Origin of the sequence: Bacillus sp. FSL K6-3458, from assembly GCF_038005045.1 — a bacterium.
Taxonomy (GTDB): Bacteria; Bacillota; Bacilli; order Bacillales; family Bacillaceae; genus Bacillus; species Bacillus altitudinis.
In genome coordinates, this window is record NZ_JBBOSI010000001.1 from 3,290,344 (window position 1) to 3,405,686 (window position 115,343).

At 42.6% G+C, this 115,343-nt stretch carries 111 protein-coding genes and 1 riboswitch (1 of these 112 running past the window's edge); of the genes, 34 read left to right on the forward strand and 77 right to left on the reverse strand.

The genetic code is table 11. From position 1 onward, the window contains the following. On the forward strand, nt 1-115 hold the 3' end of the coding sequence (locus MHH23_RS17360) for a DUF817 domain-containing protein (protein ID WP_138278235.1). The gene continues 644 nt to the left of window position 1, outside the view; 115 of the gene's 759 nt are visible here — the last part of the coding sequence; the start codon falls outside the window, past its left edge; its stop codon occupies nt 113-115. Between the two features lie 18 nt (nt 116-133). Here the strand turns inward: MHH23_RS17360 and nagE are convergent, their stop codons facing one another. Next, complete coding sequence (gene nagE / locus MHH23_RS17365) at nt 134-1,498, reverse strand: N-acetylglucosamine-specific PTS transporter subunit IIBC (RefSeq protein WP_340959929.1); 1,365 nt, start codon at nt 1,496-1,498, stop codon at nt 134-136. A gap of 190 nt (nt 1,499-1,688) precedes the next feature. Between nagE and map the strand changes: the two genes are divergently transcribed. From map to MHH23_RS17380, 3 genes are all read left to right on the forward strand, one after another. After that, complete coding sequence (gene map / locus MHH23_RS17370) at nt 1,689-2,438, forward strand: type I methionyl aminopeptidase (protein WP_008341769.1); 750 nt, start codon at nt 1,689-1,691, stop codon at nt 2,436-2,438. A gap of 123 nt (nt 2,439-2,561) precedes the next feature. Then, complete coding sequence (locus MHH23_RS17375; protein ID WP_008341770.1) at nt 2,562-2,723, forward strand: hypothetical protein; 162 nt, start codon at nt 2,562-2,564, stop codon at nt 2,721-2,723. A 134-nt stretch (nt 2,724-2,857) separates the two neighbouring features. Next, nucleotides 2,858-2,995 (forward strand): YflJ family protein, encoded by a 138-nt coding sequence (locus MHH23_RS17380; RefSeq protein ID WP_008341771.1) that lies wholly within the window; start codon nt 2,858-2,860, stop codon nt 2,993-2,995. A 41-nt stretch (nt 2,996-3,036) separates the two neighbouring features. On the opposite strand, the gene MHH23_RS17385 is transcribed toward MHH23_RS17380, so the two are convergent. Continuing rightward, a complete protein-coding gene (locus MHH23_RS17385; RefSeq protein WP_340959931.1) occupies nt 3,037-3,687 on the reverse strand; it encodes an MOSC domain-containing protein in 651 nt (216 codons plus the stop codon). A gap of 123 nt (nt 3,688-3,810) precedes the next feature. Here MHH23_RS17385 and MHH23_RS17390 point away from each other — a divergent pair, with 123 nt between their 5' ends. Then, nucleotides 3,811-4,083, forward strand: coding sequence for an acylphosphatase (locus MHH23_RS17390; protein ID WP_039962563.1), 273 nt, complete (start codon nt 3,811-3,813; stop codon nt 4,081-4,083). Nucleotides 4,084-4,097: 14 nt separating this feature from the next. Here the strand turns inward: MHH23_RS17390 and MHH23_RS17395 are convergent, their stop codons facing one another. From MHH23_RS17395 to MHH23_RS17405, 3 genes are all read right to left on the reverse strand, one after another. Then, nucleotides 4,098-4,523 (reverse strand): hypothetical protein, encoded by a 426-nt coding sequence (locus tag MHH23_RS17395; RefSeq protein WP_041506615.1) that lies wholly within the window; start codon nt 4,521-4,523, stop codon nt 4,098-4,100. A 100-nt stretch (nt 4,524-4,623) separates the two neighbouring features. Then, entirely contained in the window at nt 4,624-5,730 is a 1,107-nt protein-coding gene (locus tag MHH23_RS17400) for a nitric oxide synthase oxygenase (protein WP_047946767.1), read from the reverse strand. A 104-nt stretch (nt 5,731-5,834) separates the two neighbouring features. Further along, nucleotides 5,835-6,392 carry a PadR family transcriptional regulator gene (locus MHH23_RS17405; protein WP_340959934.1) on the reverse strand — a complete coding sequence of 186 codons (558 nt, stop codon included), beginning with the start codon at nt 6,390-6,392 and terminating at the stop codon, nt 5,835-5,837. Nucleotides 6,393-6,505: 113 nt separating this feature from the next. On the opposite strand from MHH23_RS17405, the gene MHH23_RS17410 reads away from it, so the two are divergent. Next, a complete protein-coding gene (locus MHH23_RS17410; protein ID WP_008341777.1) occupies nt 6,506-6,991 on the forward strand; it encodes a phenolic acid decarboxylase in 486 nt (161 codons plus the stop codon). Between the two features lie 63 nt (nt 6,992-7,054). Here MHH23_RS17410 and MHH23_RS17415 read toward each other — a convergent pair whose 3' ends face one another. The 13 genes from MHH23_RS17415 to MHH23_RS17475 form a co-directional block, all read right to left on the reverse strand. Beyond that, nucleotides 7,055-8,695, reverse strand: a complete 1,641-nt coding sequence (locus tag MHH23_RS17415; RefSeq protein WP_268431500.1) for a M14 family metallopeptidase — start codon at nt 8,693-8,695, stop codon at nt 7,055-7,057. A gap of 181 nt (nt 8,696-8,876) precedes the next feature. Further along, nucleotides 8,877-10,175, reverse strand: coding sequence for a citrate:proton symporter (locus tag MHH23_RS17420; protein WP_024719341.1), 1,299 nt, complete (start codon nt 10,173-10,175; stop codon nt 8,877-8,879). Nucleotides 10,176-10,365: 190 nt separating this feature from the next. Then, entirely contained in the window at nt 10,366-11,343 is a 978-nt protein-coding gene (locus MHH23_RS17425; RefSeq protein ID WP_024719340.1) for a tripartite tricarboxylate transporter substrate-binding protein, read from the reverse strand. A 2-nt stretch (nt 11,344-11,345) separates the two neighbouring features. Then, nucleotides 11,346-12,044 carry a response regulator gene (locus tag MHH23_RS17430; protein ID WP_017366803.1) on the reverse strand — a complete coding sequence of 233 codons (699 nt, stop codon included), beginning with the start codon at nt 12,042-12,044 and terminating at the stop codon, nt 11,346-11,348. A 3-nt stretch (nt 12,045-12,047) separates the two neighbouring features. Next, nucleotides 12,048-13,643 (reverse strand): sensor histidine kinase, encoded by a 1,596-nt coding sequence (locus tag MHH23_RS17435; protein WP_024719339.1) that lies wholly within the window; start codon nt 13,641-13,643, stop codon nt 12,048-12,050. A gap of 142 nt (nt 13,644-13,785) precedes the next feature. After that, nucleotides 13,786-16,677 (reverse strand): exosporium glycoprotein BclB-related protein, encoded by a 2,892-nt coding sequence (locus MHH23_RS17440; RefSeq protein WP_340959935.1) that lies wholly within the window; start codon nt 16,675-16,677, stop codon nt 13,786-13,788. 116 nt (nt 16,678-16,793) lie between these two features. Next, nucleotides 16,794-17,876, reverse strand: a complete 1,083-nt coding sequence (gene ribD / locus MHH23_RS17445) for a bifunctional diaminohydroxyphosphoribosylaminopyrimidine deaminase/5-amino-6-(5-phosphoribosylamino)uracil reductase RibD (protein WP_340959936.1) — start codon at nt 17,874-17,876, stop codon at nt 16,794-16,796. Nucleotides 17,877-18,157: 281 nt separating this feature from the next. Next, the gene (locus tag MHH23_RS17450; protein WP_056705582.1) at nt 18,158-19,915 is read right to left on the reverse strand and encodes a WD40 repeat domain-containing protein; all 1,758 of its coding nucleotides are present in this window, start codon (nt 19,913-19,915) and stop codon (nt 18,158-18,160) included. A gap of 4 nt (nt 19,916-19,919) precedes the next feature. Beyond that, a complete protein-coding gene (locus MHH23_RS17455; RefSeq protein WP_340959937.1) occupies nt 19,920-20,723 on the reverse strand; it encodes a formylglycine-generating enzyme family protein in 804 nt (267 codons plus the stop codon). A 32-nt stretch (nt 20,724-20,755) separates the two neighbouring features. Then, entirely contained in the window at nt 20,756-21,481 is a 726-nt protein-coding gene (locus MHH23_RS17460; protein ID WP_017360404.1) for a GTP cyclohydrolase II, read from the reverse strand. 356 nt (nt 21,482-21,837) lie between these two features. Further along, on the reverse strand, nt 21,838-21,978 hold the full coding sequence (locus MHH23_RS17465; RefSeq protein ID WP_274660836.1) for a hypothetical protein: 141 nt from the start codon (nt 21,976-21,978) through the stop codon (nt 21,838-21,840). A gap of 20 nt (nt 21,979-21,998) precedes the next feature. After that, entirely contained in the window at nt 21,999-22,655 is a 657-nt protein-coding gene (locus MHH23_RS17470; protein WP_041506626.1) for a class I SAM-dependent methyltransferase, read from the reverse strand. Nucleotides 22,656-23,586: 931 nt separating this feature from the next. Continuing rightward, nucleotides 23,587-23,934, reverse strand: a complete 348-nt coding sequence (locus MHH23_RS17475) for a general stress protein (RefSeq protein WP_017360406.1) — start codon at nt 23,932-23,934, stop codon at nt 23,587-23,589. A 222-nt stretch (nt 23,935-24,156) separates the two neighbouring features. On the opposite strand from MHH23_RS17475, the gene MHH23_RS17480 reads away from it, so the two are divergent. Together MHH23_RS17480 and MHH23_RS17485 are read left to right on the forward strand one after the other, a co-directional pair. Continuing rightward, on the forward strand, nt 24,157-24,534 hold the full coding sequence (locus tag MHH23_RS17480; RefSeq protein WP_017366799.1) for a YfmB family protein: 378 nt from the start codon (nt 24,157-24,159) through the stop codon (nt 24,532-24,534). Nucleotides 24,535-24,655: 121 nt separating this feature from the next. Continuing rightward, the gene (locus tag MHH23_RS17485) at nt 24,656-25,660 is read left to right on the forward strand and encodes an NADP-dependent oxidoreductase (RefSeq protein WP_024718590.1); all 1,005 of its coding nucleotides are present in this window, start codon (nt 24,656-24,658) and stop codon (nt 25,658-25,660) included. 35 nt (nt 25,661-25,695) lie between these two features. On the opposite strand, the gene MHH23_RS17490 is transcribed toward MHH23_RS17485, so the two are convergent. Beyond that, nucleotides 25,696-26,838, reverse strand: coding sequence for a DEAD/DEAH box helicase (locus MHH23_RS17490; protein WP_338706004.1), 1,143 nt, complete (start codon nt 26,836-26,838; stop codon nt 25,696-25,698). Between the two features lie 152 nt (nt 26,839-26,990). Here MHH23_RS17490 and MHH23_RS17495 point away from each other — a divergent pair, with 152 nt between their 5' ends. Then, nucleotides 26,991-28,544, forward strand: a complete 1,554-nt coding sequence (locus MHH23_RS17495; RefSeq protein ID WP_024718592.1) for an ABC-F family ATP-binding cassette domain-containing protein — start codon at nt 26,991-26,993, stop codon at nt 28,542-28,544. A 46-nt stretch (nt 28,545-28,590) separates the two neighbouring features. On the opposite strand, the gene MHH23_RS17500 is transcribed toward MHH23_RS17495, so the two are convergent. Both MHH23_RS17500 and MHH23_RS17505 read right to left on the reverse strand, forming a co-directional pair. After that, nucleotides 28,591-29,781, reverse strand: coding sequence for an MFS transporter (locus MHH23_RS17500; RefSeq protein WP_340959939.1), 1,191 nt, complete (start codon nt 29,779-29,781; stop codon nt 28,591-28,593). Nucleotides 29,782-29,838: 57 nt separating this feature from the next. Further along, nucleotides 29,839-30,264: a MerR family transcriptional regulator gene (locus MHH23_RS17505; protein ID WP_017366797.1), complete on the reverse strand. Its 426-nt coding sequence runs from the start codon at nt 30,262-30,264 to the stop codon at nt 29,839-29,841. 143 nt (nt 30,265-30,407) lie between these two features. Here MHH23_RS17505 and folE2 point away from each other — a divergent pair, with 143 nt between their 5' ends. Beyond that, complete coding sequence (gene folE2, locus MHH23_RS17510; RefSeq protein WP_340959940.1) at nt 30,408-31,304, forward strand: GTP cyclohydrolase FolE2; 897 nt, start codon at nt 30,408-30,410, stop codon at nt 31,302-31,304. A 28-nt stretch (nt 31,305-31,332) separates the two neighbouring features. Here the strand turns inward: folE2 and MHH23_RS17515 are convergent, their stop codons facing one another. After that, complete coding sequence (locus MHH23_RS17515; RefSeq protein WP_098680470.1) at nt 31,333-33,225, reverse strand: ABC-F family ATP-binding cassette domain-containing protein; 1,893 nt, start codon at nt 33,223-33,225, stop codon at nt 31,333-31,335. A 133-nt stretch (nt 33,226-33,358) separates the two neighbouring features. Between MHH23_RS17515 and MHH23_RS17520 the strand changes: the two genes are divergently transcribed. Together MHH23_RS17520 and MHH23_RS17525 are read left to right on the forward strand one after the other, a co-directional pair. Next, on the forward strand, nt 33,359-34,432 hold the full coding sequence (locus tag MHH23_RS17520) for a tetratricopeptide repeat-containing glycosyltransferase family 2 protein (protein ID WP_041090656.1): 1,074 nt from the start codon (nt 33,359-33,361) through the stop codon (nt 34,430-34,432). 179 nt (nt 34,433-34,611) lie between these two features. Then, the gene (locus tag MHH23_RS17525) at nt 34,612-36,003 is read left to right on the forward strand and encodes an amino acid permease (RefSeq protein ID WP_340959941.1); all 1,392 of its coding nucleotides are present in this window, start codon (nt 34,612-34,614) and stop codon (nt 36,001-36,003) included. 35 nt (nt 36,004-36,038) lie between these two features. On the opposite strand, the gene MHH23_RS17530 is transcribed toward MHH23_RS17525, so the two are convergent. Both MHH23_RS17530 and MHH23_RS17535 read right to left on the reverse strand, forming a co-directional pair. Beyond that, the gene (locus MHH23_RS17530) at nt 36,039-36,272 is read right to left on the reverse strand and encodes a hypothetical protein (RefSeq protein ID WP_008344178.1); all 234 of its coding nucleotides are present in this window, start codon (nt 36,270-36,272) and stop codon (nt 36,039-36,041) included. 6 nt (nt 36,273-36,278) lie between these two features. Then, the gene (locus MHH23_RS17535; RefSeq protein ID WP_008344180.1) at nt 36,279-36,536 is read right to left on the reverse strand and encodes a hypothetical protein; all 258 of its coding nucleotides are present in this window, start codon (nt 36,534-36,536) and stop codon (nt 36,279-36,281) included. Between the two features lie 65 nt (nt 36,537-36,601). Between MHH23_RS17535 and MHH23_RS17540 the strand changes: the two genes are divergently transcribed. Further along, complete coding sequence (locus MHH23_RS17540; protein ID WP_008344182.1) at nt 36,602-37,081, forward strand: Hsp20/alpha crystallin family protein; 480 nt, start codon at nt 36,602-36,604, stop codon at nt 37,079-37,081. On the opposite strand, the gene MHH23_RS17545 is transcribed toward MHH23_RS17540, so the two are convergent. After that, nucleotides 37,062-37,289: a hypothetical protein gene (locus MHH23_RS17545; RefSeq protein ID WP_046342912.1), complete on the reverse strand. Its 228-nt coding sequence runs from the start codon at nt 37,287-37,289 to the stop codon at nt 37,062-37,064. The two genes, MHH23_RS17540 and MHH23_RS17545, sit on opposite strands and share 20 nt — an antisense overlap. Nucleotides 37,290-37,371: 82 nt before the next feature. Between MHH23_RS17545 and MHH23_RS17550 the strand changes: the two genes are divergently transcribed. Then, the gene (locus MHH23_RS17550) at nt 37,372-37,785 is read left to right on the forward strand and encodes a hypothetical protein (protein WP_235673374.1); all 414 of its coding nucleotides are present in this window, start codon (nt 37,372-37,374) and stop codon (nt 37,783-37,785) included. Here MHH23_RS17550 and MHH23_RS17555 read toward each other — a convergent pair. After that, nucleotides 37,717-39,147, reverse strand: a complete 1,431-nt coding sequence (locus MHH23_RS17555) for an SLC13 family permease (RefSeq protein ID WP_024718600.1) — start codon at nt 39,145-39,147, stop codon at nt 37,717-37,719. The genes MHH23_RS17550 and MHH23_RS17555 overlap by 69 nt on opposite strands. A 231-nt stretch (nt 39,148-39,378) precedes the next feature. Here MHH23_RS17555 and pbp4 point away from each other — a divergent pair, with 231 nt between their 5' ends. Together pbp4 and MHH23_RS17565 are read left to right on the forward strand one after the other, a co-directional pair. Continuing rightward, nucleotides 39,379-41,418, forward strand: a complete 2,040-nt coding sequence (gene pbp4 / locus MHH23_RS17560) for a penicillin-binding protein PBP4(5) (protein WP_340959943.1) — start codon at nt 39,379-39,381, stop codon at nt 41,416-41,418. 145 nt (nt 41,419-41,563) lie between these two features. Continuing rightward, complete coding sequence (locus tag MHH23_RS17565) at nt 41,564-42,802, forward strand: MFS transporter (protein WP_072367729.1); 1,239 nt, start codon at nt 41,564-41,566, stop codon at nt 42,800-42,802. A 34-nt stretch (nt 42,803-42,836) separates the two neighbouring features. Here the strand turns inward: MHH23_RS17565 and MHH23_RS17570 are convergent, their stop codons facing one another. From MHH23_RS17570 to rfbF, 5 genes are read right to left on the reverse strand one after another with little or no spacing between them, the layout of a single operon-like run. Next, on the reverse strand, nt 42,837-43,766 hold the full coding sequence (locus MHH23_RS17570) for a putative nucleotide-diphospho-sugar transferase (RefSeq protein ID WP_024718603.1): 930 nt from the start codon (nt 43,764-43,766) through the stop codon (nt 42,837-42,839). Continuing rightward, nucleotides 43,767-44,957, reverse strand: a complete 1,191-nt coding sequence (locus MHH23_RS17575) for a glycosyltransferase family 2 protein (protein ID WP_340959946.1) — start codon at nt 44,955-44,957, stop codon at nt 43,767-43,769. Further along, nucleotides 44,954-45,865 (reverse strand): putative nucleotide-diphospho-sugar transferase, encoded by a 912-nt coding sequence (locus MHH23_RS17580; protein ID WP_268382435.1) that lies wholly within the window; start codon nt 45,863-45,865, stop codon nt 44,954-44,956. Before MHH23_RS17580 ends, MHH23_RS17575 begins: the two co-directional genes overlap by 4 nt. A gap of 12 nt (nt 45,866-45,877) precedes the next feature. Further along, a complete protein-coding gene (locus tag MHH23_RS17585; protein WP_025092661.1) occupies nt 45,878-46,849 on the reverse strand; it encodes a GDP-mannose 4,6-dehydratase in 972 nt (323 codons plus the stop codon). Between the two features lie 4 nt (nt 46,850-46,853). After that, entirely contained in the window at nt 46,854-47,618 is a 765-nt protein-coding gene (gene rfbF, locus MHH23_RS17590) for a glucose-1-phosphate cytidylyltransferase (RefSeq protein WP_096881107.1), read from the reverse strand. 354 nt (nt 47,619-47,972) lie between these two features. Between rfbF and MHH23_RS17595 the strand changes: the two genes are divergently transcribed. Together MHH23_RS17595 and MHH23_RS17600 are read left to right on the forward strand one after the other, a co-directional pair. Then, a complete protein-coding gene (locus tag MHH23_RS17595) occupies nt 47,973-48,122 on the forward strand; it encodes a DUF1540 domain-containing protein (protein WP_008344201.1) in 150 nt (49 codons plus the stop codon). Between the two features lie 200 nt (nt 48,123-48,322). Then, on the forward strand, nt 48,323-49,402 hold the full coding sequence (locus MHH23_RS17600) for a DUF3900 domain-containing protein (RefSeq protein ID WP_017360425.1): 1,080 nt from the start codon (nt 48,323-48,325) through the stop codon (nt 49,400-49,402). 63 nt (nt 49,403-49,465) lie between these two features. On the opposite strand, the gene MHH23_RS17605 is transcribed toward MHH23_RS17600, so the two are convergent. Further along, nucleotides 49,466-50,665, reverse strand: coding sequence for an MFS transporter (locus tag MHH23_RS17605; RefSeq protein WP_160758102.1), 1,200 nt, complete (start codon nt 50,663-50,665; stop codon nt 49,466-49,468). Between the two features lie 103 nt (nt 50,666-50,768). On the opposite strand from MHH23_RS17605, the gene MHH23_RS17610 reads away from it, so the two are divergent. Continuing rightward, the gene (locus MHH23_RS17610) at nt 50,769-51,677 is read left to right on the forward strand and encodes a LysR family transcriptional regulator (RefSeq protein WP_058336478.1); all 909 of its coding nucleotides are present in this window, start codon (nt 50,769-50,771) and stop codon (nt 51,675-51,677) included. Nucleotides 51,678-51,709: 32 nt separating this feature from the next. On the opposite strand, the gene MHH23_RS17615 is transcribed toward MHH23_RS17610, so the two are convergent. Then, nucleotides 51,710-52,189, reverse strand: a complete 480-nt coding sequence (locus MHH23_RS17615; RefSeq protein ID WP_024718610.1) for an aminoacyl-tRNA deacylase — start codon at nt 52,187-52,189, stop codon at nt 51,710-51,712. A 146-nt stretch (nt 52,190-52,335) separates the two neighbouring features. Here MHH23_RS17615 and MHH23_RS17620 point away from each other — a divergent pair, with 146 nt between their 5' ends. Beyond that, on the forward strand, nt 52,336-53,538 hold the full coding sequence (locus tag MHH23_RS17620) for an MFS transporter (protein ID WP_144667925.1): 1,203 nt from the start codon (nt 52,336-52,338) through the stop codon (nt 53,536-53,538). 13 nt (nt 53,539-53,551) lie between these two features. Here MHH23_RS17620 and MHH23_RS17625 read toward each other — a convergent pair whose 3' ends face one another. Beyond that, nucleotides 53,552-54,283: a MurR/RpiR family transcriptional regulator gene (locus MHH23_RS17625; protein WP_047946793.1), complete on the reverse strand. Its 732-nt coding sequence runs from the start codon at nt 54,281-54,283 to the stop codon at nt 53,552-53,554. A 204-nt stretch (nt 54,284-54,487) separates the two neighbouring features. On the opposite strand from MHH23_RS17625, the gene MHH23_RS17630 reads away from it, so the two are divergent. Continuing rightward, entirely contained in the window at nt 54,488-55,816 is a 1,329-nt protein-coding gene (locus MHH23_RS17630; protein ID WP_039168556.1) for a 6-phospho-beta-glucosidase, read from the forward strand. Nucleotides 55,817-55,849: 33 nt separating this feature from the next. Here the strand turns inward: MHH23_RS17630 and MHH23_RS17635 are convergent, their stop codons facing one another. Further along, nucleotides 55,850-56,497 (reverse strand): DUF3885 domain-containing protein, encoded by a 648-nt coding sequence (locus tag MHH23_RS17635; RefSeq protein ID WP_301232197.1) that lies wholly within the window; start codon nt 56,495-56,497, stop codon nt 55,850-55,852. Between the two features lie 113 nt (nt 56,498-56,610). On the opposite strand from MHH23_RS17635, the gene MHH23_RS17640 reads away from it, so the two are divergent. After that, nucleotides 56,611-56,811 carry a hypothetical protein gene (locus MHH23_RS17640; protein WP_045034441.1) on the forward strand — a complete coding sequence of 67 codons (201 nt, stop codon included), beginning with the start codon at nt 56,611-56,613 and terminating at the stop codon, nt 56,809-56,811. A gap of 10 nt (nt 56,812-56,821) precedes the next feature. Here the strand turns inward: MHH23_RS17640 and MHH23_RS17645 are convergent, their stop codons facing one another. After that, complete coding sequence (locus MHH23_RS17645; RefSeq protein WP_301232200.1) at nt 56,822-57,736, reverse strand: NAD(P)/FAD-dependent oxidoreductase; 915 nt, start codon at nt 57,734-57,736, stop codon at nt 56,822-56,824. Nucleotides 57,737-57,800: 64 nt separating this feature from the next. After that, nucleotides 57,801-58,238 (reverse strand): Rrf2 family transcriptional regulator, encoded by a 438-nt coding sequence (locus tag MHH23_RS17650; protein ID WP_160758097.1) that lies wholly within the window; start codon nt 58,236-58,238, stop codon nt 57,801-57,803. Between the two features lie 186 nt (nt 58,239-58,424). Here MHH23_RS17650 and MHH23_RS17655 point away from each other — a divergent pair, with 186 nt between their 5' ends. From MHH23_RS17655 to MHH23_RS17665, 3 genes are all read left to right on the forward strand, one after another. Next, on the forward strand, nt 58,425-58,796 hold the full coding sequence (locus tag MHH23_RS17655; RefSeq protein WP_024718616.1) for a hypothetical protein: 372 nt from the start codon (nt 58,425-58,427) through the stop codon (nt 58,794-58,796). 373 nt (nt 58,797-59,169) lie between these two features. Then, nucleotides 59,170-59,340 carry a hypothetical protein gene (locus MHH23_RS17660; protein WP_161796762.1) on the forward strand — a complete coding sequence of 57 codons (171 nt, stop codon included), beginning with the start codon at nt 59,170-59,172 and terminating at the stop codon, nt 59,338-59,340. A gap of 90 nt (nt 59,341-59,430) precedes the next feature. Continuing rightward, nucleotides 59,431-60,081, forward strand: a complete 651-nt coding sequence (locus MHH23_RS17665) for a hypothetical protein (RefSeq protein WP_340959953.1) — start codon at nt 59,431-59,433, stop codon at nt 60,079-60,081. A gap of 159 nt (nt 60,082-60,240) precedes the next feature. Here MHH23_RS17665 and MHH23_RS17670 read toward each other — a convergent pair whose 3' ends face one another. The 4 genes from MHH23_RS17670 to MHH23_RS17685 form a co-directional block, all read right to left on the reverse strand. After that, nucleotides 60,241-60,945, reverse strand: coding sequence for an SMI1/KNR4 family protein (locus tag MHH23_RS17670; RefSeq protein ID WP_340959955.1), 705 nt, complete (start codon nt 60,943-60,945; stop codon nt 60,241-60,243). A gap of 95 nt (nt 60,946-61,040) precedes the next feature. Then, the gene (locus MHH23_RS17675) at nt 61,041-62,015 is read right to left on the reverse strand and encodes a tRNA dihydrouridine synthase (protein WP_108611397.1); all 975 of its coding nucleotides are present in this window, start codon (nt 62,013-62,015) and stop codon (nt 61,041-61,043) included. A gap of 252 nt (nt 62,016-62,267) precedes the next feature. Further along, nucleotides 62,268-63,650: a 23S rRNA (uracil(1939)-C(5))-methyltransferase RlmD gene (rlmD, locus tag MHH23_RS17680; RefSeq protein WP_268431709.1), complete on the reverse strand. Its 1,383-nt coding sequence runs from the start codon at nt 63,648-63,650 to the stop codon at nt 62,268-62,270. A 61-nt stretch (nt 63,651-63,711) separates the two neighbouring features. Next, nucleotides 63,712-64,620, reverse strand: a complete 909-nt coding sequence (locus MHH23_RS17685) for a diacylglycerol kinase (protein WP_007496845.1) — start codon at nt 64,618-64,620, stop codon at nt 63,712-63,714. Nucleotides 64,621-64,801: 181 nt separating this feature from the next. On the opposite strand from MHH23_RS17685, the gene MHH23_RS17690 reads away from it, so the two are divergent. Then, nucleotides 64,802-65,755 carry a nucleoside hydrolase gene (locus MHH23_RS17690; RefSeq protein ID WP_268431708.1) on the forward strand — a complete coding sequence of 318 codons (954 nt, stop codon included), beginning with the start codon at nt 64,802-64,804 and terminating at the stop codon, nt 65,753-65,755. Between the two features lie 229 nt (nt 65,756-65,984). Here the strand turns inward: MHH23_RS17690 and MHH23_RS17695 are convergent, their stop codons facing one another. Continuing rightward, nucleotides 65,985-69,209 carry an efflux RND transporter permease subunit gene (locus MHH23_RS17695; RefSeq protein WP_326116660.1) on the reverse strand — a complete coding sequence of 1,075 codons (3,225 nt, stop codon included), beginning with the start codon at nt 69,207-69,209 and terminating at the stop codon, nt 65,985-65,987. Between the two features lie 131 nt (nt 69,210-69,340). On the opposite strand from MHH23_RS17695, the gene MHH23_RS17700 reads away from it, so the two are divergent. Then, a complete protein-coding gene (locus MHH23_RS17700) occupies nt 69,341-70,186 on the forward strand; it encodes a TetR/AcrR family transcriptional regulator (protein WP_017359798.1) in 846 nt (281 codons plus the stop codon). A gap of 183 nt (nt 70,187-70,369) precedes the next feature. Here the strand turns inward: MHH23_RS17700 and gatB are convergent, their stop codons facing one another. The 3 genes from gatB to gatC are packed head-to-tail and all read right to left on the reverse strand — an operon-like array spanning nt 70,370 to nt 73,576. After that, the gene (gene gatB / locus MHH23_RS17705) at nt 70,370-71,800 is read right to left on the reverse strand and encodes an Asp-tRNA(Asn)/Glu-tRNA(Gln) amidotransferase subunit GatB (RefSeq protein ID WP_007496855.1); all 1,431 of its coding nucleotides are present in this window, start codon (nt 71,798-71,800) and stop codon (nt 70,370-70,372) included. Nucleotides 71,801-71,813: 13 nt separating this feature from the next. Then, nucleotides 71,814-73,271: an Asp-tRNA(Asn)/Glu-tRNA(Gln) amidotransferase subunit GatA gene (gatA, locus tag MHH23_RS17710; protein ID WP_327872508.1), complete on the reverse strand. Its 1,458-nt coding sequence runs from the start codon at nt 73,269-73,271 to the stop codon at nt 71,814-71,816. Nucleotides 73,272-73,285: 14 nt separating this feature from the next. Next, complete coding sequence (gene gatC / locus MHH23_RS17715; RefSeq protein WP_003213898.1) at nt 73,286-73,576, reverse strand: Asp-tRNA(Asn)/Glu-tRNA(Gln) amidotransferase subunit GatC; 291 nt, start codon at nt 73,574-73,576, stop codon at nt 73,286-73,288. 389 nt (nt 73,577-73,965) lie between these two features. Here gatC and putP point away from each other — a divergent pair, with 389 nt between their 5' ends. Then, the gene (gene putP / locus MHH23_RS17720; RefSeq protein ID WP_061418249.1) at nt 73,966-75,447 is read left to right on the forward strand and encodes a sodium/proline symporter PutP; all 1,482 of its coding nucleotides are present in this window, start codon (nt 73,966-73,968) and stop codon (nt 75,445-75,447) included. Nucleotides 75,448-75,615: 168 nt separating this feature from the next. Then, nucleotides 75,616-76,308 carry an MgtC/SapB family protein gene (locus MHH23_RS17725; protein WP_008344247.1) on the forward strand — a complete coding sequence of 231 codons (693 nt, stop codon included), beginning with the start codon at nt 75,616-75,618 and terminating at the stop codon, nt 76,306-76,308. Between the two features lie 44 nt (nt 76,309-76,352). On the opposite strand, the gene MHH23_RS17730 is transcribed toward MHH23_RS17725, so the two are convergent. The 5 genes from MHH23_RS17730 to MHH23_RS17750 all read right to left on the reverse strand — a co-directional run bounded on the left by MHH23_RS17730 (nt 76,353) and on the right by MHH23_RS17750 (nt 83,948). Continuing rightward, nucleotides 76,353-77,360: a phosphotransferase enzyme family protein gene (locus MHH23_RS17730; RefSeq protein ID WP_046527516.1), complete on the reverse strand. Its 1,008-nt coding sequence runs from the start codon at nt 77,358-77,360 to the stop codon at nt 76,353-76,355. A gap of 361 nt (nt 77,361-77,721) precedes the next feature. Continuing rightward, nucleotides 77,722-78,909: a CamS family sex pheromone protein gene (locus MHH23_RS17735; protein WP_008344253.1), complete on the reverse strand. Its 1,188-nt coding sequence runs from the start codon at nt 78,907-78,909 to the stop codon at nt 77,722-77,724. 15 nt (nt 78,910-78,924) lie between these two features. Further along, a complete protein-coding gene (ligA, locus tag MHH23_RS17740; protein WP_340959958.1) occupies nt 78,925-80,931 on the reverse strand; it encodes an NAD-dependent DNA ligase LigA in 2,007 nt (668 codons plus the stop codon). A gap of 44 nt (nt 80,932-80,975) precedes the next feature. Then, entirely contained in the window at nt 80,976-83,198 is a 2,223-nt protein-coding gene (gene pcrA, locus MHH23_RS17745) for a DNA helicase PcrA (protein WP_047946451.1), read from the reverse strand. Between the two features lie 57 nt (nt 83,199-83,255). Then, a complete protein-coding gene (locus MHH23_RS17750; RefSeq protein ID WP_041506655.1) occupies nt 83,256-83,948 on the reverse strand; it encodes a heptaprenylglyceryl phosphate synthase in 693 nt (230 codons plus the stop codon). A 272-nt stretch (nt 83,949-84,220) separates the two neighbouring features. On the opposite strand from MHH23_RS17750, the gene MHH23_RS17755 reads away from it, so the two are divergent. Beyond that, a complete protein-coding gene (locus MHH23_RS17755) occupies nt 84,221-84,622 on the forward strand; it encodes a DUF2283 domain-containing protein (RefSeq protein ID WP_337903072.1) in 402 nt (133 codons plus the stop codon). Between the two features lies 1 nt (nt 84,623). On the opposite strand, the gene MHH23_RS17760 is transcribed toward MHH23_RS17755, so the two are convergent. Continuing rightward, entirely contained in the window at nt 84,624-84,854 is a 231-nt protein-coding gene (locus tag MHH23_RS17760; RefSeq protein ID WP_017366762.1) for a hypothetical protein, read from the reverse strand. A gap of 139 nt (nt 84,855-84,993) precedes the next feature. Between MHH23_RS17760 and MHH23_RS17765 the strand changes: the two genes are divergently transcribed. Together MHH23_RS17765 and MHH23_RS17770 are read left to right on the forward strand one after the other, a co-directional pair. Next, entirely contained in the window at nt 84,994-86,574 is a 1,581-nt protein-coding gene (locus tag MHH23_RS17765) for an FMN-binding glutamate synthase family protein (protein ID WP_144716641.1), read from the forward strand. Nucleotides 86,575-86,667: 93 nt separating this feature from the next. Continuing rightward, on the forward strand, nt 86,668-87,183 hold the full coding sequence (locus MHH23_RS17770) for a DUF3916 domain-containing protein (protein ID WP_025206871.1): 516 nt from the start codon (nt 86,668-86,670) through the stop codon (nt 87,181-87,183). A gap of 79 nt (nt 87,184-87,262) precedes the next feature. Here MHH23_RS17770 and MHH23_RS17775 read toward each other — a convergent pair whose 3' ends face one another. Next, nucleotides 87,263-87,577 carry a YerC/YecD family TrpR-related protein gene (locus MHH23_RS17775; protein WP_007496879.1) on the reverse strand — a complete coding sequence of 105 codons (315 nt, stop codon included), beginning with the start codon at nt 87,575-87,577 and terminating at the stop codon, nt 87,263-87,265. 531 nt (nt 87,578-88,108) lie between these two features. Beyond that, on the reverse strand, nt 88,109-89,851 hold the full coding sequence (locus tag MHH23_RS17780) for an adenine deaminase C-terminal domain-containing protein (RefSeq protein ID WP_058336462.1): 1,743 nt from the start codon (nt 89,849-89,851) through the stop codon (nt 88,109-88,111). Between the two features lie 125 nt (nt 89,852-89,976). Here MHH23_RS17780 and MHH23_RS17785 point away from each other — a divergent pair, with 125 nt between their 5' ends. Further along, entirely contained in the window at nt 89,977-90,198 is a 222-nt protein-coding gene (locus MHH23_RS17785) for a YgaP family membrane protein (protein WP_008344274.1), read from the forward strand. Between the two features lie 25 nt (nt 90,199-90,223). On the opposite strand, the gene MHH23_RS17790 is transcribed toward MHH23_RS17785, so the two are convergent. Genes MHH23_RS17790 through MHH23_RS17805 form a run of 4 tightly spaced genes read right to left on the reverse strand, consistent with a single transcriptional unit; the run spans nt 90,224 to nt 94,208 of the window. After that, the gene (locus tag MHH23_RS17790; RefSeq protein ID WP_178896572.1) at nt 90,224-91,489 is read right to left on the reverse strand and encodes a peptidase; all 1,266 of its coding nucleotides are present in this window, start codon (nt 91,487-91,489) and stop codon (nt 90,224-90,226) included. Nucleotides 91,490-91,503: 14 nt separating this feature from the next. Continuing rightward, nucleotides 91,504-92,169: a 3-oxoacid CoA-transferase subunit B gene (locus MHH23_RS17795; protein WP_168948575.1), complete on the reverse strand. Its 666-nt coding sequence runs from the start codon at nt 92,167-92,169 to the stop codon at nt 91,504-91,506. Continuing rightward, nucleotides 92,145-92,831, reverse strand: coding sequence for a CoA transferase subunit A (locus MHH23_RS17800; protein WP_056408197.1), 687 nt, complete (start codon nt 92,829-92,831; stop codon nt 92,145-92,147). The genes MHH23_RS17795 and MHH23_RS17800 overlap by 25 nt, the downstream gene beginning before the upstream one ends. Nucleotides 92,832-92,843: 12 nt before the next feature. Next, nucleotides 92,844-94,208, reverse strand: a complete 1,365-nt coding sequence (locus tag MHH23_RS17805; protein ID WP_178896571.1) for an aspartate aminotransferase family protein — start codon at nt 94,206-94,208, stop codon at nt 92,844-92,846. A 191-nt stretch (nt 94,209-94,399) separates the two neighbouring features. On the opposite strand from MHH23_RS17805, the gene MHH23_RS17810 reads away from it, so the two are divergent. Continuing rightward, complete coding sequence (locus MHH23_RS17810) at nt 94,400-96,058, forward strand: PucR family transcriptional regulator (protein ID WP_056408203.1); 1,659 nt, start codon at nt 94,400-94,402, stop codon at nt 96,056-96,058. Here MHH23_RS17810 and ablB read toward each other — a convergent pair. The 20 genes from ablB to MHH23_RS17910 form a co-directional block, all read right to left on the reverse strand. Further along, nucleotides 96,053-96,898: a putative beta-lysine N-acetyltransferase gene (gene ablB / locus MHH23_RS17815; RefSeq protein ID WP_268413574.1), complete on the reverse strand. Its 846-nt coding sequence runs from the start codon at nt 96,896-96,898 to the stop codon at nt 96,053-96,055. The two genes, MHH23_RS17810 and ablB, sit on opposite strands and share 6 nt — an antisense overlap. Nucleotides 96,899-97,270: 372 nt before the next feature. Further along, nucleotides 97,271-97,912 carry a hypothetical protein gene (locus tag MHH23_RS17820; RefSeq protein WP_256689063.1) on the reverse strand — a complete coding sequence of 214 codons (642 nt, stop codon included), beginning with the start codon at nt 97,910-97,912 and terminating at the stop codon, nt 97,271-97,273. 151 nt (nt 97,913-98,063) lie between these two features. Next, entirely contained in the window at nt 98,064-99,338 is a 1,275-nt protein-coding gene (gene purD / locus MHH23_RS17825; protein ID WP_340959968.1) for a phosphoribosylamine--glycine ligase, read from the reverse strand. Nucleotides 99,339-99,350: 12 nt separating this feature from the next. Then, entirely contained in the window at nt 99,351-100,889 is a 1,539-nt protein-coding gene (gene purH / locus MHH23_RS17830; protein WP_212361074.1) for a bifunctional phosphoribosylaminoimidazolecarboxamide formyltransferase/IMP cyclohydrolase, read from the reverse strand. Between the two features lie 15 nt (nt 100,890-100,904). Further along, the gene (purN, locus tag MHH23_RS17835; protein WP_008344288.1) at nt 100,905-101,474 is read right to left on the reverse strand and encodes a phosphoribosylglycinamide formyltransferase; all 570 of its coding nucleotides are present in this window, start codon (nt 101,472-101,474) and stop codon (nt 100,905-100,907) included. Further along, entirely contained in the window at nt 101,471-102,511 is a 1,041-nt protein-coding gene (purM, locus tag MHH23_RS17840; protein ID WP_017366751.1) for a phosphoribosylformylglycinamidine cyclo-ligase, read from the reverse strand. The genes purN and purM overlap by 4 nt, the downstream gene beginning before the upstream one ends. Before the next feature lie 96 nt (nt 102,512-102,607). Beyond that, nucleotides 102,608-104,038 carry an amidophosphoribosyltransferase gene (gene purF / locus MHH23_RS17845; RefSeq protein WP_017359819.1) on the reverse strand — a complete coding sequence of 477 codons (1,431 nt, stop codon included), beginning with the start codon at nt 104,036-104,038 and terminating at the stop codon, nt 102,608-102,610. After that, complete coding sequence (gene purL, locus MHH23_RS17850; protein WP_024719398.1) at nt 104,014-106,245, reverse strand: phosphoribosylformylglycinamidine synthase subunit PurL; 2,232 nt, start codon at nt 106,243-106,245, stop codon at nt 104,014-104,016. The genes purF and purL overlap by 25 nt, the downstream gene beginning before the upstream one ends. After that, nucleotides 106,229-106,912 (reverse strand): phosphoribosylformylglycinamidine synthase subunit PurQ, encoded by a 684-nt coding sequence (purQ, locus tag MHH23_RS17855; protein ID WP_008344292.1) that lies wholly within the window; start codon nt 106,910-106,912, stop codon nt 106,229-106,231. The genes purL and purQ overlap by 17 nt, the downstream gene beginning before the upstream one ends. Beyond that, nucleotides 106,909-107,163 carry a phosphoribosylformylglycinamidine synthase subunit PurS gene (purS, locus tag MHH23_RS17860; protein WP_008344293.1) on the reverse strand — a complete coding sequence of 85 codons (255 nt, stop codon included), beginning with the start codon at nt 107,161-107,163 and terminating at the stop codon, nt 106,909-106,911. Before purS ends, purQ begins: the two co-directional genes overlap by 4 nt. Next, nucleotides 107,156-107,878 (reverse strand): phosphoribosylaminoimidazolesuccinocarboxamide synthase, encoded by a 723-nt coding sequence (gene purC / locus MHH23_RS17865; RefSeq protein WP_007496901.1) that lies wholly within the window; start codon nt 107,876-107,878, stop codon nt 107,156-107,158. The genes purS and purC overlap by 8 nt, the downstream gene beginning before the upstream one ends. 72 nt (nt 107,879-107,950) lie before the next feature. Then, nucleotides 107,951-109,246, reverse strand: coding sequence for an adenylosuccinate lyase (gene purB, locus MHH23_RS17870; protein ID WP_052320336.1), 1,296 nt, complete (start codon nt 109,244-109,246; stop codon nt 107,951-107,953). Beyond that, nucleotides 109,243-110,385 (reverse strand): 5-(carboxyamino)imidazole ribonucleotide synthase, encoded by a 1,143-nt coding sequence (gene purK, locus MHH23_RS17875; RefSeq protein ID WP_340959971.1) that lies wholly within the window; start codon nt 110,383-110,385, stop codon nt 109,243-109,245. The genes purB and purK overlap by 4 nt, the downstream gene beginning before the upstream one ends. Beyond that, nucleotides 110,378-110,866: a 5-(carboxyamino)imidazole ribonucleotide mutase gene (purE, locus tag MHH23_RS17880; protein ID WP_017359824.1), complete on the reverse strand. Its 489-nt coding sequence runs from the start codon at nt 110,864-110,866 to the stop codon at nt 110,378-110,380. The genes purK and purE overlap by 8 nt, the downstream gene beginning before the upstream one ends. Before the next feature lie 169 nt (nt 110,867-111,035). Continuing rightward, nucleotides 111,036-111,137: riboswitch (purine riboswitch) on the reverse strand. A gap of 79 nt (nt 111,138-111,216) precedes the next feature. Continuing rightward, a complete protein-coding gene (locus MHH23_RS17885) occupies nt 111,217-111,417 on the reverse strand; it encodes an NETI motif-containing protein (RefSeq protein ID WP_017359825.1) in 201 nt (66 codons plus the stop codon). Continuing rightward, the gene (locus tag MHH23_RS17890) at nt 111,414-111,968 is read right to left on the reverse strand and encodes a DUF2179 domain-containing protein (protein ID WP_008344300.1); all 555 of its coding nucleotides are present in this window, start codon (nt 111,966-111,968) and stop codon (nt 111,414-111,416) included. The genes MHH23_RS17885 and MHH23_RS17890 overlap by 4 nt, the downstream gene beginning before the upstream one ends. 377 nt (nt 111,969-112,345) lie before the next feature. After that, nucleotides 112,346-113,143 carry a hypothetical protein gene (locus MHH23_RS17895; RefSeq protein ID WP_340959975.1) on the reverse strand — a complete coding sequence of 266 codons (798 nt, stop codon included), beginning with the start codon at nt 113,141-113,143 and terminating at the stop codon, nt 112,346-112,348. Nucleotides 113,144-113,360: 217 nt separating this feature from the next. Next, entirely contained in the window at nt 113,361-113,543 is a 183-nt protein-coding gene (locus tag MHH23_RS17900; RefSeq protein WP_041093209.1) for a YezD family protein, read from the reverse strand. An 18-nt stretch (nt 113,544-113,561) separates the two neighbouring features. Further along, on the reverse strand, nt 113,562-113,723 hold the full coding sequence (locus MHH23_RS17905; RefSeq protein WP_008344307.1) for a hypothetical protein: 162 nt from the start codon (nt 113,721-113,723) through the stop codon (nt 113,562-113,564). A gap of 206 nt (nt 113,724-113,929) precedes the next feature. Continuing rightward, nucleotides 113,930-115,255 (reverse strand): NCS2 family permease, encoded by a 1,326-nt coding sequence (locus tag MHH23_RS17910; RefSeq protein ID WP_035703624.1) that lies wholly within the window; start codon nt 115,253-115,255, stop codon nt 113,930-113,932. Between the last annotated feature and the right edge of the window lie 88 nt (nt 115,256-115,343).

The following is a 115,343-nucleotide window of genomic DNA, read 5'->3' on the forward strand; positions in this document are numbered from 1 at the left end:
GCATGCTTGGTCTCTCGTCCATCTTGGTAAAATCAGTTCATGGTTTTTACTTGTTGTCATCAGCATTGTACTGGTAATCGAACAGCGAAAACAAAAAAACGTTCAGCCCATTTGATCTGGCTGAACGCTTTTTTTAGTCCCGATCGACTTCCTTACGAAGATCATCGGCGACAAATTCGACATTTGTTCCAATGATGATTTGTACGGAAGTTTTTCCTGACGTCAGTACCCCTTTGGCACCTGCTTTTTTCAATGTACCTTCATTTAATAAATTGGTATCTTCTACTGTTAAACGAAGACGGGTCGCACAATGGTCAATTGTGGTGATATTGTCTTTGCCGCCTAGTCCCTCTACGAGCATACTTGCTCCGGCAGTATGTGTATCATCCCCTGGGATATCTTCGATGTCATCATCTTCCCTGCCTGGTGTTTTTAGCTTTAACAATTTAATCAGGAAATAGAAAACAACAAAGTAAATCACGCCATAGATGACCCCAACCACAAGTAACAGAATGGGCTTTTGCGCAATTCCAAAACTTAAAACGTAATCAATCGCACCGGCTGAAAAAGCGAAACCGCTATGAATGCCTAAGGTGTTGACAATAAAGAGCGAAAGACCAGTTAATATCGCATGAACACCATATAAAAGTGGAGATAAAAACATAAATGAGAATTCAATTGGTTCTGTGATTCCTGTAATAAATGACGTCAGTGCCATTCCAATCATAAGACCGGCTGTTGCTTTTCGTTTTTCAGGCTTTGCGGTCACAACCATCGCGAGACATGCCGCCGGCAGCCCGAACATCATCACTGGGAAGAAACCAGTCATAAAGACACCTGCACTTGGATCACCTTTGAAGAACCGTGCTAAATCACCTGTCGCTCCGCTGAATTCACCGAATTGAAACCAAAATAGATTATTCAACACATGGTGAAGTCCTAATGGAATGAGCAAGCGGTTAAAGAAGCCAAACAGCCCGGCACCCGTTGCTCCAAGACTTAAAATCCACTCTCCCAAATCATTGATCACACTTTGAATTGGAGGCCATACATATCCAAAAACGGCTGCTAATAGAATGGTAAAAAGTGCTGTCATAATTGGCACAAGCCGTCTTCCACTAAAGAAACCTAGGTATTCCGGCAGTTTCGTGTCCTTAAATTTATTGTAAACGTAACCTGCCAAAAGTCCGCACAAAATACCACCCAATACCCCCATATTGTTGGTCGAATTGATCGACGTGGTACCAGCTGACAAAATAAAATAAGAGATCGCTCCAGATAACGCCGCTGCCCCGTTACCGTCCTTTGAAATACCAATCGCTACACCCATAGCAAAAATTAAAGCCAAATTCGCAAAAATTGCATTTCCTGCAGCATAAATAAACGGGATGTTGAATACATCTTCTCGCCCAATAGCCAAAATGATACCCGCTGCAGGAAGCACAGCGATTGGAAGCATAAATGATTTTCCTAACTTTTGAAAAAACTGAAACACCATCTTATTTCTCCCCCCTTCGTCATCATCATGAACAAATCTCTCATGATGTTCATAAAAAATATATCATATGCACATCTAGTTATCTATACCAATTTGTCCACATCTCACCCGAATCTCAGCCTTTACTCTTTTGGCGTAAAATGTGGTAAGCTATTGAATAGAATGAAGTTATAGAAAGCGGGAATGAACAGTGATTGTCAAACATGATCATGAGTTAGAAGCCTTAAAAAAAGTCGGCCGAATTGTCGCTTTGGCAAGAGAAGAAATGAAAAGCCAAGCGAAACCAGGCATGTCTACAAAAGAATTAGATTTGATTGGGAAAAAAATATTAGAAGAGCATGGAGCCAATTCAGCTCCTGAAAAAGAATATGATTTCCCCGGTACGACTTGCATCAGTGTCAATGATGAAGTCGCACATGGCATTCCAAGTGAAAAAACCATTTTACAAGAGGGCGACCTCATTAATATTGATATCTCAGCAGAGCTTGATGGATATTATTCCGATACTGGGATTTCATTCGTTTTAGGTACAGGAGATGCTCGTCTTGAAGCATTATGCCAGTGTGCAGAGGATGCATTCCTTGAAGGATTAAAGCATGCGAAAGCCGGTAAAAGACAAAATCAAATTGGCCGTGCGGTCTACAATACAGCGAAAGAACAAGGATTTACCGTCATTAAGAACTTGACAGGACACGGTATTGGGAAAAGCCTGCATGAAGCACCTAACCATATTTTGAACTATTATGATCCATTCGATAATGCTTTGTTTAAGAATGGGACAGTCATCGCCTTTGAACCTTTTATTTCAACAAATGCTGAATCGATATATCAAGCGGATGACGGCTGGACATTTAAAACACCTGATAAGAGCCTGGTCGCACAGATTGAACATACGATTGTGATCACAAAAGACGAACCGATTATTTTAACAAAGCTGTAAGCAAGCGGGTCCCTTCCTTCACTGGAGGGGATTTTTTCATATCTCTTTCACGAATCTGTCACGACTAAACAAAAATGCCTGTGGTAAAATAGGCAAAGATATGCGAAAGGGGTCTTATTTGATATGTGGTTCATCATCATCGGTGTTATCTTCTTTATTGAAAGTATTATTTTAACGGTTGTAGGTATTAAGAAAAAACAATCCATGATGACCTACCTCGGGATTGTCATCATGATTATGACAGTCGGCATGATCATTGTTACCCTCAACCCGCCAAATTCATAAATGATTATTTCCAGCATATACATAGATCATAGGCAGATAGAATCAGTTTTCATTTCTAAACACCTGCACACTTTTCACGTCCTTTTTTGAGATGTTACAATGCAGGCAGTTTCCATTGAAAGGAGTTTTCTATCATGCATTATGGTAGCAAAGGCTGGTATGTCGAAGAATTAAAGAAGCTTGGTGTGACCAAGCATGAAGGAAGAAAGCTTCAAAGCTTTAAAACTTATTTCCTTGCAAATCTTCTTGAGCAAAAGAAAACGAGCTCTTAAATGTTGAAAAGCCGTACATCCATATCAGATGTACGGCTTTTTTATATGGGCTGAACACGTTTTTCTAAAGATTTTCTGACCACATCTGCTAAGGCATCTACTTCAAGAACTGCTTTCAGCCTGTTTTGATCTACTTGACGGTATTTAACTTCATTGACTTCGTGGACTGTGATGGGATGGGGCGCTTTTTCGACTAACACAAGAGCTTCATCAGGAGAGACCATTCCTTCTTTCAGCACACGCAAATAAAAACCGGTATATCCCGTTTGCTGCACTTCCTTCACAAGCTTCATGTTTCCATGCTTAAGAGAGAGCTTCACACATGGCTGTCTTGGCTGGCTGACCTCAACAATCGCTTCCCCAAACTGAAATACATCTCCAATACGGACTTCTGTCTCTACAAGCTGATGCACGGTCACGTTCTCACCGAAAGCTGCCTCCTGTAACGACACTCCTAAAAATTGCTCAAAATAAGTATAGTGATCATATGGAAAGACGCAAATGGCTTTATCATCACCTCCGTGATGGATCAAATCACCCTGGCCATCTCCATCAAAATTGAGCTTACTCAAATAAACAGGCTCGTGAATACGCTTTTTGTTGATGGCTGTTTTGATTTCTTTACCATTCACATAGGTGGTGATAGGTTGTCCTACTTGAATTCCTTCGATGTCGTACCTTGTCTGCCCCACTCTCGCCATCTCCTTTGATTGTCTGATTGCCTTTTATTTTACATGGTTTGACAGTCAAATCATAGTCGGTACGTGAAGGAACGAGGCAGGTTATGGTACGATGAGAAAAAAGGAGAGATGACATTGGTTCATTATCACGCTATTGTAAAAGGACGAGTGCAAGGAGTCGGTTTTCGATATTTTGTTCAAGGAGAGGCCGTCAATCGAGGGATAAAAGGCTGGGTACGCAACACAGATGAGGGTCACGTGGAGTTAAAAGTAGAAGGAGAGCAGCAGGAGGTTTTTGACTTTTTAGAGACCGTCCGTAAAGGTAGTCCTTTTTCAAAAGTCACACATTTGGACATGGAGCCGCTCACCAAGTTCGCCCATTATCAAGACTTTCGGATTAGAGGATAGTTGATGTGTGTCCTTTATTTCACAACAGTAAATGGGTTTGCAACATAATATCCAATCAAGGTTGTACGTGAAGCATCTTTGTAGAGACTCACATGAACATCATAGTTGGCTGATCCACTGTTAGGAAATAATAAACGAGTAGGTGCTGCGAAAGCGTTTTGTCCAGAGATAGACCCTTCGTGTGTAAAGACTGGTGTCACTGGGAAAGTAAGTTTTCGAATAGCAGCTGTATAATAAAGTGTTTCATTTGTTGTTGCGGTCATGTTGACGTTGACCTGAGGATGAAGCGAAGTATAAGTTGAACGATCGGTTGTCACCTTTAAATCGATGACATTCTGAACCATTGTTCCAGTAGTTGCTTTAGCTCTCTCATCACCTAGCGGTAGAAATCCGTTGAAACCGAATACAGCCAAAAATATGAGCAACTTCATTTTTTTCATCTATATTCCCCCCTTTTGATTCCACCGACATTAAACCATCATTTTCCAAATCAAACAACATTCAAAAGACTCATTTCATACAAAAAAACCTAGCTTTTCGCTAGGCTCTTTCCGTCCCGTGGTATGGTTTTTCCTGATAAAAATAATTCGGTTTCACGATCGTATTGTCATAGTGACGATGGAAGATATGCGTAGCAGCTGGTGATACTGGCGGAATCAGCCATGTCCAATCACCAGTCAGCTTACGGTCAGCCTTTTCTTCCTGTTTTTCAAATTGTTTGAACTGATGGGCAGCTGTATGATGATCCACAATGGTCACCCCTGCTTCCCGGTAAGAATGAAGAACCGCCACATTCAACTCGACAATGGCTTTGTCCTTCCAAAGTGACGCATTCTTTGTCGTGTCCAGTCCTAAAATAGAAGCAACTTTTTTCAGCATATTGTAGCGGTTTTCGTCAGCTAGATTTCGTGCGCCAATTTCTGTTCCCATATACCATCCATTAAACGGTGCCGCATTGTAATGAATGCCGCCAATTTCTAATTTCATATCAGCAATAATCGGAACAGCATACCATTTCAGTCCTAAATCACCGAATCCATCATATTCAGGATGGGTGATCTCTACCTCTTGAACGATCTCTCTCGGAAGATCATACAGAACCGGCGGCTGATCTTTTAGCTGAAACATAAGTGGCAGAAGGTCAAAATGCGTGCCTTCGCCTTTCCAGCCATGCGCTTCACACAACTTGGTTAATTCAAGTGATGCCTCGTCCCCAATGATGCCATATTCCGACTCATATCCCGCATAACGAACAAGCTGATGATTATAAATAACGACTTCCTTCCGTCCCTTATTCTCTGGTGGGAAGATGGTAATGGACGGTTTGATTTTACCCCCATTTGTCGCATACTCAATATGATGAAAGAGTGCCTCTTTCACCTCATCTTCTGTTGTCACGTGCCGGCAGTCATGCACATGCAGTGTTGACCAAAACAAGCGCCCAATGCACCGGTTGCTGTTGCGCCATGCCATTTTTGCCCCGTGAGCTAATTCTTCCTGCGTATGAGTATACATACCGTCAGACTCAATTTCTTTTTTTATTTCATGCAGACGTGCTGCTTTTTCTTCATTTGACTTGCCTAATTCTTCATAGCATACAGAAATAAAAGCTTCTGCTTCATTCCACAACGCTTCTTGGTTACTCAAACATACTCGCCTCACTTTAATACGAATATATCCATTGTAGCGGTTTCTAATGATAAATTCACTTGTTTCAAACCATTTTTTATCATATCATGCGACGATTGTCCTTAGACAATGGATGAATCAATGACTTCAAGGGTCTTTTGGAGCCAGCGAACATACCCTTTTTCCCTTTCAATTGCTCTTGTCAGTACTAAATAATGCCCGAATTGTGTTGAATGCAGTGATTGGACAGATGGATCTTCTTCTGTTAAAACGTTCAGTTTCTGTTCAAGCATCTCTACTTTCTTTGTTCGCTCCAGCAGCTGATGTGAGAAGAGACCGGCCGCTTCTTTTTGATCCATAGATGAGATAAAGAACGTTTTTAACATAAATTCATCTTTTGTTGTGTCTGGAATCGGGCCTTTTTTCCTTAACCACTCATGCAGTTCTCTTTTTCCTGCATCAGTGATTTGATAGACCTTCTTCTCTAGCTTCTTTCCTTGTATGTGAATATCAAATTCAATAAAACCCTCTTCTGTTAGCCGCTTTAATTCAGGGTATATTTGACTATGCTTCGCACTCCAAAACTGTCCAAGGGAATCTTCAAAGTGTTTCTTCATATCGTATCCCGTCAGCTCACGCTGATCTAGTAAGCCAAGAATGGCATATTTCAGTACTCTCATGACATGCCTCCAACGCATATTCTTTGACAATAGTATACCATACATCCTAAAATAAACATGTAAATCATGACATGTTTGAAACAACATTATTTTAATTGAAAGAAGGAATAAACATGGATCAATTCGTTGGACTTCATATGATTTATACGTATGAAAATGGCTGGGAATATGAGATTTACATTAAAAATGATCACACCATTGATTACCGCATTCATAGCGGAATGGTTGGAGGCCGCTGGGTTCGTGATCAAGAAGTGAATATTGTGAAACTGACAAAAGGGGTATACAAAGTTTCCTGGACGGAACCGACTGGGACAGACGTGTCTTTGAACTTTATGCCTGAGGAAAAACGCATGCATGGCGTCATTTTCTTCCCAAAATGGGTGCATGAACGTCCAGATATCACCGTTTGCTATCAAAATGACTATATCGACCTCATGAAAGAATCCCGTGAAAAATATGAAACCTATCCGAAGTATGTCGTACCAGAATTCGCAGACATTACGTACATCCACCATGCTGGGGTAAACGATGAAACGATTATCGCAGAAGCACCGTATGAAGGCATGACCGATGAGATCAGAGCTGGACGAAAATAGAAAAAGCGGCACGCACTGTGCCGCTTCTAGGGTGGTTGACAAAGGACTAAAATGAACTTGATTTTAGTCCTTTTTATTTATACCTAACGTCTTTTGAGATAACAAGAATCGGTAAACTGGTAGTTCATCGCCTACTTTCGATGCAATAAAACCTGATGACATATAGCTGTCTTTTGATTCTGGTTCAAGGGCAAGTGACAACAAATTGGTCTCTGGCTGTGCAGTCACATATACCTTTGTTCCTTTTGGCAGTTGACGTTTCTTTTCAACGAGTCTCGTTTCAAGCTGAATATCTGTTTTGCTTGTTTCCACTCGTTTTGTCACCTCATAGGCTTGAACTGGCACTTTCATGCCAACAGGCAATGTCACACTTTTTAACCCTAAAGTTCTGAGCTTTCTATCTACTCCTTCATGTCCTGGGAGAATGAGATAAGCTGTCGGTCGTTCTCTTGTCAATACAGGAACCGCATCACTTGCACTATGAAAACGCACTGGGACATTGGTGGTTTGTCCTTTCTCAATATCCACCATTTCAAGTGAATCGTTCACAGGCGCCTTGAAAGCATCTTGAATGACTACTTGATCATCATCATTTGGTTGAAGACCTTTTTTCACAAGTTTCAGCCGCTCCGTCACCATTTGCTGCTTCACCTGCTTAGCATGCTTCACCGTTGTCTCAATGATTTTTTCATGAGTGGTGACTTGTGCTGCCACACGCCGAGTAAAGTCCTCTCTACCAATTCCAATCCCCCTACTTTCTACAAGAAAGGATAAAGCTGGTGAAAGCGCCAGGGCATTTCGGCCAATTCGTGCATCGGTTCCGCCTTCATAAAGGTCGATCTTTCCGTCCTTTCCTCTTGTGTTTGTATAATATAAATCGTTGGAAAATCCCTTATTCGTCAATGCTTCACGCACTCCGTTGACGTACAATTCATTTGACGTGAAACGAATGCTTTCAGGAATGTTCAAATTCTTACCGGATAATATCAGCAAATCGTGATACTTGAGAGCACCTGATGCACCGATATCTTCGAACTGCTTTTGACCGACATCATATTCATGGGCATCAATGACGACCTCGGGCGCATAGCGATTAAATTCTTGATGAAGGGCTGTCAGCTCTGGAGATTCTAATGTCATGTGGTCACGGTTGCCATCCATTCCGTTTGCAAGTCTGCGGTCAAATGCATAAGAACCATCTGGGTTGATTCTTGGGACAATGATGACGTTGACATGGCTCAGGATACGCTCTCCTTCATCACCTGCTAGTCGTTTGGCGATGACAAGGGCAGATTCACCGGAGGCTGGTTCATTTCCGTGTATTTGTGCTTGAAGCCAGATCGTTGGCTTTTTTGACAGTGGAGAGATGTGGCGATCCTTTGTAAAATAGAGGGCTGGAATGGACCTGCCTTCAATGGATGTTCCAATCTGTTTCTGCGTGGCGTAAGGACTTTTACTGACAATGTCACGTAAAAAATCTTGAAGCTCTTCTTGTGTGGTAAATGCTTTTCCTTTTTTCTGAAAAGCAGGGGTATCAAACGTTTCATCAGGCTCAGGATACAGTTTTTGAACCGAGGCTGGCTGCTCATAGCTTTTTCCATAATAAGGGGTCTCTGCATTCGCTGAAGCTGGGATCACCATCGACAAACTTCCTGCCATGAGGCATACAGCAGCAAAAAGAATGGTACTTTTCTGTTTGGACATGCTATCCTCTCCCTTCGTTGATTTGCATTATAAAGAAAAAAACAGCAAAAGTGTCAGCATTTTTCAAAAATATATCTTTTGGAGGAATCATGCATGGCTTTATATAGGGCAAATGAATGGAGCTTGCCCTGCAATAGGACCTAAAAAAGAGCGCCTGCATGAGCAGCAGACACTCTTCTCATTACCAGATCGAAATGGCTCCAATGAGAACCGCCATCACTGTCATGGCGACGACTGCAAGAACCGCCCATTTCATGCCAAATTTCTGATGCTGATCTAGTGATACCCCAACGAGTCCAACAAGTAAATGAGTCGATGGAACAAGTGGGCTTAACATGTGAATCGGCTGACCTATGATAGATGCTCTCGCAATCTCAATTTTATCGACACCGTATGCTGCCGCTGTTTCTGATAGGATCGGCAGTACCCCATAAAAGTATGCATCATTCGGCATAAAGAAAGTGAAGATCCCGCTTGTTAGCGCGACAATGACTGGAATAAACCCGCCAAGCTGCTCTGGAATAGCTGAAACAATCGAAATCGCCATTTCATCAACCATTTTCGTCCCAGTTAAGATGCCTGTAAAAACACCTGCCGCAAAAATCATCGAAGCAATCGCCAAAACATTTGTTGAATGAGCCGCAATCCGCTCACGCTGCTGCTCTAAATTCGGATAGTTCACGATAATGGCAACACAGAAGGCAAGAACAAACAGAACCGTTAAGCTTACTTTTCCTGACACTAGCAAAAGAACCAATAGCAAAGTCAGTGTCAGGTTAAACCACCAAAGTTTCGGTCGCTTAATATCATCTTGCAGTGCCGCTGCCATTTCATTGGCATGAATCGGCTGTTCGAGCTCAATAACACCAAGACGTTTTCTTTCAGACTTCCCAAGAAAGTATGCCACCACAATCATGCTCAAAACCCCTGCGCCAATGACTGGAATCATCGGGCCAAATAAAAGTGATGGATCAACGCCAAGTGCACTTGCCGCTCTAGGTGTTGCCCCTCCCCATGGAATCGTATTCATAATCCCCATGCCGACTCCGGCGATACCCGCTAAAATAATCGGACGAATGCCAAGCAGTGTAAATAACGGAAGCATGGCTGTTGTTGTAATCATGTACGTTGTGGTTCCATCACCGTCAAGTGCGACAAGCATCGTCAGGACAGCTGTTCCGACAACAATTTTTAATGGATCGCCTTTGACGATGTTTAAAATTTTTGCCACCATCGGATCAAATAAACCTGCATCAATCATAATCCCGAAGTACAAAATGGCAAACATGATCATGACCGCCGTTGGTGCAACTTGCTGTACACCTTTGACAATCATGTCTGAAATTTCTGTAAAATGAAAACCTGCAATAAGAGCAAATGCAATCGGTGTTAATACCAATGCCGTTAGAACAGACATACGTTTCGTCATAATTAAAACCATAAATACAACCATCATAAGAAATCCTAAGATCGCTAACATTTTTTCACCCCTTATGTTGTATACGCTTTCATTAAATGTTGGTATCCCATTTCCAACCCTTTCTGTCATGATATCTGACGCCTGAATTGAAGTAAATATTATGAATTTTAATTCTTTTTTGGTCGATAAATGCTTTTTGTTCATTTTGTGCAATTGTTGTTGTTTGTTGGTTCCATGAAAAAAAGCGGTCTCATTTGACCGCTTGTTCTCCTTGTATAAATTGCTCATATCGCCTTAATTGATCTTCCATAAAGACCTTTGCTTCTTTACTGTTCATATAACGGCTTGTCCAGCCTTTTTGTTTTAACTGCTTTTTCCATGACTTCGTTTGCGTCATTTTTTGAAGAAGCTGATCCCATGCTCGAATGTCGTGCTGATTCATTTGCTTTGGTCCCATCACACCACGCCAATGAGAGAAGATGAGCGGAATCCCCTGTTCTTTCCAAGTGGGCACGTCTTTGAAGCCTTCTAAACGCTGATTCGTTGTGGTCGCAACAAGCTTCAGTCTTTTCTTTTCATAATCATGGCGAACCTCTGTAATGGTCGTGGTTGCCGCATCTACCTCATGGTCAATGAGTGCTTGAAATAAATCATCTGCACTATCAAATTTTAAAAACTGAATGCGGTACGGATCAATTCCTGCCATTTCAGCAGCCCGTGCGAATGAGATTTGATCATCATTTCCAAAGTCCGGGGCAAACCCAATTTTTAAGGAATCTGGTTTCTTTTTTAATGCGTGTAATAGCTCCTTTCCATCTGAGAAAGGAGAATCAACTGGCACTGCGACTACCTGCCACTCTTCCGCAAGAATAGCAAGCGGGGTGACATCATTCATGGTCACGTTACTGCTGCCCAGCAAATTACGGCTTAATAATAAGCTCGAATTTAAACTAATATAATTGGCATCTCGCTCCATCATATAGGTCCATCCTTTATCAACAGTTCCGCCTCTTTGATAAAGAATATGCACAGGCTCTTCCACTAGCTTTTCTTGTTCTAGTACGGTTTTCATCACTTGAGCTGTTTGGTCAAATCCGCCATCAGGTACACCTGATACCACAATGTATAATGGGCTGTGCTCCAGGAAAGAATCTTTTGCTGTTTTTTCATTAAAGGTGAGCGTTGTACAAAGGCAGACCAAAATGAGTAAGAGTATTCCTTTTTTCATTTTTATGACTCCGTTTGTTTTTTGGCGGGATAATATTTTCGTTCTGGTCTACCAATGATTCCATACGCCAGCTCTGCCCGGCATTCTCCCGTTGTCACAAGATACTCTACGTATCGTCTTGCTGTTGTGCGTGATGCGCCCATTTTTTCTCCGAGTTCTTCCGCTGTAATTCCGTTCATCTCTGCTGTCATGAATGTTTTCACCTTGTCCAAAGTCAATGAATTAATGCCTGTTGGCAAGTCTCGCTCATCCTTTTGCTGCGATTCTTCCTGTATTTGACCAAAAAACAGATCAATCATCGTTTGATTGACTTCATCTTTTGAATTGATTAACTCTCTCTTCTCTTTATATTCGGTTAAAACCTGCGTGAATTTTTGGGCGGTCACTGGTTTGATTAAATAATGAACGACTCCATAATGCAATGCGTCTCTTAACAGCATCGTTTCCGTTGCAGCCGTGATAATGATCACATCCACTTCAGGATGGCGCTCTCTTAACAGCGGCAAAAGGTTCGTGCCGAGCTCATCAGGCATGTAGACATCAAGTAAAATGAGATCCACTTGTTCTTTTTGAAGTGCCTCCCACAGATCCTTTGCACTCTTTGCCTTGCCGGCCACTTGAAAGCCTTGTACCTTTTGTATATAAGATTCATGAATCGCAGCGATTCGAAAATCATCTTCCGCAATGAGTACCTTTATCACAACCTATTCCCCCTTTGTGCCTTTCGGTATGTAAACAGTGAAGATGGCACCGCCTTCTTTTTGGTTCGCAACTTCAATCCAGCCCCCAAGTTCATCTAGCACTTCTTTGACATTGGCAAGTCCATAACCTCGCCCTTCTCCCTTTGATGAATGTCCTCTTGTGAAAAGTTGTGAAATGGCTCCTTCATCTACACCGTCCCCTGAATCAGATACCTCTATGATAATATCAAATCCAATATCTGTGATGAACAAGCTGACTTCTCTTTTTTCTTTATTCAATACAGCCTCAAACGCATTGTCTACGAGATTGCCAATGATGGTAATAAAGTGAGATAAACTTAAATGGGCTGGGAGCGGCTCCAATGAACTATTTTCATCAATGTGAAAATGAACCTTTTTCTCAGATGCCTTTCCTAACTTCCCAAGTAAAATGGCTTGTATCTTCGGAGAGCGAATTTGCTTCATGAGTAAATCATGCTGGCGATTTTGAAGTGTATACTCTTCTTTAATTAACTCAATGGCTTCATCCACTTGTTTCAACTCAAGCAAGCCTAAAATAGCGTACAGTTTATTCGAAAATTCGTGTGTTTGTGCTCTCAAGTCTTCTGAATATTGACTGACCTCTGTCAATGTATCCAGCAGCTTTGTCAGCTCGGTTTTCTCCCTGAAACTCACAATTCCTCCAAATACTCGATTGTCCTGCACCACTTTTTTGACATTTAGCACGAAGGTTTTATCATTGACGACTGATTCTATGTTAGGTTCAATCGTCTCTACCTTTAGATAGGAAAGAAGATTGGCATTTGGCAACACTTGATTAATATGAAGAGGCAGCGTTGAAGAGACGCGTAGCATCTGTTCAGCTGACGTATTCATCATCGTAATGGCACCTTTACGGTCAAATGCAATGATTCCCTCTTTAATCGCATGCAGCATCGCTTCTCTTTCTCGATATAATGAAGCAATTTCATGCGGTTCAAGCCCTAATATATCTTTTCGAATACTCCTTGTTAAAAAAATCGCTCCAAAAACCCCAGGCAAGAGCACAAGAAGGGCAATATAACTTAATTTGAAGAGTTGATGAGCTGTCGCTTGGTCGATATCTCTTTTTAAAAATTCGACACTGACTGTCCCAATAATCTCTTCATAACTGCCAGTTTCTTTCATGATCGGAGCACTTCCTCTGACAACGGTTTCACCATCAGAATCACCCGTTGATATGGAAGTTCCTCCAAATAGCAGTGTACTTCTTCCTTCCGACACACTGATGGTTTTCCCTACATCCTCATGATTCGTATGAAAAAGAACCTTTCCTTTTTGATTGGTGATAAAAATGGCATGCGCTCTTACTTGCTCTTTCATTTGCTCAAGCACAGCCTGTTCTTCATTTTGCGAATCTCCCGTAGCCACCGATGTTTTAATGGGCGGCATATAAGATATCGTTCTAGCAGTTTGCACCGCCAGCTGTTCAGCTTGGCTCTGCCTTTCTGATGTCTGCAAAAAACCAAAACAAATGGTCAATAAGGCAATAACAACAAGTAAAAGACCAATAATTAACCCCAAAATTTTTGTTTGTAAAGTGACTTTCCTTTTGCCCATCCTCACCGCCACAACCCCTAATTCAGTAGATTCACCCGAATAGACTCTAAGAAAATCATATCATTTTTTCTCATGAAGTTAAGAGAAAATTCACACAGACAAAAAAAGGATGACTCAGTATTGAGTCATCCCTGTGTGCCTATTACGTGATGGATAAACCAGCACTTGCATAGCCTGCTACAGTATTCACTAAAGAAAGACCTGTAGCTGATGCCGAGAATACGACAAGTAATCTTGTTTCTGGTGTGACTGGTACATTTAAACCAGTAGCGATGCCGTTTGTAATAGCCCCTAGCGTTAAAATCCCGGTTAACGCTGGAGCCAATGTGACGCTCGCTACTTGAGTGAAGCTGTTATTTGGTGTCGGTGAAGCAAACAGACTAGCAGTTACAGTAATACTCGTGCCAACTAAAGAAAGGGCTGCAGTCGTGCTAAAATAGCCGGCAAATGACGTAATGGTTCCAGCTCTTGGAACGGAGAATGCCATGTTTAACAATGTTCCTGCTGCTCCGGTTAAATCAATGATTCCGCCTACGATACTGACACCAGTCGCCGAGTTACCGAATCCGACCAAGCTAGATGTTCCAACTAGACCGCCTGCGATTGTGGTTAAAACAGCTGGCGTACCAGATGCAAATGGAATAATCGCACTTGATCCTGTCGCACCTGTGGCTCCTGTTGCACCGGTTGCGCCCGTGGCTCCTGTTCCTGTAGCCCCTGTTGCACCCGTATCTCCTGTTACACCTGTGGCTCCTGTGACTCCGGTCGCTCCTGTTGGACCTGTATCTCCGGTGACACCGGTTGCTCCCGTGGCGCCTGTCACACCTGCGGCTGCCAATAACGTATAATCTGGAGACGTATCTGGTGTGCCGGTTGGTGGTGCTGTATTTACGACATAAGTTCCACCTTCATATGTCACCACTTGACCTACTGGATAGTTTGGAGCTGTTGCTGGGTCAAATGCCAAAATACCAGCTAACCCTACTCCGGTTGCTCCGGTTACTCCAGTCGCTCCCGTATCTCCTGTTGCACCTGTAGCTCCGGTTACTCCGGTCGCTCCCGTTGCACCCGTGGCTCCGGTTACTCCGGTCGCTCCCGTATCTCCTGTTGCACCTGTGGCTCCGGTTACTCCGGTCGCTCCCGTATCTCCCGTTACACCTGTGGCTCCGGTTACTCCAGTCGCTCCCGTATCTCCCGTTGCACCCGTGGCTCCGGTTACTCCGGTCGCTCCCGTATCTCCCGTTACACCTGTGGCTCCGGTTACTCCGGTCGCTCCCGTATCTCCTGTTGCACCTGTAGCTCCGGTTACTCCGGTCGCTCCCGTATCTCCTGTTGCACCTGTAGCTCCGGTTACTCCGGTCGCTCCCGTATCTCCCGTTACACCTGTGGCTCCGGTTACTCCAGTCGCTCCCGTATCTCCCGTTGCACCCGTGGCTCCGGTTACTCCGGTCGCTCCCGTATCTCCCGTTACACCTGTGGCTCCGGTTACTCCGGTCGCTCCTGTATCTCCCGTGGCGCCTGTCACACCTGCGGCTGCCAATAACGTATAATCTGGAGACGTATCTGGTGTGCCAGTTGGTGGCGCTGTATTTACGATATAAGTTCCACCTTCATATGTCACCACTTGACCTACTGGATAGGTTGGAGCTGTTGCTGGGTCAAATGCCAAAATACCAGCTAACCCTACTCCGGTTGCCCCGGTATCTCCCGTTGCTCCTGTGGCTCCGGTCGCTCCCGTATCTCCCGTTACTCCTGTGGCTCCGGTTACTCCGGTCGCTCCGATTGCTCCTGTCGCTCCTGTATCTCCCGTTGCACCCGTGGCTCCGGTTGCTCCAGTCGCTCCCGTATCTCCCGTTGCACCCGTGGCTCCTGTTCCTGTTGCCCCTGTGGCACCCGTATCTCCTGTGGCTCCGGTCGCTCCAGTAGCACCTGTATCTCCCGTTGCACCCGTGGCTCCTGTTCCTGTTGCCCCTGTGGCACCCGTATCTCCTGTGGCTCCGGTCGCTCCAGTAGCACCTGTATCTCCAGTAGCGCCGGTCGCTCCTGTTCCTGTTGCTCCCGTGGCACCCGTATCTCCTGTGGCTCCGGTCGCTCCAGTAGCACCTGTATCTCCAGTAGCGCCGGTCGCTCCTGTTCCTGTTGCCCCTGTGGCACCCGTATCTCCTGTGGCTCCGGTCGCTCCGGTTGCGCCTGTATCTCCAGTAGCGCCAGTCGCTCCTGTTCCTGTTGCTCCTGTGGCACCCGTATCTCCTGTGGCTCCGGTCGCTCCAGTTGCGCCTGTATCTCCTGTTGCTCCTGTTCCTGTTGCTCCGGTTGCACCCGTATCTCCTGTCGCACCCGCAGCGGCTAGAAGCGTATAATCTGGTGATGTATCCGGTGTACCCGTTGGTGATGCTGTGTTTGCAAGATACGTTCCACCTTCATATGTCACTACTTGACCCAATGGATATCCTGGTGCCGCTGCCGCATCAAAAGGAACGACTCCAGTTAGACCTACACCAGTGGCTCCTGTTGCACCCGTCGGACCTGGATCTCCGGTGACACCTGTTGGTCCTGTACCTGTTGCGCCCGCAGCTGCTAAAAGCGTATAATCCGGCGATGTATCAGGCGTACCTGTTGGTGGTGCTGAATTTACCACATACGTACTGCCATCATATGTCACCACTTGACCTACTGGATACGCCGGGGCTACCGCTGGATCAAATGCTACAATCCCTGTTAACCCAACGCCTGTTGGGCCTTGTGGACCTGCCGGGCCGGCTGGACCCGCTGGGCCTACTGGACCCACTGGACCCGCCGGACCTGCTGGGCCTCTCCTTCCTCTTCCCCCTGGCGGTCCTTGAATGACACACACACAAGGATCTTTTCCGCAGCATGGATTTTTTACTGGTTTCCTTGGTTTGTCTGATTTACCTTTCTTACAACTATCACATTCCCAGCCATCATCCTTATACGCATCATACCAGCTTCCTTTTTGGTAGTGGTCTGTCGAATGAGTTGGGTATATCTTTCCGCATTGTCTACATTTTCTCATAGAATCACCCCCATCCATCGTATTCATCATGATCGATAAAGGTGTATGTACAATTTTATTTTTATCAAAAAATTTGAAAGGTCTTGCACCCTGCATGCAAGGACCTCTCTCCATCGTTAAAATGTCATCGTCATTTTCAAATCTTTTCCTACCATACTATATTCAATATCCGCTGGACGGATCGCCTTTTTTAGTTTCTTCACACCTTCTCCTTCAAAAAAAGTAGGTGCATCTTTCCCTCCGATTAATAAAGGTGCCATATAGATAAAAGCTTCGTTCACAAGTGATGCTTCTAAAAATGACGCACTCACACTGCCCCCTGCCTCTACAAGCACTGACATCACAGAGCGCTTCTTCAACAGGTGTAACACATCCTGAAGATCTGTCCGGTGTTCTCCGCTTGTGACAAATACTTGATGACCTTTTTGTATCAACTGTTGATACTTTTGATGATCATAATCTTGTGATGTACAAATTATGGTTTCTGCCCTATGATCTGTTAAGCATTTGGCATGAAGCGGTATCCTTAATGTTGAATCTAAAATGACACGAATGGGCTGATGGTTGAATGAATCCTTTACAATTAAGCCGGCATCATCTTGAATAATCGTTTCCACTCCTGTCAGCACCGCATCTACTTCTTGACGTAAGCGCTGCACTTCTGTTCTCGCTTCTATTCCAGTGATCCATTTGCTTTCTTGATCAGCCGTGGCAATTTTCCCATCTATCGAAATAGCTGATTTTAAGATGACATAAGGAAGGTTTGTTTGCATCAAATGAAAAAAAGGAGCATTTAAACGATCTGCTTCGTGTTTACATATACCTTGCTCCACTTCAATTCCAGCCTTTTTCAAAAAGGCAATTCCTTTTCCTGCAACAACCGGATTCGGATCTTGAGTGGCAATCAACACTTTCTTCACACCACTTTTAATGATCGCTTCGGTGCAAGGGCCTGTTTTTCCGTGATGTGTACAAGGTTCGAGTGTCACATACATGTCAGCTCCCTTCGCCTTTTCTCCTGCCATTTGCAGCGCATGAATTTCAGCATGAGGCTCGCCAGCCTTCATGTGCGCACCAATCCCAACAATCTCACCGCTCTGAACAATCACTGCACCAACAAGCGGATTGGGTGAGGTTTGTCCTTTCATCGCCTTCGCGTTGGCAATCGCCAGCTTCATATAAAAAACATCGTCTTTCATCTCGGGCTCCTTTCTTCTCTCAAGGGAAAGAACTCCTTCAGAAAATGAAGGAGTTCTATTCTCATGTGCTATACTGTCTCAAGCCGTTTCTTTTCAGATCGATCATAGTAAGGCAAGGAATAAAACAGTTTATATGATGCTCGTTGTTTACAAAAACAGCATTTGCGACATTCATATTTATTAATGAGGAGCACATGCGGACAATTGAGTACAGTCAGACCTTTTTTCATATGTTCCTTGCAAACACTTATCATGAGAATCCCCCGCTTACATTCTTTTTCTTAATGAGAGATTACTTCTTTCGGAAATTGTTCAAATAAGCGCAGTACTTCCGTATGTGTGCCATCTTCTCGAATATAATAAATACCACCGTCATATGAGCTTGCATACACATCATTTCCTAGTTGTCTAATGGCACTAATGCCATTCTTAGCAATTCGAATCGGACCTGTATTGACATCTAGCTCTGGATTCCAGACCACAATATATCCCCAATAGTCTCCGCTCACAATATAGCCAGAGTCTGTCACAGTGATGGATTTAATGGAATATTGATGCTCGTTGTGCTGATTTAAAATTCTGCCTGTATGCAAATCAAACAATCGGACGTTTTTATCACGGCTGACAATGGCAATACGATCTCTTTTGCTATCAATAAATACATCATTTAACAGCTCTGTCGCCCCGATATATTCTGCTGTTAAGGACAAACTCTTTTTATCGAGAAGACAGATGGTTCCTTCCACTGCCGCTGTGATGATATGATCTCCTTCTACCTTTAATGCTTTGACCGCGCAATCATGTGCTTTAGAACGGCCAATTTCCTTTAAGTGTTCTGTCGAAATGACATGCACATAACCGCCATAAGTGCCGATATAAAATTGACGATCCTCCTCATGGAAATACACACTATTGACAGGACCTGTGTTGAGATCAAAAGAGACCATTTGCTGCAATGACTCGTGTACAATATGCACCTGACTCGCATGATCGCCCCATGCATAATAGCTTCCATCCCGTGCAACAGCCACTCCATTTGTGAGAACACCTGTTGATTTTGCGATTTCGATTCCATTCTTTCTGAATTTTCCGTCATCTGATGCAGTGATAATATCACCCGCTTCAGTCAACGCAATATCATTAATAGAAGGTGTCGCCAATTCCTGCTCATCAGAGATCACTTTTCCTTCTTGAATTGACCATTCACAATACGTTTTCCCAAAGCTGGCTCCTAAAATGGCTTGCTCGTCTTCTGTCCAAACAAGCGAGCGTTCCCATTGATATTTATGAGGCAGCAACGTATCAATTAAATCACCGGTTTCATAATTCCACAGCTTAATTAGATGGTCATAACCCGCTGTAAGCAAGTAGTTACCGCTCGGCGAAAAATTCACACGTTTCACACCTTGTAAATGAGCTTTAATGATTTTTTTCTCCTGTAATGTAGCAGCATCATAAATGATGACTGTGCCATCGTCTCTACCAAGGGCGAATACTTCTTTTTGATTGCTGCCGCTGATGGTATCCAGCTCATAATCAAACGGGCCAATTTCACCTACAATTTCTCCTGTTTCATAGAGCCATACAAGGACATAGCCATCGTCACCAGTTGTATAAGCTTTATCCTCATGAATCCATACAGCTAATACATCCTTGCTATGTCCATGAAATTCTCTTAAAATGGCTCCCGTTTCAATATCCCAAACTAAGCATCTTCTGTCTCTGGACACCGATACAAGAAGCGTATCCTGCTTTGCAAATGCGACAGCTTCCACATCATCCGCATGACCATATAACGTACGAATTCTTGTATGTGTGCTAGTATCATATAATTGAATGGTATAGTCTGACGATGCACTCGCTAAATACGTTCCATTTTCCGAAAGGGATAAAGAGTTGATGATATGCTCGTGACTGCCAATGAATGTTCCTTCTCCCGTGGCACGGTCCCATTTATAAATACAGCGGTCATAGCCACCTGTGTAGACAATTTGGTCATGCTGAGTTGATAAAACGGATGTAATCGGTCCTCTATGCATGGTTTTACACTCCCACCTTTATATGTTGTTTTTGACGAGTAACTACACGAAAACCAGTAAATCGAAAAACAGGGTCTGGGTGTTTCCCGTGTCTTCTTGCGACTCTGCATAAATCTCCGCCTCTTGCGAAGGAGCCACCTTTTAAAATGTAGTAATCACTGCCGAGTGTCTCGGTTAAATCATCTACAACCTCAATGCCGCCTTCATATATGTGATACTTGGTGTTGACCCATTCTTCGACATTGCCACCCATATCATATAGTCCAAATAGAGATCTTCCTTTTTCGTAATGACGGACAGGTGTCGTTTTTTCAATATTTGATTCGTGTGTATTACAGTAAGAGGGATCAAACTCATCTCCCCAAGGATATTGATGTCTCGTATTGCCCCTGGCAGCATATTCCCATTCTTCCTCAGTAGGGATCGATACCTCATATCCAAGCTTCCCGCTCAGCCACTGACAAAATGAGAAAGCTTCCTCGATGTCCATGCCCCAAGCTGGATGGTCTTTTCCCCCGCCAAGTTCTAGGTTCGTCAAGCTCTCTGGATAAGGCTTTCCTGTCTCGTCGCAATAGCTTTGATACCATTCATTGGTGACGACCGTACCTGAGATGAAAAATTCGTTTATATACGGCTGATAAGATGGAAATTCTTTGTACAGCCATTTTTGAAATTTTTTCTCACGGCCATAGGCTGGATTCAGAAGTTTGTCCTTCCAAAATTCTGATGCCTTTTTCATATCTTCTTCATTACTTCCAATCGTCGCATAGCCGCTTGGGATTTGAATCCAATTGATATCAGGTTTCACGCTTTTCTCCCGCCTTCTTTAAATAAACTCATCTACTGATTAATTAATTTCTTCTCATCGACCATATGCCCTGATGCTGCTTTTGCCTTTAAATACGCCTCATTATAGAGAGAGGCTTCTACCGTATGATCAAACCGTAAAACCGGAAGACCGTAAGCAGCAATGGAATCGACTTTATCTGGATTATTGGTTAAGAGATGCAATGGTTTCCCTTTGTTTAAATAGTGCAAGACAGCCGCTGCTTCCTCGTAATGCCGATCATCATCTCCGCATCCGATCAACCTGTTCGCCTCAAATGTATCCAGTTTCATTTCCTGTAATTTATACGTGAAGGCTTTGGCCATTAACCCAATAGAGCGCCCTTCTTGATTGGCCATATACACAAGCATGCCTTTTCCGTAATCGGTGATTTTTTTTAGCGATGATGCAAGCTGTGGACCGCAATCACATTTCAGTGACCCAAACACATCCCCTGTTTGGCAGACACTATGAATTCGCACAAGCGGTGGCACTTCATTTTCAAAGTCGCCAAAAAGGAGACAAGAGGAAAATGTTTGCTGCTCGGTACTCATTTGTACAATAGACTCAACCGTTGGCGTTGTATCAGCTTCTACAGACGCAAAGGCATACCATGTAAACTGCACTTCTTCATGTTCAATAGAGATCGGCAGGTTCACTGGCCCCACGAGCAAATAGTGTTTTTCTTGAAATGTAAAATGATGAATCATTGATTGTAGTTCAGCTACAAACTTGTTCATTTGTCTCCCCCTATTCATCACTGCACCCCATTGAACTCTCTCAGCGCAGTGATGGCGTGATGAATATGTGTATGCACTCCCTTTGCATCCTGAGCACCGGTTCCAGCTAGAATCATGGCTCAGGAGAAATTTCCTGTCATACTGGCTGAATAGATGTGCGATGCCAATCATCCATCAGTACCTTTCATAAAGACTCTTTTTAGACTGTCACTTGTCCAGTACAAAGGAGCAGAAATCGAGCTTCACGCTGTATTCTCTGTAAGAGAGCAACACCATTTGATGATTCTTGAATGGAAACTGACATGCTCTTTCTCTAAAAGAATATCTCTGCTAGCTTCGAGCTGCTTTCTCCTTTACTAGAAGCTCTGGTTCTTCAAATGCACGTCATCCGGTTGTACCCTTTTTGATTGGATGAATAGTCCGTACTTCAATTCAGCTACATTGATTGAAGCATGACACCCGCCTAGGTATGCACCAAGAACCATCACATCAAACATCGCGTTTATCCTCCTTTGCACTAGATTTTGACAGCAATGACATGATGCTGGCTGATCCCAGCCTTCGCTTGTAATGGTGTAATCGAAACGAGCTCAAGTCCTGATGTACAAATCTTTTCTCCAAGCTGAGTATCTGAGAATGAAAAATGGAAGCGTCCATCTTCTCCGATTAAGCCTGTTTTCCACTCTTCTCCCCATACAACAAGGGAAAAGACACCACCTTCATGAAGCAGCGAGGAAATCTGCTTTAAGTATCGTTCGTGGTCATCAGGGTGCTGATGGTGAAAGCAGCCATGATCTAAAATCAAATCAAACGTCAGCTCGCGCCCTTGATTCATCGACCAGGACATAAAATCTTGATGATAAAAATGGACAGGAACCTCTTTTCTCTTCTTTAATCCTTCCCATTCCTCATGCTCATAAAGATCAATGCCGGTATATGCCGACAGTCCTTGTAAATGTTCAAGAGCCCTGCCGTTCCCGCAGCCGATATCCAGCACAGAAGCAAGTGCATCCTTTTCCCTGGAACGCCATGCCTTGAGAGACATCACAGCAGCGTCTGTTAATGATGGATCAGTGGACCACATATCTGTTCTTTGCTCATAGTGTTCTTGAAAAGCCATGCGCATTTTCTCTAAATACAACCCGCTGTCTTCATGATACAATGCCTTTTTCATCACGTGACCTCCTTCAATTCACAATCACCTTTCCTAATAAAGGTGGTTTTCAAGCAAAAAGCCTTATGATAAAATGAAGATGGATTTTTTAGGAAATCTGTTTTCTGAAAAAGGAGAGAAGCATCCCACATGTCACTCTTCTTTTTCAGCACTCATCTTCACATACAACCACAGCCATTCAACTGTTACAGCGCCTCAGTTTGTTATACATTTTCTTCATATGAATTCACCTCCTTAACAGCGCTAAGAAAGCGCTTTCTTTATGATGATCCTCTGAATACCTTGAACAATATCATTGAGAAATAGGCATAGTAGAAAGACGAATCTACCATTCTAAGCTATCTTTCATCTATTTTTTTGTCTAATAGATATTTCTTCAGTATCGCTCTGCCTCAGAAGCGCTCTCCCTTAGGTCTTAATGCATCATCATTTACCGAATTGATCCTGAAATCCACCTATCGAAAATTTAACAACTAATTCCATAATAACTTGATTAAGCCAAATATATTGTTTTTAGATTATTTTGTCAACAAATTATTTCCTAAACATTAGAATGATTTTCTAATTGAAAATACAGGTATATTTCGTGGTTTTTTGACCTTAAAACACTTATTTTTACACAAAAATACAACTTAAACCAATAGAACTAAGAAATTTATCTACTAAATTACACAAGATTTTTATTTCATTTTGAAATAAAAATAAAGATATCATAATTATTTCCCGAATGGTTTTTTGTGATATTTTCACTACTTTTTTCATTTTTTTGATGGTACCCTTTGATATTTCTATATTTTCAATTAGACATTTTACTGTTTATCCCAATTTTTCAACCTTTCTTATTATAGTGAAAAAGACAGATGGTAGATTTTAATTATCGCATCATGAAAAAAAGCCCCTTACAAAAGTAAGAGGCTTTTTACGATGGCGTTTATGCCCAATTTTTCACTTTTTCATGGTCAGTCACAAAGAGAAGAACTTTTCCTTCGTCTAAATGTTCTTCAAATGTCTCAGCTTCTTCTTTTGAGAAACCAATTTCGTGAATCTTATTGCGGAGTTCATCTCCCTTTTTGCTAAAGATGTTTCCAACCGCATGCTTGAGTCCAACTTCTTTTGGACCTATCGTATTGGCATCTGTGTTACTTGCAATACGCTCAGTTCGATCATCGTCATGGGACAGAACATAAATGTCCTCTCTTGCAACACCGAGTTGTTTTAATTGCTCCACATCTCTTTGAAGTGTTTCATCATTTGAATACTCTCTTACAACAGGTTTCATTTATTATTCCTCCTTTAACGTCTTACGAATCTTTTACCCGTCACTTTTGTCATTAAACCTTCCTCCAGCACATCCATTTTTACTCTGTGAACTTAATGCGTCTATGGACTTATTTTTAACAAAAAGACTGTGAATATGACTAAATTTTCTGAAAAATTGTATTCATTCCTTGTCATTTGTTGTACAATTTTTATACTGGAGGCTAGAAATGGGGTGGAGCTGATGTATTATTTTTCAGCTGAGCAGCAGTTTAATGCATGGGTTGTCAGTGATTTGGTGAAACAGCTTTTTCAAAAATGGAATCCTGAAGAATCAAAAGCAAAGCCGCTTACTTTGTTTGCTGAACAGCACTTTCACATCTGCATCGATTATCTCTTTTCTATTATTATTAACATTGGAGATATCGAGTCAATCGAACAAGATCCACAAGACCTGTTGTCCTCATATTTAAATATCCTTTTTCCTTTTGTGACGCACGATATGATGAAAGCCTCCATGCAAAATGCAAATGAATATTTATTAAAAGAACGTGATGCGGATGAGTATCAACTGTTTGGTTGTCTCCCGCCGCTCCTTTCTGTCTCTCTTCAAAAAAAGTAGTCCCCTTCTTTTAGATGGTGGCTGCTTTTTTGTATGTGCTTGGAAAAGACCGTATGTTTTGAACGAAAAGAAGCATCATGTTAATGTAAATCTAGGTTGCAAGTGAAAGGGAGGATTTGACATGAGTCAACAAAAACAAATTCAATTAGCAAAACGTCCAAAAGGGTTACCTACTAAAGATGTTTTTCATTTTGAAACAGTTGATATACCAACGCCGCAAGATGGCGAAGTCTTGATTCAAACGAAATATGTGTCTGTAGATCCTTACATGAGAGGACGAATGCAAGATACAAAATCCTATACACCTCCGTTCAAGCTGAATGAAGTCATTCAAGGTGGTGTGGTCGGAGAAGTCGTCGAGTCCAAATCTCCTCAATTTGAGAAAGGTGATTTTGTACTTGGATTCCTTGGCTGGCAGGAATATTCTACTGCCAAAGCAGAGTCTCTGACAAAAATTGATCCATCCATTGCGCCGTTATCTTATTACTTAGGGATTTTGGGCATGCCAGGACAAACCGCCTATTTTGGACTTCTTGCGATTGGTCAGCCAAAAGAAGGCGAAACTGTTGTCATTTCTGGAGCCGCAGGTGCCGTTGGTTCTGTTGTCGGACAGATCGCTAAAATCAAAGGTGCCCACGTCGTTGGAATTGCCGGATCTGATGATAAGCTGGCTTATTTAAAAGAACTGGGCTTTGATGAAACCATTAATTATAAAACAACAAATGATTTAGATGACGCCATTGCAAAAGCCTGTCCAAACGGTGTCGATGTGTATTTTGACAATGTGGGCGGCGAAATCTCTGATGCTGTGATGAATCATTTGAACCGTTTTGCACGTATTCCAGTCTGCGGCGCCATTTCTTCTTATAACATTAGTGCAAGCGAAGACATTGGCCCTCGAGTGCAAACAAAACTCATTAAAACAAGTGCATTGATGCAGGGCTTCATTGTTGCCAACTACTCTGATCGTTTTGAAGAGGCGGCAAAAGATCTCGCACAATGGGTAAAAGAAGATAAACTGACTTACAAAGAAACCATTATCGAAGGCTTTGACCATATTCCAGATGCATTCCTTGGACTATTCAAAGGGGAAAATGTCGGAAAACAACTTGTCAAAATTTCATAAAAAGAAAGGACCCTCCATGTGGGAGGGTCCTTTTTTTATGCTTGCTTGGGCGCAAGGTGCAGCTGACCTTGCTTATAAACAATTTCCTGAAGCGAAAGATTTAGCTTTTTCGCCATTTTTTTAAGCATTGAATGCTCTTGAGATGTGACTAGGCTGATAACAGCCCCTTCTTTTCCTGCGCGGCCGGTTCTGCCTGAACGGTGGATATAGCCTTCTTCGTTTGGCAGGTCGGCATGGATCACGTAAGGCAGATCGTCAATATCGATCCCTCTTGCTGCGATATCTGTTGCAAGAAGAAGCGGGAATTCACGCTGTTCAAATTCCTTTAAGATGACAGCACGCTCTGCTTTTTTCGCTTCACTGTGAAGCACGCCAAGGTCGACATGGTGATACGCTAATTTTTCTGCATAAATGCTCAAATTCGTAATATCTCGCACAAAGACGAGTGCCTGCATGTCCTCAAGCCGTGATAGCTTTTGCAGTAATTTCACCTTGTCACGCTGATCACATAACAGGAAATAATGCCCTACCTTCTGCGCTTCTTCTTGGCTTCTGCTAATTCTCAATACCTCTGGTTCAGATGCAATGTCTTTAATCTGTTGAACGGTTTCCTCTTTCAACGTCGCAGAGAAACAAAGAATTTGTCTTTCTTTTAATGTGGATTTAATGATCGCTTGGATCGTTTTCATATGCTCTGGGACAAGAAGCTGGTCTGCCTCGTCTAACACGATCGTTTTCACTTCATGCATTTTCAGTTTCTTGATTTTGATTAACTCTTGTACGCGACCCGGTGTCGCCACCACGATATTCGGGTGTTTTTTTAGCTTTTCCTGCTGCTTCTTGATGTTTGCCCCGCCTATTAAGGAAATAGCTTTGATGTCTGAACCTTGTTTGAACTCTTGCACAACATCAAAAATTTGCATCACAAGCTCTCTTGAAGGTGCCAAGATTAAGACTTGCGGGTGTTTGATACTCACATCAATTTTATTTAAAAGCGGCAGAACATACGCTAGGGTCTTCCCTGTTCCAGTCGGTGATTCTGCGATCACATCGCGTTTTTCCGTAATCCACTCTGCTGTTTGTTCTTGTATCGCTGTTGGCTTCTCAAAGCCAGCCGCTTCAAAGTTCTTTTGAATAAATGGCTTTGCTTCTTTCAAAAATGCCCAATTTTCCGTCATGTTGATCTCCTTTATCCTCATTCAATCTATCCTTAAGTATCTCAAAATCAGCTTTGAAACGCAATTTTTCTTTTGATGCTTTTATCGAGCCGGACAGTTCGATATAATCATGAGAGGCACTAGCCGTTTTGAATCTATTTGAGGTGTAAAAAATGATATTATCTGTTAAAGATTTAAGTCATGGCTTTGGCGACAGAGCCATTTTCCACGAAGTCTCCTTCCGGTTATTAAAAGGCGAGCATGTCGGCTTGATCGGCGCCAACGGTGAAGGAAAGTCAACGTTTATGAATATTATTACTGGCAAGCTTGAGCCAGATGCAGGAAAGGTCGAATGGGCAAAAAATGTCCGTGTCGGCTACCTCGATCAGCATACCGTGCTTGAAAAAGGAAGAACCATTCGTGAAGTCCTTCAAGATGCATTCCATTATTTATTCTCAATGGAAGCCGCAATGAATGACATTTACGAAAAAATGGGTGAAGCAGATCCTGATGAACTGGAAAAGCTTTTAGAAGAAGTAGGCGTCATTCAGGATGCCCTGACGAACAATGATTTTTATATCATTGATTCCAAGGTAGAGGAAATTGCAAGAGGTCTTGGGTTAACAGATCTCGGGCTCGATCGTGATGTGACAGAGCTGAGCGGCGGACAGCGTACAAAAGTACTGCTTGCGAAATTGCTGTTAGAGAAGCCTGAAATTCTTCTTCTTGACGAGCCGACCAACTATTTAGATGAACAGCATATTGAGTGGCTGAAGCGCTATTTGCAGGAATATGAAAATGCATTTATCCTCATTTCACATGATATCCCGTTCCTAAACAGTGTCATTAACTTGATTTATCATGTCGAAAATCAAGAACTCACGCGATACGTTGGTGATTATGACCAATTTAAACAAGTATATGAAGTGAAAAAGCAGCAGCTAGAAGCAGCGTATAAAAGGCAGCAACAAGAAGTGGCTGAATTAAAGGATTTCGTCGCGAGAAACAAAGCACGTGTCAGCACTCGAAATATGGCGATGTCTCGTCAGAAGAAACTCGATAAAATGGACATGATTGAATTAGCGGCAGAAAAACCAAAACCAGAATTCCACTTTAAACCTGCACGTACATCAGGGAAATTGATTTTTGAAACGAAGGATTTAGTCATTGGGTATGACGAACCGCTCTCTCGTCCATTGAATTTAAAAATGGAACGCGGGCAGAAAATTGCATTATACGGTGCCAACGGTATCGGAAAAACGACACTGCTCCGAAGTCTTCTTGGAGAAATCTCCCCCCTTTCTGGTGAGGTGGAACGCGGAGAATTCCTGCATATTGGCTACTTTGAACAAGAAGTAAAAGAACAAAACAGCAACACTTGTATCGAAGAGGTGTGGAGCACCTTCCCATCATACACACAATATGAAGTCAGAGCTGCCCTTGCCAAATGCGGTTTAACGACAAAACATATTGAAAGCCGTGTGTCTGTTTTAAGTGGTGGTGAAAAAGCGAAGGTCCGCCTTTGTAAGCTGATCAATGAAGAAACCAACCTACTTGTTCTCGATGAGCCGACAAACCACTTGGATGTCGATGCCAAAGAAGAATTAAAGCGCGCGTTAAAAGAATATAAAGGCAGCGTCCTATTAATTTCACACGAACCTGAATTTTATCAAGATGTGGCCACTGAAACTTGGAATTGCGAATCTTGGACGACCAAAGTATTATAATCACAAAAAAGCCTTATATCTCATGCAGATATAAGGCTTTTTCTATTTAATGACCTGCTTGAATATTGATGAGATGTTTCCGGCCAATTAGCAGGATGATCATGCCTAACAGAACAACAGCCGCCCCTACATAATAAGGGGTGCTTGCTGTGTAAGTTTCAGCGAGAACTCCCGCAATCCAAGGCGCAATCGCACCACCAATAAATCGTACAGCACTGTATGAAGATGATGCAATTGAACGCTCAACAGGAGCTGATCCCATCACAGCCGTCGTAAGCACCGTATTGATCATGCCGAGGATTCCCCCAGCAATGACAATACCGCAAATGACCACGACCACATGTGATGCCCATATTCCAATGCCGAATAAAATCACAGCAAACGAAGCAAAGAGAACAACAAGAGCTGTTAATGTACCCAATTTGCGATGAATGACCGGCGCTGAGAAGACAGATGTCACAGCCAAAAATAATCCCCATCCAAAAAAGACATAGCCAAGACCATGCTCATCCAGATGAAGCACAAATGGCGAATAAGCTAGAAGAACAAAGAATCCAAAGTTATATAAGAAAGCAGCAGATGCCATCGTTAAAAGCCCCTTATATTTCAAGGCTCCAACAGCTTCAAATAACTTCACCTTTTTCTGCGGCTTTTGCATAGGTGGCAGCATAAAGGTAATGGCTAAAAGAGCAACGAGCATTAACACTGCCACACCAAAGAATGGCCCGCGCCAAGAGATCGTTCCAAGCTCACCGCCAAGGAGCGGCCCAACAGAAATCCCAAGACCTAGTGCAGCCTCATATAAAATGATGGCTTTCGCACTTCCGCCAACAGACACACCGACAATCACTGATAATGCCGTTGAAATGAATAAGGCATTCCCGATGCCCCATCCCCCTCTAAAGCCGATTAATTCATTAATCGTTGAAGAGGTACCCCCTAAAGCAGAAAAGACAATAATAAAAATAAGTCCGATTAATAACGTCCATTTCGCACCAATCCGACTAGAAATAAAACCGGTAAAAAACATCACAAAGCCAGTCACAAGTAAGTAGCTCGTAAACAAAAGAGAGACCTGACTTGGAGATGCATCTAATTGTGATGCAATGGCAGGCAAAATCGGGTCTACAAGCCCTATGCCCATAAATGAAATCACACAAGCAAAGGCCACCGCCCAGACGGCCTTCGGCTGTCTAAGCAAACTCGTACGCTGTTTCAACACTTCTTCTTCCTTCATTCCATCAGAACCTTTCCTACAGTTGTTTAACAAAATAAAATAAACACACTGAGGTGTTTATTTTTGTAATTGCTCAATGGCATGAGCCGCTCTTTCTTTCATCATTTCAAGATCCTTTTTAAAGGATTGAATCGTTTCTAGCTTTTTTGTAATCAATTGATGCTGCACAGTCAGCTGCGCATCAATATCTAACAGTTTCTCTAATCGTTCCTTCGGGTCAAGTGACAGCAAGTAGCCTTCTTTATTCAGCTCAAGCTGTTTTCCGATTTCCATAAACGATTGAAGCTCTTGTAAAGAAAAGCCAAGTACTTCTTTGGCCTGCATCACTTTCTCCAGTTCTTCCATGTCATCCTCTGAGTAAAGTCTGACACCGCCCTCTGTCCGCTTTGGTGCTGATAATAAACCAATCTCTTCATAGAAACGAATGGTCCGTTTCGTCAGACCGCTTCTTTTCGCCACTTGATCAATTTTCATCCATTCCATCGCCAGTGCCTCCTGCTCATCAATTCATGTTTTATTATACACCTTTATGACCTTAACGTAAACGTTAATATTTGATCACTTGATTTCTTTTGTGGTTTGATGCAGAATAAATAGGAATCATTACGTTTTAAAGGAGGTACCCTATGCGTTCATTTCCATCCAAAAAAGAACGACACGCACAATTCGGTTCTGTCCCGCCAAGCGCTAGAACAAAACCTTGTCAAAAAGAGAACATGATAGACATCCAACAAACCGAACAGGACTTTTATTTTGATCTGGAACAGGTCGGAATTTGCCGTGTGTCGTACCCTGTACATATTTTGTCTACAACGGCTCCACAGCACCAAACCTCTTCCGCTGATTTTACGCTGAGTACATATTTGCCAGCTCATCAAAAAGGTATTCATATGAGCCGTCTCACCGAGCAGCTTCACTCATTTTATGTGAGCGGAAAGCCGGTTGATGTGGATTCCTTAAAAGAATTGACCGCACAGCTTGCCACGCAAATGAATCAGCCTTCTGCCTCGATTCAAGTTTCCTTTCCGTGGTACATGGAAAAAAAGAGTCCCATCAGCGGAAAGTCCGGTTTGATGCATGCAGACGTGCAATACGACATCCACTTTCATGAAGAAGACGGATGGATTTGTCATATTGGCTGCACTGCTCAAGTGACAACGTTATGTCCTTGTTCAAAAGAAATCAGTGAATACGGCGCACATAATCAGCGCGGCACTGTATCTATTCAGGTAGAGCTGTTTGAACAAGGTCAACTCCCTGATGACATGAAAGCAGATCTACTGCAGATCATCGAGTCTAATGCGAGTGCGCCCCTTTACCCTGTACTCAAAAGACCAGATGAAAAACACGTGACAGAAGAGGCCTATGAAAATCCACGTTTTGTAGAGGATGTTGCGAGATTAATTGCGGCAGAGTTGTACGAACAAAACTGGATCAAAGGGTTTCAAGTTGAGTGCCGAAATGAAGAATCCATTCACCAGCACGATGCTTATGCCAAATGTTCTTATCAAAAAAAACTGTAGAATGTCTCTACAGTTTTTTTGCCAACCTTTATTTTTCATTACTTTCTAATTCCTCAATTATCAGCGACAGTTCTGTCCAGCGGTCCATTGCTTGTTCTAGTTCTTCAGCGACGGCTTTTTGCTTGTCCATCAGCTCTTGAATTTTCCCAAAATCACTGCCAGCCTCAGCAATGCTGGCTTCGAGTTGCTGGTGTTTGTCCTCTAGTGCTTGTATCCGATCTTCAATCCCATCCCATTCAAGCTGGTCCTTATAGGATAGTTTTTTCCTCTTTTTCGGTGCAGCTTCTACTTGTTTTTCAGCTGGTTTTGTCTCTGTCCGCTTCTGTTCTTTTTCTTGCTCCATGTAATCGCTGTAAGCACCTTGGAAGTGTGAAATACGTCCATTCCCTTCAAACACAAGCAAACGATGGACGACTCGGTCTAAGAAATAACGATCATGCGACACGGTGATGACTACGCCTGGGAACTGCTCCAAATAATCCTCTAAAATGCTGAGCGTCTCTGTATCAAGATCATTCGTCGGCTCATCTAAAAAGAGAACATTCGGCTCTTCCATCAAAACCTTCAATAAATACAATCTGCGGCGCTCTCCCCCTGACAGCTTGCGGATAAATGTGCGCTGCATGGATCTAGGGAATAAAAATCTCTCCAACATCTGCTCTGCTGTCACAATGACGCCATCTGCCGTTTTGACAATTTCAGCTGTTTCTTTGATGTAATCAATGATATTCAGCTCTTCATTCATTTCGTTATGGTCCTGCGTGTAATAGCCAATGCGGACTGTTTGTCCAATGGTCAATTGTCCATTCGTCGGTTCGATTTTACCCGCCAGGCAATTGAGTAAAGTCGTTTTGCCCACTCCATTCGGTCCGATAAATCCGATACGATCCCCTGGCACGACTAAATCGCTGAACTGGTCCACAAGGGTTTGACCAGCAAATGTGATGCTGATCTCTTCTGCCTCAATCACTTGTTTTCCAAGCCGGTGAGAACCGATCGCAAAATCAAGCTCTCCCTTTGCATCAGGTCCCTTTTGATCCTTCAGCTCTTCCACTCTGCCGATACGTGCTTTTTGCTTTGTCGTTCGAGCCTTTGCCCCTCTTCTGAGCCATGCAAGCTCACGTCTAAGCAAATTTTGACGTTTCGTTTCTTTTACTTGAGCTTCTGCTTCTCGTTCCGCTCTTTTTTCTAAAAAGACTTCATAATTTCCTTTATATGTGTAAAGCTGCCCCTGATTTAATTCATAAATCCGATTGGCGACACGGTTTAAGAAATAACGATCATGGGTGACAAGAATGACAGCCCCGCTGTATTGACTCAAATACCCTTCAAGCCATTCAATGGTTGCGTTGTCTAGATGGTTTGTCGGCTCATCTAAAATCAGCAAACCCGCAGGCTGAATTAAATTTTTGGCGATCGCCACACGCTTTTTCTGTCCGCCTGATAACGCATGAACAGATCGGCTCACATCTTTAACGCCAAGCTTTGTCAAAATCGTTTTCGCCGAAAGGTTCGCATCCCATGCGTCGTCCTGATCCATTTTATTTTGCATACGCATAAGCGCTTCTTGTTTTGCCTCGTTTTGTGGATCATGCTCTAAATCAGCCAGCGCCTTTTCATAGGCTTTCATCGTTTGAATCATTGGTGCTGTTCCTGAAAAAATATAGTCGAGAATCGTTTCATCCCCGCTCATTTCAGGATCTTGCTCGAGAAATTCGATATCAAGTGTCCCTGCCTTTGTGATGTCGCCTTCCTCAAATGATTCAAGTCCTGCAATGACTTTTAAAAGCGTTGACTTCCCTGTTCCATTCGGTCCAATTAACCCGATGCGTTCCTTTGGTTCTATATGAAAAGAGATATGGTCAAACAGCGTTTTTTCGCCATAGGTTTTATATAATCCTTCTACATTCAATAAACTCATTTTATCAGCCCTTACATAGATTCTTCCTTTATTTTAAATCAGCCAGTAGCAGAAAACTAGTTTTAAAAAAACCCGCTGCTGAAAAGAATGTTTCCTTTTGATGCTCGATACACTATGAAGAGGTGATCTAAAGATGATAACCATTAGTTTATGTATGATTGTGAAAAATGAAGAGGAGGTTTTGGCTGACTGCCTGTCTTCTGTTCAAGACATTGTAGATGAGATGATCATTGTTGATACAGGATCAACAGATCAAACAAAGGACATTGCTCACTCCTTTTCAGCAAAGGTACTCGACTTTGAATGGGTCCAGCATTTTGCAAAAGCACGCAATTTCGCTTTTTCCCATGCGACAAAAGAGTATATCTTATGGCTGGATGCCGACGATGTCCTACTTGAAGAGGACCAGCAAAAACTGCTTCAGCTCAAACAGACGCTTGATCCCGCAGTAGATGCCGTCTCGATGTTTTACCACGTTGGATTTAGTGAGGACGGTCAGGTGAATTTTAAATATAGAAGAAATCGGCTCGTCAAGCGTGCCTTGAACTTTCAGTGGTATGGGGCCGTTCATGAGTTTCTTCAGGTGTATGGCAACATCTTACCGGCTGATATCGCCGTCACCCATCAAAAGCGTAAGAAAACAACCGCTGGAGAGCCTGGACGCAACCTGCGCATTTATGAAAACATGCTTGCAAAAGGCGAAGAGATGACGCCTCGCGATCTCTTTTACTTCGCTAATGAATTACGAGATAACAAGCAGCATGTGAAGGCGATTCGCTTTTATCACAAATTTTTAGCCACAAAACAATGCTGGATTGAGGATGAAATTCGCACTTGCCAAAATTTAGCTGACTGCTATTATGCAGTCGGTTTTGAGGAAGCCGCCTTATCCTCCTTATTGCGATCCTTCTTATATGATCAGCCCCGTCCAGAATTTTGCTGCCGGATTGGGGATCATTTCAAAGCACAAAATAAATACAAAGCGGCCATCTATTGGTATGAGCAGGCACTGAAGGCACCTGAAATCGAAACAGCCTTTACACTGACACAATATAAAACATGGTATCCTCACCTTCAGCTTTGCTATTGTTATTATCAGCTCGGTGATTTGGCTCAAGCCAAAACCCATCATCTTGCATCCTCAGCCCATTACCCAACCCATCCTAGTGTGCTGTACAACGAAAAAATATTTGCTGAACAAACGTAAATCTCCTGTTATCACATCCGCCTGTCACATGACGGCGGATGTCTTTTGATACACATTAGCCTTTTGTGACGTTTAACACTTTAGTGATTTAAAGCGTTTTTCAACCAATTGACTAAATTGTCATTTACGCATATACTAACATTCGTCTTACGAAAAGATTTATCCATTAGGAGGTCAACATGAGTTCTTTATTTAGAAAAAAGTCTCTCGACCAGCTCATGCTTGAAAGTCAAACGAAGCGGCTGAGCCGTTCTTTGAATACATTTGATTTAATCTTGCTTGGCATTGGCTGTGTGGTCGGGACTGGAATTTTTGTGATAACGGGGGTTGCGGCTGCGAAAGATGCGGGACCTGCGATTATTATATCTTTTATTTTGGCTGCGATCGCATGCGCCCTTGCTGCTTTTTGCTACGCTGAATTTTCCTCGTCCATTCCAGTGTCAGGAAGTGTCTATACGTATTCTTACGCAACACTTGGAGAATTCCTCGCCTTTTTAATGGGCTGGGATTTAATGCTTGAATATGTTGTTGCGCTCTCTGCTGTGGCAAGCGGATGGTCATCCTATTTTCAATCACTGCTCAGTGGATTTGGTCTGCACATACCGAAGGCTTTATCGGCTGCACCCGGAGCCGCTGATGGGGCCATCTTTAACCTGCCAGGCGCACTCATTATTTTACTCATTACCTTTATTGTCTCAAGAGGCGTAAAAGAGAGCACGAAGCTGAATAACATCATTGTGCTCATCAAAATTGCCATTGTCCTCCTCTTTATCATTTCAGGCTTTGCTTACGTTAAACCTGAAAATTGGACACCTTTTATGCCAATGGGCTTCCATGGCGTGATTGCAGGAGCGGCCACTGTCTTTTTTGCTTACCTTGGATTTGATGCAATCGCTAATGCATCTGAAGAAGTCAAAAACCCACAAAAAGCGATGCCAATCGGAATTATTGGTGCGCTCGGTGTTTGTACGATTTTATACATCGGGGTTTCATTTGTCTTAACAGGCATGGTTCACTACACGAAGCTGAATGTCAGTGACCCTGTCGCTTTTGCTTTACAAGTGGTTGGTCTAAATAGTGTCGCTGGTATTATATCGGCAGGTGCTATTATCGGGATTACGACAGTGTTAATTGCACTTGTCTACGCTCAGGTTCGTTTAACCTTTGCCATGAGCCGAGATGGACTCATGCCGAAAATCTTTTCAAATGTTCATCCAAAATCGAAGACACCGGTTGCCAACACTTGGCTGACAGGCGCTGTTGCGGCATGTATCGTTGGTTTCGTCAACTTATCAACACTTGCTAATTTAGTCAGCATCGGTACACTTGCGGCCTTTACGGTGATCTCGATCGCTGTGATCATACTCCGGAAAAAACATCCGAATATGAAAACAGCGTTTAAAGTACCCTTTGTTCCTGTCCTTCCCATCATTAGTGCGGTCATTTGTATGATATTGGCTGCCACACTGAAATGGGAGACATGGCAAGCCTTCCTCATCTGGGTAGCCATTGGTGTCGTTGTGTACTTCACCTATGCAAGACGCAAAAGCCATCTGAATCAAACACAATAGAAAAGAGACACGGGGTATCCCGGTCTCTTTTTTGTTTAAATCACACTGTTTTTCACTGAATTCGAATCCACCATATCTGGATCGAGTACGCTTGAAATCGGAATGACAAGCGGTGAACAATCTCCATTGTCCTCACCAAAACCCTGGTTCAATTTCATCGAGAGAAAATAATCGATCTGCTGATAAGGTCCTAGCGTCAGTGATGCCCCCCGATCCATTGCATTGATTTTAAAAGCACCGACATTGACGACTGAGGGTGAGAATAACATCACACATCACTTCCTTGGAATAGGTTTAGCTGCTGGCGAAAAAGAGGCAGGTGAGTCCACTTGATCTCGATCATCTACATGGCTCTTTGTTCCGACAAAACCGCTGGCATCTCCAAAATTCTGTCCGTACCCCTGATTTTTTTTATCTGAGTTTTGCCACTCTGCTAACAAATTTTGTCCGACATTCACCGCCGACGCATTTTCAAAGGAATTAATTTTTAACATGAAAATATTAATATTGATATACGGAGTTGGTTGAACCACAGATAAACCTCCTTTTTATAGGTATATGCGAGCACCCATCAAGTATGTTAACAGGAGGTCTTCACATGGACTTCGAAAAAATGAAGCAGTGGATGGACATTGCCCAGCAAATGCATGGAGATGATTTTTGGAAGATGATATTCGATGATGAGCAAAGATCTCCCTTTATGGCAAATGGTCCGTCTCCCTTTACATTCTCGCAGCAAGATCAGCGAGGAACAGATGCATCGTTTCCACCAGTCGACATTGTGGAAACCCCTACTGAATTTCAGTACTTAATTTATCTGCCTGGCTACCGGAAGGAAGATGTTCAGGTGCTGTCATATGGTGAATATTTAGTTGTAAAAGGACAGCGTTTTTCCTTTTTTAACGAACAAGATTTTCGCCAAAAACAAGGAAAGTATGGTCCGTTTGAAAGAAAAATTCGGCTCCCAGATATGATTCTTGGTCAAATGAATGCGGCCTTTAAAGACGGCGTGCTATACATTCGCCTGCAAAAGGATGAAGGAAAAGCAACTGCGATAATCATAGATGACGAATATTGATACTGACTGCGTCTATTAGATCACGATCATCAATCGTTTCAATCGGCAAGATCGTGATCACGCCATCGGCATTTTGTTCACCAAAACCATTGTTTCTTTTGATCGTCGAGCAGTGATTTCGTACGATCGTCGAACCGAATGTCATCGAGGACCCTGTACCAATCGTATTCGTCTTCATATGGGTAATCTGAATGCGTGTAGACAGCATGCACTTCTCCCCTTTCATGTATCTCTATAAGTATATACCGGGCAGCTTTTCCATAGACTAGAGCAAGGCGAAAGAAAAGGTTGTGGTCCACTTGAAACATTTCATTCAATCACTCTTTAAAAAAACCGAAGCCAGTCCATCCCCATCTGTCGTCGAGCTGGAAAAAAGACTCACCGCTCTTGAGCAGAAAATGTCTGCACCTGCTCCGCCTGTCTCGGAGGATACGCACATTCACATTGAATCACTGCATGTGGACAAAATTGACTACCATTTAGAGTTTGGTGAGCTTTCCATTGATCAGCTTAAAGGCAGACTCAACATTGGAGCCACCTATTACACGCCAAAGGACCCGCACCTCAAAAAGGCAACTTCAGTACCGAAGCCAAAAGAAACAAAAACACCAAAAGTCTCCATTCGATCAAAGTCTTCATCTCAGCACGACCGGAAGCCAGAAATAAACCGCAAGCACAATCGCTACAATACTGATCACATTTAGCCAAAAGCCAGCCTTGACCATATCAGATATTTTCAGCACGTCCGCACTAAAGACAGCCGCATTTGGCGGTGTGGAAATTGGCAACATAAACGCACATGAAGATGCTAACGCAGCCGCAGCCATTAAGCCGTACGGCTCCATGCCAATTGCAAGTCCAAGCCCTACTGTAATCGGAATGATCATGTTCGCAACTGCTGTATTAGACATAATTTCGGTCATAAATAAAATAGAAGCCGTTAAAATAATTAGCAGCATGAGGTAAGACAGCCCATTTAAATGCTGTAAATTTTCCCCGATCCATCCTGTTAAATTCGTTTCCGCAAATCCTGTAGCGAGCGAAAGCCCGCCTCCAAACAAAAGCAAAAGCCCCCATGGCAACTGCTTCATATCCTGCCATTCTAGTATTCTCTCTCCATTTGTCGCTGGAATGAGAAATAATAGCATCGCCCCAAAGATTGCGATCGACGTATCCGAGACAGGAAGCCCGCCAAACAAAAAGATTTTAAAGATCCATAAAAAAGCCGTCATAAGAAAAATAGCAAAAACCCATTTTTCTTCTTGTTTCATTTTGCCTAAATCCTCTAAACCCTTCCGTATAAACGCTGCTCCCATTTCCCCTGTGTGCTCTACCTTGAACTGTATCTTGGTCAAATACAGAAATAAGAGAATGAGCAGAACAGCCGCCACCGGAAAACCAAACAAAAACCATTCAAAAAACATAATTTCTCGATCTAACAGCTTTTTTGACATCGCTGCAAAAACAGCATTTGGCACAGACCCAACGAGTGTCGCCAGTCCGCCAATAGAGGCTGAATAAGCGACTGATAATAGGATGCTTTTACTGAATCGGTCAAGAGATGCACCAGACAAAATATCGTTCGCCTTCACCTCTTTAATCACAGCCAGTGCCACAGGCAGCATCATCAGTGCTGTGGCTGCATTTGAAATCCACATAGATAAAAAGGCCGTTGCCATCATAACCCCTAATACAATGCGGTCACTTCTTGTGCCAATGATGTTTAAAATATGTAAGGCCATTCTTCTATGTAAATTCCATTTTTCAATAGCAATGGCAATCATAAATCCGCCCATGTACATAAAAACAATCGGGTCTCCATAAGCTCTTGATGTTTGCTCCATCGATAGCCCGCCAAGTGTTGGCAAAAGGATGATGGGCAATAAAGAGGTAGCCGGTATAGGCAAAGCTTCTGTGACCCACCATGTCGCAGTCCAAGCCGTAACGCCCAGTACCACTCTTGGTGCATAGGTCAATTCACTTTCTGGAATGAGCAAAAAAATAAGCAAAAAGAAGATCGGTCCAAGAACAAGTCCAGTCAGATTCACTTTTTTATAAACGATCACAATTCCTCCTTCATGAAAACGCTTTTAATTTTTTCTAATTTTTCACATTCGATGATCACATAAAAAATCCTTTAAATCATAAGAAAAAATGAAGAGATTCTTCAGCAGCAACTGTGTCTTGCTTCATATTTCCACTTCATGACTTGGTCTATTTTCATAGGAGAAACTATACAAATCCTACACAGTAACTGTAAACTAAAGAGGATCTAATCAAAAATTGAGGTGTTTTCATTGTATACAGATCAACGAAAATCATTTTGGAAACAGAAAAAAGTCATCATTCCCCTTCTTAGCATCATCGCGATTGCTGCTGCTCTCTTTTTCTTAAAAGATACGCTTTTCTCCAAAGAAAAAGAGGCGCTGAAAGCCGCTGAATCCTTTACGAAACATCTGGAGAAAAAAGAATTCACAAAATTGGCAGATGAGGTCACAAGCGGCTCTCTGAAAGCCAATGACTTTTCTAAAAAACAACTTGCCGAAAAATACGATCATATCTTTAGCGGCATCGGTGCGAATGAACTAAACGTCTCAAACGTCAACGTAGAAAAACAGGATAAAGGAAATGGGTATCAATTCACCTATGAAGTCACGATGAAAACGTCACTTGGAAAACTGAACAAACTCTCTTACAAGGGCGTTCTCTCCGAAGAGGATAACGAGTGGAAAGTAGACTGGAAACCAAATCTCATCTTCCCGCAAATGGAAAAGGGTGACACCATCAAAGTGACAACGGATCCTGCGGTACGCGGAAATATTGTAGATCGAAAAGGGCGCACGTTAGCAGAAACAACTGGTGGACACGCGCTTGGCATCATCCCTGGAAAGCTCGGGACAGGCACGGAAAAAGAAAGCAACATCAAAAAAATCAGCAGCGCTTTTGATATAGATGAAGAGCTGATTCAAAATCAGCTGAAACAAGCATGGGTCACAGATGACACATTTGTCCCGCTAAAGTCTATGTTAGAGCAAAAGCCGATTCCAAAAGACATAAATGGCGTCACCTATCAAACGAAGGAAATGCGCTACTATCCATATAACGAAGCCGCTGCTCATCTGACAGGCTATGTGGGAAAAGCAAATGCGGATGATATCAAAAGAAATCCAGCTTTAAAGGCGGATCAAATCATCGGCAAAACCGGCCTTGAATTCACATTTGACAAGAACTTAAGAGGACAAGATGGCGGAAGCATCCTCATTATCCATGATGAAACAGGTATTGAAGAAACATTACAAAAAACAGACCGAAAAGACGGAAAAACAGTCAAGCTGACCATTGATGCATCTTTACAGAAAAAAGCCTATCAACAGCTGAAAGGTGAAAAAGGGGCTGTCACCATTATGAACCCATCATCAGGTGATTTATTAGCGCTTGTCAGCACCCCTTCTTACGATGTCAATTTAATGACCAACGGGATCACGCCTAAACAATACCAAGCATACAGTGAAAATCCTGATCTCCCATTCCAAGCTCGGTATGCGAGCAGATATGCACCAGGATCTACATTCAAAACCATTACAGCAGCGATTGGACTGGAAACAGGTGTCACAAAACCTAATAAAGTGCGCACCATTCATGGGCTGAAATGGCAAAAGGATCAATCATGGGGAAATTATCGCATTACACGGGTTCATGACAAAGAACAAGTCAATATGGTCGATGCCCTCGTGTACTCAGATAATATTTATTTTGGACAGGAAGCCCTTGAAATCGGCAAAGATACTTACGAGAAAAAAGTGAAAACATTTGGGTTTGGTGATGATTTAAACATGCCGTTCACAATGAAACCGGCACAAGTGTCTAACGACGGGATCCAATCAGACATCTTACTCGCTGACTCTGCATATGGCCAAGGAGAATTACTCATGTCTCCAATTGAACAAGTACATGCATATTCTCCATTTGCAACAGGAGGAAAGCTTGTGTACCCTCGAGTCATTCAGGATGAAAAAACAGCATCACCAAAACAGATCGTCAAAGAAGATACAGCAAATACGGTGAAGGATGCACTAACTCAAGTCGTCACCAATTCAAACGGAACCGCTCACTCGTTGCAAATAAAAGGGGCTGATATAGCCGCTAAAACGGGAACAGCGGAACTAAAGAGCAAACAAGGTGCGACAGACGGTACTGAAAATGGATTTTTACTTGCGTTTAATCCTAAAAAAGAAGATTACGTCCTCGTCGGCATGATTGAAGGTGTGAAAAACCGTGGAGGCAGTGGACTTGTCATTCAAAAAATGAAGCCTGTCATCGCTTCTTTCTATAAATAACCCTTTAGAGACACACGCTCCATCAAGCGCATGTGTCTCTTTTTTTCTAAATCATGACAATTTGCTATTGTTTTATAGTTCACCTTATGAATAAAATGAGGAGAATGAAACAAAGAAACAAGTTGAATGAAAGGAGGAAGTCTCATTGGCTATTGCTGCTCAAACAAAGAATAAACCTCAAAAAGCGGTCACCGGTTCAACGGTTTATCCTATTTTATTGATTATTGGTATTTGCCATATGCTCAACGACACATTGCAAGCCGTGATTCCTGCCATGTTCCCTATTTTAGAACGCTCAATGGGGCTGACCTTTACTCAATTAGGGCTAATCGCCTTTACATTAAATATGGTCTCCTCTGTCATGCAGCCTGCGATCGGGTGGTACACAGATAAACGGCCGATGCCCTATGCACTGCCTATCGCATTATTTTCAAGTGCTGTCGGCATTTTCGGCCTTGCGTTTGCGCCATCATTTGCGACCATCCTACTGTGCGTCGTCTTTATTGGACTTGGCTCTGCGATTTTCCATCCAGAGGGCTCACGGGTTGCCAACATGGCAGCTGGTCCTAGACGCGGTCTTGCTCAATCTATCTATCAAGTCGGTGGAAATACAGGTCAAGCCTTTGCTCCGCTAATCGCTGCATTAATGCTCGTTCCTCTCGGTCAGCCAGGTGTGGCTTGGTTTACGATTGTTGGAATGATTGCTGTCGGTTTCCTTCTTTATATTTCAAGATGGTACGCAGGAAGACTTCAAACCATTCGAGCACAAGCGAAAAAAGCGCCTGCAAAAGCAGCAAGATCTGAACTTCACCGCAAGTCAGCGCTCACAGCACTTGGCATTATCGTCTTTCTTATTTTCGCGCGTTCTTGGTATGGAAATGCGATCTCGAATTTCTATGCGTTTTATGCGATTGAACAATATGGTTTGACGATTAAAGAATCACAAACTTATATTTTCTTATTTCTTATATTGGGTGCGATTGGGACATTTTTAGGCGGGCCGCTTGCAGACCGCTTCGGCAAGAAAACCGTCATTTTAATTTCCTTATTAGCATCCTTTCCGCTTGCCCTGCTTCTCCCATTTGCCGGACCAGTTTTTGCTTATGTTTTACTTGGACTCATTGGGATCATTCTGACCTCAAGCTTCTCTGTCACCGTGGTCTATGCCCAAGAACTATTTCCCGGGAAAATTGGCACAATGTCTGGTTTAACTGTTGGGCTTGCGTTTGGTATGGGAGCGATTGGATCCGTTGCCCTCGGCTCATTAATTGATGCAGTCGGTTTAACGCCTACCATGATCGGTGTCGCCTTTTTACCGATATTAGGCATCCTAGCCTTCTTACTGCCAAGCGATCAGACCATAGCGAAATGGAATGAATCATAAAAGGTAAAAACCGCTCAATAAATGAGCGGTTTTTTCATATCTCATAAAAATGCGTATCAGGAACATGCTTCTTTGCAATAAACCCCTGCTGAAAGTCTGGAAAGACCTTTTGCACCTGTTTAATTTTCAGATGAATCAAATCAGCATACGGAATATACAAATGATCCACAAGAGTGTGTTCTGTCATATAGTAATACCAATTCAGATTAAAGGTATTTTCATCAATGATCGTAAAGGCAGAGAAATGATAGAACAGCAGTGGACATTCGTCGAGATACATATCTCCTTTCACAACGGAGAGCTTATAGTTTTCAATATTCCAAATCGCTGCATTGGCACCTTTAGATGCCACCACATGGACACCCTCAAAATCATCGACCCACCTTTCAACATACCGCTGATCACCATATGTCTTTTTTTCCGTATCCATTTCTACTGTACAGTGCGCAATGCAGTTCTCTTTCCACTGCGTCACAGCCCGTTTGGCCACATCTGTGTTTCGACAGCCTACAAACCCAGTATTAAAACGGCCGGATAATTCATAAAAGTGATAGAATCGCTTGGAATTCATATGATCTGTCAAAAATACATGAGCGAGTGGATTTTCTGCAAATATCGCCTCTGGATCATGATAAAAATACAAATCCGTATCCAAATGAGCGAGATAATCTGCATCAGAGGACTCAAGAATTTTGAGTAGAAACGCAGGCTTAAGCGTCCAGCAATACTCGTGGAACGTACGATCCGCCTTTGCTTTTCGCAGCGAATCATCTTCCACATCTTCAAGCTGTTCATATTGGACATGTGGATGAGGAAACTGACTTAACACCTTGTAAGCCAAAGGATCAGCACATAAGACAGAAAGTTTGTATGATTGAGCCGTCTGCTCAAGTGAATGAATCAGCGCCAGCAGCTTAAACACATGGGTATTCGACACAATGGTTGTGAAATGATAGGATGCCATCTACAACACATCCACTTGGAACAAGTCAACATGCAGCAGCTCTTTTGTGAGCCCATGAATGGCCTCTGACAGCACCGTGCATCCATGTTCCTGCTTGGCAAGCTGAGCTGCCTCTGACAGCTTTTTCAAAGGGAAATGCTTTGCCGTCAGCACGTCCTTTTGATCACGTTTAATGCCCACATTCCGCTCTGTGATCATATGAAGCAGCTCCAAAAAATAAGCGAGCAGATCATCATATGCTTCATTCTTACGCAGCTGGCGAATGTCTTTCACGATATCATTTGTCACGGTATGAGAAAATGGTCCAGAGAAAGCCAAATGAACATCAATCGAATCAATATTGTTGTACTTCTCGCACATATACAAAATGTTATATTTGATGTCATCGAATGACGTTAAATTACTTGGATGTTCCTGATGCACACTTAAAATATCCTCACGCAGCTCAAATGAGAGGCCAAGCTGATGCAGACGAATGCCTAAATCATAATCCTCAAACCCGTATCTAACGATTTTTTCATCAAACATCCCTAGTTCCATGACATGCTTTCGCTTGACGGAAGAGTTATTTGTGATAAAAAATCGCCACGGCAATTGATAAGAACTTAAATCATAGTCGTACGTGCTTAAAATGTCTTTCAGGATATCAATAAATTCGGACTGCAAGTCGAAGCTTCTCTCTAGAAATGCGCCGCTTTTCACTTCCTCCATCGACATAAGAGACGTTTTGTCTTTCATTTTCCGCTGATACAGCCCTTGTTTTTTTAATCGATTCACATGATCTTTATCAAAACCGGTGTAAAAATAACGGTAGATTCGCTTCCAGCATACACCGCAAATGACACGGTCCTCATGATCAGCATGTGCCTCTGCGTGCTTTTGAATAAATTGGGGCTCTGCCAGCATATCGCTGTCATGGAATATTAAAAGGTCTCCCTCTGCCTCACGAATGGCATGATTGCGCCCCTTGGCAATTCCTTGATTGACAGGAATACGCACCTTTTTGAATGGAAAGTTCACCTCAATGTTTTCGAGCATTTCCATCGTGCCGTCCGTTGACCCATTATCAGCGACAATGACCTCAAATGGAATATCGGTTTCCTGAAGCGTTAAGGAAAAAAGGCTCCCTTCTAAACGCTCTTTCGCATTATAACTCGGAATAATGACGCTGACCTTCGGCTTTTCATTCATGCGCCATCCTCCTCCAGTTTGGCATAGCCGTTAAACATCGGATTGACTTGTTCTACCGATTCAATCACATGACGCAGCACTTCCCGATAGGCTTCTTGGAAAAATGGCAAGTCATCTCTTCCTTTTTCATGGATTTGCTGCATATCATCTTTGCTTAAGATCCGAAAACCACTGAAATGATAGCAAATGAGTGGGCTTCCATCCTCAAGCAAAATACGTCCATTCTCTTCCTGATAAGAATGCTGGCCATAATTCCAGTGACCAATATTCACACCCTTTGTTTGAATATCCTCTACTTTTTCAAACAGCACCGGCATATGATCTAAATACCCTTGATCGCCAAATTTTCCTTCTCCAGGCGCATTTTTGCATTCTTTTAGACATTCTATTTTCCACCAGCTCAGGCACTTTCGGCCGGCTTCATCTCCTTTAAAATGCAGGAACCCTGAATTATAGCGCCCTAAAAGTTTCTGAAGCATCTTCACTTCCTCTGGATCAAAGCTTGGAATGACAATATCCCCTCTTGATAGAAGCACAGAGGCATCAGGCTGGTTTTGAAAAATCACTTGTGGACTCTCATAAAAGAACAAATCCGCATCAAGATACGTCACTTCCTCCGCCTGGTCCTGCTTAAATAGCCACTCAATCCAAATCGGTTTTAATGTCCAGCAATATTCCGAATCATTTCGTTCCTTTTTGATCTCTAGAAGCTCCGGCGTTTCAAGTTCACGTACATGAACAAGATCGACATGCGGGAAATTCATTTGATGAAGCAAATCAAATGCAGCATCATCCATACATAACGTCTTGATGACAGCATCATCTTCTACTTGCTTCAACGATAAGAAAAACGCAATAGCTTGATAAAGTCTTCCACTTGATAGAACCGTACAATATATGCTGTTCATCTGTATACACCTCTATTTTTGAAAGAATTCGCGATACCATTCAATTGTCTTTTCTAACCCTTCATCAATGGAGTAATCAGGCTTCCAATCAAGCAGCTTTCTCGCCTTTTCTGCTGATAAATATTGATGCTTAATCTCATGCGTTCCTTGATTCAAAATACGAGGTTTTAGTTCACTGCCCATCGCCTTTAAGATTTTATCAACGAGCTCAAGCACAGTCAGCTGAATTTCATTACTAAAGTTAAATGCTTCTCCTGCAAGCCCTTTTTCCTCCATTTTTTCAGCTAGCAGTAAATAAGCCTTGACCGCATCTTCAATATAGAAATAATCACGGATAAAGGTTCCGTCACTTCTAATTTCTGGCGCCTTTCCCTCTAACACAAGCTGGATGGTTTGCGGAATGATTCGGTTAAAATTCAAATCCCCGCCTCCATATAAATTACCGCAGCGCGTAATACAAACCGGTAGACCATATGTGTTGTAGTACGTGTGAGAAATTAAATCTGCACAGCTTTTTGACACATCATATGGGTGCTTGCCGTTAAGCGGCATGTCTTCATCATAAGGAAGCTGTTCTTGATCCCCGTATGCTTTATCACTCGATGCCACAATCACTCGTTTGATAAGCGGCTGCCTTCTGCATGCCTCCAGCACATTCCATGTTCCTAAAATATTGGCTTCAAATGTAGAGACCGGGTGACGATTTGCGACCCCGACAATCGCTTGGGCAGCCAAATGAAAGACTGTATCAATCTCATATTCTCCTAACGCACGTTCTATCGTTTGCATGTCCTCAAGTGCGCCTTGGACGACATTCATCTTTTCAAATTGACTGCCTTGATACAAGTTCGATCTTGGCACCTGATCACGTACAAGCCCTGTTACGTTTGCTCCTTGATCAATCAATTCCTTGACGAGGTAACTCCCTAACAATCCCGTACACCCGGTCACAAATACGTTTTTCCCATTCCAAAATCCGCTCATGCTGTCACCAAACCTTCCATGGTTGTTTTCCATCTGCCCACATGCCGTTGATTTCTTTCAAGTTTTTATACGTATCAATTGCTGTCCAAAATCCGTGGTGCTCATAGACTGCAAGCTCTCCATCATTCGCCAAGTTTTGAAGAGGCTCTGCTTCGAACACACATTGATCATCATCTGTTAAATAATCAAAAACCTTTGGAGACAACACAAAAAATCCTCCATTGATCATCCCGATACTGTCTGTCTTCTCAGAGAAGGATTGTGCCATCCCGTTATACACCTTCAGCGTGCCGTACTGTGATTTCTTTTCAATTCCTGTGACAGTGGCAGCTGCTCCAAGCTCTTGATGGCGCTTGAGCAAATGAAACATATTGATATTGGCAAGTCCGTCCCCGTACGTCATCATAAATGTCTCATCACCAATATAATCCTGTACCTGCTTTAGCCGCCCGCCTGTCATCGTATTCTCACCCGTATCTAAAAAAGTGATTTTCCAGTTCTCCGAATTCCCTAAAAGCTTTATTTCCCCTGTCGACATATCCAGCTGCATGCTGTGATGCCGCCAGTCGTAGTTGAGAAAATACTCTTTGATTTTCTCTCCTTTATATCCAAGCAATAAGATAAACTCGTCTACACCGTAATACTGATAGATTTTCATAATATGCCATAGAATAGGCCGATCTCCGATCATAGCAAGTGGTTTAGGAAGCGCTTGTGTGACCTCACTCATTCTCGTTCCCTTTCCTCCGCAGAGAATGACTGCTTTCATCTTCTCCCCTCATCTCTCTATGAAAATTTTTGATTGAAAACCCTATCTTCATGCGGAAAATCAGTACATGTACCCTTATACTTTGTCCGACATCAGGTTTTGAATCTACTCTATTCATATGTCGGAATAAGAGAGGGTGCCACCTAGCATTTAACTATTTTTACAAACAAAAAAGAGCGAGATTTGCATTCTCGCTCTTTCAAAGTTTAAATTGTATATTTTCAGGGTAGATGGTATGATAAACATGTGCATATACAGCACAAACAGCCTCTTTCGATAAAGAGACTACTAGATTGAATGAACTCAAGTGGCAGCTTGCTTCATTCTTAATATGAATCACGGAGGTGAATTCCCATGGCACAAAATGTACTTTGTGAAGTGAACTCTTGCCGTTTTTGGGCTGACAACAGCTGTACAGCTTCTACCATTAAAATTGGTAAAAGCACAATGACTGACGTGACTCGCAATGCTGAAACGGATTGCGAAACATTTGAAACAAAATAATACATGATTTTCTGAGATGAAGGAACTGGCAGGTTCCTTCTTTTCTTTTATCATTCTATCAAGAATGATAATTATTATCAAGCGTTTTTCACGAAACATTTCTCGGGAAATAATGACACGATATTTCTCCATTCGTTGACGATTTTCACTCCTTTTTCTATACTCAACATATCCAAAGAAGAAAAAGTGGTGACCAATCAGTGGATTTTACGATACGATTTCTATCATTCTATGTGGTTGAAATAGAAGGCAAAGAAGAACAAGCAAATAAACGGTTTAAACATTACCAAACATTAGACCAAGAGGAATTTGAACAAAGTGAGCTGAAAGACTTTCTAGACGGTGAGCTTAAAAAAATCGTCAAACGAAAAGTGGACAGACACCCTAAGTCTGAGCAAGTACCTACTAAAATTGGCCGATTTATTGTCGAACCCGGGCATGAACTCGATTCAAATCCAAACTACAATTTATTTCATCAGACGAGATTTGCAGATACAAAAGAAGTATTTAACGAATGCAGTGAACAATTTGTTCGCACCTATTTAGATACAAGTGCTGTCAGAGGCGGCGTGTTTTTGGTTGCATCTGCGGTTCCTAAAAAATATTTCGATGACTCTTTTGTCTTTATCATGAAATGCGATTTTGAACAGAAAGTCGCTTCTATTGCTGATACATCTACCTTGATCAAAAAAGTAGAAATGGCGATTACAACAAAAAACATGAAATCGATTCAATACCCGTTCATGCCAGAAGAGGGCATGACAGAGGAAGCCGAAGTGAAAATTCATCAATCCTCACACGCTCGTTATTTTGAAGACTTTCTAAAATTCGTCGAATACGGGGAATCGATGCCTGAAATCATGAAATCACAGGTCATGAATATGGTGCAGGAACATGTATTTGAAACATTTCAGGATGAAAGTGAAGAATTAAAACAATTTGAAGAGGACCTTGAAATATGGGAAGCAAGTGAAAAACGGGAGATTCGGGAAACACTCGATACAGAACAGGTCACGCTAGCCGCTTCACACATTGTTGAACAAACCCCTGATATCACGATGAAGATGCGTCTAGGCGAAACAGAAATTAAAGGACTTTTAGCCGACTTCGGCCACTCGATTCATATCGCAAAGGTCAACAATCGATATGTCGTGCTCGTTGAAGCAGATCAAATTGTATTTGAAAAAGGAAGCACACCTGTTGAATTCCATAAACCCAATGGCTTGAAAGAGGTCGTCAGCCAGCTGACGCAAAAAGCCTATGATTCAGACTTAGAATAAGAGAATATGACTGCCTCCTGCGATCAGCTGCATGAGGCAGTTTTTTATATAACGCTTTATTTTTTACACTGCACTAGAAGAAACATGCTGCCCGCTTCTTATCCACATGCTGACGAGCATGAAACTTATGATAAGCATCAGCCAAAAGACGCTGTTTGTTCCGAAAAACTGGATCAACGTATACCCACACAAAGGTCCTAAAGCAGCCCCCATATCTTGAACAAAAGAATAGCTGGCGAGAAAGCGGTTCTTATCTGTTTGAGCAGAAGCTTTTTGAAAGGCAAGTGTATCGGTGAACGTTGTGACAATTGTTGCCATTAGTTGCATCAAAAGCAGCATCAATAGGAACCAGCCGCTTACCTTCAGCATGATCACAAGAAAACTGAGCCCTCCAAATGAAAGAAACATCCAGCATAACATTCGTTCCTTCATCACAAGACGATCAAACCATTTGCCCGTTCTCGGTGCGAGAAATGGTTCCCATCCCCACCTGAGTGCTTGAATAACACCGCTTAAAGCTGAAGCTCCGATGACAAAGCCAAACAGAGTCAATTCATCTTGGTCAATCTTTGCTTCAATGACATGACTCAGCGTGGATGCGAATAAACCTTGGATGATCAGTGCGATCAGCATGCCTGTTATCAGTACTTTTACCACATCTCGTGTAAACCACTTCTGTTTGATGCCATGATACACCTGCGTGCCTTCTCTCTTTTCAATTTCATCCAACGATACATAAAAAATGCAGCCCATTAATGTGAGTAAGCCAAAGACAAGCGTCATGGACTGAAAACCGATCAAGCTGGCAAGGATTCCACCAAATAACATGCCAAATAAACTGCCAAGCCGGTAAAGCCCATTATAAAGACCCGTCAAATGTCCTTGTGAGCCTTCGTCTATTTCAGCCAAGACCCTCATCCCACTCATACGGAGTAACGTCCAAGCGAGACCCCATGCACAGCGGCAAATCAATAGCAGCCAAAATCCACTCATACCATATAATATCGTGGTCACTGACGCGATCATAATTGCGATCAGTACACCGGTCTTCATTGGGATATATCGATAGAGCCACCATACGACAGGTGCTAGCGGGATACGAATGAATCGGTTGATAGACAGCAGTAACCCCACCTCCCAAATGGATGATAAACCAATCTCTTTCCAATAGACCGGGAGAACAATATAGAGCATTGAATCCCCAATAAGGGCAAATGCTGTGATGAGCGCAATTGACACCACTTGCTTTTGACGACGATCCATTTTTTCTTCCCCCTTCGCTACCTTTACGATAAGGGATACCTTATAATAAATCTAATGAATGTTTTTGATTGAATCATCAAAATAATTGATAGGCGGTGCAAAGATGAATTTACATGCCCTCCGTATTTTTGCAAAGGTAGCCGAAACAAAAAGTGTCACACAAACGGCAGACGTGCTGTCTTTGACACAGCCGGCTGTGACAGCACAATTACGAAGCATTGAACGAGAGATCGGCTTTCGTCTTTTCAAACGAAACGGCCGGGGGATTACCCTGACGGAGATGGGGAAGATCCTGTATCCATATGCCCGGCAAGTATTCGAGGCGGAAAAAGAAGTAGAATATCAGATCACCCTTCTGCAAAACGGAAAAAAAGGAAGACTCAGAATTGCTTCTACCTACGTACCACTTAACTTTTTACTGCCTGATTGGCTTGCCTCTTTTAAAACATCATCGCCACAGACAGACATTGAATTAAAAAGCGGAAACTCCGCTCAAGTGATCGAAAGCCTGCTTCAATATCAATCAGATGTGGCGATCGCCGTAATAGAGGATCTGCACCACGAAGATCTTCACACCTCTCACTTGACTGATTTAAGTTATGACTTTATCGTGCCTGTGGATCACCCGTTAAATGGAACAACCGTCCCACTAGAACGACTGAGCCATGAACCTTTTTTAATGCGAGAAGAAGGCAGTTCAACGAGAGACAAGCTTTTTTCCCTTTTTACCGCTAAAGGAATTAAAAAACCGACCGTTGATTTACAATTCAGTGGTGTCCACGAAGCCATTCAAATGATCAAAGCTGGCTATGGCATCACCCTTGTTCCTCGTGACGCTGTTCAGCGAAGCTTAGAACGTGGAGAGATTGGGCGCGTGTATATCGAAGGAATTGACATTATCAGACCTGTTGTGGTCTGCAAACGGGCGAATGACCTTGAGGAAAATAGGACGGTGAATGCTTTTCTGCAAATGAAAGACATCGGACCCTTTATAGCACCTGACTCCAATTAAAAAAGTGCCTGCTTCAGCAACAGGCACTTTTTCTATTCGGATGGTTGAACTAGATCAAATGGGACCGCCTTTGAGGCTTTCACTAATTGTTCTGGTGTGATGAGTATTTCATTTCCCCATTCTCCTGCTCCAACGCCTAATATCTTTTCTTCTAATAGCGATGCTTCGATAATCGTGCGGAACCCTTCAGGCTGCCAACAAAATGGCGGGATGGAGCCAATGCGATAGCCTGTCACTTCAAGCACCGTGTCTGGTGAAGCCATTTTGATATTGCGAGAGCCTGCGGCTTTCTTTAGTTTCCCTGATTTGATGTGCTGGTCAGCACCAACCATCACAAGCAGCTGCTCCCCTTCCCCTGTTTCAAAGATCAATGTTTTGATCATTTGTCTTTCTCTAAAACCAAGAGCAGCCGCTACATTCGCTGCGCCCTTCTCTGTGTCGGCAGAAAATGTTTTGATGTCATACGGGATGCCATGCTTGTCCAAAAAGTCATGTGCTGGTAATTTTTTCAATGGATTGAACCCCTTTCCTTACGATGTTCTTTCATTTAGCTTATCACAATCCTCTCATCCTTAAGATGTATTTTTCAATGGAAAACCTCTGCACACTTCGCCAACATGCTATACTGAACTTGTTTTTGAAAAGGAGTCGGTTGGATATGGGAAATAAGTTTTGGTTTTATACAGGCAGTAAAAGCCTTCTCATGCTAAGTGATATTCTATTTTTGATGACAGTCACATTGGTTATTTATCAAGATACACAATCTGTCGCCTATGCGGCTGTATTTCCGCTCATAAGAACACTATGTCAGCTATTGGCTGGGCTCCTCTCTCCTGTTTTGACAGAACTCTTTCAAGCCAAGCGTCTATTGAAATGGGTCCCTCTTTTACGTATTGGAATGCTCGTCGTATTCACGACCCAATTTGATTTCTTTCAGCAGCACCTGATCTGGCTGTTTAGTGCGTTCGTTTTGATTTCCATCACAGGCGGGTTCATCAGCCCTTTATTACAGGCCATCATGCCGATGCTTGTGCCAGAAAATCAGCTTGTGAAAGCGAACAGTACAGCCTCCGTTTTTTATCAATCTGTTCAAATCGCCGGCTATTCGTTTACTGGAATGCTCGTCCTGTTGATTGGTCCATTTTATTTAATGTGGGCCTCTTGTTTCATGATTGTGTTGTCCTATCTATTGATCATCCCTGTTTTTTCTCTACTCAAGCAAGAAGACACGGTTCAAAAAGAAAATAAGATGAACGGGTTCAAGGATGGCTGGAAGATCATTTGGACAAACAAAACGGTTCGCATCCTGACTTTCATGGATGTTAGTGAAAATATTGCAGGTGCTTTGTGGGTCGGACCGGTTACGCTTGCCTTTGTCACACTTGTTTTAAATGAAGGTGCGGAATGGTGGGGATATATCAATGCCGCATATTATATAGGTGCCATTATAGGCGGACTCATGGCCGCATGGCTAAGTCAGTTTATTCAAAAACAACTTCTCCTCTTTATGGCAGCGGGCTCTTTTATTTATGCAGTGCTGACGATCCTATTTTCGCTAAACAGCCTGCCATGGCTTGCATTGCTGCTTTGTATTTTAATGGGGCCTGCCTATCAAATTCGGGATGTTTCGCAGCAAACCATTCTCCAAACGGAAACACCAGTCCATGAGTTATCAAAGGTGTATTCGGCTCAATACGTTCTCTCTTCTATGTCTGTCAGTTTATCTATTTTCTTTGTTGGATTAATTGCGGATACATTCGGAGCAAGATTTGTGTATTTGTTAGGCGGACTGTTTGTACTCATCTGCTCAAGCATTGCCATCACCACTTTCATGATGCAGAAAAAAAGAGCGGCTGTTTAAGGCAGCGGCTCTTTTACTTTTCTTTTAACATCGCAAACATGTCACGCGCCATCGCTTCTAGGATATACACAACGGGTGTCTGTGTAGTGATGTTGGCTCTATGGACTCGTTCGTCTGTGACGTAATAAGCAATATTCAAGTCAGAAATACGAGAAATTGTACAGTGCTGATTGTTTGTAATACTAATGATCGTGCTGCCTTCTCTTCTTAGTTTCGAAATATGATCAATCGTAATACTGTTCTCTCCTGATACCGACAGCACAATGGTGACACTATTGTCTAAATACTGCATATTCATCGGGAAAAACGGATCGTTGATGTAAAACGAAAATTTCTCCAGACTTGAAAAGTACCTTGCCCCATACTGCGCCAAAATACCAGAACTGCCCGTCCCAATAAACAGCACATTCTTTGCATCCGCAATGAGCTTCGCTGCCTCTTTAATCTTCTCCTCAAAATCTCCTTTAAGTGTCCGTTCGATAAATTCATACAGGAAATGCTGCGTGCTTTTCAAAGAAGGTGTTTGTTCTGCTTCTAAATACATTTTGAGCTTCACCTTAAATTCTGAAAAGCCTTCACAATTCACTTTTCGACAAAAGCGAAGGACAGATGAGGTCGATATATGTGCGGCATCTGCCAAATCACGAATTCTCATATAGACGACTTTTTCACTGTTTTCCATAATGTATCGGTATAAAGCGCTTTCTAGTTCATTAAAGCTGGAAATGACCTCACTTGAAAACATCTGACTTCCCCTTTCTCCAACAACATGACACAACACGTTTCTTTTATGTAACAAATCTCTAAATAGGGCACCCTTGCCTAAAGACGCTGAAACCGTTTACGCACAAGGTACTCTCACGATAAGCTATAGATGTACAAACAAATGATAAAAGATTGATTCACTCTATTATAACATTGTGCGTTACATTATTCGGAGGTGCAGAACATGGCAAAAGGATTAAAGGTTGTCACAATCGGCGGAGGATCAAGCTATACACCAGAACTTGTCGAAGGATTTATTAAACGGTACGAGGAATTTCCAATTAGCGAACTTTGGCTCGTCGATATCGAAGCAGGTAAAGAAAAGCTTGAGATCGTCGGAAATCTTGCAAAACGCATGGTGAAAAAAGCAGGGCTTCCAATCGAGGTTCATTTAACTTTAGATCGCCGGAAAGCACTGGTAGACGCTGATTTCGTCACAACACAATTCCGCGTCGGATTACTGGAAGCACGTATGAAGGATGAACGTATTCCTTTAAAATATGATGTCATTGGTCAAGAAACAAACGGTCCAGGCGGTCTATTCAAGGGTCTGCGCACCATCCCTGTCATTCTTGAGATTGTGAAAGATATTGAAGAATTATGCCCGGATGCTTGGCTTGTGAATTTCACAAATCCAGCTGGTATGGTCACAGAAGCCGTACTTCGCTATTCAAACCACCGCAAAGTCGTTGGACTATGTAACGTACCAATCGGCATTCGCATGGGCATCGCCAAAGGACTTGATGTCGACGCAAGCAGAGTCGAAGTCAGCTTTGCTGGATTAAACCATATGGTCTTTGGACTGAACGTGTTCTTAGATGGCAAAAGCATCATGGATCAAGTGATCGAAGACATGGCAGATCCAAACTCCACCATGTCCATGAACAACATTCACGCCATTCCGTGGGATGCAGATTTCTTAAAAGGGCTTGGCGTGATCCCTTGTCCATATCACCGCTACTACTACAAAACAAGTGATATGCTGGCTGAGGAGAAGAAAGCAGCAGAAAATGAAGGAACTCGTGCAGAAGTCGTCCGTGCACTAGAAAATGACCTGTTCGAGCTTTACAAAGATCCTGATCTTGATATTAAGCCACCACAGCTTGAAAAACGAGGCGGTGCTTACTACAGTGATGCAGCATGTAACTTGATCGCATCCATTTATAACGACAAGCATGACATTCAGCCTGTAAACACAATCAACAATGGCGCCATCAGTGACATTCCAAATGATTCTGCCGTTGAACTGAACTGTGTCATCACAAAAGACGGCCCAAAACCAATCGCTGTTGGTGAAATGCCGGTTGCTGTCAAAGGACTTATTTCTCAAATTAAATCCTTTGAACGTGTAGCCGCTGAAGCAGCCGTGACAGGCGACTACAACACAGCACTTGTCGCCATGACCATCAATCCGCTCGTCCCATCAGATGCCATTGCAAAAAGCATCCTAGATGAAATGCTAGAAGCACACAAAGACTACTTACCACAGTTTTTCAATAAAGTAGAAGCATAAAAAGAAGCCGCACTTGTCAAAGTGCGGTTTTTCTTATTTCCCGGCAAACAACTGATCCATCTGAGCACGGTCATAGTCTAAGAGCCAGTGCTGTAAACCTTCATAAACTGGACGCAGATGTTCTGGATCTGCCGCAATAAGATCGCAGCCTCGATCATCATATAAGTGGAAAATCATCTGTTTTGAGAGATTGATGAGATAAATGTCATAACCAAGCTTTCCTTTCAAGATTTGATTCGGTTTGTAGAAATCCTCTTGGCATATGGCTTGTAATAGCGGGCGCAATCGAATATCTTGCAACTGACACTTGAGTGTAAATCTCTCTATTTTCATTGTTTCTTCTTGTTTTGGTTGTATATAGGTCAAACGCTCGTGACGCAATCGGTGACGCACTTGTCGGTCGGCATATTTTTGATAAACAAGGAGCTTTTGCTTCGTTAATTCATGTTCATGCTGCGTATAGACATCCGTGACAAGTAGAATATCGTCTTCTGGATCAAAAGCATATCTGACAATTTTTAAAGCCCGATCGCCTGCTTTTTCTAATACAACCGATTCTTCTCCTAATGACCAATCTGCCACTTCAAAGCGAAGACCAAAAGGCCACCTATAAAAAAGAGACGCCGTGAGGACAAGATCAGGAAAATGACTTTTTAAAAAACGATTGGTTTGATCGCTCATCTCATGTCCTTCCATTGGTTTTATATCTTATTTTACCGTTGAAACTGATGGAAATTCAATTGGAAATAAACTGTCATTTCTTATATGATAGAAAGAGATGGAGGTGTGACCAATTGAAAAAATGGTTTTTACAGGTATTCCTCACCGCATTGATCACGATGTGGATACAGACTGGACTTGATCAGGCGAACATCATTCAAATCAACAATGTATGGGTCGATGTCAGCAGCTGGATCCTGATCTTCTTTGTCATCTACGCACTTTTTGAATGGACTGCTCACGTCTTAGCAAAACGGAAAATCGCTCATCGCTGAACATCTCTTTTTACAGAGATGTTTTTTGTTGAAACTCTTCCTGCACAAGTTCATGAATCACGCCCATTCCTGCCTGACTTCCACCTGCTGCTGCAAGAACAAGCTGAGCAGGTCCGCCTAAATTATCACCACATGCAAAAATACCGCTGACGGTTGTACGCCCAAGAATATCTGTTTCAATGCCCCCATTTTTCGTCATTTGACAGCCTAGTTTTTCAGCAAAAGGGGTTGACTGCTTGAAATCACTTGCGACAAATCCGCCTTCTCTTATCACTATCTCTCCATTTGCAAGCTGAAGAGAGCGTAGCTGACCATTGTCATGATGGATCGCTACAATTGGCACATCAATAACTTGAATAGAATGTGCTGATAACAGTGCTTTCTCCTCTTCAGCTAACACTTGCTGTCCATTTGTAAACACAATCAAATCCTTTGTCCAATTGGAAAGAAGTTTCGCCATATGCAAAGCGCGCTGGTTCTCTGCAATCAGGGCAAGTGGCTTGTCCTTCAGCTCCCAGCCATCGCAGAAAGGACAGCTAAACAACGTCTTTCCATACACTTCATGAATCCCGTTGATCTTTGGTAATATGTCCTGAAGTCCTGTGGCCAAAATGATTTTTTTCGCTTCGAATCTTTCTCCTTCTTGTGTCAGTAACGCGAAGTTATCCTCATGATTTTGTATCTCCACAACTCTGCTTCGTTTGATTTGGATATTGGGGTAGTTTTGAAGATCCGCTTCTCCCGCTTGTCTGATCTCAAACGGTGTCATTCCATCGTTTGTAATAAATCCATGTGATTCATGAGTCACTCGATTTCTTGGCATCTCGTCATCGAATATCATGACCTGTTTTCTGCCCCGCCCCACAACAAGAGCTGCATTTAATCCGGCTGGCCCGCCTCCGATAATGGCACAATCTAATAACATATAAACCGCTCCTTTTCATTCAAGACTTTAAAGACTCTTAATATCTATAATTTGTTCAAAAAAATCACATGTTGAAAAATGGATTTTTTTCTGTCTGCTCTATTTGGCTTGCAATATCAACTAATCGCTTTTGACTTAACGTTACCTGCATTTTCGTTTCAACATCCTGCATGACTTGTTCAATCAAACAGCCATCGTGAGGCATGAAAGAATCATGTGCTAAGGAACAACGAAATAAATTGGTTTGTCCTTCTACCGCCTGAATGACGTCTAGAAACGAAATGTCCTCCTTCTTTTTCAGAATGGTGTAACCACCTTTTGCGCCAGGTGTTGATTCAATCAATCCCGCCTTCACAAGCTTTGTTAAAATTTTGGATAAATAAGTGGGTGAAAGATCTTGCATCTTGGCGAGAGGCTCAACGCCTATTGCTTTCCCTTTTGGTGCAAGGGTTAAAAATACCATCGTATGAAGCGCATAGTTGGTCGCTTTAGAATATTTCATAGAAACATTCCTTTCCTTTCTATCTATTATAGACCTTTTATATCTGTAATTGATCATAGAGGATTCAAGGAAAAAAAGCAAGTCTTGTGGATCTGCTTCTTTTTTCATTCCACATTTCGCATTTCCTTCCGATAATAGAAGTAAGCACGAATAAAAGCTTGATGAAGACTAGAAGGAGTGAAAAAAATGTCAGATCAACAGCACAATGCAGCACACGAAGAAGAAGAGGAATTTAACGTATACGACATGCTTCCACCCGCAGGAACAATCATTGGCGAAGCAACAGAAGAAGAAATGGAAGCTGCGGCAGCATTAGAAGTGAGACATTACGCCTTTATGCGTCTGCAAGACTCGTACATTCAATTTGATGGATCTTCTTATAAAGAATTGCTTAAAGACTTTCAAGAACTAGAATTTGATTCTGCAAAATTTTGGAGAGCCATCGCACGACGCCTGCAAGTCCCATACGAATGGCCAATCCGAATCGACCATGCAAACGGTCCTATTTATATTGGTGAAACAGAAGATAGCCGTGAGGTTGAGGAGAGTGCAGAGTAAAGGAATTGGTGACCCCCTTTTTGATATGGGGGGTTTTTATATTAAATAGATATTCTTATTGCTCTTCTAAATCAAATTCCAACCATAATGATATATTAAAAGTGATTTCATGCAATTCTTCTATTTTTGATTGATTCAAACGCTCCGCAAAACGACGTGCACTTTGAAAAATATCGGCATTCTACTTAATTACTGAGCGCCCAGCCAAGCGTAACAACAAGAGACATTTTTGGGAAAATGAATTTTAAAAGACGGTCAAAACGCCGTCATTTCAAGTTTTTATCTATATGCGATTTTCACTTTCAAGTTATGTGATTTTCAAATATCGGCAAAGATTATCAGCGACCAGCTTCACAAAGGAACGTTATTCGTTTTGAGTGATACAACCGTTGATACTCAACGAATTGAAATCGAAAACAAACCGCATATCAACCTAACAAAATACGAATATCATCATTTGTACAAGTTGTATGACGGTGATTATAAGGTGGATTATGCCCGGCTCAATATCCGAATGTATTTAGGCGATACAATCATTTATTAAGAAGGCGGCTATAATATAATTTCGATTACATATATGTATTACTTGTATATGAATTATGTCACAATAAAGGTAATTTTAGGGGGTAATGATATGAAAGATATATTTTCTTATAACGTAAATATGGATTATAACGCATATATGAATTGGAGAACAAACCAGCATGACCATCTTCATAATATGCATGTTGTCGCCAGTGGATTTGCAAATGCTTCATTAGCACTTGTAAAACAAATAGTTGAAACGGGGAATATTCAAAAAGAAGCTGATGAACTGATATTTCCAATATTATTTAATGCAAATCATGCGATAGAAGTCTATTTAAAAACAATTAATTGGTCATTGAACCTTATTTTAGACAGTAAAGAATCGTATTTAAATACACACGACTTGCAAAAATTATTGAATTCGGTTAAAGAGAAATCAATTGAAGTTGAAAAAAGTTTTGATTTCGAACATCATTACGGGGATTTAAAAAAATATATTGGTGAATTGTATAAGAAGATTGAAATTGAAACTAATAAAGGTCAAACTTTTTCCGACATTACTTTTGCAAGATATGCACTAACGAGAGATAAAGAACCGCAATTCTATATCAATCAATTTGATAATGTAGTTATAGATTTGCCGAATTTTTACAAAGTATTTTCTAAAGTCTTCGACAACTTGAAAAATTTGACTTACTATTATCAAGAAACCCTTCAGTACAAGTATGATGCACACGCAGAATTCTACTACGAATAATAACTTAATAGGAATCACATAAAGGGCGTCCATTATTAGAACGCCATTTTTCTTGTTAAATAAAATTATTTTTCATTTAAATGATTTCTAACTATCAAAAGATTTGAACCTTCCTAATTGTCAGGGTCAAACCTGATAATTAGGTCATTTAAAAATACACTAAAAGAAAATGTCTTTCATTGTCACGTTTCCAGTAGTTACTAACATATTTTCGGCGTTCATAAAAGTTCCTACTTCTGAAAAAAAACACTTGATAACATCAATTTGTTCTACATGAAAAAATACAATATTCTGAAGTGCCTCAGAGCCTCGAGTCTTCAATATTTCTTTCACTTCTTCTTTTGATAATGGCGGATTCTGCTTTTCATATTCAGCCTGCCACTCTTCATCTGACATCCCATCTTCTTCGCTATCTTCTGCGGTATAATGCCCTGCAATTAGTTCATCAAACGAATCCGCTAATTTGAAATCCGTCTCATATTCTAGATCAAAGTAATGAATCGGCGGATGTTCCTTTGTTTCTCTATAATCCAATGCGATCCACGTATGACCATCCCCACAAATCAGTACAAGCCCCTCTGGCAATTCCCATTCTTCTATTAAATAATCACTATCCATAATACCTTCGCCTTTGGCAATTCCTCTTAAATGATCAAATGACACATGATCCTCTGCCCATCCATTCGGCTGGTCTGTTGGAAAAGCATTATGCAAGGTATAACCGCCATTTTGTTCAAGAATCAGTTTCTTATATGTATCAGGCAAGGTGACGCCTAGTTTCTTTTCTGCTTTCGCAATGCCTTTTTCATTGATTTTCTTAAATGTCTCTTCACTTTCTCTGTCTGTATCCCAAAATGGTTTCAAATAAAATACCTCCAATTGTTATTTCTATCTTTGAGAAAACTAGTTTAATAGTCCTGTTCATAAAAAAAGAGAAGGGTTCTCCCTCCTCTTGTTGATTATGATTGTTCCTGATTTCTCGCCTCAAATTCATCTAGCATTGCACGCACTTCATCTGTTGATGATGTGTTCATTAATTGGTTTCTTAGGAAGCTCGCTCCTCTGAATCCTTTTACATAAATCTTAAAGAAACGATGCAGTGCCTTGAATGGACGCAGACCTAATGAAGAATATTGATCATGAAGATCAAGATGTAATCTTAAAAGACCTAACAGTTCGTCACTCGTATGCTCCTTCGGCTCTTTTTCAAAAGCAAATGGGTTATGGAAAATTCCGCGCCCAATCATCACTCCGTCTATTCCATATTGCTCAGCGAGCTTTAAGCCCGTTTGACGATCAGGAATATCACCATTGATCGTCAAAAGTGTATCAGGTGCTATTTCATCACGTAGCTTTTTTATTTCAGGAATGAGCTCCCAATGCGCATCCACCTGACTCATTTCCTTTCTTGTGCGAAGGTGAATCGATAAATTCACAATGTCTTGCTCCAAAATGTGTCTGAGCCAACCACGCCATTCATCGACCTCTGTAAACCCTAGTCTTGTTTTCACACTAACAGGTAATCCCCCTGCTTTTGCCGCTTGAATCAGCTCTGCCGCAACGTCTGGGCGAAGAATCAATCCACTCCCCTTCCCGTTTTGCGTGACATTTGGGACAGGACAGCCCATATTAATATCAAGCCCCTGAAATCCTAATTCCGCCATTCCAATGCTCATTTGTCTAAAGTTCTCAGGCTTATCTCCCCAAATATGAGCAACAATCGGCTGCTCATCCTCTGTAAACGTTAAACGGCCTTTCACACTTTGAATGCCATCAGGATGGCAGTAGCTCTCACTGTTCGTAAACTCTGTAAAAAACACATCCGGTCTCGCCGCCTCACTCACAACATGACGAAACACAACATCTGTCACTTCTTCCATTGGTGCTAATATAAAGAATGGCCGTGGTAAATCACGCCAGAAATTTTTACTCATCTTTCATCCAATTCCTCTCATGACATAGCGCCTAAAGGGCATGTCCTTCTGTAAATTCTTTCAGCAATTTTTATCATTATATACTTTAATATGAACTAGGCAAAATTGCAAAAAAGGACATTTCAAAACCAAATAAGGGGTAAAAATTAATTTTCGACCTATAATTACCGTTTTGTATTCAAGTGAAGGGCAGCCAAAATAAAAATATCCCGATATCGGTGTTATATCACGAAATCGGGATGCTTCAATACATTATGACTGTTGAATCACAAGACTAGCAACGCATTCAACATGACTCGTATGCGGAAACATATCCACAGGCTGCACTTCCTCCGTCACATACCCACCATCTTCAAGAATACGCAAATCACGAGCTAGCGTCCCAGGATTACAGGACACATACACAACACGGTTTGGTTTCATCTTTAAAATCGTATCAAGCAGTGCTTCATCACAGCCTTTTCTTGGCGGATCAACAACTAACGTATCTGCTTTGATGCCTTCTTGGTACCAGTTTGGGATAACAGTTTCTGCTTCACCGACTGCGAATTCAACGTTGTTGATTCCGTTTAAGGTAGCGTTGCGTTTTGCATCTTCAATTGCTTCTGGCACAATTTCTACGCCATAGACTCTGCCTGCTTTTTGTGCGAGAAATAAGGAAATTGTACCGATTCCGCAATACGCATCGATCACGGTTTCTTCTCCTTGCAGCTCGGCATATTCAAGCGCTTTGTCGTAAAGCACCTTTGTTTGAGTTGGATTCACTTGATAAAACGAGCGGGCTGAAATAGCAAATTTGATGTCGCCAATCGTGTCATAAATGTATTCTTCTCCCCATAAAACGGTCGTTTCGTCTCCAAAAATGACATTTGTCTTCTTTGAATTCACGTTTTGCACAATTGACCGAACGTGTGGGAAGCGTGCTATAATCTGCTCAATCACTTGCTGCTTTTGCGGAAAATCAGCCGTTCTTGTGACAAACACAACCATCATTTCACCTGTTGCCATGCCATAGCGAACCATGACATGACGCAGCCAGCCTTTATGCCGCTCTTCGTTATATGCTTTGATGCCAAACGCATTGCAGATGTCTTTTACTGCCTGTACCACTTCGTCATTTTCTGATTGCTGGATCAAGCATTTTTCCATATCAATGATTTCATGGGTACGCTGCTGATAAAATCCAGCAACAAGTCCGCCTTCCCGTTCGCCAACTGGTACTTGTGCTTTGTTTCGGTAGTTCCAAGGGTCTTCCATGCCGAGTACAGGATGAACTTTTACACGGCTCATATCAAGCTTGCCGATCCGCTCCAATACGTCCTTTACTTGTTTCTGTTTAAAAAGCAGCTGGCCTTCATAGCTCATGTGCTGAATTTGACAGCCTCCGCACTGCTTATAGATAGGACATGGTGCATCTTGCCTGTGCTGACTTTCCTTTGTCAGCTCCATGAGTCGTCCAAAAGCAAATCCTTTTTTGACACGTGTGACTTTGATTTTTCCTTGTTCCTCAGGGAGGGCATTCGGTACAAAGACAGGGAACCCTTCGATTTTCGCTACCCCTGCACCTTCGTGCGTTAAATCTTCGAAGGTTACATTGTAGTATTCATTCTTTTCAACAGGCGGTTTCATTTTCACCAATTTTATCACCTCATTTGCAAAGAAAAACTTGGTCGCCATAAGGAACCAAGTTCAGTCTTCACCCTATTTTTTCAGCTGTTGCTTTTGGCACAATAAATTCAATATGGCGATACAAGTTTTCAAATTCACCTGGCAGCATGCCGCCGTATTCACCATCTAAATTCAATTGCATTTTATCTTTTACATCTACCTTCACGCGATTCGCTTTTGCGTAGATGACATTGTTATCATGAATATGCTCGCCTCTGAGTGCAAGGCTGACCACTCGAATGGCTTCTGCTAGATTGACCTTCTTTAGAATGATCAGGTCAAACATCCCATCATCTAGAATGGAATCTGGTGCGAGCTTTTCAAAGCCGCCTACTGAGTTTGTTAGTGAAACAAGAAACAGCATGATTTCTCCATGAAACAATTTGCCGTCATATTCAATTTCGACTTCTGTCGGGCGAATGGAAGGAAGCATCTCCATGCCTTTCAAATAATACGCAAGTTGTCCTAGCATGGTTTTCAGCTTACTAGGCACTTCATAGGTCAGCTCTGTTAATCGGCCGCCTCCCGCAATATTAATGAAATACTGTCCATTCACTTTACCAATATCAAGCGGCTTTGCTACACCATCAATGATGGCATCTGTCGCTTTTAAAATATCTTCTCTTGGAATGCCAAGTGCTCTTGCGAAGTCATTGGTCGTTCCAACTGGAATGATTCCTAATTTTGGTCTTTTTTCAAGCGGTGCTAATCCATTGACGACTTCATTAATCGTGCCGTCTCCACCAGCTGCTACAATTAAATCAAAATCTCTCTGTGCGGCTTTTTCGGCTGCTTGTGTTGCATCTCCTGCACATGTCGTTGCATGACAAGATGTTTCATAGCCAGCCTGTTCAAATTTTTGCAAAACCTGCGGTAAATTCTTCTTAAAGAGTTCACGTCCAGATGTCGGATTGTATATAATTCGAGCACGTTTCATTCATCATCATCCTATTATCATTATGCAATCTATTTTCACCACTAACAACCTTTAATTATACTATGAGATTTGAAAATGGCAACAGAACAACCCCCTAATATTTGAAATCTCACGGTACGTTTCCCTCAGCAGATCAGCATTCTGATAAGATAAAAGAAAACGATGAAAAGGATGGTATGCCATGAAAAAGCCTGTCTATTTCAACCATGACGGCGGTGTTGATGATCTCGTGTCCTTATTTCTACTTCTTCAAATGGAACATCTGAAAGTGATCGGGACGTCTGTGATTCCTGCTGATTGTTATTTAGAGCCTGCGCTGAGCGCCTCTCAGAAAATTATTGATCGATTTAGCCCATATGAGATTGAAGTAGCCGCTTCCAATTCTAGAGGTGTGAATCCATTTCTAAAGGAATGGCGCATGCATGCTTTTTATGTAGATGCTTTGCCGATTTTAAATGAAAAAGGCGCTATTGATACAAAAGTATCTAAGCTTCCTGCACATCTTCACCTGATTGAAACGGTGAAAAAGTCAACCGAATCTGTTACGCTGCTCTTTACAGGACCGCTCACAGACCTTGCACGCGCCTTAGAAGAAGATCCTTCCATCTCAAATAAAATTGAGAAACTGGTGTGGATGGGCGGCACATTCCTTGAAAAAGGCAATGTCGAAGAACCAGAGCATGATGGAACAGCAGAATGGAATGCTTTTTGGGACCCTTATGCTGTGAGCACCGTATTTCAAGAGCGTTTTCCAATTGAAATGGTCGCACTGGAAAGCACGAATCAAGTCCCGCTCACACTCGATGTCCGTCAACGATGGGCTTCCCTTCGCTCTCACATCGGGATTGACTTTATTGGACAATGTTATGCCTTTTGTCCGCCTCTCATTCATCACGAAACGAACTCGACTTACTACTTATGGGATGTGCTGACAACGATCACTCTTGCATCCACCTCATTTACCCGTTCAAAAGAAATGAATGCAATTGTTTATACCGAAACACCAAGACAAGGACGTACTGAAGAACATCCAGATGGAAAATCGATTCAAGTCATTGACCACGTTGATCGAGATGCCTTTTTCGAGGCCTTTGAAGAGCTTATGAGAAAAGCGGTTTGTCAGATTTCATCATAAAAAAGCCCCGCTCATTAGCGGGGCTCAAATTGTTGACACAGGGCTAAAATGAACTTGATTTTAGCCCTGTGTCTACTTTTCAGCGTGATAGAAAACCTTTGCAGCCCTAGGAAGGACGAGTACCGGCGCGGAGCGAATTTGACATTCGTGAGCACCGGCACGCAGGACTGACAAAGAATGCGAGGGTTTGTCTACACGCTGAAGCCCCGCTCATGAGCGGGGCTTCCTCTTACTCTTCTTCAGCGTACTTTTTCTTACGTCTAAACTTACTTAAGATTTCATACACGATTGGCACGATGACCAATGTGAGAAGTGTAGAACTTGTTAAACCGCCAATAACGGTGACGCCAAGTCCTTTTGATACGATCTGACTTCCGCCTTCAAAACCTAATGCGAGTGGCAGCAATGCACCAATTGTCGCAAGTGCCGTCATTAAGATTGGACGTAATCTTGTTGTACCTGCTTCAAGTAAGGCTTCTCTTGTTGAAAGTCCTTCTTTTTCTTTATGAATCACTCGGTCAATCAAGACAATGGCATTTGTTACAACGATTCCGATCAGCATCAGCAATCCAATCATGGCATTTAAACTGATGGTTTCTTTCGCTACAAACAATCCAACGAGTGCACCAATAATCGTAAATGGAAGTGAGAACAGAATCGCAAATGGTGCAAGACCTCCGCCAAATGTAATGACGAGAACGAGGTATACAATAGCAATCGCTGCAAGCATTGCGAGTCCTAGCTGTGTAAAGGATTCCTCAATATCCGCACTTACACCACCTGTATCAATCGTAACGCCAGATTTTAAATCAAGCTTGTCAACTTTCTTCTGGACATCTTGTGTCACACTTGATACGTCGTCTGTTGTCATGTCACCAGATACTTCAGCGTAAATCTTCCCATCACGCTTTGTCACAGTGTTTGCTGTTGTGCCATCTTTCACTTTCACCACATCGCCAATTCGGACTTGTTGTCTTGTTGGTGTTGTGATCTTTTTATTCTCTAGATCTTTTTTACTCTTGTATTCATCTTTTTCCGTTTGAAGCTTCACATCTAGTTCTTTGCCGTCCTCTGTTACTTTCGTCAACGTTGTTTCATTACTTTGAGGAGCGATCGCCTGTGCGATTTGTGAAGCGGTCAAGCCTAGTTTCGCCAGTTTTTCTTGATCTGCATTAAACGTATATTCGTCATACTTCTCAGATAAGCTTGTGCTGACGTTTTTCAAGTTCTTCTCATCTTTTAAAATGTTCTCGACATCTTTGACTGTGCCTTCAATATCACTTGCTTTGTCACCGTACACATAGTACGTCACTGTATTGCTTGCGCCAGCAGATGAGAAGTCTTGTGATTTCCATTCCCCTTTAGACGTTTTGTCTTGAAGGGCTTTAACCACACGATCTTTTTCTTTATCAAAGTTCGGTGTGTCATCGTCGTATTGTACGAAGAATAATGCACCGTTAGAGTTTCCACCAACACTTGCTGTCAGTGCATTTGAAGAGCCTAATGAATATTGAACCGTATTGACATGATCCCGTTTCATTAAGTAATCTTCTGCCTTTTTCGTTTCAGCAATGGCTTGTTCTCTCGTTTGTCCAGGCTCTGGCGTGTATGTCACCATTGCCGTTTTTTCTGCTTCCTGTGGTAAGAAGCTAACACCGACAAGTGGTGCGAGGAATAAGCTTCCGACCAGCATCAAAATCGCAATTCCTGACGTGATCCATTTATGGTTCAATGTCCAATTGAGTACACGTCTATAACCACCAGCAAGTTTGCTTGGTTTGTGTTCTTTTACCTTTTTCGCTTTGCCGTACAGGTTCTTTTTAAATAGGCTGTGAGCCATCATTGGAACGATTGTAATGGCGACAAGTAGTGAAGCCATTAGAGCAAACACAATGGTTAATGCAAATGGGATGAATAGTTCACCAATCATTCCACCCACTAGCGCTAATGGCAAGAATACCGCAATTGTGACAATCGTCGAAGACATAATCGGAATAAACATTTCTTTTGTTGCTTCTCTAACGAGTGCTTTGCCTTTTAACGGTTCATCTTTTAACGCCATTCGTCGATAGATGTTTTCTATGACGACAATCGAGTCATCGACAACACGTCCAATGGCGACTGTCATGGCACCAAGTGTCATGATATTTAATGTGATATCTAGCTGATTTAATAATAAAACAGCAATCAACAGGGATAACGGAATAGAGATGACCGAAATTAATGTTGATTTGATATCTCGAAGGAACAACATGATGATAATGATCGCAAAGATTGCTCCGATGATCGCCTTGTTCAGCATTGTGCTGACGGATTCTTTAATCGGCTCTGCTTGATCATATGTCGTGCTGACTTTGATTCCTTTATTGTCTTTTTTGAATGTTTCAAGTTCTTTTGTGACTGCTTCTGCTACACTCACTGTGTTGGCATCAGAGCCTTTGACAATTTGCAGACCGATACTGTCTTTTCCGTTCGTTCTAGAAATCGATTCTGCATCTTTCACGACTTTAATATCTGCAATCTCAGAAAGTTTGATCGTCGGCAGCTCTACAGATTGACCGCTTGCTGCACCTGCACCAGTTTGCTGCTGAGCTGCTGCCTGCTGCTGACTTGCACTTCCAGCCTGTTGATCAGCACCTTGAGCTCCTGCATTTCCTGAGCCGCTAGAAGGCGCTCCAGCTCCTGCGCTTCCCGCACCGCCGCTTGCACTTGGTGTAACAGGAATTCGCATGTTTTTCAAATCTTTAACACTTAAAATATTGCCATCCACTACGACTGATTTTTGCTTGTTGCCAAATGTGTATAACCCTAAAGGTACATTGACATCAGAGCCTTTAATCATGTTTTGGACAGTTTCTTCATCTAAACCATATTCCTTTAATTTCTTTTGTTTAAAAGAAAATTCTACTTCTTTGATTTGTTGTCCAGAAGCTTCGACAGAAGAGACACCATCTAAGCCTTGAAGAGAAGGAATAAGGTCATTTTCCACTTTTTGTGTCAGGTCTTGTAATGATTCTTTATCACCAGAGACACTAAGAGCTAAGATTGGAATCGCATTGATGCTAAAACGTGCGATTTTTGGTTTTTCTGCATTTTCTGGGAAATTGATATTGCTAATGGCATCTTCAATTTCCTTCTTTGCTTCATCCATATCTTTATTGTAATCGTACTCGATTTGAATCGATGAGGCATTTTCAAAAGAATTAGAAGTGACCACATTCACCCCATTGAGATTTTGTATCGACTTCTCAATTGGATCTGTCACCTTATCTGATACTTCGTCCGGCGTTGCGCCAGGATACGTTGTAGAAACCGTAATGACTGGAGTGTTGATATTTGGGATTGATTCTTGTTTCATATTCAATCCGGCATATAGACCAGCAACTGTTACGATAATCGTCATGAGCCATACAGCGAACTTGTTCTTTAATACAAAATTGATGATCGAATTCATTATGTCCTCCATTTTCCTTTATGTATTGACTGACTGGTCATTCTATATCATAATAAACGGTGATATACAATGCCGTCAACCATTTCACTTGCGTTTGACGTAACATTCTAAAGCTGAAGGGGCCTTATTTCATGAACGAAAAAAAAGAAAAGATCATTAAAGCAAGCATTCAGTTGTTTGCGAAAAAAGGTTTTTCTTCTACGACCATTCAGGAAATTGCAGATGAATGCGGAATTTCTAAAGGTGCATTTTATTTGCATTTCAAATCAAAAGAACAGCTTTTCAACAGAGCGTTTGAATATTATATCGACACGTCTATGCAAAGTATTGAAAAGATTCGAAAAGAAAATCAACATCTTGCGCCTAGAGATATCTTTCAGAAACAAATCGCTGAACAGTTCCAGCACTTTGCTGAGAACAAGGATTTTATCATTTTGATCCTCAGCGAGAACATTATTCCGGAAAACCAGCAAATTAAAAAGTATTCCAAAACGGTTAAAAAACAGATGAATGATGAAATCCAAATTTCTATTTTGACCACGTATGGACAGGAGATCGAACCATATATAACTGACCTGTCAGTCATGATTCAAGGAATTATCCAATCTTATGTGCAGGTACTGCTTTTGCAAGATCAGATGCAATTATCATGTGATGAGCTCTCATCCTTTATTCTCGACCGATTTGATGATTTGGTGCATGGGCTTCTCCGTTCTCATGCGAAGCCGATTCTGAAGCAAAACATTTGGGATGATGAAGCGCCAAATGCCGCTACTCTTCAAGAAGAGCTTCGATTGTTAAAATCTGAGCATCTGCTTTCGGATGATACCCTTGTATCCATTGAAGTTATTGAAGAAGAATTGGCCAAAGATGAGCCTCGCAAGCCGGTCATTCAAGGGATGCTGACAAATTTAGAAACGTGTGAGGACTCCGCTGTCCAAAGAGCTGTGGAACAATTAAAGCTATTCCTCCAATGACAATACGTGGCGATGTTCACTTTAGTTCACCTTTATCCCCTTCGAATATGTGCTAAAGCTTATGCTTCATTATAAAAAAAGAACCAATGAATTGATATACGGCGGTGGTCTGAATCTGTGATAAGACCCTGTCATATCCATCAACAAAAAAACCGACTCTTCCATGAGGCGGTTTTTTGCGATTTATCGTTTTTTGATTTCTTCAAGAAGAATCTTGTTGACCATCGGCGGGTTTGCTTGGCCCTTCGATGCTTTCATGATTTGTCCGACTAAGAAACCAATCGCGCGGTCTTTTCCATTTTTGAAGTCTTCAATGGATTGCGGGTTGTTATCAAGAGCTTCTGTGACAAGTTTGAGCAGTGCACCTTCGTCAGAAATTTGGACAAGTCCTTTTTCTTTGACGATTGTTTCTGCGTCGCCCCCATTTTCGATAAGTTCTTTAAATACCTTTTTGGCAATCTTAGAAGAAATCGTTCCTTTTTCGATAAGCTTGATCATGCCAGCCAGTCCTTGCGGCGTTAGCTTCGTATCTTCCAGCTCTTTTTGAGCCGAGTTCAAGTAGGCAGATACTTCACCCATGAGCCAGTTTGATGCTTGCTTCGCTTCAGCACCTTCTGAAATGGTCGCTTCAAAGAAATCAGACATTTCTTTTGTCAGCGTCAGTACCATTGCGTCATATGCAGGAAGTCCAAGTTCATCAATGTAGCGTTTGCGGCGCTCGTCTGGAAGCTCTGGAATGGATGCTCTTACGCGTTCTTTCCACTCGTCATCAATATACAGCTCCACTAAATCTGGTTCTGGGAAGTAGCGGTAATCATCAGAACCTTCTTTGACACGCATGAGGATCGTCTTTTTAGACGCTTCGTCATAGCGGCGAGTTTCTTGTTCGATCAATCCGCCAGAAAGCAATACTTGCTCTTGGCGTTTTTCTTCGAACTCAAGACCTTTTTGGACGAAAGCAAATGAGTTTAAGTTCTTCAGCTCTGTTTTCGTTCCAAACTCTTCACGGCCAATCGGACGAAGAGAAATGTTGGCATCACAGCGCAGTGAGCCTTCTTCCATCTTACAGTCAGAGACGCCTGTATATTGAATAATGGATTTTAATTTTTCTAAGTAAGCATACGCTTCTTCTGGCGTACGAATGTCAGGCTCAGATACGATTTCAACAAGTGGTGTACCTTGACGGTTGAAATCGACGAGTGAATAACCGTCGCCTGTGTGCGTCAGTTTTCCTGCATCCTCTTCCAAATGAAGACGTGTAATACCAATTCGTTTTGTTTTGCCGTCTACTTCAATTTCAATCCAGCCGTTTTCACCGATCGGTTTATCAAATTGAGAAATTTGATACGCCTTTGGGTTATCAGGATAGAAATAGTTTTTACGGTCAAATTTTGTATCAGTTGCAATCTCACAGTTCAGTGCCATTGCTGCTTTCATCGCAAAGTTCACCGCTTCTTTGTTCAGCACAGGCAGTACGCCAGGATAACCAAGATCGATGACACTTGTTTGCGTATTGGCAGCCGCACCAAAAGGCGTCGGTGAGCTTGAGAAAATTTTTGATTGTGTTTTGAGCTCTACGTGGACTTCAAGTCCAATTACCGTTTCAAAGTTCATTCTGATTCACCCCTTACAGTTCAGGTTTTGCTTTATGATGATCTGTTGCTTGTTCGAAAGCGTGAGCCACGCGGTAAACGGTTCCTTCATCAAAGTGTTTACCGATGATTTGCAGTCCTAACGGCAGACCATTTGCAAATCCACAAGGCACACTGATTCCTGGAACGCCTGCAAGGTTAACAGGGATCGTTAAAATATCGTTTGCATACATTGTGAGTGGATCGCTTGTCTTTTCACCAATGTTAAATGCCGGAGTTGGTGTTGTTGGTCCTACAATGACATCATACTTTTCGAAAACATCTTCAAAGTCTTTTTTGATCAGCGTACGGACTTTTTGTGCCTTTTTATAGTATGCATCGTAATATCCTGAGCTTAGAGCGAATGTGCCAAGCATGATGCGGCGTTTGACTTCGTCTCCAAAGCCTTCAGAACGGGTATTTTTATATAAATCAATCAGGTTGTCTGCATTGTCTGTACGGTAGCCATAGCGAATACCGTCAAAACGCGCAAGGTTTGCAGATGCTTCTGAAGATGAAAGCAAGTAGTAAGTCGCAAGCGCATATTTAGAATGCGGAAGAGACACTTCTTCCCATGTTGCACCAAGTCCTTCTAATACTTTCAACGCTTGAAGAACAGACTCTTTTGCTTCTTCGCCAACACCTTCACCAAGATATTCTTTTGGCACAGCGATTTTCAAGCCTTTGATGTCTCCAGTTAATGAAGAAAGAAAATCTGGGACATCGACATTTGCACTCGTTGCGTCCATTTGATCAACACCAGAAATCGCTTGAAGAACATATGCATTGTCCTCAACATTACGCGTAATCGGCCCAATTTGATCTAATGAAGAAGCAAATGCGATTAAACCGTATCTAGATACACGGCCATACGTTGGTTTAAGACCAACAACACCACAGAATGATGCCGGCTGGCGAATGGAGCCGCCTGTATCTGATCCAAGAGAGAATGGTACTTCTCCAGCTGCAACAGATGCTGCTGAGCCACCACTTGACCCACCTGGAACTGTGTTTAAATTCCACGGGTTCTTCGTTGCTTTGAAGCCTGAGTTCTCCGTAGAAGATCCCATCGCAAATTCGTCCATGTTTAATTTACCGATTGTGACAGCTTCCGCTTCTCTTAAGCGGTTCACAACGGTTGCATCGTAAATAGGATCGAAGTTTTGCAAGATTTTACTTGATGCCGTTGTACGTAAATCTTTCGTCACGATGTTATCTTTGACACCGATCGGCATACCGAACAATAGACCAAGCTCGTCCATTTCACCAACGGCCTCGTCTAATTCCTTTGCGTACGCACGTGCTTTCTCTTCGTCCAGCGCTAGGAATGCTTGTACTTTCCCGTCTACTTCATGGATTCGTTTATAAGACTCGTCCACTAAATCAGAAACAGACAGTTCCTTTTTATGTAAAAGCTCTTTTAATTCAGAAATTTTGTGGTCAAACAGTGACATGCCTCAGGCCTCCTTTAGTCCAAAATTGATGGCACACGAATATAGCCGTCTTTATGATCAGGCGCGTTTTTGATGACTGCCTCAATGGAAAGACCTTTATTCGGAACATCTTCTCTCATGACGTTTTTCATTTTTAATACGTGTGTTGTTGGTTCAACGTTTTCCGTATCTACCTCGTTTAACTGCTCTGCAAATGAAATGATGCTATCAAGCTGTTCTGTAAACATCTCAGCTTCTTCTTCTGTAATCGCAAGCCGTGCCAAATGCGCAACATGCTTTACTTCTTCTATTGATATTCTTGACATGCAGGTTCACCTCCAAAAATGATACGTGTTCGTGGTCATGATCATAAGTCATATACACTTTATCATATCAAATTTTACTGTTCTAAAGCAACTTTACGAGGTCGCCCAGAAAGGCTTTGTCCACTATTGTCAAAAATATTCATCAAGGTGACTTTTTATTTTTCAGAAAATTTTTTCTTTTATTTAATTGAGTAAGCGTTTACATATAGACGCTTATCACGCATAGACGTATTTTTTTGTCTGATGAGGATGTTTAAGAAGGTTGATCACTTGGGAATACTCTGATAGGTTAAGTAACCATAGCAGTGAGCAGACAGTTCAATAGGCTGTTCTTTGTATATTTTGATTGAGGTGATGTCAAATTAATACGAAAAAGGTGATATGGAAACATGAGTATTGAGATTGTAATTTCTCTATCTATTTATTTTATTGGAATGCTTGCCATTGGCTGGTATGCATTCAGAAAAACAAACGACTTGAATGATTATATGTTAGGCGGACGCGGGTTAGGTCCTTATGTAACGGCTCTATCTGCTGGTGCAGCTGATATGAGTGGGTGGATGCTGATGGGGCTTCCAGGCGCTATGTATACAACTGGTCTTTCATCTGGATGGCTTGCTGTTGGGTTAATTAGTGGGGCTTACTTAAACTATCTATTCCTAGCGCCACGATTGAGATCGTATACAGAAGTTGCTGATGATGCGATTACCATTCCAGACTTTTTTGACAAACGGTTTAAAGACTCATCTACTTTATTGAAAGCTGTCTCAGCTGTCATCATTATGATTTTCTTTACGCTTTACACCTCATCAGGTATGGTATCAGGCGGACGCTTATTTGAATCAGCGTTTGGTGCTCATTATATGTTTGGTTTAATCTTAACTTCTAGTATCGTGATTTTGTACACACTATTCGGCGGCTTTTTGGCAGTTAGTTTAACTGATTTTGTTCAAGGAGCTATTATGTTTTTAGCATTAGTGCTCGTGCCGATCGTTGCCTTTACTCAATTAGGTGGACCTGTTGCCACATTCAATGATATTCAACAGATTGACCCTAAATTGCTTGATATTTTTAGAGGAACGAGCGTCATTGGCATTATTTCCTTCCTCGCTTGGGGACTCGGTTACTTTGGACAGCCGCACATTATTGTTCGCTTTATGGCGATTACGACTGTAAAAGATTTAAAGCCAGCACGTCGTATAGGTATGAGCTGGATGATTGTGTCTGTCATTGGTTCACTATCTGTCGGTTTAGTCGGCGTGGCGTATGTTCATGAAACAAGCACCACTTTGGCAGACCCAGAAACCATCTTTATTGTGTTTTCTAAAGTGTTATTCCATCCATATATTACTGGATTTTTACTTTCTGCCATTTTAGCTGCGATTATGAGTTCAATTTCTTCTCAGCTGCTTGTCACTGCAAGTGCGATGACAGAGGATTTATACCGTACATTCTTTAGAAGAAAAGCCTCTGACAAAGAACTTGTGATGATTGGACGTATCTCTGTACTAGTCGTAGCGATTGTTGCCATTTGTCTCTCTCTAAACCCAAGTGATACTATTCTTGACCTTGTCGGTTATGCTTGGGCTGGGTTTGGATCTTCATTCGGTCCAGTCATCTTGTTATGTCTATACTGGAAACGAATGAATCATCATGGCGCTTTAGCCGGAATGATTGTTGGGGCTGTTGTCGTTCTCGTTTGGATTTCAACAGGCTTAAACAACACGACTGGATTGTACGAAATGGTTCCTGGATTTATTTTAAGTGGTTTGACTGCTATTATTGTCAGCCTCTTAACAAATAAACCGTCTAAAGCTTCTAAAAAGCTATTTAGCAAAATGGAAGACCATCTCGAAGAAGAAACAAAATAACTAGACATGAGGAGTCATCTGCATTATGCGGATGACTCTCTTTATTTTTAAATAAAATGCTTTTCTTTCTCCCGTTTCTGAATAAAATAGAAGTTGTGCAGCCATATGGACTGTGAGAAGATCATATACATGATGTGAAACGTACATGAAGTGAAAGGAGCGATACGCATGTTTTGGACAATTGAATGGGATACGGTCTTAAAATTAGCCGTTGCCACCTTAATCGGTTTGATCATCGGTCTTGAACGCGAACTTAAGAAAAAGCCGCTTGGGCTGAAAACGTGTATTGTCATTGCTGTCAGCTCCTGCGTATTAACCATCATCAGCATTGATGCAGCCTACAATTTCCCTCGAGTCTCTAAGCTTCAAATGGACCCACTCAGGTTACCGGCGCAAATTATATCTGGTGTTGGTTTTATTGGAGCAGGTGTGATTCTTCGCAAAAGCAATGACGTCATCTCAGGACTTACGACATCTGCGATGATTTGGGGAGCAGCAGGACTTGGGGTTGCAACAGGTGCAGGTTTTTATAAAGAAGCCTTCCTCAGTCTTTTCTTTATTCTCGTCAGTGTGGAATTTTTACCTTGGCTCTTCCAGCGGATTGGACCCATTCGCTTACAGGAAAAAGAAATCCGCATCAGAATGTCACTTTCTGATCGAAACCGCATGACAGAGATTTTAAAAGAAATGAAAGCACTCAATATTCGCATTCATTCTGTACGTATTGATGATTTAAAGGAAAAAGACTATCCGATCATGGAAGTACGTGTTCGCGTACATAAAGACCGCTATACAACCGATGTGTACTTTGATATTAAAGATTTAGAAGGCGTTGTTGGTGTGAAGTGTGATACGGTTTAGGATAAAAAGCCCCTTGCTATGTGAAACAGCAAGGGGCTTTCTATTTATGTTGTTAGCTGATGAAAGTCAAAAGGCGTAATTGGGGTTTTGTCCTCAATCTCCTTTCGAAAACGCGCCAGCATGGCACTTTCGTCAGCGCTTAGTGTTCGGAGATCAAATGCTTGATGTAAAAGCCCATAAATAAGCATATGACGCAGCATAAGGAAATCTGGTATTGTCGCCAGCCATGCGTCATCAAGCTCATTCTCCTGTCGATAGCCTTTGAGAAAATGGCTCATAAATTCACCCGTAAATTCAGCTTTATCCTCATACGGAATCACCGGATACCAAAGAACGTTGTATAGCAAAATGCTTATATCATTGATAAACCAGTGATACCCACAATCATCAAAATCAAATGCAATGATTTCTCCCTGATGATAATGGAAGTTCCCGTGATGTAAATCCGCATGCACCAGTCCATAGACATCCTTGGATATTCGGAGCTGGTGAAGCTTTTGCATCAGTTCATCTTTTCTCTGCAACACAACCGTTTGATCAGAAGGAATATACGTTTCAAGCTTTAATTGCTCCTCCTCATACCACTCTTGACGCTTATAGCGAGGATCTTTCACTTGATATTGTTTAGTCGTTTGATGCATACGCCCAGTATAGGCTCCTAACGCTTGAAACAACTGTCCATTCCAATCTGCTTCGGTCACTTTTCTGCCGGGCGCCTTTTCGTACACTCTCAGCAAAAAAGCGCCTCCTGCTTGATCGGGAATCGCTTCAACATCTTTTCCTCTTGCGGATAAAACCGGTTTAGCTACTGAGATTCCATGTTGAGATAAATACCGAATCCAGTCCATTTCTCCTAGAATATATGTGCGGGAGCGGCGAATGGTATGGGTAATTTTCAATATATAACTTGACCCTTTTTCATCCGTATATTCATACACATAATTTTCTGCATCGGCTAGAAATGTGACCTGTTCTGGCTGAAAATGATAGAGTAGAGCCGCTTTCTTTAAGACCATTTGTTCATCGTATCGTGCTTTTACTTCTTTATGCATGCTGATTCTCCTTTTATCGTCTTTTTACTTATACATGACGGTAATCAGCATTTATACGAGCATCAACATACCTGCCTTTCCTTTTGGTTTCTTCACATACTTTGACAAAAGTTGAAAGATTCCTCTAATTAGAAATAAAAAAACCGCCAAAAGGCGGTTTTCAGATGGTTGACAAAGGGCGAAAATGAACTTGATTTTAACCCTTTGTCTTCTTTTCAGCGTGATAGAAAACCTTTGCAGTCTAGGAAGGACGAGTACTGGCGCGGAGCAAATTTCACATTCGTGAGCACCAGCACGCAGGACTGACAAAGAATGCGAGGGTTTGTCTACACGCTAAAAACCGCCAAAAGGCGGTTTTTATTTAGTCATATATATGGACCGTTGGTTCTTTGTCTTCAGCATTTTTTGTGATGAGGGCTTCTTGCTGATCAGAAGAGGTGATGTTGATTTCTATATTGGTGCTCTTATAGTAATCCATGACTTCACCTGTTAAGTATTGCGTAAATGCCACGACTTCTGTTTTTCCGTAGAATTGCATTGGAATTTCTACTTTCATTTTTTGCAAGTTTCCGTTTTTATAGAAACCTTTGCCTACCACACCTGTGTAATTCGGGAAGTAGTCTTCTACCTTTGTCTTGAAGCGGTCAAATCGCTCTGAATCATCTTTGTAGCTGCTCTTGGCATTATCTGAAGGGAAGAAGACATTCTCTTCTTTAATCGTATCCCAACTACCAATATCAGCTGATCCTGCTTTTACATCGGTTTTAGCGATGAAGTTTCCTGGAACAATAGATGATTTTGGTGCTTGTTTATAAAGAGCAATCATGACTGGGACTTTTTGCAGTCCGTCCATTTGACGAAGGCGTTTAATGACTTGTTCCGCAATTTTTTCGCCCTCTGCTAAAAGTTTCTTTGAATTCTTCGATGAATCGATGGTCACCTCTTGCTGAGGATCCCCGATATTTTCGCGATAATAATAGACAGAGTTAAGCGCAAGACCGATGACAACCCCGCCAAGCTGTAAGCTATTTTTATCTTTTCTGATTAAGTAATTATGTTCTAGCATGGAAGCTAAGTAGATTGGACTATTTTCATTTTTTGACTTTGTTGAACCTGAGTTTGGAAGAGCAGGGTTTAAGCCTAAGTTCTTAAAGTCTTTGTCTTCTTTTTCAGCTTTTTTCAGATCACTGCCTGTTTTTTTGCGGGCAAGCCAGCTGAGAACAGTATCTTCATCTAAATGCTGTCCTTCTTGGAACAGATAATCATTTGTATTGAATGATTCTGTTGCCAGGCGCATGAGTCCTGTTTCAAATTCATCAATGTCTAAGCGTGTATTGAGACGCTCTGCTGTTAGTCCTCTTGCCGCTCCTTGTTTAAACGGCAGCACCATTTTGTAATAGGAATCAGAGATGTTGTACATTGGGATGATCGCTGTTTCTTTCGTTTCATCCGTTTTTTGTGTGACCTCTTCCTCATCCTTTCCCCCAAAAGGTGCACACGCTGACAATACCAGTGTGAGCATTGTCAGCAGCAATAGCAACTTTTTCAATAGAAAACACTCCTCTTATTTCTTTAGCTCCTCGAGCATTTTGGCTTCGTCCCAAATTTCAATATTGAGTTCTTCTGCCTTTGTCAGCTTACTTCCAGCTGCTTCGCCGGCAATGACTAAGTCTGTTTTTTTACTTACGCTACCTGCTAACTTGCCGCCTAATGCTTCGATCGCTGCCTTTGCATCATTACGAGACATTTCTTCTAATTTCCCCGTCAGCACAATCGTTTTTCCTGCAAAGTAGGAATCACTTTCTTCTACTTTCACCGGTTTTGGCCCTGTGTAGGTCATATTGACCCCAAGTTCTTTTAGTTCATTTAGCAGATCTAGTATTTCTTCTTTCTCAAAGTACGTGACGACTGCATCGGCCATTTTTTCACCAATTTCATCTACTTCAAGTAATTGTTCTTTCGTTGCTTGTTTTAACTGATCGATATCCTCAAAGTGCATGGCCAACGTCTTCGCTGCTTTAGAACCAATAAATCGAATACCAAGTCCAAATAATAAACGTTCAAGAGAGTTTTCTTTCGATTGCTCGATCGAACGCAGTAAATTATCGACTGATTTTTCGCCCATTCGTTCTAGCTGAATCAACTCTTCTTTTGTTAAACGGTAAAGGTCTGATACACGAGAGACAAGCTGTTCTTTGAAAAGTTGTGTAATGACTCGCTCTCCTAGCCCATTAATATTCATCGCATTACGAGACACAAAGTGAATGAGTCCTTCACGTATTTGAGCGGGGCATTGTGGATTGATGCACCGAAGCGCCACTTCTCCTTCAATTCTGACCAGCTCACTTTGACACTCTGGACATTCAGTCGGCATGTGAAACGGCTTTTCTTCTCCTGTTCGCTGATCAACTAGGACACCTGCAACCTCTGGGATAATATCGCCCGCTTTTTTGACAATCACTTGATCAAAAAGGCGGATATCCTTCTCTTTGATCAAATCTTCATTATGAAGAGAAGCACGTTGCACTGTCGTCCCTGCCACTTTTACAGGCTCAAGAATCGCTGTTGGGGTGATGACGCCAGTACGCCCCACACTTAGTTCAATATCAATCAGCTTCGTCACGACTTCTTCGGCCGGAAATTTGTACGCAACAGCCCAGCGTGGACTTTTTGCTGTGAAGCCTAGTTCTTCTTGCTGAGCCAGTGAATTGACTTTAATAACAATGCCATCGATTTCGTATGAGAAATCAGCACGCTTTGTTTTCAGTGTTTCAATGAGGTCGATCACTTCTTCAATGGTTTGGCACATCCGTCTTTCTTTGTTCGTTTTAAAGCCAAGCTCATCGAGAAGATCAAGTCCTGCGCTTTGCGTTTCAACACCAATTTCATCAAGCTCCGCTATACTGTAGACGAAGATATCAAGGTTTCGTTTCGCTGCAATTTTCGTATCGAGCTGACGAAGTGAGCCAGCAGCCGCATTACGCGGGTTCGCAAACGGCTCTTCTTCGTTTTGTAATCTTTTTTCGTTAAGGGCTTCAAAAGAAGGTTTTGGCATAAATGCCTCGCCTCTCACTTCAATCGACAGAGGCCGATTGATTTTGAGCGGGATGGAACGAATGGTTTTGAGGTTCTCGGTAATATCCTCACCTGTTGTCCCATCACCCCGCGTGGCACCCCGGACAAACACGCCATTTTCATAACGGAGAGAAACAGCGAGTCCGTCAATTTTCAGCTCGACATTGTAAGCGATGTCGTCACCGACTGCCTGACGAACCCGGCGGTCAAAATCAAGAAGGTCCTGTTCATGAAACGCATTGCCGAGACTGAGCATCGGTGTACCGTGACGTACTTTTTGGAAGGCGTCTAAAACAGCACCTCCTACTCTTTGCGAGGGTGAATCCGCTGCTTTTAAATCAGGGTATTCTTCCTCCAGAGAGATCAGCTCACGCATCCGCGCATCATATTCAGCGTCAGGAACACTTGGACGATCCAGTGTGTGATATTCGTAGTTGTATTGATTCAAAATCTGGTGTAGTTCCTCGATCCGGCGTTTCGCTGCTTCTTTATCCATCTGCTTCTTCCTTTCACTTCATCCGTTTTGTCAGTCCTATCAGTTTATTGCTTTTCGATTGGCGCAAATGCGGCAAGGAGACGCTTAATGCCTGTAGGGCTTGGGAAGGCAATATCAAGCTCTGTACTATCCCCACTACCTTTTACACTCACAACCGTGCCAACGCCCCATTTTTTATGAGCGGCTTTATCACCGACAGCCCAGCCAATGCTGCCGCCGCCTGTGTTTTGAATGGTTTGCGTTTGGGGACGTGAGACAGGCCCTCGTCTTTGCGGTCTTTCTCTCGTTTGGCCAAACGGTGTTTTCGTTTCTTTTTTCTCATTTAGGTTGTCCAATAAATCAGCTGGTATTTCTCTGATAAATCGTGATTCCAGATTCATGTTCGTCCGGCCGAATAACGTTCTCATCTTCGCACTTGATAAATAAAGCTCTTCTTCGGCCCGAGTGATCCCCACGTAAGCAAGACGGCGCTCTTCTTCCATCTCGGCATCTTCCATTAATGAACGGCTGTGCGGGAAGACGCCTTCCTCCATGCCCATTAAGAACACAACAGGGAATTCAAGTCCTTTTGCTGCGTGAAGCGTCATTAAAATGACCGCATCCTGATCTTCTTCCTCAGCCTCATCCAGCTTATCAATGTCTGCGACGAGGGCGAGGTCTGTCAAGAAGGTGACAAGTGATTTATCTTCATTTTGTTCTTCAAAGTTTTTAGTGACCGATAGAAACTCGTCAATATTTTCTAAACGGCTTTGTGCTTCAATCGTTTTTTCGATCTTCAGCGCTTCACGGTAACCTGTTTTCTCTAGGATCTCTTCCGTTAATTCTGTGACAGATAAATAATCCTGCATATTTGTCATTTGATCAATGAGCTGTTTGAATTCATCAAGCGCATTGGCTGCCCTTGCACTGAGTCCAATGAAATCTACCTGAGCAAGTGCTTCAAACATAGACAGGTCATTCATCTCCGCATATGCCGCAATCTTATCAACAGAAGTTGCACCGATTCCGCGCTTTGGTACGTTCACAATTCGTGCAAAGCTAATGTCATCATCTGGGTTAGCTACTAGGCGTAAGTACGCCAAAATGTCCTTGATCTCTTTTCTATCATAGAACTTCGTGCCGCCGACAATGTTGTATTGAATGTTTGACTTCAATAATGTTTCCTCTATGACACGAGACTGCGCATTGGTCCGATAAAGAATCGCAAAATCGGATAATTTACGCTTGCCGCTCTGATGCAGCTGATGAATCTTTCCAGCAACAAATTGTCCTTCACCGAATTCATTATCTGCACGGTAATAGGCAATCTTCGCTCCTTCGTCATTTTCTGTCCAAAGGTTTTTTGGCTTACGGTTTGAATTGTTTTGAATCACCGTGTTTGCGGCATTCAGAATACGTTTAGTCGATCTGTAATTTTGCTCAAGCAAAATTACTTCACTGGACGGATAATCTTTTTCAAAGGAAAGAATGTTTGTAATATCCGCTCCACGCCAGCGATAGATAGACTGATCCGAGTCACCGACCACACATATATTTTGAAAACGCTGAGCGAGCAATTTCACAAGCATGTACTGCGCTCTGTTTGTATCCTGATACTCATCGACATGAATGTATTGGAATTTTCGCTGATAGTGTTCTAATACTTCAGGGATCCGCTCAAACAGACGAATCGTCATCATAATAAGATCATCAAAATCGAGTGATTGGTTCTTGAGTAATCGTTTTTGATAATCTGTGTAGACGTCGCTGACCACTTGATCATAGAAATCACCAGCAGTTTTAGCGTATTCCTCTGCGTCAATGAGTTCGTTTTTTGCACTACTGATTGAACCTAAAATGCTACGTGGATCAAACTTTTTAGGATCGATATTTCGTTCTTTTAAAATGTTTTTAATGACTGAAAGCTGGTCAGATGTGTCTAATATAGAAAAGTTGCGATTCACACCAATACGGTCAATATCGCGGCGTAAAATGCGCACACACATGCTGTGGAACGTAGAGATCCAAATGTCATCCGCACCAGGCCCTAAAATGGCTTGTACACGCTCACGCATTTCTCTTGCTGCTTTATTTGTAAAGGTAATCGCTAAAATATTCCACGGTGCCACATGCTTTTCTGCCATTAAATACGCAATTCGATGCGTGAGCACTCGTGTTTTTCCACTACCTGCTCCTGCCATCAGTAGCAACGGCCCGTCTGTTGCTTTGACCGCTTCTTTCTGCGCGTCATTCAGCCCTTCTAATAGATGATTCGATATTTCATTCATTTCATTCACCGCCAATTCGAACTTATGTTCTATTTTAACCCGTTTCGTCTTGTTTGACTATGATGACTTTTTCACTGCGTCGACTGTCTTTAACGCTTCTTTAAAATTGTCATAAATGACGTTTCCCACTACGACAACGTCTGCATGCTGTGCAAAGTCTTTCGCCTGCTCTTTGCTTTCAATACCGCCGCCATAAAATAGAACCGTTTCATGTAGCACTGCTTTGGTTTCTTTCACAAGCTCTATGTCTCCAAGCGTCCCGCTGTATTCTAAGTAAAAGATGGGCAGTTTCATCAAGTGCTCTGCCACTCTCGCATATGCTCTTACGTCATCTATATCCAGTGCCGTATTTGCCTCTGTCAGCTTAGCCGCTTTACACTCTTCGTTTAAGATGACATATCCTTCCGGCACAATCTCTTCCATTGACATCAAATCACCGTATTCCTTCATCGCATCCTTATGCAGACCAACAATCCAATCAGGATGAGCGCTGTTTAACACAGTGGGGATAAAATACAAGTCAAAGCCAGGCACAATCATCTCATGTGTCGAGATTTCAAGAACACATGGCACAAGAAAGCGGCGCACCTTTGACATCAGTTGCAGCACGTTGTCTTCTGTCACATTGTCACTGCCGCCAATTAAAATGGCATCCGTACCGGATTCACAAATCGCTTCAAGTTGTTCATCGGAAATCTCTTTATTTGGATCGAGTTTAAAGACATGCTTCCACTCGGTAACATCATACATGAAAAACGTTCCTCCATTCGTTTCATTCCATTTAAATATTATAACAAAATCAGACACCGCAAAAAATGGGTAACCTCCTTCAGCTAAAAGTTTCATTCTTTTGAAAATAGTCGATTTTCACTTTAGGCGAGGTGAATGGAGACTATATGAAAGCTCCACTTCAAGAGGAGCTGAGGGAGATCAATAGATGCGTGCTGAACTGAAATGAGAGCTACTTCATCTCATCACATGATATTATACATGAAAGGAACATTTTACTATCGACCAAGCAGGTGAATGATTTGAAAAGAACCATCACATATGATCAAACGATCGACATCGGATACATCTATCTCATCCCGCCTCGAATCGGGACAATCAAAGAAACCATTGAATTAGACGTGAATGAATGTGTGATCGTAGACATCGACAAAGAGGGCCGAGTGGCTGGGCTGGAGTTATTTGCAGAAGAAGCCAAGGTGTTGAAGCACACACCCGTTTATGAGGACGAGCTTTCGTTACGTTTTACGGATCAGGAAGTTCTCTCAACCTATCATTTATCGGGCATTGAATTTCTTTTCTCGACGCCTGATCACGAAGGATTGATCGGTTTTACGATTGTCGATCCTCTTCGATATCACATCAAAAAAAAGACAAGAAAAAACCGTTTTGAATGGTCAAAACGGTTTTTCTAAACTATTGTCTCACTTCATTAAAATAATGAACAGATGTCATGGCCCCTTCATCGACCATCTTATTGTCTTGAATATCTAACGGATCAGGGTGACCAGCTTTTTCAGGAACCTTTTCATCTGAGCGGAACATGCTTGCCCATTTTTTGAGATGCTGTTTATTTTTCACTGCTAATAACACTGCACCACCAACCCCTAATCCTGCAAGTACATACGCATTCGGACGCTTATTCATGTATGTTCCCTCCCCTTATGATCTTATTTGTAAGTTACCCCGCCTTTTCATTTCTAAACGTCACAATCTGTTGAAGTGGTTTCTCTTTCAATGAAAAGTGGAATAACAACAGTAATGATAGAGAAAAGAGGGGATTTTCGTGACAACAACTTTCATTGTCATTGGCGCATTATTAGTGATTTTTTTCATCATACCAATCATTTTATTCATCTGGATTTGGATGCGAGATGAAAAACAGGAAGAGCATTCTGTCCTACGAAATTATCCGGTCATTGGAAAGCTACGGTTTATTTTTGAAAAAATAGGACCTGAGCTTCGTCAATATCTGTTTCTAAATGATCGAGAGGAGCTTCCTTTCTCAAGAAGAGAATACGAGCAAGCTGTCATGTCTGGGAAGTACAAAAGCCGGACAATGGGCTTTGGATCAAAACGTGATTTTGACAAGCCTGGTTACTATATTCGCAACGTCCTATTTCCAAAGCAGCGAGATGAGTTACGCATCGATCAATCTGAAAAAATCCAAACAAAAGTGTATCAGATCGATCAAGACAATTTACTGAGAAGAAGTGAACACACGAAAGAAGTCGAAGCAAAACCTTACTATCTCCATCAAGACGATGTACAAGTGATAGGCGAGCACACATGTCAAAAGCCTTTCCGTGTAAAAGGCCTGATTGGTCAGTCAGCCATGAGCTACGGATCTTTAGGAGACAGGGCCATTACAGCATTATCCTCAGGATTAAAGATGGCTGGCGGTACGTGGATGAACACAGGTGAAGGCGGGCTTTCTCCCTATCACCTCAAAGGCGGAGCCGATATTATATGCCAGATTGGGCCTGGTCTATTTGGCGTGAGAACAGAGGATGGCGCATTTTCATTTGAAGAGTTTAAGAAAAAAAGCGAGCACGAGGAAGTCAAAGCCTTTGAGCTGAAGCTGGCTCAAGGAGCTAAAACACGCGGCGGACATATTGACGGTGAAAAGGTCACCGAAGAAATTGCAAGCATCCGTAAATTGCCGCCCCACCAATCCATTGACAGTCCAAATCGATTTGAGATGTTCCATTCCATTCCTGATATGTTTGATTTCATTGAACAGTTGCGAAGTATAGGCGGAAAGCCAGTCGGCATCAAGCTTGTGGTCGGACATAAAGAAAACATTGAGGAACTTGCAGCGTACATGAAAAAAAGCGGAAAGCATCCTGATTTCATTACAGTAGATGGCGGAGAAGGCGGCACTGGTGCATCCTTTCATGAATTGGCAGATTCCGCAGGGCTGCCGATTTTCACGGCACTCCCAATGGTTCATCAAATATTGAAGGAATACGGTGTCAGAGATCAGGTAAAACTCTTTGCTTCTGGCAAACTTCTCTCACCTGATAAAATTGCGATTGCCCTTTCCATGGGTGCTGACTTTGTCAATATCGCACGGGGACTCATGTTTTCAGTCGGATGCATTCGCGCACAAGTGTGCCATACGAATAAATGCCCAGTCGGGGTTGCCACCACAGATCCAAAGCTGCAAAAAGGTTTATCCATTGAAGAAAAGAAATACCGAGTCTGTAATTATATCCTTTCTCTTAGAGAAGGTTTGTTTAATTTATGCGCAGCAGCTGGAATCGAATCACCTATTCATTTTAACGAAAAACATATTATTTTTAGACAAGAAAACGGCCAGACAAGTGAAGTCCCTATGTTCTCAGGCACAGAGCAGTCTGTCTAGCTTAAAAAGGTGCGTTTCCGCACCTTTTTTCGTTGACATTCTTGCTCAATCACGTATAAAGAACTTAATAGATCTTTGATAAGGAGAAAGAGTATGCGTGAAAAAAAGGTCCGCGGTATGAAACGAAAGACTCAACAGATCATAAAAGAAATGAACGCAAATACGCAGTCGTTTCCGGCGAATGTTTCTGACTACTGGCACCTTCCTCTACCAGCGGCTTATGATTTTATGACTTCCAACAGAACACCGAAAAAGATCAAACGTCTATGCATTCAAACTCTATTGAATAGAGCTGAGCATCTCATTGATTTGAAACCAAACGACGGGGACATATATCGTGTCGTGGTCGCAGTCGATCTGCCTGGATTATGGCATTCACAAATCATTGTGTTTAAAGGGGATTCTTATGTGAAAGATTTCTTCAACAGACAAGATGAGTATCAGACATGGCTTCCCCTTTCTGATCAGAGAAATATTCAAAAAGAATGGGATTTATCTGTTGCGCAAAATATGCGAACCATCGGTTTTAAGGAAGTGATCACTGATGACGATGAAGTGTCCTATGAAGGTGAACGATGGTTTATGGGAGAACTTGATGATATCAAATAGAGCCATTTCAACTGAAATGGCTCTATTTGTTCAACTTCAAAACGACAAATCATAAAGAATGTCTGCAGTGAAAGCTACTTTATTTTGTTTCGTCCGTTGCTTGTTGCTCTGCTACGCGGTCAAGTGCCATCGTATAGGCATCATTTCCGTAGTTCAAGCAGCGTTTGACACGTGAGATAGTGGCTGTACTTGCACCTGTTTCCGTCTCAATTTTATGATACGTATTTCCCTCGCGAAGCATACGCGCTACTTCAAGACGCTGTGATAAAGATTGGATTTCATTGATGGTGCACAAATCATCAAAAAATCGATAACATTCTTCCAGGTCTTTAAGGGATAAGATGGAGTTGAATAGCTGATCTAAGCTTTTGCCCCTTAATTTATCAATTTGCATCTTTATACATCTTCTCCTTTACTATTGGCACACCGCTCCGCACTGACTTTTCCGAGAAAGCGGTATCTTTCCTGACTCATTTTTTTCAACCTCAGCAATGAGCTTTGAACGAATCATGACAGGTTTGGTTCTACGCTGAAAATGCCATCAGGTTCTTTCGTAAGCCGAAGCTTCTTTATCGTAAACAAATTCGACAAGTTTTGTCATATTCCTTGTGCGACAATCTGACAAACTTGTTTGCCTCCGATATCTAGAACACTTCTGCTCTGTTAAGTCTTTCCCTAAAAAACAGTATGTGTAGAAAGCTTGGCGAGACGACAAACCTGCGCCCCGCCTTGCTTAATTATTCAAAATATGTTGGTCGGCCAGCGTAACCGACAGATTCATTTTACAATTGGGCACTTCATTCGTCATGTCAAAGCCCTATGCTTTGTCACCATATCTAGCAGCGAAGAGATCTTTTGCTTACTCCTGCCCTATAACAGCGGTCAGAAATCTAGCAAATATGATACAGCTCCACTCTGTTATATTTTAACGCATTATAGACGGAAAGAGTACAGTTTTTTTCATGACATCAAATATTCCTCTTGGTGTCACTCGAATATACGGCAAGTGTGTGCTTTGGAAAAAGACAAGTGTATCAATCGGGCAGTCAAATGGATACCCTCGCTCAATGAGTAGCTTGCGTAACGTTTGCTCCTGCTGAAGAACCGTTTCAAACGGTTCAGCTGATGCACAGCCTGATAATTGCAGCGGGATTTCATGCAAAATCTTTCCGTTTTCTGTGAGCACAATTCCACCGCCAATTTCTTTCATTCGCTTATGAGCGAGCATCATATCATCTTTATTTTTCCCAATCACTAAAATGTCACCAGTGGTTGAAAATGAGCTGACAAACCCTTGCACCTTGTTTGCAAATCCTTTTAACATTGTGTTCACGCGCCACTCGCCTTTTCGATCAATCAGGCTGAAGAAGCTTTGATCATGGTCACAGGACAGCTGATTGACAGAGTTATCAATCTCCACTGTATAAGGCTCCATGATGACAGCATTGCGCATTTTGACACCAAGAGGCATTGAGAATTGCAAGTCACTCATTGTCAGGTCATAGCTTAAATCTAATGGTTCAAGCCCACCATTTTCCCATTTTGTCTCTTGGAATTGATGCTGGTTCTCCCCCTCTAATTTCAGGATTACCCCTTTAGAAATCACCGTTTCTGGATTTGGATTCATCGGATCATCTAAAATATTCAAAGAAGCCAATCGGCCAGGACCGACCACGCCTAATAAGTCATCAATTTGATAGTATTTCGCAATGTTAAAAGTCGCCATATTGTACGCATCAATAGTAGGCACGCCTTCTTCAAGGGCAATGGAAATGAGACGATTGATCATGCCTTCTTCATAAAAGTGAGGCGCTGATCCATCTGTTGTATAGAAAAAGTGATCGTAGTGCCTAAAGTCACGCTCATGCAATTCCCTTAAAATGTTCACTAAATCTGGGCGGATGGAAGAATGACGCAAGGACACATGATAACCTAGAGACAAGCGTTTGAGCACATCGTCTGCATTCATTGCTTCATGATCACTGTCCGCTCCAAACAGCTTCATTTTTGTTAGCGTTTTCTCAGAAGCCCCAGGGAAATGCCCTTCAATTCGTTTTCTCTGCTTCTTCGTTTCTTGCATGCAATATAAAATGAGATCATCACCGTCCATTAATCTTGGCCAGCTCGTTAATTCGCCGCCTTGAAGGACGTCGGGATGATCAATCCATTCTTTCCGATAGTTAATAGGAAGCATCTCATCTTCATACCTGACCTCGGTTTGAAGATCGTATCTGGACCACCAGAAGTACTGAAATGGCTGCTTTTTTAATTCACACAGAGTGGAAAGCGCTTTCTTTTCGTTGCTTTGCAAAAGAAGAAATAAGTTATCGCTGACCATCGTTGTTGTGCCAAATTGAGACACATATTCTGCAAGTGATTGGGGATTATAAATATGGAACGGATGCGCGTGAGGTTCAATATACCCCGGCACAATGTATTTACCTTCACAATCAATCACACGTTTAGCTGATTTATTTTGAGGAAGCTCTGCTCCGACATAAACAATTCGATCATCATGTATCCAAATATTTGCCTTCACCCATTGCTTCAAAAACGGGTTTAGCACGAGTCCATTCGTTAAAAGGAGTGTTGGAACTATTTTTGAGTCGACTACATCGATTTGTGTGCGGATGTCATTGTTTCTCCAATTAAAAGTACGTTCGGACATTCACATACTCTCCTTCATTTGTATTAGCCCTATCGTAACATAACGAACCACGTTACGCATTAATGAAACGTTACAATTTCTTGAAATCACACTTAAAATAATTTAAAAAAGGAGAATCACTTGCAATGAAACCTAATCTTGGCTTAATGGAAGCGCTCATGAGAATTGCCTGCGGAATGACGATATGTACTGTAGCTGGATCCTTATATGCTCGAAAACCATGGAGTAAAATGCTGCTTTTTGGCATCATGCTCGGCGGATTAAAATTGGGTTCTGGTATTCTTCGTTTTTGTCCAGTGACCTATATGTGTGAACAGCAGAATACACATAAAGAGAAGGCTGAGTAGACAGCCTTCTTTTTTTGTGTGTGAATCATTCCGCTGCTTCGCACCATTTGACCAACGTACCAGCAATGATTTCTGCTGCTTCAATCACATGTTTGATCTCAATGGATTCATTCGGGAAATGGGCAAGCTCTGTCGTTCCAGGTCCAAACACAATGATTGGGATATCCGCTGCTTGTGACAGTAATCCGCCGTCTGTCCCCCAAGGGGCGGCTTCCACCTTTGGCGGGTGCTGCATGACCTCTTCATATTGTTCCTTCAATAGACCTAAAAGCGGGTGATCAGAGTCGATTGACCCTGGAAGCCATCTAGCACCAAACCACTCCACCTCCACAGGATGTTCTTGAAACCAATCATCCTTTTCAGCGAGTCCAGTCATCCAATTTTCTAATTCCTTCTCTGCCTGCTCAACTGTCTCACCTGGCATCACACCAAGCCTGCCTTCCATTGTGACAAGATCTGCGACAGAGGACGGCCAATCACCGCCTTGAATTTTCCCAATGTTGATTGGAATTGGAATCGGGATATGCTGAAACAACGGCTCCGTCACTCGCTGATTTCTTTCTTTTTCTAGTGCCGCTATATGAGAAAGGACCACCGTGCTCTTTTCAATAGCAGAAACACCGTGATACCTTGTTCCGCCATGAGCTGCCCTTCCTTTAATATGCAGCCTGAACCACTTTGATCCTTGCTGAAGTGGAAAAATATTCATATGACTTGGCTCTGGAATGATGGCAGCATCCGCTGTGTACCCTTTCAATATCGCAGCAAGTGTGCCTGCTCCGCCGCTTTCCTCTTCGACGACACTATGAAACACCACATCTCCTTTCAGGGGAATCTGAAGCGCATGCAGTGCCTCAAGCGCAAAGAGTAAAGAAACGTTTCCACCTTTCATATCTGTTGCCCCGCGTCCATAAAGTCTCCCGTTTATGATATGCCCGCTGTAAGGTGGATATGTCCATTGATTTGTATCTCCTGCCGGAACCACATCTACGTGCCCGTTTAATAAAATCGATTTGCCGCCACCTTTTCCTTTCAATCGTCCAGCAACGTTGGGACTCCCTTGAAAAGATCGGCGCGGGGAATAAAAATAAGGATGCTCTAGTAATTCATCACCGCCAATTTCCCAAACGTCTACATCAAAGTTAATGGCGGACAGTTTATTGGCCACGATCTGCTGCACGTCTTCTTCATTCCCTTGGGTGCTGTCACATTGCACCATTTGCTGAAGAAGCGTAATGGCTTCATCCTGATGCTCTTTCATCCAGTTTCTGATACGTGTCATTGGCTGCAAGTCGTTCATCCTTTCTACACAACAGATTTGACATCAGGCGCTAAAATTAATGGCGCTTCAGTCGCCCTTATGACATCTTCCGGCTGAAATGGCGGCATGACTTCACGTAAAATGAGCAGCTGAGACTTGACCTCAATGACCGCCATATCCGTAATAATCAAATCGACACACGCTTTAGCGGTTAACGGCAATGTACAAGCCGATTTCACTTTAGATCGACCGTGTTTATCAAGATGGCTCATCACCACCACCACTTTTTTCGCTTTTTGCGCCAGCTCAATCGCTCCGCCCATACCCGGTACTCTTTTCCCCGGTACAATCCAATTGGCAAGATCCCCTTGGCTGCTTACTTCAAGTGCACCCAAAATCGTCATATCCAGCATGCCTTTTCGGATGATGCCAAAAGCAGTCGGACTGTCCATGTACGAGCCGCCCTTTGTCAACGTAATGGGAAAACCACCGGCATTGCACAAATTCGGATCTTCTTCCCCTTGCAAAGGCGAGGCTCCTGCCCCCATAATGCCGTTTTCTGCATGCAGCCACACCTCGTAATGTGATGGAATGTAATCTGCTGCTAGGGTCGGAATACCGATCCCAAGATTCACAATCATGCCATCTTCAATTTCTTGAGCTGCTCTTTTGGCAATGCGGTGTCTTAAATCGATGTCTCCCATGCCCATGTCCAGTTCACTCCTTTTGATTGCACGATTTGATTCACAAATACGCCTGGCGTCACGATTTCTTCTGGATCGAGCTGCCCCGCTGCCACAATTTCTTCTGCCTCCGCTATGGTCCAGTCCCCTGCCATCGCCACAATCGGGTTTGTATTCCGTGCGCTTTTATCAAAAATCAAGTTTCCCACTTCATCTGCTTTGTAGGCATTGACGATGGCAATATCCGCTGTGAGCGCAGGCTCTAACATATAATTCTTCCCATTCAGTTGAACCAATTGTTTCTCATCGAGATTCAGGCTATCCATCCCAACATCTGTCACAATGCCCGCCAGCCCCATTCCGCCTGCTCTGATTTTTTCTGCAAGAATGCCCTGCGGATAAAAATGAACGTCTAATGTACCAGCTTGCATTTTCTGTCCGGCAATGGGATTTGAGCCGATATGAGAGGCGATGATTTTTTTCACTCTTCCTTCTGTGATGAGCCGGCCCACACCAATTTGCGGGAAACCTGCATCATTTCCGATCAATGTCAGATCTTGAATATTTGCTTGCAAAATGGCATCAATCAACGATGGTGGTGAACCCACGCCGCCAAATCCGCCAAACATGATGGTCATGCCATCTTTTAATCGCGTCATCACTTCATCCAAACCCACAGTTTTGTTCATGTTCGTCCCTCCTTACATAGCAGATGGGAAAAACCCTCGATTGATTACTTCTTGTTCGACTTGTGTGATGGTCTGGCCGAATTTATCAATCAGTTCATCCATCTCCTGCTGTGTGATGGAAAGCGGCGGTGCGATCATAACCGCTGCGCCTCCGACTCCATCCTCTCCAGCGCTTGCTGGATACACCAGCAGTCCATTTTGTTTTGCCGTTTCAACGACGAGATTGGTTATCTGAGCATGTGCAGGAAATGGCGTTTTAGATAAACGATCTGCGACAAATTCAATACCAATAAGCAATCCCTTCCCTCTCACATCTCCTATGATGGAATGATTTACTTGCAGATCTTTTAAAGCATTCATCATGTATCGCCCGGAAAGTTCAGCCCGTTCGGGAAGCTGATGCTTTTTCATATATCGAATGACCGCTAATGAAACAGCTGCTGAAAGCGGATTGGCACTATATGTGTGCCCTGCCATGACAGAGCCGGAGCCGCTGATAATCGGTGCCATCACACGATCCGTTGAGACAACTGCTGCGATTGGAGAATAACCTGCGCTCATGCCCTTTCCGAGAACCATGATATCTGGTACCGTGCCCCAATGTTCCATCGCAAACATTTTTCCAGTTCGTCCAAAGCCCGTCATGACTTCATCTGCGATCATTAAAATGTCGTTTTCTTCACAGACACGCTTCATCGCTTCGAAATATCCGTCTGGCGGCAGGAGCGCCGCTCCCGCTGCACCAACAATCGGTTCAGCAATCAATGCGGCAATCCTCTCTTTTCCTATACGCTGGATGACGGTCTTAAATTCCTGGACATACCACTCGACCTGCTTGCTGTCTTCCTTTGGCAGCCATGACCTGTAGCTATAGGGCGGTGACAGCACTGGGTGCTTTTCAAGCAGTGGTTCAAAGCGCTCTCTCCTTGCAATATGACCTGACATTGACAGCGCCCCTAATGTAATGCCGTGGTAACTCATCCATCTTGAGATGATATGATTTTTTTCCGTCTTCCCCTGCTCCTGCCAATGCTGAATCGCCATTTTCATAGCAGTCTCCGTTGCCTCTGAACCGCTCCCTACAAAAAAAGACCAGTTCAGATCACCTGGGCAAAGTGTACTCAATTCATACGCTAGTTCTTCCGCTGGTTCATTCGTAAATTGTGACCTGTACGTAAAGCTCACCTTTTTCGCTTGCTCCGTCATCGCATCAATAATCTCTTGTATGCCATGTCCAATACTTGCCGTGACTGCCCCTGATGAGCCATCTATATATTTTTTTCCGTCCCGATCATATAAATAAATCCCCTCTCCTCTCACAGCCACAGGATATTGCTGATTTAACATTGGTTTGATTAAGTAATCCCGGGTCTCCACTTTGTCATTCCTCCCTCTCTTGTCAGCAGCTGCACTTTTCTTTTTACATGAATCGCAAGAAAATTTTGTATACTTGGTATAAGATTAGCTTAATCAAGAGGGCAGTCATCCTCCATTCGCCATATGCCCGAATTTCACATGTGTTTTTTATACATGGTGTATAAGAGTGTTCAAAAGGAGGTCATGAGTCTATGGCGATTCTCGTCAAAGATGCACTCTCGCTCGATATGATGAAAGAAACCAAACTGCTTGCTGGAGAAAATGGACTGGATCGTCTTATCCAGTGGGTGACCATTGTGGAAATTATTGAGGACACGTCTAGACTTTCCGAAGGAGAATTACTTGTTACAACTGGGTTTGGACTGACAGAAAATAAAGAAAGACGCATCCGGCTTGAAAAATTGATTCAATCTCATCGTCTTTCAGCCATTGCCATCTATAAAGGCGTGTACTTAACGGAAATTCCCGCATCACTCATTGAAGCCGCCGAAAATAGCGATATTCCGCTCATCGAGATTCCGCCCCATGTCAATTTTTCAGACATCACAAAAGCCGTTCTAGAACAAATCGTCAGCAGTCAGCTCCATCAGCTCAAATATTCTTCTGCGATTCATCAAAGACTGACCCATTTAAATGTGAGCAATAAAAATGTCACGCAAATTACAGATGAACTGGCACATCTCACAGCAGCAAATATCGTCGTACTGGATGTGTTTTTGCACCAAACAGCAGCTCATCTCGAAACAGACGAAGTGACCTATTCTCCTGCTTTTGGCTTTCTAACAGATGACGAACCGATTGAAACCTCTTCTCTGCTCAAGCAGGCAGAGGAAAAAGGCCGGCTCGTCTATGACACATATGGTGCGTTTGTTCTAGCGGCATGCCCTGTGATTGCAATGGGGGATATTTTCGGGTTCATTGTGGCGTTAAAGAAAAAAGAGACGTGGCACCATCTCGATGCCATCGCCATTGAGCATGCCGGTGCGGTGTATGCGATTGAATGGTTGAAACAAAAAGCCATTCAAGATACAGAAAACCAAATGCAGGGGCATTTATTGGATGATATGCTGCAACAGCAATACACAGAAGAAAGTTATGTCATCGAACAAGCAAGAAAGCTGCAATATGATATGAGCGAAGAACAAGTCGTCATCTACTTTCAATTTCAGCATCAGCACACACAGCTCGACCATCAAATGGTGCAGCGCCTATCCCAATTGCTCACATCCATTTTTGAACGCAGACAAATTCCTTTTTTATTAAAGGCAAGGCTTGATTCCATTTTCGTCTTGACGCCTGCAGGGAAAAGCACGTATCAAGAAACAAATTGGTATCGCGCATCAGAAGAATGCCGCAGTACTTGGTCTTATTTTTTCCCCGTCCATCCCATTGTGATTGGCATTGGAAGAGCCTACGACCAGATCAGTCTCTTTGCTAAAAGTGCAAAAGAAGCCCAGTATGCAGCAAGGCTTCTTCCTCTTTTGAAAACAGATGACAGCATCATTCATTATCAGAAGCTCGGTCTATATGGGATGCTGCTTGAAATGAACGAAGCCGGAATGAATTTGCATGACTTTTACGTGGAGCTGTTAAGCCCGCTGCTTTATACAAAAAAACAAGGAGCTGACCTGATTCATACACTCGAAGTGTATTTGGCACACAATGAAAATATTCAAAAGTCAGCGGGGGAATTGTTTATTCACCGGCATACGTTAAGCTACCGGTTGAAACAAATTGAAACGAGAACAGGCTGCAGCCTCAAATCCACTGATGATCGGATGAAGCTGCAGCTGAGTATCATGGCGTACCGCCTATCTGGTCTGCTTGATCAGATGAGAACCATCTCATGATTCATTTGGCGTTTTGACCCATAGATTCATATCTTCAATTTTGTCAAAAATATAGCAGTTGTTTTGAAAGCGTCCGGTGTATGTATACCCGAGCTGATAAAATACTTGATTCATTCCATAGGACAGTGCACGGGCGAGAGAATAAAAGACATAAATGTGCATGGATTGAAGCTCTTGTTCGAGGGCTAGAATCAAATGATGCATGAATCCTAGTTTTCTGTATGTGGGAAGGGTTGCACAATCTGTTAATTCTGCATGACCATACGGTGCATTGATTTCAGCGGATGCGGCACTTACAAGTTGACCGTCATGTTCAACGGCATAAAAAACCGTCCCTTCCTCCATTACCTTTCGGATGTAATCTGGCTCGTTCATTGGCGTGGGATACGTTTCAAAGACCGTATCATAGAGCGCTGCCAGCTTGTGCACATCCTCTGGACCGGCTTTCCTCATCACATACTCATCCTGCCACACGCCTTGGTCTTTTTTCATCGGCTTTTCTTGAATAGACGCAACCATTTCATCTTCCTTCAGCCAAAATGGGCTGTTCATTCGATCTTCGGTCAGAAAGAGCGACATGCCGTACGCATCACTTCCGAGAAAATAATGAGAAAACACGCCTTCAAGCCGAAAGCCTTTTGCTAAAAAAAGCGGCATATGCTCACGCCTTACTTTTACAATGACCTTAGACGCCTTGCAGTCCGCCGCTTCCTGAAGCACGGACTGAATCACATCCTGCACCCTGCCGCTATAGTCATCCAAACGAATTCGCTCATTAAATGGATCCATACAGATCAAAGCAGAAAAACGCTCGTTTGCAAGTTTCTTCAATTGCACCATACACTCATTCCCCTCTTAGATAATGAAAAACTTCCAAATTAAAAATGAAGAAATAGCAACGCCAGAAAAAATGGATAGGATCATATAACTAATGGCTGAAGCTTTTTTCATTTTATTGTGTTTAATGGCAAATAACATAATGTTATTTATGTTTATGAGAAATAAAATGATCATGAATATTGCAAAGAGAATAATTGCCTTAAATTCCATGTTGCCTCCTCGTGAATGGGTCATCCAATAACACTTCTCCAAATTCGGGCTATATCCCTTCTAATCATCAAAAGAAGAAAAAACACCTTTCCATCTCGTCAGATAGAAAGGTGTTTTGATTAAACCAATTTTCTCGAAAATTCCAGAAAATAACTTCTATAATTAACGATGTTTAGTACCACTATTATTCCAATATTTGTAATGATTTGAAGATTTAGAAACTGAGAAACTACCAGTTACTGTTACCCCTTTTACTGCTGCAGAACCACTTCCACTTATTGATACATTAGTGGTTCCATTATTATAGAAGTCTCCATTTACATACCACCAAATAGCAGTTGGAGAAGTTATTTTTGCTTTAACTTTACCAGCAAAATGTTTTGAACCAAGGCTAGAATATCTGTCTAAGTCTATATCTTCAATATATTTAAATTGTACAAATGATCCACTCGCATATGTCCAAGCATAAATTTGAACTTTAGGTTGATATAAAAAACCTACATCCTGAACAATTGTCATTTTATGCATACTATATTTTGCTGCAGCTGTACTAAATTGTTTCTTTGATAAATTTGTAGAAGATTTTTGAACTTCTTTCTTAGAGATACCCCTTGATTTGGATACTTCCTTAACATATTGATCATATGAAATTTTTTCAATTTTGGTATTTCCTGTTTTACCTAAATTATGAACCTTATTAAGATTGATAGAACCAAATTCTTTAGCAGAAGTTGGTGCAGGAATAGCAAAAGCTGAGCTTACTAATACGAGAACTAGAAGAACTGATGAAATCACTTTTTTCATTATTATACCTCCCTTTGTAATATATTAAATTTATAACATTAAAATGAAAATAAAAAGGTTTTTTTATACATTTAAAGTAATTTTAAGGTTTATCTGTGAGTTTTATAATATAAAAAAAGACCCACTCACATAGTGAGAGAGTCTAGTATAATCATGTAGTTTTCCCCGCAGCCTTCAGCGCACGGGCGCCAATGTCACGGCGATAAAATAAACCTGGCTGAATGATTTCTTCAACCGCTTCATATACTCTTGATCTTGCCGCTTCAAAAGTGTCGTCAAATGCGGTCACATTTGCTACACGGCCGCCATTTGTGACGAATTGATCGTTTTCCTTTTTTGTTCCTGCGTGGAAGGTGACGACATCAGAGACCGTTGTTTGCAAAGCACCGATTGGCGTGCCTTTTGCGTAGTCTTCCGGGTATCCTTCTGATGCAAGAACGACACTGACAGCGGCTGTGTCTTTCCACTGCAAGTCCACATCTTTTCCATCTAGAATGTCTAGGAAGACTTGGACTAGATCTGATTCAAGGCGAGGGAGCACTACTTGCGTTTCAGGGTCGCCAAAGCGTGCATTGAACTCAATGACTTTTGAGCCTTCTGGTGTCAGCATTAAGCCTGCATATAAAATGCCTGTAAACGAACGCTCTTCCTGCACCATCGCGCGAGCTGCTGGTTTGACGACGTCTTCCACCGCTTTTTGTACCACTTCATCAGTAATTTGTGGAACCGGTGAATAAGCGCCCATCCCGCCGGTGTTTGGTCCTTTGTCATCTTCAAATGCCCGTTTATGATCCTGTGCGATCACCATCGGATACACCTTTTCTCCATTGACAAAGGCCATCAGAGAAAACTCTTCACCTGTTAAAAATTCTTCAATGACAACCGATGCACTCGCATCGCCAAACTTTTCATCCTCTAAAAAGTCATGTAGGCAGTTGATTGCCTCTTCAAGCGTCATTGCAACTGTCACGCCTTTTCCTGCGGCAAGCCCATCTGCTTTAATGACAATTGGGGCACCCTTTTCTTCCACATATGCCTTCGCTTCTTCAAACGATGTAAAAGTGGCGTAAGCGGCTGTCGGGATATCATAATTTTTCATTAAGTCTTTTGCAAATTCTTTTGAGCCTTCAATGACTGCGGCTTTTGCATTCGGTCCAAATACCTTGAGTCCTGCTTCTTCAAATGCATCGACGACACCTGCAATTAAAGGAACCTCTGGACCGACAATTGTTAAACCGATGTTATTGTCTTTTGCAAAACGAATTAACGCCTCATGATCTCCCTCGTCGATCGGGACAAGCTTCGCAGCGTCTGTCATTCCATCATTGCCGGGTGCGACAAATACTTGGCTGACAAGTTCGCTTTGATTCACTTTCCATGCGATGGTATGCTCTCTTCCGCCTCTGCCGATAATTAATACGTTCACACTGTCATCCCCTTAATGTTTGAAATGTCTAACGCCAGTGAAGACCATGGCGATGCCGTATTCATCTGCCTTTTGAATCGATTCTTCATCACGAATAGATCCGCCTGGCTGAATGATCGCTGTAACGCCTGCCTTTGCAGCAGCTTCCACTGTATCGCCCATTGGGAAGAACGCATCAGATCCTAGCGCGCTTCCTTTCGCTTTTTCACCTGCTTGCTCAATCGCAATGTTAGCCGAGCCAACACGGTTCATTTGACCAGCACCAATACCTGCTGTCATTTGATCCTTCGCTAGAACGATGGCATTTGATTTCACATGCTTGACGACTTTCCAAGCGAGCTTTAAGTCTTTCCATTCGTCTTCAGTCGGCTCTCTTTTCGTTGGAATAGAGATCGTTGCTTCCTCTAAGCCGTATGTGTCGATATCCTGAACGAGCAATCCACCATGAACACTTGTGAGCTGCTTTTCTTTTTTCCCAAGATCTGCTTCTACATCTAATGTTAGTAGACGAAGGTTCTTTTTCGCTGTTAGCACATCAAGTGCTTCTTGGCTAAACGATGGTGCGATGACGATTTCTAAGAAAATCGTATGGAGCACCTCAGCCGTTTGTTTGTCTACTTCACGATTAAGCGCCACAATGCCGCCGAAAATAGATGTTTCATCTGCTTTAAATGCACGATCGAATGCTTCTGCAATCGTTTCCCCTGTCCCAACACCACATGGGTTCATATGCTTTACAGCCACAGCCGCTGGCTCTGTAAATTCACGTACAATTTGAAGTGCTGCATCTGCATCTTTGATGTTGTTATAGGAAAGTTCTTTTCCATGTAATTGCGTTGCAGTAGCTAAAGAGCCTTTGCTTGGAAGCGCATTTTCATAGAACGTCGCCGCTTGGTGCGGGTTTTCTCCATAACGAAGAGATTGCTTTTTCTCAAATGTGACTGTGAACTGTTCTGGCTCTGTTTCGCCAACAAAGTTCGTTAAGTAATCCGCAATCAGGGCATCGTAAGCAGCTGTATGACGGAATACTTTTGCTGCAAGCTCACGTTTTTTCTCTAGTGATACGCCGCCTTCTTTGATTTGTTGAACGACAGAATCATAATCACGCGGGTCTACAATCACAGTGACGTCCTGATGGTTTTTAGAAGCAGCACGAAGCATACCCGGTCCGCCAATATCAATGTTTTCAATCGCTTCTTCATACGTGACATCGTCTTTGGAAACGGTCTCTTTGAATGGATATAGATTCACAACGACAAGATCAATCGGCTGAATGCCGTGCTTTTCAATCTGTGCCATATGCTCATCGTTTTCTCTCACTGCTAACAGTCCACCGTGAATGTTCGGATGAAGCGTTTTGAGACGTCCGTCCATGATTTCTGGGAAGCCAGTCACTTCAGAAATACCAATGACATCAATGCCGTTCTCTTGAAGAAGTTTGTGTGTACCACCAGTTGAAATCACTTCAACGCCAAGTTCTGTTAGTTCTTTCACAAAAGGTACAAGATTTGTTTTATCGGAAACACTGATTAATGCGCGTTTGATCGTCATGCCTTTGTCACCTCATTAAGATAATTCTAAAAGTGATTTGATCACTTTTGGATATAGTGTATGTTCTAATTCATGCATTCTTTTTTCAATGGATTCAAGGTCTTCCCCTTGTTCAATATGAATGGCTGCTTGATCAATAATCGGGCCGGTATCCATGCCTTCGTCGACATAATGAACCGTGATGCCAGCCACTTTGACTCCTGCTTGATAGGCTTGTCCAATCGCATCGAGTCCAGGAAATGCTGGCAGTAAAGAAGGGTGGATATTCACGATTTTCCCTCTAAATGCATCAAGCAATGTCGGACCGATCAGTCGCATATACCCAGCGAGGAAAATCCATTCCACTTCATGCAGTTTCAACTGTTCAATGATGGTTTGCTCAAAAGCGGCTTTACTCGGGAAAGCCTTCGGCGTAAAAGAAAAAGACGGAATGCCCTCTTTCTCTGCCCGCTCCAGCACCTTCGCACCCGGTTTATCACAGATCACAATGGCGGCTTTTGCCGGCCACTGTTCTTCTTTTAACGTATCAATAATGGCTTGAAAATTTGTCCCGCTTCCAGAGGCGAAGATCGCAAACTTTTTCATGAGAGGCTTCCACCACCGAAAGTGACGCCTTCTCCTTTTTGAACTCGTCCGATAAGAAAGGCTTTCTCTCCGTCTTGTTCAAGTCCGCTGATCACATCGACGAGATCATCCTCTTTGACGGCTAGGACAAAGCCGATGCCCATATTAAATACATTGAACATCTCTTCTGCTTTCAATTGCCCTTTTTCTTGAATAAAGGAGAAAATAGGCGGGACCGGCCATGAGCCGTTATCAATCTCAACACCAAGTCCTTCAGGCAGCATACGTGGTAAGTTCTCAATAAAGCCACCGCCTGTCACATGTGCCATACCGTCAACCTTGCCAGCTTTCACTTGTTTAAGAACAGGCTTGACATAAATCTTCGTCGGTTCCAGCAGCTCTTCTCCAAGCGGTCTTGTAAAAGGTTCATACGTTTGGTGAAGGTCTAGACCTGCGTCTTCCAGCAATACTTTTCGTACAAGAGAATAGCCATTGCTATGAATTCCGCTAGAGCTGAGTCCAATCAGCAAATGCCCTTCCTTGATGTTCTCACCTGTGACGATTTCATCCTTTTCAACGACACCTACAGAAAATCCAGCAATATCATATTCTTCTTCTGTGTAAAGGCCCGGCATTTCTGCTGTCTCTCCGCCGACAAGCGCTGAACCAGACTGCTCGCATCCGTCAGCTACACCTTTGACGATGGATTCAATTTTCAAAGGATCTGCTTTTCCAACTGCTAAGTAATCTAAGAAAAAGAGCGGCTCTGCCCCTTGTGCAAGCACATCGTTCACACACATAGCAACAGCATCTACACCGATCGTATCGTGTTGATCCATTAAAAATGCCAGCTTTAATTTCGTACCAACACCATCTGTTCCTGAGACAAGAACGGGCTTTTTGTATGGCAGTTCAGATAAATCAAACATACCGCCAAATCCGCCTAGAGCCCCCATGACACCTGCTCTTTTTGTACGTTCTACGTGTGTTTTCATTCGTTTAACGGCTTCGTATCCTGCTTCGATGTCGACACCGGCGTTTTTATATGCTTCTGACATCCCATTCACTCCTTTTATCTGCTTGTCTTTCATGTATTTTCGGCAGAATGAAAGAGCAGCATATCAAATCACGTTGACTGCTGCTCCATTATTCGATTATTTCGTCAGGACTGTTTCCTTCACATGAGGAAGGACAGTATCTTCATAAATTTCGGTCGGGTATTTTCCAGTAAAGCATGCTAAACACTGACCACGCTGCGGATCATCATACTTTCTGCCAATCCCGTCCATTAAACCGTCTACAGATAAAAATGCAATGGTGTCTGCACCGATTTCCTGTCTAATTTCTTCCACTGAATGAGATGATGCAATCAGCTCTTCGTGTGTAGACGTATCAATTCCATAAAAACACGGATGAGCGATTGGCGGTGAACTAATGCGTACATGCACTTCCGTCGCTCCCGCTTCTCTTAGCATCGTCACAATCCGGCGGCTTGTGGTTCCGCGTACGATGGAATCATCCACCATGACGACACGTTTGCCTTCGACCACCCCGCGCACAGCAGACAGCTTCATGCGCACGCCCTGCTCACGCAATGCTTGAGACGGCTGAATAAATGTCCGGCCGACATAACGGTTTTTAATTAAACCTAGCTCATATGGAATACCAGTTGCTTCGGCATAGCCAATCGCTGCAGAAATACTGGAGTCTGGCACACCTGTCACGACATCTGCTTCGACATGTGCTTCTTCTGCAAGTTTCTTGCCAAGATTCTTTCTCGCACTATGCACGTTGATGCCATTGATATTGCTGTCCGGTCTTGAGAAATAAATGTATTCCATGCTGCACATGCTACGGTTAATGTTCATCGAAAAGCGCTCAGATTTTAAGCCTTCATCATTAATGATCAGCATTTCGCCAGGCTCTACATCTCGTAAATAGGTAGCACCAACGACATCAAAGGCACATGTTTCAGAAGCGACAACATAAGCATCCCCAAGCATACCAAGTGAAAGTGGACGTAATCCGTTCGGATCAAGCGCTACGATCATTTCTGTTTCCGTCATGATTAGGAAAGCATAAGCTCCTTTTAACATAGACAGAGCATTTTTGATTTGATCCTTCAAATCCATATATCCGCTGCGCTTAATTAAGTGAGCGAGCACTTCGGTATCAGAAGACGTTTGAAAAATACTTCCTTGGTTCTCTAGCTGCTGTTTTAATTGCGTTGCATTGACCAAGTTTCCATTATGAGCAAGGGCGAGACTGCCATTGTTTTGCGAGCGGAAGAAGAGGGGCTGCACATTCTCAAAGCCGCCTCCGCCTGCTGTCGCATACCGAACGTGTCCGATCGCACCTTTTCCCTTTAAATCCTTAAGCTCACCATTTTGGAACACTTCCGTAATCAGTCCAAGGCCTTTGTGTGACGTCAGGTTTTCACCGTCTGTTGCAATAATTCCCGCACCTTCTTGTCCTCGGTGCTGAAGGCTATGCAATCCGTAATATGTGATTTGCGGGGCTTCTTCGTGTCCCCAAACCCCAAAGACGCCACATTCTTCGTTTAAGCCTCTGATTTCAGCAAGCATGGGATCGCTCCTTTCCATGCGCGTTCAAGCTCGTTGACTGCCGCATGAATCCATTGTTGTCCTTCTTGATTTTTGACAGTGAATACACCATCATTTGTGACCGTTCCGACTTCTTTTGCATCTTGCACAGCCGCAGCAAATGCTTCGCGGTTTTCTGGTTTCACTGTGACAACAAAACGCGACTGTGATTCACTGAATAGTGATGCTGCGCTGTTTAGATCGAGCTGGATATCAGCGCCAAGACCATCTGTTCCAAATGTACTTTCAGCTAGTGCTACACCAAGACCGCCTTCAGACACATCATGTGCTGACTGAACAAGTCCGTTTTGAATCGCTGCTAATAGGGCTTCTTGACGCGCCAGTTCTACATCCAAATCAATTTCTGGTGCTTTTCCGTAGATACGGCCTTCTGTCATTTTTTGAAGCTCACTGCCTGCAAATTCTTCCTTCGTTTCACCAATGACGAAAATCACATCGCCTGCCTGTTGGAACGATTGAGTCGTAATATGAGCTGTATCTTCAATCAAACCAACCATACCAATGACTGGCGTTGGGTAAATGGCCGTTCCATTTGACTCGTTATATAAAGAGACGTTACCGCCGATGACCGGTGTGCTTAATGTACGGCAAGCTTCGCTAATGCCGTCAGCAGACTTTTCAATCTGCCAGAAGATTTCTGGTTTCTCCGGGTTACCGAAGTTCAAGTTATCTGTTACTGCAAGCGGACGAGCGCCTGAGCAGACAATGTTACGTGCTGCTTCTGCGACGGCGATTTTCCCGCCGACCTCTGGATCAAGGTAGAGATAACGCGCGTTACAATCTGTTGTCATCGCAAGAGCTTTTTTCGTCCCACGGATTCTGAGCACGCCCGCATCAGAGCCAGGTGCAACGACAGTGTTTGTACGAACCATATAGTCGTATTGATCGTAAACCCATTCTTTACTCGCAATCGTTGGCTGCTTTAACAGCTGTTTCAACGTATCTGCTGCATCTGTGATCGCTGGAGCTTCCACTTTTGTTTCTAAAAACTCGCGATAGTATGCAGGCTCACTTGACGGCTTGTGATAAACCGGTGCTTCTTCTGCAAGTGCATCAACTGGAAGCTCACACACTACTTCTCCTTGATGGAGTAAACGAAGCATTTTATCATCTGTCACATGACCGACTGAGACTGCTTCAAGATCGTATTTTTCAAAAATATCAATGATTTCTTGCTCACGGCCTTTTTCAATGACCAACAGCATTCTCTCTTGGGATTCAGACAGCATCATTTCATACGCTGACATGCCTGTTTCACGCTGAGGGATCAGGTCTAGGTTCATTTCGATACCTGAACCGGCTTTACTTGCCATCTCTGCACTTGAGCTAGTTAAGCCAGCCGCTCCCATATCTTGGATGCCCACAAGCGCATCATTTTTGATGACTTCAAGGCATGCTTCAAGCAAAAGCTTTTCCATGAACGGATCGCCGACTTGAACCGCTGAACGTTTTTCTTCTGATTCATCAGAAAATTCTTCAGACGCAAATGTTGCACCGTGAATCCCGTCACGTCCCGTTTTAGCACCAACGTACATGACCGTATTGCCAACACCTTTTGCCTGCCCTTTCTTGATGTCTTCATGGTTGATTAACCCTACACACATCGCATTAACGAGCGGATTGCCTTCATAACTTTGATCAAAATGAACTTCTCCGCCGACTGTTGGAATACCGATACAGTTTCCATAGCCTGCAATCCCTGCCACTACTTCTTCAAACAAGTACTTCACGCGCGGTGAAGTCAGTTCACCAAAACGAAGAGAGTTTAATACCGCAATTGGACGAGCCCCCATGGAGAATACATCACGGATGATTCCGCCGACACCTGTTGCCGCTCCTTGATACGGTTCAATTGCAGATGGATGGTTATGTGATTCGATTTTAAATACAACTGCTTGGTTGTCTCCAATATCAACGATTCCAGCGCCTTCCCCAGGACCTTGAAGAACATGCTCTCCTTTTGTCGGGAATTTGCTTAAAACAGGCTTTGAGTTTTTATAACTGCAATGCTCTGACCACATGACAGAAAAGATACCTGTTTCTGTGTAGTTTGGCAGCCTGCCAATAATGGATTCGATTAAAGCGAATTCTTCATCACTCAATCCCATTTGCTGATACAATTTCTCTTCTTTAATTTGCTTGTGACTTGGTTCAAGCAGTAGTGACATGAGTGTCCCTCCAATTTTTCACGATAGATTGAAACAATTTAAGTCCGTCTGCGCTGCCTAGTAATGAGTCAACCGCGCGCTCAGGGTGCGGCATCATGCCGAGTACATTGCCCTGTTCATTCGTTACACCTGCAATTCGATTGACACTGCCGTTAATATCGTCACCGTAAGTGAAAGCGATTTGGCCTCGTTCAATCAGCTTCGCTAACGTGTCTTCGTCACAGTAGAAGTTACCTTCACCGTGTGCCACAGGAATCGTAATCGATTCACCTTTTTGATAACCGCTTGTAAATTGCGTTTCGTTGTTCTCTACAATGAGTTCAACTGGACGACAGATAAATTTTAAATCTTTATTCCGTCTCATTGCGCCTGGCAGAATGCCAAGCTCTTGAAGAATTTGGAACCCATTACAAACACCAAGAACAGGTTTTCCTTCCGCAGCTGCTTTTTTCACAGCCGGCATGATGTTAGAAAAACGAGCAATCGCACCGCATCTTAAGTAATCCCCATAAGAGAAACCGCCTGGTACGAGTACACCGTCAAAACCATCAAGACTCGTTTCGTCGTGCCATACATATTCAACTTGTTCACCTAACTCATCTTGAATCGCATGGTACATATCGATATCACAGTTAGAGCCAGGCAAGACGATCACTGCAAACTTCACTGTGCGACAACCTCCTCCACCTCATAGCGGTAATCTTCAATCACCGTATTGGCAAGCAATTTTTCACACATTTCTTTGACCACTGTATCTAAGTCACGTTCTGATTTCTCAATGACTAGCTCCATATATTTCCCTATACGGACATCCTTTACTTCCTGATAAGACATGCTGTGCAAAGCGTGCTGCACGGCACTTCCTTGTGGATCAAGAACGCTCTCTTTTAAGCTGACAAAAATTTTCACTTTATACATGTTTATGGCCTCCAAGTCTTTTGAAAATTTCTTCGTATGCATTTGTTAAGCCGCCCAGGTTTCGTCTGAACACGTCTTTATCAAGCTTTTCGTTTGTGTCTTTGTCCCAAAGCCTGCACGTATCAGGTGAAATCTCATCAGCTAGCAAAATACGATTCTCGTGATCTATTCCGAATTCAAGCTTGAAATCAATTAAATTCACATGGCAATCTGAGAAGATTTGCTTCAATTCTTCATTCACTTGTCTTGTGATTTGTTTCATTTCCTCGACCTGCTCAGGTGTCGCTGCATGTAAAATGCGAATATGATCTTCTGTAATGAGCGGATCGCCGAGTGCATCATCTTTGTAGTAAAACTCGATCAAAGGTGTGTCCAGTTTCGTTCCCTCTGGAATCCCAAGACGTTTTGACATACTGCCTGCCACCACGTTTCGCACAACGACTTCAAGCGGTACGATGTCTACCTTTTGAATGAGCTGTTCTGTTTCAGATAGGCGTTTCACAAAGTGATTGTTGATCCCTTTCTCATGTAGCATTTGAAAAATCAAGCTAGAAATTTCGTTATTCAGTCTGCCTTTTCCTTCAATTTCCGCTTTCTTTTCACCGTTAAATGCTGTAGCTGAGTCTTTATATTCGACATATAAAATATGCTCGTCATCGGTCTGATAGATTCTTTTCGCTTTGCCTTCGTAGAGAAGTTCTTGTTTCACAGTCATTCAGATTGGCCTCCTAATTTGAATGTTGGCAATTTTCAGGATTAGGCGCCTGACTAGCAGGCGGCCCATTTCTTACGCAAGACCTAGACGTTCGAAAATCATATCGACATTTTTCAAGTGATAGTTGTAATCGAAGCAGTCAGCGATTTGTTCAGGTGTTAAGCGTGAAGTGATTTTCTCTTCTGCTTCTACTAATGAACGGAATGGTACTTGTTTCTCCCAAGCTTCCATCGCCTTTGGCTGAACCGTGTCATATGCTTCTTCACGTGCCATACCTGTATCAATAAGTGCAAGAAGAACACGCTGAGAGTAGATCAAGCCAAGTGTGCGGTCCATGTTGCGTTTCATATTCTCAGGGAACACCGTCAAGTTCTTCACAATGTTAGAGAAACGGTTCAGCATATAGTTCAGTGCAATCGTTGCATCTGGTAAAATGATGCGTTCAGCAGATGAATGAGAAATATCACGCTCATGCCAAAGCGGTACATTTTCATAAGCAGTCAGCATATAACCACGGATGACACGGGCAATCCCCGTCATATTTTCAGAACCGATCGGGTTTCGTTTATGAGGCATCGCGGATGATCCTTTTTGTCCTTTTGCAAAGAACTCTTCTACTTCACGTGTTTCACTCTTTTGAAGACCACGAATTTCAACAGCAAATTTCTCAATGCTTGTTGCCACTAAAGCAAGGGTTGCCATGTAATCTGCATGACGGTCACGCTGCAAGGTTTGGGTTGAAATTGGTGCAGCTTTGATGCCAAGTTTCTCACATACATATTGCTCAACAAACGGGTCGATGTTCGCATATGTGCCAACAGCACCAGAGATTTTGCCGTATTCGATGCCAGCTTTTGCTTGTTTAAAACGTTCTAAGTTACGCTTCATTTCCTCGTACCAAAGAGCAAGCTTCAAGCCAAATGTTGTCGGTTCAGCGTGTACACCGTGTGTACGGCCCATCATGACTGTATATTTGTGCTCTTTTGCTTTTTCTTTTAGTATGTCAACAAATCTCTCAATGTCCTTGAGCAAAATATCGTTCGCCTGTTTTAATAGATATGAAAGCGCCGTATCCACTACGTCTGTAGATGTTAGCCCGTAATGAACCCACTTTCTTTCTTCTCCTAGAGATTCAGATACAGCACGCGTAAAGGCAACCACGTCATGGCGCGTGTCTTGTTCAATCTCTAAAATACGATCAATATCAAAGCTTGCATTCTTGCGCATTGTCACAACGTCTTCTTTCGGAATGATGCCAAGTTCTGCCCAAGCTTCACAAGCGAGAATTTCTACTTCAAGCCATGCATTAAATTTGTTTTCCTCTGTCCAGATTGCTGACATTTCTGGTCGTGCGTAACGTTCGATCATTTCCCGTTTCCTCCATCTCTTTCAGTCCATATCTTTGTGATGTTTGCCATCCATTCATCATCAAGCTGTTTCATAAATGTCATATGCCCCATTTTGCGGCCGGCTTTTACTTCATGTTTGCCATATAGATAAAGCTTCGCTTCCTTTAAAAGCTCAGGATGTTCTTTTGGGATGTCCACTTCATCGCCCAGCAAATTCACCATCATACCCTCTGATAAAAGAGCTGTTCCGCCAAGCGGCAAACCGCATATGGCGCGAATGTGCTGTTCAAACTGACTCGTCTCACATAAATCCAATGTGTAATGTCCAGAGTTATGTGGACGCGGTGCCAGTTCATTGACAAGCAGCTTCCCTTCATTTGTCAGGAACAGTTCAACAGCAAGCGTACCAACCAACCCTAGCTTTTCAGCAAGCGTTGTTGCCAGCTCTTTTGCTTTCTTCTGAATGCTGCCATCTACCCGTGCAGGCACGATGCTTTGGAATAAAATATTGTGCTTATGAATGTTCTCAGCGACTGGGAATGTCGCAATTTCCCCATGAACAGACCGCGTCACAATCACGGACAGTTCCATTTGGAAAGGAACCCAGCTTTCTAAAATGCACGTTCCATGCGTGAGAAGTGCAGCCGCTTCATGAAGCTGATCCTTCTCTTTGATGACGTACTGTCCTTTACCGTCGTAACCGCCTCTGCATGTTTTCAGCACAGCTGGTAAACCAAGCGCACTTACTGCATCTTTCAGCTCCTTCTCATCATGAACGATGCGATAAGGGGCGACTTCACAGCCTGCATCTACAATCCCTTTTTTCTCCGTTTCACGGTTTTGGGTTAAAAGAAGGAGTTCGCTTCCTTGCGGTAAATACGCCTCTTCCTTCAGCTGATTGAGTGCATCATAATCAATATTTTCAAATTCATATGTGACCACATCGCTGATGTCCGCCAGCTGCCTGATCGCTTCAAGGTCACTGTATGCGGCTGTAATTTCTGTATCAGCAACCTGTCCACAAGGAGAAAGTGTGACAGGGTCAAGGACTGCTGCCCGGTAGCCCATTTGCTTTGCACTGACGGCCATGTATCTGCCAAGCTGTCCGCCGCCGATGATACCAATGGTTTTGTTTGGAAAAATGGTCTGCTTAGCCAAGCTGATCACTGCTTTCTAATACAGTTTGTTTTGTTTGCTCTCTTCTTTCTTCAAGGCGTGCTGCAACGGCTTCATCGAATGCTGAAATCATTTGTGCAGCTAAAAGGCCTGCATTTGTTGCACCGGCTTTGCCAATTGCCACTGTAGCAACAGGTACACCGCCTGGCATTTGAACGATGGATAATAAGGAATCCAGCCCGTTTAATGCTTTTGATTGTACGGGCACACCAATGACCGGCAGTGTCGTTTTTGCTGCGACCATCCCCGGTAAATGTGCTGCGCCTCCAGCACCGGCAATAATGACCTTGAGTCCTTTACCTCTTGCTTCAGTCGCATATTCAAACATCAAATCAGGTGTCCGATGTGCGGATACAACCTGTTTTTCATACGGAATGTTTAATTCCTCTAAGATATCGCACGCATGTTTCATTGTTTCCCAATCAGATGTACTTCCCATGATGACACCTACAAGCGGCTTCATTTTGTCCCCACCTTTAAGCTATTATTCGATTTTGTATCGTTTGACACGCTTCCCAAACCTAAGTAGCTTGTCAAACGCCGAACAAAAAGGCCCGGTTTGTATTGCATTGTTAGGAAGCAACACAAACCGGGCCATGGTAAGCGCTGTTCGCTTTTAAAACGCCATGTCAGTTTTGTTCACTATCCTGCATAGTCCAGTCATTTACGGTAACTGGGTAGAAACTTATGGGCCATATTCCCAAGATTATATGAGGCTCGTGTTTTGATTTCATGTTTATCTTAACAACGGATGTTCATGATGTCAACGGATTTATCGAACAATCTATGAAGTCGTCGTTTTAATGTTCGGATTTAGAGTATTTTTCCCTCAAATACGATTTTTTTCCCAATCGGAATGATCTGAATCGACCCATTTTCCTTCTTTTCCTGAAAGATGGGCTCCTCCATTCGTCGGACAGGTGAGTAGCCTTCCTCTGCCATCTGGGACAACACTTGTTCAATCGTCATGTTGTCTTCCACGTAGAATTTCTTTTTCTTTGGTTTTGCGGTCATTCTTTAATTCTCCTTTTCTTCACAGCCTTCACCCAGAAGCCGCCATGAATCGTTTTGGGCTCATACGAAATGATAAACGCCTTTGAATCAAGCGTTTTAATCGTTTCATATAATTGCAGTTCATATTTTCTCGGTGTTAAAATTTGCATCGCTGACCGGTCTCCTTCAAGACCTCCTACTACCCAGTTGGTGACGCCATATCCTTTTTCTCTCAATTGTTTTGGGAGATCTAGATCGATTTCTTTTGTAATCACGTTCACAGTAATGTAGCCAAGTGCCAGCTTCTCTTCAATTTTCATCCCGACAATGATTCCAATTCCATAACCTAGCGCATACGCAATGACATTTTGTACTTGATCTAAGTTATCTAATACGATACTCAAACCAATGACATAAATCAGCATCTCGACAGTACCAGCAAAAGCGGCTGCATACCTTCTGCCTTTCATTGTTAAAATTAAACGCATAGTGGAAAAAGAGACATAGACAATGTTAATCACTAAAATAATCAAAACCATGGTGAACGCATTGGATAAAAGTTGTTGAAGCACGATTCGAACCCCCTGCACTAAAAATCAAATAAAGCACCCCATATTCTACTAGAGAACAAACCTTGATACAATCAAATTTGCGCGAGAAAAACACATATATCTTTCGACAACAAGGGGTGGTCTTTGTTACCAAGAGTTTACCCGTTTTTTCCTCTTCTCAACATGAAAAACCTCCTTTTTCAAAAGGAGGCGTTAGATGGTTGATAAAGGGCTAAAATGAATATTATTTTAACCCTCTGTCTTCTTTTCAGCGTGATAGAAACTTTTGAATTCTAAGAAGGACGAGTACCGGTGCGAAGCGAATTTCACATTCGTGAGCACCGTCACGCAGGATTACAGTCGATTCCAAAGATTTGTCTACACGCTGAAACGTGTTTTTATCCAAACCGAACTGGAACAAGTGATGGGATCAAATACTCTCCGACAATGCCCCATAAAAGGGCAATGATGACGAGCTCAATCAACAAAAAGACCCAGCCGGCATACATCAAGTCTCCCCGCACAGCTTCTTGCTCTAATTGAATGGAGCGGAAGAGCACAATGGCAATCAGCTGAAGACCAAAAAACATCATCACGGATAAAATCACCGTTACATATGGAATATTCAGCATGGCAAATACAAGCCAAAGGATAGATAAAACCAAAACCGGCACAAGCACGGCACCGAACTTCATGATCACTTCTTTCAGCGATATGTTCCCTTTCAGCATGTACTTACCGAGCACCCAAACCGTCAGCATCATCAGTGTCAACAAAATGAGTGTAAAGACCGCTACCTTCAAAAAGGCGTCACCAAAAGAATAATGAATACCAAAACCTAATAAACGAGTCTTTGACGCCTTTAATTGAACGTAGTTGCCTAAAGCAAAAAACACACTGAATAACACAATTGAAATCCAGGCGTACTTCATGCGTAAAGTGTCCGCTTGATGGATCGCACGGCTCGGTGATTTTAACATCGCGAGCCCATATGAGCCATAGCGCTTAAACGCACCTCCTACACTTCTTGCAATGCGCTGAATGGCTGAACGCTCTTCATCAGCTGGCTTAGCCGTTCTTCCACGTTTTGCAGCGCTGCGGCTGAGGCGGGACTGCCTCGTTTCTTGATCTATTGATGGCTCTTCGTTTTCGTTTTTCGTTTCAGATGTAACCTGCTCTTGATCTTTCTCTAACATCCCATATCAACTCCTATCTCAGACAATCCGCACAGGCTCATGTGACCTGTCCGGATGACTCCTATTAAAGTAGCGGAGTCTCTCTATTCAGTCAAGATTCCTTGACGTTCATACGAATAGACGGATAAAAGAATGAAGAGGTTTTAAATGGAGAGAAAATAAGCCAAAACAAAAAAGCTGATGAGTGGATCAGCTTTTCATCATCTTTCATTACTTTTCATGAACGATAGCGCCCCTGCTTTGCTTTCTGAATCCGAAGATTCTCTTGGTGTGCGGGGAAACGAGTCTTTTCTGTCGTATCGACTTGTGTAATTTGTCCATTATGAATGGTGATCACCACCGACCCGTATTCAATCTCTTTTAAGGCAGATAAAATAAAATTCAGCTTTTGTTCATCCATCGCTCATCCCCCATCCCACTAATTTTGCTTTCGCTCTTTTAAATAGAGAACCTCATTTTCCAGCTCATGAATCGTATAATGCATGAGCGCTTCATGTTTTTCTTCATGCCCCCATAAAAGGAGCTGCTCAATCAATACCTGCTTTTTCCGCTCAATCACCTGCCTAAGCCAGCGTGACAAGTCATCCCCTCCCGTTATAATGAATGCAAGAAAAAAGGCACTCTGAACCCTTCTATAGAAAAAAGGAAATCAAAGCGCCTTTGGTGATCCAATCAGCGAATTATGTCTTTTTATCATAAACACATAATTCCTATAAGTCAACTATGTTTTTAAAATTTCCCTACAAAAAACAGCAGCCTCCATGAGCTGCTGTTCCAGACAAATCATTAATGATTTAAGAAAGCAAAATATAGAATAAAGATGACAAACAGTCCGTACATAATTGGATGCACTTCTTTTGCTTTTCCTTTAAAGATCATGGTGATCGGGTAGAAAATGAAACCAATTGCAATCCCTGTTGCAATACTATATGTGAGTGGCATCATAATCATGGTTAAGAAGGCCGGTACCGCAATTTCAAAACGATCCCATGCGATCTTCGCAAGAGGTGCAACCATCAGTGCACCGACAATGATTAAAGCAGGTGCCGTTACATTCGGTGTCACGACAGATAAAAGCGGCGAGAAGAACATCGCAAGTAAGAAGAAAATACCTGTCACGACAGCTGCAAAACCAGAGCGGGCACCCGCAGCAACACCTGAACTAGATTCAACATAAGACGTCGTCGTTGATGTACCAAGAACAGAACCGACGACGATAGAAGAAGAATCCGCCAGAAGCGCTTTTCCTGCACGCGGCAGCTCATTATTTTTCATTAAACCAGCCTGCGTTGCCACAGCCACAAGTGTACCAGCTGTATCAAAGAACCCAACGAATAGGAACGTTAAAATAACCACAAGCATTTGAATGGAGAAGATGTCTGGCAAGTGAATCAAGGCTTGACCAAAAGTTGGAGACAAGCTTGGAATGCTATCTACAATTTGAGATGGAACTGGCACAAGACCAAGGATCATCCCAGCAATAGCTGTCACAAGCATCCCAATGAAGACACCTGCATTCACTCGAAGAACCATTAAAATGACAGTCACAACGATTCCAAATACCGTCAACAATACCGGACCACTATGAATATTTCCAATCGAAACGAGCGTATTATCGTTATTTGCAATAATACCGGAGCCTTGAAGACCCACAAATGTAATGAACAAACCAATCCCTGCACCAACAGCCAGCTTCAGCTCACTCGGAATGGCATTGATGATTTTTTCACGAAAACCTGTTAAAGAAAGAGCAACGAAAATCAATCCTGAAACAAACACACCGGAAAGTGCTGCCTGCCATGAGATCCCCATACCAAGAACCACTGAGAAAGCGAAGAACGCATTCAGTCCCATACCTGGTGCAATCGCAATCGGGTACCTGGCGATCAATCCCATCAGGAAACAACCTGCCGCAGAAGCTAACGCTGTAGCTGTAAAGACAGCCCCCTGATCAATTCGTAATTTATCTGGAAAATCCGGTACTGCTACTAAAGCAAGTGTGATCGGATTAACAAACAAGATGTAAGCCATCGACAAAAATGTCGTTAAACCGCCGATGATCTCTCTGCGATAATTCGTACCTAACTCATCAAACTGAAAAAACTGTTTCAAAGCCAACTGACTCCCTTCATGTCCTTTTGCTTTAGTCTGTCCCATTCACAAGTCAAATAAAAAACGCCCCAACAGTTTTTGGGACGCT

Bases quoted from the DNA above. Each gene is read 5' to 3' on its own strand.
- nagE (WP_340959929.1), bottom strand. From the start codon at position 1,498: ATGGTGTTTCAGTTTTTTCAAAAGTTAGGAAAATCATTTATGCTTCCA.
- MHH23_RS17375 (WP_008341770.1), top strand. From the start codon at position 2,562: ATGTGGTTCATCATCATCGGTGTTATCTTCTTTATTGAAAGTATTATT.
- MHH23_RS17380 (WP_008341771.1), top strand. From the start codon at position 2,858: ATGCATTATGGTAGCAAAGGCTGGTATGTCGAAGAATTAAAGAAGCTT.
- MHH23_RS17395 (WP_041506615.1), bottom strand. From the start codon at position 4,523: ATGAAAAAAATGAAGTTGCTCATATTTTTGGCTGTATTCGGTTTCAAC.
- MHH23_RS17405 (WP_340959934.1), bottom strand. From the start codon at position 6,392: ATGAGAGTACTGAAATATGCCATTCTTGGCTTACTAGATCAGCGTGAG.
- MHH23_RS17410 (WP_008341777.1), top strand. From the start codon at position 6,506: ATGGATCAATTCGTTGGACTTCATATGATTTATACGTATGAAAATGGC.
- MHH23_RS17415 (WP_268431500.1), bottom strand. From the start codon at position 8,695: ATGTCCAAACAGAAAAGTACCATTCTTTTTGCTGCTGTATGCCTCATG.
- MHH23_RS17420 (WP_024719341.1), bottom strand. From the start codon at position 10,175: ATGTTAGCGATCTTAGGATTTCTTATGATGGTTGTATTTATGGTTTTA.
- MHH23_RS17425 (WP_024719340.1), bottom strand. From the start codon at position 11,343: ATGAAAAAAGGAATACTCTTACTCATTTTGGTCTGCCTTTGTACAACG.
- MHH23_RS17435 (WP_024719339.1), bottom strand. From the start codon at position 13,643: ATGGGCAAAAGGAAAGTCACTTTACAAACAAAAATTTTGGGGTTAATT.
- MHH23_RS17440 (WP_340959935.1), bottom strand. From the start codon at position 16,677: ATGAGAAAATGTAGACAATGCGGAAAGATATACCCAACTCATTCGACA.
- ribD (WP_340959936.1), bottom strand. From the start codon at position 17,876: ATGAAAGACGATGTTTTTTATATGAAGCTGGCGATTGCCAACGCGAAG.
- MHH23_RS17450 (WP_056705582.1), bottom strand. From the start codon at position 19,915: ATGCATAGAGGACCGATTACATCCGTTTTATCAACTCAGCATGACCAA.
- MHH23_RS17460 (WP_017360404.1), bottom strand. From the start codon at position 21,481: ATGAACAAGTTTGTAGCTGAACTACAATCAATGATTCATCATTTTACA.
- MHH23_RS17465 (WP_274660836.1), bottom strand. From the start codon at position 21,978: ATGTTTGATGTGATGGTTCTTGGTGCATACCTAGGCGGGTGTCATGCT.
- MHH23_RS17470 (WP_041506626.1), bottom strand. From the start codon at position 22,655: ATGAAAAAGGCATTGTATCATGAAGACAGCGGGTTGTATTTAGAGAAA.
- MHH23_RS17475 (WP_017360406.1), bottom strand. From the start codon at position 23,934: ATGAAACCTGTTGTAAGAGAGTATTCAAATGATGAAACACTTCAAAGA.
- MHH23_RS17480 (WP_017366799.1), top strand. From the start codon at position 24,157: ATGTATTATTTTTCAGCTGAGCAGCAGTTTAATGCATGGGTTGTCAGT.
- MHH23_RS17485 (WP_024718590.1), top strand. From the start codon at position 24,656: ATGAGTCAACAAAAACAAATTCAATTAGCAAAACGTCCAAAAGGGTTA.
- MHH23_RS17490 (WP_338706004.1), bottom strand. From the start codon at position 26,838: ATGACGGAAAATTGGGCATTTTTGAAAGAAGCAAAGCCATTTATTCAA.
- MHH23_RS17495 (WP_024718592.1), top strand. From the start codon at position 26,991: ATGATATTATCTGTTAAAGATTTAAGTCATGGCTTTGGCGACAGAGCC.
- MHH23_RS17500 (WP_340959939.1), bottom strand. From the start codon at position 29,781: ATGAAGGAAGAAGAAGTGTTGAAACAGCGTACGAGTTTGCTTAGACAG.
- MHH23_RS17505 (WP_017366797.1), bottom strand. From the start codon at position 30,264: ATGGAATGGATGAAAATTGATCAAGTGGCGAAAAGAAGCGGTCTGACG.
- folE2 (WP_340959940.1), top strand. From the start codon at position 30,408: ATGCGTTCATTTCCATCCAAAAAAGAACGACACGCACAATTCGGTTCT.
- MHH23_RS17515 (WP_098680470.1), bottom strand. From the start codon at position 33,225: ATGAGTTTATTGAATGTAGAAGGATTATATAAAACCTATGGCGAAAAA.
- MHH23_RS17520 (WP_041090656.1), top strand. From the start codon at position 33,359: ATGATAACCATTAGTTTATGTATGATTGTGAAAAATGAAGAGGAGGTT.
- MHH23_RS17525 (WP_340959941.1), top strand. From the start codon at position 34,612: ATGAGTTCTTTATTTAGAAAAAAGTCTCTCGACCAGCTCATGCTTGAA.
- MHH23_RS17530 (WP_008344178.1), bottom strand. From the start codon at position 36,272: ATGTTATTCTCACCCTCAGTCGTCAATGTCGGTGCTTTTAAAATCAAT.
- MHH23_RS17540 (WP_008344182.1), top strand. From the start codon at position 36,602: ATGGACTTCGAAAAAATGAAGCAGTGGATGGACATTGCCCAGCAAATG.
- MHH23_RS17545 (WP_046342912.1), bottom strand. From the start codon at position 37,289: ATGCTGTCTACACGCATTCAGATTACCCATATGAAGACGAATACGATT.
- MHH23_RS17570 (WP_024718603.1), bottom strand. From the start codon at position 43,766: ATGGCATCCTATCATTTCACAACCATTGTGTCGAATACCCATGTGTTT.
- MHH23_RS17575 (WP_340959946.1), bottom strand. From the start codon at position 44,957: ATGAATGAAAAGCCGAAGGTCAGCGTCATTATTCCGAGTTATAATGCG.
- MHH23_RS17580 (WP_268382435.1), bottom strand. From the start codon at position 45,865: ATGAACAGCATATATTGTACGGTTCTATCAAGTGGAAGACTTTATCAA.
- MHH23_RS17585 (WP_025092661.1), bottom strand. From the start codon at position 46,849: ATGAGCGGATTTTGGAATGGGAAAAACGTATTTGTGACCGGGTGTACG.
- rfbF (WP_096881107.1), bottom strand. From the start codon at position 47,618: ATGAAAGCAGTCATTCTCTGCGGAGGAAAGGGAACGAGAATGAGTGAG.
- MHH23_RS17595 (WP_008344201.1), top strand. From the start codon at position 47,973: ATGGCACAAAATGTACTTTGTGAAGTGAACTCTTGCCGTTTTTGGGCT.
- MHH23_RS17605 (WP_160758102.1), bottom strand. From the start codon at position 50,665: ATGGATCGTCGTCAAAAGCAAGTGGTGTCAATTGCGCTCATCACAGCA.
- MHH23_RS17610 (WP_058336478.1), top strand. From the start codon at position 50,769: ATGAATTTACATGCCCTCCGTATTTTTGCAAAGGTAGCCGAAACAAAA.
- MHH23_RS17620 (WP_144667925.1), top strand. From the start codon at position 52,336: ATGGGAAATAAGTTTTGGTTTTATACAGGCAGTAAAAGCCTTCTCATG.
- MHH23_RS17625 (WP_047946793.1), bottom strand. From the start codon at position 54,283: ATGTTTTCAAGTGAGGTCATTTCCAGCTTTAATGAACTAGAAAGCGCT.
- MHH23_RS17630 (WP_039168556.1), top strand. From the start codon at position 54,488: ATGGCAAAAGGATTAAAGGTTGTCACAATCGGCGGAGGATCAAGCTAT.
- MHH23_RS17635 (WP_301232197.1), bottom strand. From the start codon at position 56,497: ATGAGCGATCAAACCAATCGTTTTTTAAAAAGTCATTTTCCTGATCTT.
- MHH23_RS17645 (WP_301232200.1), bottom strand. From the start codon at position 57,736: ATGTTATTAGATTGTGCCATTATCGGAGGCGGGCCAGCCGGATTAAAT.
- MHH23_RS17650 (WP_160758097.1), bottom strand. From the start codon at position 58,238: ATGAAATATTCTAAAGCGACCAACTATGCGCTTCATACGATGGTATTT.
- MHH23_RS17655 (WP_024718616.1), top strand. From the start codon at position 58,425: ATGTCAGATCAACAGCACAATGCAGCACACGAAGAAGAAGAGGAATTT.
- MHH23_RS17665 (WP_340959953.1), top strand. From the start codon at position 59,431: ATGAAAGATATATTTTCTTATAACGTAAATATGGATTATAACGCATAT.
- MHH23_RS17675 (WP_108611397.1), bottom strand. From the start codon at position 62,015: ATGAGTAAAAATTTCTGGCGTGATTTACCACGGCCATTCTTTATATTA.
- MHH23_RS17685 (WP_007496845.1), bottom strand. From the start codon at position 64,620: ATGAAACGTGCTCGAATTATATACAATCCGACATCTGGACGTGAACTC.
- MHH23_RS17690 (WP_268431708.1), top strand. From the start codon at position 64,802: ATGAAAAAGCCTGTCTATTTCAACCATGACGGCGGTGTTGATGATCTC.
- MHH23_RS17695 (WP_326116660.1), bottom strand. From the start codon at position 69,209: ATGAATTCGATCATCAATTTTGTATTAAAGAACAAGTTCGCTGTATGG.
- MHH23_RS17700 (WP_017359798.1), top strand. From the start codon at position 69,341: ATGAACGAAAAAAAAGAAAAGATCATTAAAGCAAGCATTCAGTTGTTT.
- gatB (WP_007496855.1), bottom strand. From the start codon at position 71,800: ATGAACTTTGAAACGGTAATTGGACTTGAAGTCCACGTAGAGCTCAAA.
- gatA (WP_327872508.1), bottom strand. From the start codon at position 73,271: ATGTCACTGTTTGACCACAAAATTTCTGAATTAAAAGAGCTTTTACAT.
- gatC (WP_003213898.1), bottom strand. From the start codon at position 73,576: ATGTCAAGAATATCAATAGAAGAAGTAAAGCATGTTGCGCATTTGGCA.
- putP (WP_061418249.1), top strand. From the start codon at position 73,966: ATGAGTATTGAGATTGTAATTTCTCTATCTATTTATTTTATTGGAATG.
- MHH23_RS17725 (WP_008344247.1), top strand. From the start codon at position 75,616: ATGTTTTGGACAATTGAATGGGATACGGTCTTAAAATTAGCCGTTGCC.
- MHH23_RS17730 (WP_046527516.1), bottom strand. From the start codon at position 77,360: ATGCATAAAGAAGTAAAAGCACGATACGATGAACAAATGGTCTTAAAG.
- ligA (WP_340959958.1), bottom strand. From the start codon at position 80,931: ATGGATAAAGAAGCAGCGAAACGCCGGATCGAGGAACTACACCAGATT.
- pcrA (WP_047946451.1), bottom strand. From the start codon at position 83,198: ATGAATGAAATATCGAATCATCTATTAGAAGGGCTGAATGACGCGCAG.
- MHH23_RS17750 (WP_041506655.1), bottom strand. From the start codon at position 83,948: ATGTATGATGTTACCGAGTGGAAGCATGTCTTTAAACTCGATCCAAAT.
- MHH23_RS17760 (WP_017366762.1), bottom strand. From the start codon at position 84,854: ATGAATAAGCGTCCGAATGCGTATGTACTTGCAGGATTAGGGGTTGGT.
- MHH23_RS17770 (WP_025206871.1), top strand. From the start codon at position 86,668: ATGCGTGAAAAAAAGGTCCGCGGTATGAAACGAAAGACTCAACAGATC.
- MHH23_RS17775 (WP_007496879.1), bottom strand. From the start codon at position 87,577: ATGCAAATTGATAAATTAAGGGGCAAAAGCTTAGATCAGCTATTCAAC.
- MHH23_RS17780 (WP_058336462.1), bottom strand. From the start codon at position 89,851: ATGTCCGAACGTACTTTTAATTGGAGAAACAATGACATCCGCACACAA.
- MHH23_RS17785 (WP_008344274.1), top strand. From the start codon at position 89,977: ATGAAACCTAATCTTGGCTTAATGGAAGCGCTCATGAGAATTGCCTGC.
- MHH23_RS17795 (WP_168948575.1), bottom strand. From the start codon at position 92,169: ATGGGCATGGGAGACATCGATTTAAGACACCGCATTGCCAAAAGAGCA.
- MHH23_RS17800 (WP_056408197.1), bottom strand. From the start codon at position 92,831: ATGAACAAAACTGTGGGTTTGGATGAAGTGATGACGCGATTAAAAGAT.
- MHH23_RS17810 (WP_056408203.1), top strand. From the start codon at position 94,400: ATGGCGATTCTCGTCAAAGATGCACTCTCGCTCGATATGATGAAAGAA.
- ablB (WP_268413574.1), bottom strand. From the start codon at position 96,898: ATGGTGCAATTGAAGAAACTTGCAAACGAGCGTTTTTCTGCTTTGATC.
- MHH23_RS17820 (WP_256689063.1), bottom strand. From the start codon at position 97,912: ATGAAAAAAGTGATTTCATCAGTTCTTCTAGTTCTCGTATTAGTAAGC.
- purH (WP_212361074.1), bottom strand. From the start codon at position 100,889: ATGACGATCAAACGCGCATTAATCAGTGTTTCCGATAAAACAAATCTT.
- purN (WP_008344288.1), bottom strand. From the start codon at position 101,474: ATGAAAAAGTTTGCGATCTTCGCCTCTGGAAGCGGGACAAATTTTCAA.
- purM (WP_017366751.1), bottom strand. From the start codon at position 102,511: ATGTCAGAAGCATATAAAAACGCCGGTGTCGACATCGAAGCAGGATAC.
- purF (WP_017359819.1), bottom strand. From the start codon at position 104,038: ATGCTTGCTGAAATCAGAGGCTTAAACGAAGAATGTGGCGTCTTTGGG.
- purL (WP_024719398.1), bottom strand. From the start codon at position 106,245: ATGTCACTACTGCTTGAACCAAGTCACAAGCAAATTAAAGAAGAGAAA.
- purS (WP_008344293.1), bottom strand. From the start codon at position 107,163: ATGTATAAAGTGAAAATTTTTGTCAGCTTAAAAGAGAGCGTTCTTGAT.
- purC (WP_007496901.1), bottom strand. From the start codon at position 107,878: ATGACTGTGAAACAAGAACTTCTCTACGAAGGCAAAGCGAAAAGAATC.
- purB (WP_052320336.1), bottom strand. From the start codon at position 109,246: ATGATCGAACGTTACGCACGACCAGAAATGTCAGCAATCTGGACAGAG.
- purE (WP_017359824.1), bottom strand. From the start codon at position 110,866: ATGAAGCCGCTTGTAGGTGTCATCATGGGAAGTACATCTGATTGGGAA.
- MHH23_RS17885 (WP_017359825.1), bottom strand. From the start codon at position 111,417: ATGACCGCAAAACCAAAGAAAAAGAAATTCTACGTGGAAGACAACATG.
- MHH23_RS17895 (WP_340959975.1), bottom strand. From the start codon at position 113,143: ATGTTAGAGAAAGATCAAGAGCAGGTTACATCTGAAACGAAAAACGAA.
- MHH23_RS17900 (WP_041093209.1), bottom strand. From the start codon at position 113,543: ATGGATGAACAAAAGCTGAATTTTATTTTATCTGCCTTAAAAGAGATT.